Raw genomic sequence first — 113,627 nt, forward strand, 5'->3', positions numbered from 1 at the left:
TGGCGGCGAGCACCACCTGACCGAGGGCATCCGGCTCGTGCAGTCGGAGCTGATGGCCGCGCTCACCCGCGTGGGCGTCGAGGGCTACTCGCCGAAGGGCGAGGTCTTCGACCCGAACGTGCACGAGGCGATGGTCCAGCAGCCCGTCGAGGGCGCCGAGTCCGGCACCGTCGTCGAGGTCTACCAGCAGGGCTACAAGCTCGCCGAGACGGTGATCCGCCCGGCGCGCGTGGTCGTGGCGGCGTAAGGCAGCACGCGGCGATGGCTCAGCAGGACCTCTACAAGGTGCTCGGCGTCGGCAAGGGCGCGTCCGCGGACGAGATCAAGAAGGCGTACCGCAAGCTCGCCCGCCAGTACCACCCGGACCGCAACCCGGACGACCCCAAGGCCGAGGAGCGGTTCAAGGAGGTCCAGCACGCCTACGACGTGCTCGGCGACGCCGACAAGCGCAAGCAGTACGACCGCGGCGGGCTGAACCCGTTCGCGGGCGGCGGCGCGGCCGGTGGGGCGGGCGGCGCCGGCGGGTTCGACGCCGGCTCGTTCTCCGACATCCTCTCCAACCTGTTCGGCAACGCCGGCGGGCGGGGCGGCGCACGCGGCGGCGGAGCGGCGGGCGGCGCGTCCACGGGGCGCGCCCAGTCGTCCGAGCGCGGGCGCGACCTCGAGACGGAGGTGTCGCTGACGTTCGAGCAGGCGGTCGCGGGCGCGCAGGTGTCGCTCACGGTCCCGACCAGCACGCGCTGCACGACGTGCCATGGCACCGGCGCCCGCCCGGGCACCGCGCCGAAGGTCTGCCCGCGGTGCAACGGCCGCGGGGTGGAGTCGCAGGGCCAGGGGCTCTTCTCGATCTCCCAGCCGTGCTCGCGCTGCGGCGGCTCGGGCACCGTGATCGAGGATCCGTGCCCGACGTGCCAGGGCTCGGGCTCCACGAAGACGGTCAAGAAGTACAAGGTCAACATCCCCGCGGGCGTCCGCGAGGGGAGCCGCATCCGCCTGGCCGGCAAGGGCGAGGCGGGGCGCCACGGCGGCCAGCCCGGCGACCTGTTCGTGATCACGCACGTGCTCGAGTCGCCCGTGTTCAAGCGCAAGGGCGAGCACGTCGAGGTCGAGGTGCCGTTGACGATCCCCGAGGCGCTGCGCGGCGGCGAGATCGAGGTGCCGACGCTCAACGGGCGCAAGCGCCTGCGCGTGCCCCCGGGCACCAAGCACGGCACGGTCCAGCGCCTGCGTGGCGAGGGCCCGCCGCTGCTCGGCGGCAAGGGCCGCGGCGACATCCACTACCGGTTCGTCATCGACGTCCCGGACCAGCTGACGAGCGAGCAGGAGAAGCTCGTCGAGAAGCTGTCGAAGTCGATGAACGGCGACAACCCGCGGGCGGGGCTGTTCGCATGAGCACGCAGCGGCGCCGCACCACGACGCGCATCGACGTCTCGATCGACCGCGGCGTCTTCATGATCTCCGTCGCCGCGGAGCTCGCCGAGATGCATCCGCAGACGCTGCGGATGTACGAGGCCCGCGGGCTCATCGAGCCGCAGCGCTCGCCCAAGGGCACGCGCCTGTACTCGCAGGCCGACGTCGAGAAGCTCCGCCGCATCCAGGAGATGACGGCGGAGCTCGGGCTCAACCTCGCGGGCGTCGAGCGGGTGCTCGACCTCGAGCAGCAGCTCGCGCGGGCCAAGCGCAAGATCGAGCTGCTCGAGAAGCAGCTCGCGGAGTCCCGCCGCGAGGCCGAGGCCTCCTACCTCCAGGCCCAGCACGTCCAGCAGCAGGCCCAGCGCGGCGAGCTCGTCCCCTACCAGCCGCAGCCCACCGACCTCGTCCCGCTCCCGCGCGACGAGGCGGACGCCGACGCCGCCGCGGCGGCGTCAGACGACCAGGCTTAGGAGCATCACGAAGACGATCCCGGCGACGGAGATGATCGTCTCCATGATCGACCACGTCTTGATCGTGTCCTTCACGGACATGCCGAAGTACTGGTTGATCAGCCAGAAGCCGGCGTCGTTGACGTGGGAGAAGAAGAGCGAGCCGGCGCCGATCGCCAGCGCGAGGAGCGGTCGGTCGACGTCGGTGCCCGCGACGATCGGCGCCATGATGCCCGCCGCCGTCACCGTCGCGACCGTGGCGGAGCCGGTCGCGAGGCGGATGATCACCGCGACGATCCACGCGAGGATGAACGCGCTGACGTCGAGCCCGTCGACGGCGTTGGCCATCGCGTCGCCGATCCCGCTGTCGATGAGGATCTGCTTGAACCCGCCGCCCGCGCCGATGATGAGCAGGATCGAGGCGGCCGGCGCGAGCGACTCGGTCATGAAGCCGCTGATCGTGTCGCGCGAGAAGCCGCGCGCGGTGCCGAACGACCACATCGCGAACAGCACGCCGATCAGCAGCGCGACCGCCGGCTCGCCGACGAACTCGGCCCACTCGCGCACCTTGTCGTCCTCGTCGAGCGTGACGTCGGCGAGCGTGCGCGCGAGCATCAGGAAGACCGGCAGCAGGATCGTCACGAGCGTGATGGCGAAGCTCGGCGGGTTGTCGGTCTTCACCTCGCGCGCGACCTGGTCGCGCAGGTCCTTCGGCGGGTCCGCGTGGGCCCAGTTCGTGCAGAGCTTCGCGAACAGCGGCCCGGCGATGATCACCGTCGGGATCGCGATGATGAAGCCGTAGAGCATCGTCGTGCCGAGGTTCGCGCCGACCGCCTCGATCGCGATCAGCGGTCCCGGGTGCGGCGGGAGCAGGCCGTGCAGCACGCTCAACCCCGCCAGCGCCGGGATGCCGACGAGCAGGTACGTGTTCCCGCCCGCGCCGGCCTCGCCGCGCGCCTCGCGCGCCTGCTGCACCCGCCGCGCCATGACGAAGATGACCGGGATCAGCAGCACGACGCCGATCTCGAAGAAGAGCGGGATGCCGACGATCATCGCCACGAGCGCCATCGCCCACGGCGCGCGGTCCGGCCCGCTGCGGTCCAGCAGCGACGACGCGACGCGGTCCGCGCCGCCCGACTCGGCGAGCAGCTTGCCGAGCATCGTGCCGAGGCCGAGGACGAGACCGACGCCCGCCAGCGTGTCGCCGACGCCGCCCTCGAGCGAGTCGATGACGCCGCTCGGGCCGAGGCCCGCCGCGAGGCCCATCCCGATCGCGCCGATCAGCAGCGCGATGAACGCGTGGATCTTCCACTTCGCGACCAGCAGCACGATCGCCGCGATCGCGAGGAGCGCGTAGATGACCAGCTCGGTGTCGCTGGCCGAGCCGGAGACACCCTCCGTCGTGGCGGCGAGGATCGACACGCGGGGCGGCGGCCCGGCCTAGGCGGTCGGGCCCTGGTGCGTGCCCTGCGTCGTCTGCTGGTCCTTCTCGCGGGTGATCCGCTCGACCTTCTCGCGGCCAGGGTTGTCGAGCGGCAGGTCGTGCGGGGTGATCTCGTCGTGCGCCTCGGGCGTGTCGCCGAGCGGCCGCTCGAAGCGGGCCTCCTGGCGCGGGAAGTTCGACTGGCTGTCGGCGTCGCTCCCGCCCTCGGTGCGGCTGCGGCCCGCGATCACGCGGTACGCCACGGCGGCGGCGAGGCAGATCACGGTCAGGATCAGGACCGGGAAGCCGAACTCCGAGTCGGCGGCGAACGCGACGGCGATGACGGCGACGGCGATCGCGACGCCGACCAGCGTCAGCGCCGGGAACCGCCGCTTCTCCTCGCCCTGGAACTCCTGGTTGGCCATGGCGCGGTCGTACCCACTCCGCGCGCGCGACAAGCCGTCGCCGGCCAGCTACACTGATCTCAGTCCGACCGACTGAGATTTCATGCAGCCAGATCGCTTCACCATCAAGACGCAGGAGGCCATCCGCGACGCGGGGCGTCTCGCGGAGGCGCGCCGCAACCCGCAGGCGACCCCCGAGCACCTCCTCGCGGTCCTCCTCGAGCAGGACGGCGGCATCGTCCCGTCGGTCCTGCGCAAGCTCGGCGTGCCGGTCTCCCAGATCCGCACGCCGCTCGACGCCGCGATCGCCGGCCTGCCCACCATGGGCGACGGCGGCGAGGTGTCCGGCCAGCCGTCCTCCGAGCTCATCCAGGTGCTGCGCGGCGCCGAGCACGAGATGCGCGAGCTCAAGGACGAGTTCATCTCCACCGAGCACGTGCTGCTCTCGCTCGCCGGCCACGGCTCCAAGGCGGGCGACGCGCTGCGCTCCGCGGGCGCGACGAAGGAGCTGCTGCTCCAGGCGCTCGGCGAGGTGCGCGGCTCCAAGCGCGTCACCGACCAGTCGCCGGAGGACAAGATCCAGGCGCTGGAGAAGTTCGGCGTCGACCTCACCCAGCGGGCCGCGAAGGGCGACCTCGATCCGGTCATCGGCCGCGACGACGAGATCCGCCGCGTCGTCCAGGTGCTCAGCCGCCGCACGAAGAACAACCCCGTGCTGATCGGCGAGCCGGGCGTCGGCAAGACGGCGATCGTCGAGGGCCTCGCGCAGCGCATCGTCTCCGAGGACGTGCCCGAGTCGCTGCGCGACCGGCGCGTCGTCGCGCTCGACCTCGGCGCGCTCATCGCGGGCTCGAAGTACCGCGGCGAGTTCGAGGACCGGCTGAAGGCCGTCCTCAACGAGGTCAAGGAGGCCGAGGGCACGGTCATCCTCTTCATCGACGAGCTGCACACGATCGTGGGCGCCGGCGCGGCGGAGGGCGCGGTCGACGCCGCGAACCTGCTCAAGCCGATGCTCGCCCGCGGCGAGCTGCGCGCGGTCGGCGCCACGACGCTCGACGAGTACCGCAAGCACATCGAGAAGGACGCGGCGCTCGAGCGGCGCTTCCAGCCGGTGATGGTCGAGGAGCCGTCGGTCGAGGACGCGATCGCGATCCTCCGCGGCCTGAAGGAGCGGTACGAGGTGCACCACAGCGTGCGCATCACCGACCCGGCCGTCATCGCCGCGGCGACGCTCTCGCACCGCTACATCACCGACCGCTTCCTGCCCGACAAGGCGATCGACCTCATCGACGAGGCGTCGTCCAAGCTCCGCATCGAGATCGACTCGGTGCCGCAGGAGATCGACGAGGTCAAGCGCCGCGTGCTCCAGCTGGAGATCGAGCGCCAGTCGCTCGAGCAGGACACCGACGTCGCGTCGGTCGACCGGCGCGAGGCGATCGAGCGCGACCTGGCCGACCTGAACGAGCAGCTGTCGGAGATGACGGCGCGCTGGCAGGCGGAGAAGGACGCGATCGGCCACGTCGGCCAGCTGCGCGAGCAGCTCGAGCGGGCCAAGAAGGACATGGAGGCCGCCGAGCGCGAGGCCGACCTGGGCCGCGCCGCCGAGCTGCGCTACTCCACGATCCCCGAGCTCGAGAAGGCGCTGAGCGACGCCGAGCAGCGGACCGACGGCAACGAGGGCTTCCTCCAGGAGGAGGTCACGTCCGAGGACATCGCCGAGGTCGTCGCGAAGTGGACGGGCATCCCGGTCAACCGGCTCATGGAGGGCGAGGTCGAGAAGCTCGTCCACATGGAGGAGCGCCTGCACCAGCGGGTCGTCGGCCAGGACGAGGCGGTCGAGGCCGTGTCGAACGCGCTGCGCCGCTCGCGCGCGGGGCTGAGCGATCCGGACCGGCCGATCGGCGCGTTCCTCTTCCTCGGCCCGACCGGCGTCGGCAAGACCGAGCTGGCGCGCGCGCTGGCGGAGTTCATGTTCGACACGCAGGACGCGATGGTCCGCATCGACATGTCGGAGTACATGGAGAAGCACTCCGTGGCCCGGCTCGTCGGCGCGCCTCCCGGCTACGTCGGCTACGACGAGGGCGGGCAGCTGACCGAGGCGGTGCGGCGGCGTCCGTACGGCGTCGTGCTGCTCGACGAGGTCGAGAAGGCGCACCCGGACGTGTTCAACATCCTGCTCCAGGTGATGGACGACGGGCGGCTGACCGACGGCCAGGGCCGGACGGTCGACTTCAAGAACGTCGTGCTGCTGATGACGTCGAACATCCCGGGCGGCCGCAGCGGCGCGGAGGGCCACTTCCGCCCCGAGTTCATCAACCGCCTGGACGACATCGTCGAGTTCGCGCCGCTGTCGCGCGACCAGATCGGCGCGATCGTCGACCTGCAGACCGAGCGCGTGCTGCAGCGCATCGCCGCGCGCGGCATCACGGTCACGCTCACCGACGCGGCCAAGCAGCTCATCGGCAACCTCGGCTACGACCCGACCTACGGCGCCCGCCCGCTCAAGCGGGTCATCCAGAAGCACCTGGTCGACCGCCTCGCGATCTCCGTCCTGGAGGGCGAGTTCCGCGACGGCGACGTCGTGCAGGTCGACGCCGGCGCCGACGGGGAGCTGACGTTCGCCAAGGGCGTCGTCCCGGTGGGCGAGGCCACGATCACCCTGTAGCCGCGGATGTGCGTGCGGCATGCGGGCGTTTGAGATACAAACGCCTGCATGCCCACGTACGTGATGTTGTCGACGCTGACGCCTGAGGGCGTCCAGACGATCAAGAACAACCCGCAGCGCATCAAGGAGGTCAACAAGGAGATCGAGCAGCTGGGCGCCGAGGTCAAGGCGCAGTGGGCGACGCTCGGTCACTACGACTTCGTGAACGTCGTCGAGGCGCCCGACGACCAGACGATGTCGCGGGTCTCCATCGAGTTGAGCTCGCGCGGCACCACGCGCTTCGAGACGCTCGTGGCGATCCCGATCGACGACTTCATCGCCGGGCTCTAGTTGAAGGTCCTCGTCGTCGGACCCGGTGGGCGCGAGCACGCGCTCGTCCGGGCGCTCAAGCGCGCGCCGAGCGCGCCCGAGGTGCTGGCCGCGCCCGGCAACCCCGGCATCGCGCGCGACGCGCGCGTGCTCGACGTGCCCGGCTCGGACATCGCTGGGCTGGTCGCGGCGGCCAAGCGGGAGCAGGTCGACCTCGTCGTCGTCGGTCCGGAGGCGCCGCTGGTTGCGGGCCTCGTCGACGCGCTCGCCGCGGAGGGCATCGCGGCGTTCGGCCCGACCCAGGACGTCGCGCGGCTGGAGGGCTCCAAGGCGTTCGCCAAGGAGGTCATGGAGTCGGCCGGCGTGCCGACCGCGCGGTACGAGACGGTCACCACCGTCGAGGACGGCCTCGCGGCGATCCCGCGCACCGGCGGCTACCCGACCGTCCTCAAGTACGACGGGCTGGCGGCCGGCAAGGGCGTCGTCATCGCCGAGGACGAGGAGACGGCGCGCGCGACGCTCCACGAGTTCCTCGTCGAGGGGCGCTTCGGCGGCGAGGCGGTCGTCGTGGAGGAGCACCTCGTGGGCGAGGAGCTCTCCCTGCTCGCGCTCTGCGACGGCGAGCGCGCCGTCCCGATGGCGCCCGCGCAGGACTACAAGCGCATCTTCGAGGGCGACCAGGGCCCGAACACCGGCGGCATGGGCGCGTACTCGCCGGTCCCCGGGACGCCCGACGTGCACGAGCTGGCCGCGGCCGTCCACCAGCCGGTCATCGACCTGCTGAAGGAGCGCGGCACGCCCTTCCACGGCGTCCTCTACGCGGGCCTGATGCTCACCGCGGACGGCCCCAAGGTGCTCGAGTTCAACGTCCGCTTCGGCGATCCGGAGACGCAGGCCGTCCTCCCGCGGCTGCGCACCGACCTCGCGGAGACGCTCGCGAAGGCGGCGCGCCCCGGGGGCCTGGAGGGCGTGACGCTCGACTTCGCGCCCGACTACGCGGTGACCGTCGTCCTCGCGTCGAAGGGCTACCCGGAGTCGTCGAGCAGCGGCGACGTGATCGCCGGCCTGGACGACGTCGCGGACGGCATCGAGGTCACCCACGCCGGCACCGCGGCCCAGGGCGACGACATCGTCACGGCCGGCGGACGCGTCCTGAACGTCACCGCCCTTGGCGCAACGCCCGCCACCGCGCGGGACGCTGCCTATGCTGCGGCGGACCTGATCACCTTCGATGGCCGTCAGCTGCGGCGCGACATCGCGCAGCGGGCCGTGGAGCGCGCATGACCGACCAGACCGAGACCGAGCCCCTGACCGAGACCGCCACCACCGACCTGGAAGCCCTGGACGAGGGCGCCCCGCGCGTCGGGATCATCATGGGCTCGAAGTCCGACATGGAGACGATGGAGAAGGCGGGCAAGGTCCTCGAGGAGGCCGGCGTCCAGCACGAGATCCGCGTCATGTCGGCCCACCGCGACCCCGAGCTCGTCGCGGACTACTGCAAGAACGCGCGGATGCGTGGCCTGAAGGTCATCATCGCCGGCGCCGGCATCTCCGCCGCGCTCCCGGGCGTGGCGGCCGCGCACACGGACCTGCCGGTGATCGGCGTCCCGCTCACCTCCAGCCTCACCGCGGCGGGCGGCCTCGACGCGATCCTCTCGATCGTCCAGATGCCCCCGGGCGTCCCCGTCGCGGCGGTCGGCCTCGACAACCCGCGCAACGCCGCGCACCTGGCGCTCCGCATCCTCAAGGCGTGAGCGGCGGCGGCGACAAGCCGATCCGCACCCGCTCCTCGCGCACGGTCTACGCCAACCCGTGGCTGACCGTGCGCGAGGACGAGATCACCTGGCCGGACGGTTCGCCGGGCATCCACGCCGTCGTCGACAAGGTGCCCGGCGCGATCGTCGTCCCGTGGGACGGCGAGCGCATCACGCTGGTCGGCATGGTCAAGTACCCGACGCAGCGCTTCCTGTGGGAGCTGCCACAGGGTGCGCTCGACGGCGACCCGGCCGCCGGCACCGAGCAGACGGCCCGCACCGAGCTGCTGGAGGAGACCGGCCTGCGCGCCGGCACGCTCCGAAGCCTCGGCCGCATCTTCTACGCGCCCGGCATCTGCAGCCAGTGGGGCGAGGTCTTCCTCGCGACCGAGCTCGAGCAGGGCGAGGCGCAGCCGGAGGCGACCGAGGTCGGCCTTCGCACGCGCGCCGTCACGCCCGCCGAGCTCGACGCCCTCGTCCTCTCCGGCGAGGTGGCCGACGCCGCCACCATCGCCGCCCTCCACCTCGTTCGCATCAACGGAGTCCCCCTGTGAGCCTGCGCGACATCTCCCCGCTCGACGGCCGCTACGCCCGCCAGGTCGCCGCGCTGCGCGACCACGTCTCGGAGTGGGCGCTGATCAAGCGCCGCGTCCACGTCGAGGTCGAGTGGCTGCTCGCCCTCACCGAGCAGCGCGCGGACCTGCTGCCGCTGCGCGACCTCGTCGCCGGCTTCGACGACGAGGACGCCCAGGCCGTCAAGGACATCGAGGCGCGCACGAACCACGACGTCAAGGCCGTCGAGTACTTCCTGCGCGACAAGGTCCCGGCCGACGTCCGCGAGCTGATCCACTTCGGGCTGACCTCCGAGGACGTCAACAACCTCTCGTACGCGCTGATGCTGCGCGACGCGATCGGCGACGCATGGCTGCCGGCCGCGCGCGAGCTGGTCGACGGCGTGCGCGGGCTGGCGCTCGACGCGCGCGAGACCGCGCTGCTCTCCCGCACGCACGGCCAGCCGGCCACGCCGACGACGTTCGGCAAGGAGATGGCGGTCTTCGTCGCGCGGTGGGAGCGCCAGCTCGAGCAGCTCGCCCGCCAGGAGTACCGCGGCAAGCTCAACGGCGCGGTCGGCACGTACGGCGCGCTGCACGTGGCGGACCCGTCGGTCGACTGGGAGGCGCGCTCGCGGGCGTTCGTCGAGTCGCTCGGGCTGACGTGGGCGCCGGTGACGACGCAGATCGAGCCGCACGACTGGATCGCCGAGCTGTTCCACCTGCTCGCCCGGTTCAACCAGATCCTCGTCGACTTCGACCGCGACGTCTGGGCGTACATCTCGCGCGGGCTCGTCAAGCAGCGCGTCGTGGCCGGCGAGGTCGGCTCGTCGACGATGCCGCACAAGGTCAACCCGATCGACTTCGAGAACAGCGAGGCCAACGCGGGCGTCGGCACGGCGCTCGGCCAGCACATGGCGGCGACGCTGCAGGTCTCGCGGCTCCAGCGCGACCTGTCCGACTCGTCGCTGCTGCGCAACAGCGGCGTGGTCGTCGGCCACTCGCTGCTCGCCATCCGCAGCGCGCTGAAGGGCCTCGGCAAGATCGAGGTCAACGCCGACGCGATGGGCGCCGAGCTGGCGGACGCGTGGGAGGTGCTGGCCGAGGCGGTCCAGACCGTCATGCGCAAGAAGGGCGGCGACGACCCGTACGACCAGCTCAAGGCGCTGACGCGCGGTGCGGGCATCGACGAGGCGCGCCTGCGCGAGTTCGTGGCGGGCCTGGAACTGGATGCGGAGGACCGCCAAAGGCTCCTCGACCTCACCCCCGCGGCCTACGTCGGCCTCGCCGCGCAGGTCGTCGACCACGTGCGCGTCACACCGGATTCCTGAGCCGGTTAGCGTCGCCATGTGACGCTCCTCTGGCTCCTGCTGCTCCTCCCGCTCGCGGGGTTCGGGGTGCTCCTCTCCGGCTCGGAGGAGCACCTCAGGTGGGAGGACCATCCGGCCCACTTCTGGCTCGTGATCGCGACGGCGGGCGTCAGCGCGGCGCTCGCCTGGTCGACCGGCGACGTCGCGCGGCGGCGGGGCGACGCGCGGCTGACGCTCGTCTCGTCCGCGTTCCTCGCGGCGGCCGGCTTCCTGGCGCTGCACGCGCTGGCGACCCCGAAGGTGCTGCTCGACGCGCCGAACCAGGGCTTCACGATCGCCACGCCGGTCGGCCTCGTGCTCGCCGCGCTGCTGGCGGCGGCGTCCGCGGCGCCGATGACGCGGGAGCGCGCGGCGCGGGTCGTCGCGCACGCGGGAACGCTGCGCGCGGCGCTCGTCGCCTGCATGGCCGTGTGGGCCGTCGTCTCGCTCGCGGAGCTGCCGCCGCTGGACGACCCGACGCCGGTCGAGCGCGCGTCCGGCCCGCTGGTGGCGGCGGCGATCGTCGCGCTGATCGCCTACGCCTACGCCGCGGTGCGGTACCTCCAGCTCGCCCGCCGCTCCCGCTCCACCGTCCTGCTCGCCGTCGTCGTCGCGTTCGTCCTGCTGGCCGAGGCGATGGTCGCGGTCGCGTTCGCCCGCAACTGGCACGCGTCGTGGTGGGAGTGGCACGTGCTGATGCTCGCGGCGTTCGGCGCGATCGCGTGGGCGGTGCGGCGCGAGCCCGAGTCCGAGCGCTACAGCGACCTCTACCTCGACGACACCTCGTGCGGCGTGCGCGAGGTGAGCGTGCTGTTCGCCGACCTCGCCGGGTTCACCACCTTCGCCGACGGGCGCGACCCGGTGCAGGTGAGCGCGATGCTCAACGCGACGTTCGAGGCCGCGCTGCCCGCGCTCCAGCGCCGCGGCGCGGAGATCGACCGGCTGATGGGCGACGCGGTGATGGCGACGTTCAACACGCGCGGCGACCAGCCCGACCACGCGGCGCACGCGGTCGCGGCCGCGCACGAGCTGCAGGCGGCGGTCGCGCCGCTGGCGAGCGAGCACCCGGAGTGGCCGCGGTTCCGCTGCGGGGTGAACAGCGGCGAGGCGGTCGTGGGCGTCCTCGGCGCGGGCGCCGGCCGTTCGTACACCGTCGTCGGCGACACCGTCAACGTCGCCGCGCGGCTGGAGGGCGTCGCGGGCGTCGGCGAGGTCGTGGTCGGCGCCGGGACGCTGGCGCGGCTCGACGGGCTCACGGGCGCGGGAGCCGAGCGGCTCGCGCCGGTGGCGGTGAAGGGCAAGCGGGAGCCGGTCGAGGCGTACCGGCTTGCAACGATCGACACAGAAGGCGTAAGGTGACGGAGTGTTCACTCACATCCACAAGGGAAGGTTCTCGGCGACGCTCGACGGCGACTTCGTCGTGTTCGCCCTGGGGATGCGGATCACCAAGCCGCTGAAGGTCCGCGACTGGCTGCCGGTGGCGCGTGCGATGCCGCCGATGCTCAAGGAGCTGGAGGACCAGCCGGAGCTCGGCTGCCTGGGTTCCGAGAAGGCGATCATGTTCGGCGGCCCGGCGGTCCTCCAGTACTGGCGCTCGTTCGACGCGCTGGAGGCCTACGCGCGGGCGCGCGACGCGAACCACCTGCCCGCGTGGACCGAGTTCAACCGCCGCACGCGCGACAACGGCAACGTGGGCATCTGGCACGAGACGTACAAGGTCGAGGCCGGGGCGTACGAGACGATCTACGGGAACATGCCGGCGGTCGGCATGGGCCGGGCCGGGGAGCTGCGGCCGCTGGGCTCGACGACGAGCGCCGCGCGGCGGATCGGCGACCGGCCGGACGACGTGCCGGCGCTGCCCGGCTACTAGGCGCAGCGGGGCGCTGCGCCCGCCGAGGCGGTTGCTAGCTTCCTCCGCATGACGACCGCTCTCGCCGACCTCCCGCTCATCGCGTCCGGGAAGGTCCGTGAGATGTACGACCTGGGCGACCGGCTGCTCATGGTCGCCTCCGATCGCATCTCCACGTACGACGTGGTGCACCCGAACGGCATCCCGGACAAGGGCAAGGTGCTCACCGGGCTCTCCGCCTTCTGGTTCGCCAAGACGGGGCACATCGTCCCGAACCACTTCCTCTCGGCCACCGACGGCGTGCCGGACGAGGTCCGCGGCCGCGCGGTCGTCGTGCGCAAGCTCAAGATGCTGCCGGTCGAGTGCGTCGTCCGCGGCTACATCACCGGCTCGGGTTGGAAGGACTACCAGGCCACCGGCAAGGTCTCGGGCATCGAGCTGCCGCCCGGCCTGCAGGAGTCCGAGCGGCTCCCGACGCCGATCTTCACGCCCTCGACGAAGGCCGAGGTCGGCCACGACGAGGCGATCGACTTCGACCAGGCGACCGAGCTCGTCGGCGACGCCGACTTGGCCGGCAAGCTGCGCGACATCTCGATCTCGCTCTACCAGTTCGCCGCGGACCACGCGCGCGAGCGCGGGGTCATCCTGGCCGACACGAAGTTCGAGTTCGGCCTCGACGAGCACGGCCAGCTGACCATTGGCGACGAGGTCCTGACGCCGGACTCCTCGCGCTTCTGGCCGGTCGACGGCTACGCGCCGGGCCGCGGCCAGCCGAGCTTCGACAAGCAGTACGTGCGCGACTGGGCCTCGCAGACCGGCTGGGACAAGAACCCGCCGGCGCCGGAGATCCCCGACGACATCGCGCGCGGCACCCGCGACCGCTACGTCGAGGCCTACGAGAAGATCACCGGTGAGCCGTTCGCCGACTGGCTGGCGCGCACCGGCGCGTCCGAGGAGGCCTAGCCCATGCCGCGCGTCCGCGTGCTCGTCCGCCCCAAGGAGGGCATCCTCGATCCGCAGGGCGTCGCCGTCGAGCGCGCCCTGCCTGCGCTCGGCTTCGAGGGCGTGTCGAACGTCCACGTCGGGCGCCTGATCGAGCTGGACGTCGAGGACGCCTCGGCCGTGGACGCGATGTGCCAGAAGCTCCTCGCGAACCCGCTCGTCGAGGACTACGAGATCGTCGCGTGAGCGCGAAGTTCGGCGTCATCACGTTCCCCGGCACCTGCGACGACGTCGACGCGCAGCTCGCCTGCGCGCGCGTCGATGGTGTCGACGTCGTCGCGCTGTGGCACGGCGACCGCGACCTGCAGGGCGTCGATGCGGTCGTCGTCCCGGGCGGGTTCTCCTACGGCGACTACCTGCGCGCGGGCGCGATCGCGCGCTTCTCGCCGGTGATGGAGTCGGTCATCGAGTTCGCCGAGAGCGGCGGCACGGTGCTCGGCATCTGCAACGGCTTCCAGGTGCTGTGCGAGGCGGGGCTCCTGCCCGGCGCGCTGCTCCCCAACGTCGGCCTGCGCTTCATCTGCCGCCAGGTGAACCTCGAGGTCGTCGACGCCGACACGCGCTTCACGCAGGGCCTGTCGGTCGGCGACCGGCTCTCCATCCCGGCCAAGCACATGAGCGGCCGCTACTTCGTGCCGGAGGAGCAGGTGGACGAGGTGCGGGTCGTGCTGCGGTACGCGCACGACGGCAACCCGAACGGCTCCACGAACGACATCGCCGGCGTCGCCAACGAGGCCGGCAACGTGTTCGGCCTGATGCCGCACCCCGAGCACGCGGTCGATCCGCTGACGGGCTCGACCGACGGCCTGCGGATCTTCGAGTCGATGGCGCGCGTCCTTGTCTGACGCCACGACCCTCCCCACCGTCGAGGACGCCGTCGCCCTCGGCCTCACGCGCGACGAGTACGCGCTGATCATCGAGAAGCTCGGGCGCGAGCCGAACGACGTCGAGCTGGCGATGTTCTCGCTGCTGTGGAGCGAGCACTGCTCCTACAAGCACTCCAAGAAGCTGCTCGGCACGCTCCCGACCAAGGGGCCGAAGGTCCTGATGGGCCCGGGCGAGAACGCGGGCGCGGTCGACGTCGGCAACGGCACGGCGATCGCGTTCAAGGTCGAGTCGCACAACCACCCCTCCGCGGTGGAGCCGTTCCAGGGCGCCGCGACCGGCGTCGGCGGCATCCTGCGCGACATCTTCGCCATCGGCGCGCGGCCGATCGCGGTGCTCGACTCGCTGCGCTTCGGCGAGCCGTCCTCCGCCCGCTCGCGGTACCTGCTCGACGGCGCGGTGAGCGGCATCGGCCACTACGGCAACTCGATCGGCGTCCCGACCGTGGGCGGCGAGGTCTACTTCGAGGGCCCGTACGAGCAGAACTGCCTCGTCAACGCGATGGCGCTCGGCATCGCCGACGCGGACTCGCTCATCCGCAGCGCGGCCGCGGGCGTGGGCAACGTGCTCGTGCTCTTCGGCGCTTCCACCGGCCGCGACGGCATCGGCGGCGCGTCGGTGCTGGCGTCGGCGGAGTTCGGCGAGGACGACAGCGCCAAGCGCCCGTCGGTCCAGGTCGGCGATCCGTTCGAGGAGAAGAAGCTCCTCGAGTGCTCGCTGGAGCTGCTGCGCTCCGGCCTGCTGGTGTCGCTGCAGGACCTCGGCGCGGCGGGCCTGACCTCGTCGGCCGCCGAGATGGCGTCCAAGGGCGAGGTCGGCATCGAGATCGACGTCGACAAGGTCCCGCTGCGCGAGGCGGGCATGGCGCCGTTCGAGATCATGGTCTCCGAGTCGCAGGAGCGGATGCTCTGCGTCGTCGAGCCGGCTCGGGTGGACGAGGTGCTCGCGCTGTGCGCGAAGTGGGAGGTCCACGGCACGGCGATCGGCCACGTCACCGACACGCGCCGCGTCGTCGTGACGTCGGGCGGCCAGGTCGTGGGCGACATGCCGGTCGAGGCGCTGGTCGACGACTGTCCGCTGTACGACCTCTTCCCCGAGAAGCCGTCCGAGCAGCTCTACCCCGCGCCGGAGGCCGTGCTGGACGGCGGGGAGTCGGTGCGGGAGACGCTGCTCGCGCTGCTCGGCTCCCCCAACATCGCGTCGCGGCTGCCGCTGTTCCAGCAGTACGACTGGCTCGTGCAGTCGCGCACGGTCCGCCGGCCCGAGCAGGCCGACGCCGCGGTGCTCCAGCTCGAGGGCGGGAACGCGATCGCGACCGCGATCGACGGCTCCGGGCGCAAGGTCGCGTGCGACCCGTACTGGGGCACGGTCGGCAACGTGCTGGAGTGCGCGTCGAACCTCGCGTGCGTCGGCGCCGAGCCGCTCGGCACGACGAACAACCTCAACTTCGGCAACCCCGAGAAGCCGCACGTCGCGTGGCAGCTGAGCGAGGCCGTCCGCGGCCTGGGCGACGCCTGTCGCGCGCTCGACGCGCCGATCGTCGGCGGCAACGTCTCGCTCTACAACGAGGCGCCGGACGGGCCGATCTACCCGACGCCGGTCGTCGGGATGGTGGGCGAGCTGCCGGATCCCGCGCGTGCGGGACGGTCGGGCTTCGCCGCCGGCTCTGCCGACGTCATCGCGCTGGCCGGGCCGTTCCGCCCGTCGCTGCCGGGCTCCGAGCTGGCCAAGCTCCGCGGTGAGGCGCTGCCGGATGGGCTCCCGCCGGTCGACATCGCGGCCGTGCGCGCGGCGCAGGAGGCGATCCGCGAGGCGGTTCGCGCGGGCGAGCTGTCGAGCGCCCACGACGTGGCCGAGGGCGGCGTGCTCGTCGCGGTCGCCGAGTCCGCGCTGGCGGGCGGCGTCGGCGCGACGGTCGACCTGCAGACCGGCGACGAGGCCTGGCTCTTCGGCGAGGCCCCCGGCGGGTTCGTCGTGTCGGGCTCGGCGGAGGCGATCGAACGCCTCGGCCAGCGGGTCGAGCTGACCGTGCTGGGCACCGTCGGCGGCGAGGCGCTGACCATCGGGGACGACGCGATCCCGCTTGCCGAGCTGTCTGCCGCGCACGCCGCGCTGGCCACGCTCTTGCCGTAGCAGCGCCCGCACGCGCCGGAACCCCGCATTCTCGCGGGTTTTCCGGCGCGGATGCCGCCGCCGCGGTCGCTATCCTCGGTCAACTCATGGACCCCCTGCGTGACGGTCCACGCGATGAGTGCGGCGTGTTCGGGATCTACGCTCCCGGTCACGACGTGGCCCGCCTGGCCTACTTCGCCCTGTACGCCCTGCAGCACCGTGGTCAGGAGTCCGCGGGCATCGCCTCGTGCGATCGCGGCGGCCACATCATGACGCTGCGCGACCGGGGCCTGGTCAACCAGGTCTTCGACGAGCAGAAGCTGCGCACGCTGGGCGGCGAGCTCGGCATCGGCCACACGCGGTACTCGACGACGGGCTCGGACGCGTGGGAGAACACGCAGCCGGTCTACCGCTCGGACAAGCACCAGATCGCGCTGGCGCACAACGGCAACCTCGTCAACGCGGTCGAGCTCCACGGCGAGCTGCGCGGGCAGGGCGTCCGGTTCAGCTCCACGTCGGACTCCGAGATCATCGCCGCGATGCTCGCCAACCACCCGGCCGAGCGGCTCGAGGACGCCGTCGCCGACGCGATGCAGCGCCTCTCGGGGGCCTACTCGACGGTCGTGATGACGAAGGACCGCGTGATCGCGTTCCGCGACCCCGCCGGCCTGCGCCCGCTCTCCATCGGCCAGATCGGTGACCGCTACGTGGTCGCGTCCGAGACCTGCGCGTTCGACATCATCGGCGCGACCCACCTGCGCGACGTGCGGCCCGGCGAGATCGTCTCGCTCACCGAGAAGGGCATCCAGTCGCGGATGGGCGTCGAGGGCGCGCGCGAGGCGTTCTGCGTCTTCGAGTACATCTACTTCGCCCGCCCCGACTCGCGCATGAACGGCACGCTGCTGCAGGCCGCGCGCGGCAAGATGGGCGAGATCCTCGCGCGCGACGCGCCGGTCCCCGGGGCCGACCTCGTGATCGCGGTGCCGGACTCCGGCACGCCCGCCGCGCGCGGGTTCGCGCGCGCGTCCGGGCTCCCGCAGGACGACGGCCTGGTGAAGAACCGCTACGTCGCGCGGACGTTCATCCAGCCGGGGCAGGAGCTGCGCAAGCACGGCCTGCGGATGAAGTTCAACCCGCTGCCGGAGATCGTCGGCGGCAAGTCGATCGTGGTCGTCGACGACTCGATCGTCCGCGGCAACACGACGCGCCAGATCGTGCAGATGCTGCGCGACGCGGGCGCGCGCGAGGTGCACATGCGCATCTCCGCGCCGCCGATCAAGCACCCGTGCCACTACGGCGTCGACATGTCCTCGCGCGAGGAGATGGTCGCGCACGGGCGGACGGTGCAGGAGATCGCCGACCATCTGGGCACCGACTCGCTGGCGTACCTGTCGCTGGAGGGCGTGTACGAGGCGATCGGGCAGTCGCGCGACACGCACTGCGACGCGTGCTTCACGGGCGAGTACCCGCTCGGCGAGGTGGACGAGAAGGACAAGTTCGCGTTCGAGCGCGAGCTGCCCCTCGTGCGCGCCTGAGCCCCGGTTTCCGTCCGACCGCGCGCGCACAGTCACAGGTTCGTGGAGGATCTGTCACAGCTCTCCTTCGGAGGCCCGATGGCGACCGCGCCGGTGGCTAGCGTCGTCGACCTCCCGATGGATCCCTCCGCCGCCCTCCACCAGCTCTACGGCTTCGCCGACTTCCGCCCCGGCCAGCGCGAGGCCGTCGAGGCCGCGTTGGACGGCCGCGACGTCCTGATCGTCATGCCGACCGGCGCGGGCAAGTCGCTCTGCTACCAGCTGCCGGCGCTGATGCGGGACGACCTGACGATCGTCGTGTCGCCGCTGGTGTCGCTGATGCAGGACCAGGTCGAAGGGCTCGAGCGCGTGGCGCCGGGCGCGGTCGGGCTGGTCAACGCGCAGCGGTCCGCGGCGGAGAACACGGCGACGGTCGCGCGCGCGGTGCGGGGCGAGCACAAGATCCTCTACATCGCGCCGGAGCGGTTCTCGTCGCCGGCGTTCCTGCAGCAGATCCAGGGCGCGCGGGTCGGCCTGTTCGTCGTCGACGAGGCGCACTGCGTCTCGCAGTGGGGCCACGACTTCCGCCCCGACTACTTCCGCCTGGCCGACGCCGCGCGCTGGCTGGGCGCGGCGGCGATCGTCGCGTCGACGGCGACCGCCACGCCGCAGGTGGCCGCGGACATCGCGACCCGGCTCGGGCTCGACGACCCGGTGCGCGTCTCGACCGGGTTCGACCGGCCGAACCTCTCGTTCGCGGTCGTCCCGTGCAAGACGCGCGCGGACAAGGAGCGGCGGCTGGTCGCGGCGCTGCAGGAGGAGGGCGCGCTGCCGGCGATCGTCTACGCGGGCACGCGGGCGCGGACGGCGGAGCTGGCCGAGCGGCTGAGCGGCGCGCTGTCCTGCGAGGTGCTGCCGTACCACGCGGGCCTCGCGCGCGACGTGCGCGCCGAGACGCAGCGGCGGTTCATGGACGGGTCGGTCGACGTCGTGGTCGCGACCAACGCGTTCGGCATGGGCGTCGACAAGGCCGACGTGCGGACGGTCGCGCACGAGTCGGTGCCGGGGTCGGTCGAGGCGTACTACCAGGAGGCCGGCCGCGCGGGCCGCGACGGGGCGCCGTCGCGGGCGCTGCTGTTCGCCGAGGGGCGCGACAAGGGCCTGCACGTCTTCTTCATCCAGCGCGGCGAGATCGCGGACGCCGAGGTCGCGCGGATCGCGCGGCGCATCGGCGCGGCCGCGGCGGAGACCGGGCGCTACGACCTGGAGTTGGCGGAGCTCGTCACGGGCGAGTGCTCCGACGACCAGGTGCGGGCGATCCTCGGCATCCTCGCGCGGGTCGGCACGGTGCAGCCGGCGCCGTCGTCGCCCGACCGCGTGCGCGGGCGGCTGCTGCAGACGTTCGACGCGCGCGCGAAGGCCAACGCGCGCACGCTCGCGGGCGAGGCGCAGCGGATCCGCTGGCAGCAGTACCGGTCGGTGTGGGGCTTCGTCGAGTCGACGTCGTGCCGCCGCGCGGCGCTGCTCGCGCACTTCGGCGACACGCGGGAGCCCGCGCCGGAGGTGCCGTGCTGCGACGTGTGCGACGGGTCGCTGCGGCCCGCCGCGCCGCCGACGCCGCAGCGCCGCCCGGGCGGGTCGCGCGGCGGCGGCGCGGGCACGCTCGACGAGGCGATCGTCGCGGTGGTCGGCTCCGCGGAGCCCTCGGTCGGCCGCACGCGCGCGGTCGAGATCCTGCGCGGCAGCCGCTCGAAGAAGGTCATGGAGCACTCGTACGACGGGCTCCCCGACTACGGCGCGTTCGCCCACCTGGCGCAGGGCGAGGTGCTCGAGCGGGTGGACGAGCTCATCACCGCCGGCCGCATCCGGTCGACGGGCGGCTACTACCCGGTGCTCGAGGTCGCGTGAGCGCCGCGTTGCGCGTCGGGGTCCTCGCCAGCGGGAGCGGGACGAACCTCCAGGCCCTGCTCGACACGGTGCACGGCCGCGAGGCGCAGGTGGTGGCCGTGGCGTCGGACAAGCCGGACGCGCGCGCCCTCACCCGCGCGGCCGACCTCGGCATCGCCACCGGCACGTTCCCGCGCGCGGAGTACGACACGCGCCTCGCGCGTGATCTCGCGATCGCGGAGTGGCTGCGCGCGGCGGAGGTGGAGCTGGTCGTCCTCGCGGGCTACATGCAGCTCGTCTCGCCTGAGTTCCTCGCGGCGTTCCCGCAGCGCGTCATCAACGTCCACCCTGCGCTGCTCCCCGCGTTCCCCGGCATCGGGTCGATCCAGCAGACGATCGACTACGGCGCGAAGGTCGCGGGCGTCACCGTCCACTTCGTCGACGAGGGCGTCGACACCGGCCCGATCATCCTCCAGGGCGCCATCGACGTCCCGCCCGGCGCGGACGCCTCCGCCCTCCACGCGGCCCTGCAGCCGCTCGAGCACACGCTCCTCCCCGAGGCCGTCCGCCTCTTCGCCGCCGGCCGCATCTCGCTGACTGGCCGCACGGTCACCATCACCTGACGCGCCGTCGCGCGGTTCGAACCGGCACGGACGAGCCGCATCCGGGGCCGCCTATCGTCGAGCCTGACGTCCGTGCACGAGCCACCGCCCGACCTCGACCCGTCGACGCTGCGTGCGGCTCTGCACGCCTGGAGCATCGACGTGCGGACGCTCGACCACCTGCCGGTCGGGTTCGGCGACCACCACTGGCGCGCGGTCGACGCGAAGGGCGCCCGGTGGTTCGTGACGGTCGCGGAGCTCGCGACGAAGGACCCGGGCGGCGACACGGCGGCGGGCCTCGACCGGCTGCGAACGGCCATGGACGCGGCGGCCACGCTGCACGAGCGCTGCGGTCTGACGTTCGTCGCGGCGCCGCGACGCGCGCCCGGCGGTGCGACGGTGCTGCCGCTCGGCGCGCGGTACGGCGTCAGCGTGTTCGCCGAACGCGACGGCGCGCCGGGCCGGTTCGACGACCCGTACACGCCGCGTGACCGCGACGCCGTCCTGGCGGTGCTCGCCCGGCTCCACGCAACGCCCGCCCCTGCCGGCGTGCCGCACCTGCCGCTCGTGCCCGCCACGCGCCCGCGGCTCGAGGACGCGCTCGCCGCGCTCGACCGGCCGTGGAACGCCGGCCCGCTCTCGCCCGACGCCCACGCCGCGCTCGCGCGCCACGCCGACGCCGTGCGCCGGCGGCTGGCCGACCTCGAGCGGCTCGCCGGCACGCTCCGCGACGCGGCCCCGGTGCTGACGCACGGCGAACCGCACCGCGGCAACGTCCTCGTCGCGGAGGCGGAGCCGGTGCTCGTCGACTGGGACACGGTGGCCGTCGCGCTGCCCGAGCGCGACCTCTGGGGCGTCGCCGGCGAGGGCGGGCCGTTCGACGCGTACGTCGCCGCGGGCGGCCGGCGCCCGGACCCGGCGGCGCTGGCGTTGTACGCGCTCCGCTGGGACCTCGACGAGGTGGCGGTCTACGTCGACCAGCTGCGCCGGCCGCACGCCCGCACGGCCGACGCCGAGGAGGCGTGCGCGGGCCTGGTCGCGTCGCTCCGCCGCACAGCGTGATCACCCCATCCGGGCGAGGCGGCGCGCGCGGGCGCCCGGGAGACTCGACCACATGTGTCGCTGGCTCGCGTACTACGGCAACCCGATCCGCCCCGAGGCGCTGCTGTACGAGGCGCAGAACTCGCTCGTGGCGCAGAGCCGGCGGGACCGGCTGGCCGGAGGGCATCCGAACGCGGACGGGTTCGGGCTGGGGTGGTACGGGTCGCAGCCCGAGCCCGGCCTGTACCGGAGCTTCACGCCGGCGTGGGGTGACCGCAACCTGCGCGAGCTCGCGCACCAGATCGAGTCGCCGCTGTTCATCGCGCACGTGCGCGCGGCGACGGGGACGCCGGTGGAGCAGTCCAACTGCCACCCGTTCCGCCACGGCCGCTGGCTGTTCGCGCACAACGGGTTCATCGACAAGCACCACGAGGTGCGGCGCGAGCTGATGCTGGCGGTGCGGCCCGACCTGTTCCCCACCATCGTCGGGACGACCGACACCGAGCTGCTCTTCCACCTCGCGATCACGTTCGGGCTCCAGGACGACCCGATCGGTGCGCTTGAGCGGATGGCCGGGTTCGTCGAGGACGTCGGCCACCGCGCGGGGAGCGAGGAGCCGCTCCAGATGACGGTCGCGGTCAGCGACGGCGAGCGCGTCTACGCGGCGCGGTACGCGAGCGGGCCCGTGGTCAACTCGCTCTTCGTCTCCGCCGACGCCACCGCGGTCCGCGCGATGTACCCCGACAACCCGCGCTTCCGCGACCTCTCCGCCGAGTGCCGCGTCGTCGTCTCCGAGCCGCTCGGCGACCTGCCGGGGGTGTGGGAGGAGGTGCCGATCGGCAGCGCGCTGATCGTCCAGCCGGGCGCCGACGAGGTGCTGCCGTTCACCCCGCGGCTGCCGGCAGCGGCGTGAGCGCCCCCAGCGCCGCGATGCGGTCCGCGGACGGCGGGTGGTCGTCGAGCAGCCGGGCGAGCCGGCCCTGCGGCGGCTCGTGCGCGGCGGAGAACGCGAGCATGTCCGCGAGCGGCGCGGCGTAGCCCCAGTCCGCCGCGTGCCGGTCGGCGCGCAGCTCGCTCAGCCGCGACAGCCAAGCGGCGAGCAGCTCCGCGACGTAGACGAGCCACAGCAGGTTGAGCTGCACGATCAGCACGAGGAGCTGGAGCGGCACCGCCAGCAGCGCGCCGAGCCGGCCGAGCCGCGCGCCGAGCCGCCCGATCGCGCGCCGCAGCGCGCCGGCCGCCCACCGCAGCGGCATCGTCGGCAGGCGCACCCACCAGATCAGGACGCCGACGACGGGGAAGAGGTCGCGGTGATGGCCGAGCTCGTGCGCGAGCACCGCCGCGAGCGTGTCGTCGGGGAGCCGCAGGGCCCCGCGCGTGACGAACAGGAGCCGCCCGCCGCCGGCTGCCGCGTTGATCCCCTCGCTGTCCTGGACCACGAGGTGCAGCCGCGCGGGGTCCATCCCCGCGTCGCGCGCCACGCCGGCGAGCAACGGCTCCAGTCGCGCGCGCTCCGCCGCCGTCGGCTCGCGCGCGCGGTTGAGGACCCGCCCGGCGAATGCGTCGACCGCGGGGATCGCCATCAGCACCAGCGTCACCACGGTGAACGCGAGCGCGAACAGCCCGAAGTCGCGCGGCTCGTCGAACACCAGCCCGAGCAGCCCGGCCGGCGCCGCGACGCGCCCCATCGCGAACGCGACGAGCAGCGCGAGCGGCACCACCATCAGCAGCGTGATCGCCGCCGGCGACCGCACGGCCCGCCCGGGTGCCCCGATCGCCTCGCCCACGGTGCGGGCGAGGCTACGGGCTCCGGGGCTAGTGCGCCAGGGCCGGCGCCGCGTCCGGGTCCAGCTCCTGCGCGCCCGCGCGCAGGACCACGCCGCAGACGACCGCGCCGACGAGGAAGATCCCGGCCGACCACCAGAACGCGGTGGTGTAGCCGTGGATCGTCGCCTCGCTCAGCAGCTGCGGCGTCGGCTGGACGCCCTCGACCTTGCTGCTGATCGCGTCCGCGACGAGCGTCGACAGCAGCGCGGTGCCGATCGAGCCGCCGACCTGCTGCGCGGTGTTCACCATCGCCGACGCGACGCCCGCGTCGTCGGACCGGACGCCGTACGTGGCGCTCGCCATCGCGGGCGCGAAGATCAGGCCGAGCCCGGCGCCGAACAGCATGATGCCGGGGAGGATGCCGCTCACGTACGCGACGTCGGCGTCGATGCCGGTCAGCAGCACCATGCCGACCGCGGCGAGCAGCATGCCGAGCGTGATCAGCGGCTTGGGGCCGGTGCGCCCGAGGACGCTGGTGGTCGTGTACGTCGCGACGCCCATGATCGCGAAGCACATCGGCAGGAACGCGAGGCCGGTCTTCACGGGCGTGTAGCCGAGGTTCTGCTGGAGGAAGAACGTGAGGAAGAGGAACACGCCGAACATGCCGGCGCCGCTGATCCCCATCGCGAGGTAGGAGCCGCCGCGGTCGCGGTCGAGCAGCACGCGCAGCGGCAGGAGCGGGTGGCTGACGCGGCGCTGGAGCGCGGTGAAGGCGACGAGCAGCACGACGCCGGCGACGAGGAAGCCGATCGTCGCGCCGTCGCCCCAGCTCGTGCGCTCGGCCTGCGAGAAGCCGTAGACGATCGCGAACAGGCCGACCGTCGCGGTGACCGTGCCCGGCACGTCGATGCGCGGACGCGCGCCGATCACGTCGTGGTGCATCAGCGCGAGCGCGCCGAAGATCGCGGGCGCCGCGAACGCGAGGTTGACGAACATCACCCAGCGCCACGACAGGTACTCGGTGAGCACGCCGCCGAGGAGCAGGCCGACGGCGGCGCCGGAGCCGGCGATCGCGCCGAAGACGCCGAACGCCTTACCGCGCTCGGCCGGGTCGGTGAACGTCGTGGTCAGGAGCGAGAGCGCGGCCGGGGCGAGCAGCGCGCCGAAGACGCCCTGCAGCGCGCGGGCGGCGACGAGCACCTCGAACGACTGCGCGGCGCCGCCGATCGCGGACGCCACGGCGAAGCCCGCCAGGCCGACGATGAAGACGCGCTTGCGGCCGACGAGATCGCCGAGCCGGCCGCCGAGGAGGAGCAGCGAGCCGAACGCCAGCGCGTAGGCCGTGACGATCCACTGGCGGTTCTCGTCAGAGAACCCGAGCGACTCCTGGGCGCTGGGCAGGGCGACGTTCACGATCGTCGCGTCGAGGACGACCATCAGCTGGGCGATGCCCAGGACGGCCAGCACGAGCCATCGGCGCTCGTGGTGCGGGTTGTGGTGCGTGTCGGTCATGGGCCTTCGGCGGAGAGGTGCGGAGATGGAAGTGGAGGGAGATCCTCAACTTCTTCATCGGCACGGTAGCACCCAACTGGAGGGGCGCCCTCCACTTCTGGCGCGTCTAGAAGCGCGTCATCGCGACGTCCGTCTCCGCGTCGCTGAGGGGCGGCTCGGTGAGCTCGGCCTGCGCGGCCGGCGTCAACATCCCGCGCAGGACGATCTCGCTGTAGCGGCGCCACGCCTCGGGGCGCGCCGGGCGCGTCGCGTCCGCGACCGCGCCGACCATCACGCCGGTCAGCGCGAAGTCGTTCTCGGTGATGTCGGCGCGCACGATCCCGGCCGCCTGCGCGCGCTTGACGATCACGCTCGCCAGTGGCCGGATCTGCGCCTTGATCTCGGCGAACCGGTCCGGCCCGGCCTCCAGCAGCAGCGCCCGCAGCGCCCGGTCGGTGGCCAGATGCTCGTGCAGGCCGTGCACCATCCCGCGCACGGCGGCGAGCTCGTCGGGCTCCGCCGCGGCGACCTCGAGCAGGCCGGCGACGGCGGTCATCCGCTCGGCGAACAGCTCGTCGATGAGCTGCTCCTTGTCGGGGAACCGGCGGTAGACCGTCCCGATGCCGACGCCCGCGTGGCGCGCGATCTCCTCGAGCCCCACCCCGATGCCCTTCTCCGCGAAGAGCTCGCGCGCCGCCGCGACGATCAACGCGCGGTTGCGCGCGGCGTCGGCGCGGAGCGGGCGGGACTCGGTCGGCACACCCGTCAGTCTAGGGAGTGGAGGGTCACCCTCCGCTTTCCGTGTCCTTCGCGTCCTCGCCCTGCGACGAGCCGGTCGCCTCGCCCTCCCAGTCGCCCGTGACGCCCTCGTCGGGCTCCATCGGCGGGTCGGCGGCCTTCGCCTTGGCCTCGTCGAGGTGCTCGCCGACCTCGTCGAGCCGCTCCTCCATCTCGTCGCCCTCGCGCTCCATCGCCCGCTCGGCGTCCGGCTGCTCGCGCTCGCTCATGGCGTCCCACTTCCCGTGGCGCGGCTCTCCGACACCCGAGCGCATATCCTCCGCGCCGTGGCGCATCCTGAGATCGCCCCGGCGCAGGCCCCTGGACCCGTGGAGGTGCGGCGCGCCCTGCTGTCCGTCTCCGACAAGACGGGCGTGGTGGACTTCGCGCGAGGGCTGGCAGAGCTCGGCGTCGAGCTCGTCTCCACGGGCGGGACGGCCCGGGAGCTGACCGAGGCCGGGCTGACCGTCCGGGCCATCGACGAATACACCGGCTTCCCCGAGATCATGGACGGCCGGGTCAAGACCCTCCATCCCAAGCTCTACGCGGGGCTGCTCGCCGTCCGCGACGCCCCGGCGCACGCCGAGGCGCTCAGCGAGCACGGCATCGAGCCGGTCGACCTGGTCTGCGTGAACCTCTACCCGTTCGAGCAGACCGCGGGCCGCCGCGGTGTGTCTGACGGCGAGGTGATCGAGAACATCGACATCGGCGGCCCGACGATGATCCGCGCGGCGGCGAAGAACCACGCGTACGCGACGGTCGTCACCTCGCCCGCGTCGTACGACGCGGTGCTGGAGGAGCTGCGGATGGGCGAGGGCGCGATCTCCTTCCAGACGCGCGAGTCGCTCGCGGCCGAGGCCTTCGCCTACACCGCCCGGTACGACACCTCCATCGCGCGCTGGTTCGCGGAGAAGGAGGAGGACTTCCCGGACCTCTACGTGCGCGCCTTCGAGAAGGTGCTCGACCTCCCGTACGGCGAGAACCCGCACCAGCGGGCGGCGTACTACACCGAGGTCAGCGCGCGCATGCACGTGCTGTCGATGGTCAAGCAGCACCACGGCAAGCAGCTCTCGTACAACAACCTGCTCGACCTCGACAGCGCCCGCCGCATCGCGCGCGAGTTCAGCGTGCCGGCGTGCGTGATCGTCAAGCACAACAACCCGTGCGGCGTGGCGGTCGGGCGGACCGGCCAGGAGGCCTACGAGCGCGCGTACGCGTGCGACCCGATCAGCGCGTTCGGCGGCATCATCGTCGTCAACCGCACGGTCGACCGCGCCTTCGCCGAGAAGCTCTCCCAGCAGTTCATGGAGGTCATCTTCGCGCCGGGCTTCGACGACGCGGCGCTCGAGGTGCTCCAGCAGAAGAAGAACCTGCGCATCCTCGAGGACAACGAGCGGCGCGTCCCGCTCGTGGGGGAGCGCGACGTCCGCCAGGTGCTCGGTGGCCTGCTCGTGCAGGACCGCGACGCCGACCTCGCCGAGCGCGAGGACATGGAGGTCGTCACCCAGCGCCAGCCGACCGAGGCCGAGTGGGGTGAGCTGCTCTTCGGCTGGAAGGTCTGCAAGCACGTCAAGTCGAACGCGATCGTGCTCGCGAAGGACCTCGCGACCGTCGGCATCGGCGCGGGCCAGATGTCGCGCGTCGACTCGGTGCGCCTGGCGGTGGAGAAGTCGCAGGCCGACTCGCTGGAGGGCGCCGCGCTGGCGTCCGACGCGTTCTTCCCGTTCGCCGACGGGCCGGAGCTGGCGATCGAGGCGGGCGTCACCGCGATCATCCAGCCGGGCGGCTCGGTCCGCGACGAGGAGGTCATCGCCGCCGCCGACAAGGCGGGCGTGGCGATGGTCTTCACCCGCAAGCGCCACTTCAAGCATTGAGCTTCGTCCGTCGTCCCGTGGGGCTGGGTAGCCCCACGGGGTGACGACGAGAAAGCTGACAGCGGCGGTCGCCGCGTTCGTCCTCGGCGCGTCCGGCGCGGGGCTGGCGGCGGGCTGCAACGACCGCGAGAACCCGGAGAGCGGGAACCAGGGGCAGAAGGAGCCGATCGGCGGCCAGTCGACGACGAACACGTCGCCCGGCCTCACCGGCGGGTCCTCCGACGCGGGCGGCTACTGAGCCGTAGCGGCGCCTTCCCGCACCTTGCGGGAAACCCGCGGGTCCGTCCGATCCGTATCGGACCATGGCCCGCTCGTGACGGTTCCCGGACCCACCCTTCGCGACTGGCAGGCCCGTGCCCTGGAGGCCATGGCCGACTGGTCGGAAGGCTCCTTCCTCATCTCCGCCGCACCCGGTGCGGGCAAGACGATCCCCTCGCTCACCTTCGCCGCGCAGGAGCTGCGCGCGGGGCGCATCAAGCGGGTGGCGGTCGTGTGCCCGACGTCGCCGCTGACGCGCCAGTGGGCGCGCGCTGCCGCCCGGGTCGGCCTCCATCTGCTCCCGGACGCGCCGACGCTGCGTCCGCCCGGCGACTTCCAGGGCGTCGCCCTCACGTACGCGCGCGTCGCCATCGGCGCCGCCGAGTACGCCAAGACCTGCTCGCCCGGCACGCTGATCATCGCCGACGAGGCGCACCACCTGGGCGAGGATCTCGCCTGGGGCGCCGGCTTCAAGCAGGCGTTCGGCTCCGCCGCGCGCTGGCTGCTGCTCTCCGGCACGCCGTTCCGGTCGGACCAGAGCGCCATCCCGGGCGTGAAGTACGACGGCGGGGAGTGCGTGCCGGACGTGTCGTACTCGTACGCGGACGCGATCCGCGACGGCGTCTGCCGGCGCGTGACGTTCGTGCCGTACGACGGGACGCTGCAGTGGCAGTCGGGCGACGACGTCATCGAGACCACGTTCGACGAGGTGCTCACCAAGAAGGAGGCCGGCCGGCGGTACCGGACGGCGATCTCCACCGAGCTGCCCGACGGCCTGCCGAAGATCCTCCGCGGGGCGCACGAGCGGCTCATGCACGAGCGGCTGAACGGGCACCCCGACGCGGGCGGCCTGGTCGTCACAGCGGATTCCTCGCACGCGCGCGCGGTGGCCAAGGCGCTGCGGGAGATCACCGGGACGGTCCCGACCGTCGTGCTCCACACCGAGGCGGGCGCGCACAAGAAGCTCGACGCGTTCCGGCGGTCGACCGAGCCGTGGATCGTCGCGGTGAACATGGTCTCCGAGGGCGTCGACATCCCGCGCCTGCGCGTGGGCGTGTACGCGACCGTGGCCAAGACGCCGATGATCTTCCGCCAGATCGTCGGTCGGTTCGTGCGCGTCATCCCCGGGCGCCCGCGCGAGGACGCGTGGGTCTTCCTGCCGGCCGACCGCGGCCTGCGCGCGCTGGCGACCGACCTGGAGAGCGAGCTGCGCCACTCGCTGCGGCCCGCCGATGACGGGACGACCGGCGAGGAAGAGGGCCTGCTCGACGACGATCTCCTCGAGCGCGCGCAGCGCGAGGAGAACGAGCCGTCCGACATGGGCTTCGTGCCGCTCAAGGCCGAGGTCGCGCCGCAGATGGACCTGTTCGGCGGGGTGGGCTTCGGCGAGCCGGAGCCCGAGAAGGACCCGGCGGCCGGCCTGTCGCCGGGCGCGATCGCCGCCGCGGAGGCGTTCGGCGTGACGCCGGGCGTGGGCCCGAAGGTGACGTCCGCGCCGACGTTCCCCTCGGCCGTCCCGGACCCGGCGCCCGTGGAGGACGAGCCGCCGCTGAGCGCCTTCGAGAAGCGCGCTCAGCTCCGCCAGGAGCGCCACCAGCTCGTCTCGAACCTCCGCCGCATGGACGGCCGCACCCACGCCGAGATCAACTCCGAGATCAACCGCCAGCTCGGCATCGGCTCGGTCGAGAAGGCCACGATCGACGAGCTCGAGCGCTCGATCGACCTCCTCCACGAGATGCTCACCAAGACCGCCCGCCGCCGGCGGTCACGGGGCGGTGCGGCGGCCGCGCGCTGAACGGCACGGGACCCGCGCCAGGCGGGTCCCGCTGATGCCCCCGGAGGGATTCGAACCCTCGAGTTAGTCGCATTAAAAGTGCGCTGCCTTAGACCGCTTGGCTACGGGGGCAAAGACACCTTAGTCCAGGATTCCGATACGTCCGAGCGTGATGCGAACATACGTTCGTGTCTGATGAGGTGAAGCCGTTCTTCGTCCGTGCTGGTCGTCCGTCGCTCGCAGACGGGAAGGCGCGGCTCATGGAGTGCTCGAGGCATGGCCTGATAGAGCATCGGTGGTTCCAGGACCGTGCTCGCGGCTCGCGCTGGAGATGCAAGCGGTGCGTGGGCGAGTCGGTCACGCGCAGACATCGCAAGCTGAAGCAGCTGCTGGTTGACGCCGCGGGCGGCTCGTGCGTCGTATGTGGCTACGACCGGTGTCTCGTGAACCTCCACTTCCATCACGTGGACCCCGCGACGAAGGAGTTCGGCGTGTCGGTGGCGTCGGGCAAGGGCCTCGCGAAGTCGATGGCCGAGGCGCGCAAGTGCGTTCTGGTCTGTGCGAACTGCCACGGCGAGATAGAGACGGGGCTCGTGCCCTGTCCGCCGCTCGGCACCGGGTGGCTCGAGGAGCCGGAGGGGCGCGTCGAGGATGTTCCGTCCGGACCCTAGGCGAACATATGTTCTTATGGAGCAGCTCGTGTTCGCATCTCTCGATCGGCGGCAGGTCGACGCGCCGCTCCGCGTGGCGGGGCGGGTCATGGAGTGCCGCAGGCACGGTGCCGCGGAGCACCGGCTCGGGCGGGTCGGCGGTGGGCCGGCGCGCTGGCAGTGCGTGGCGTGCGCCGGTGAGGACGGCGTCCGGCGCGTGCGCAAGACGCACCGCATCTTGGTGAGCGCGGCGGGTGGGCGATGCGCGTCGTGCGACAACCCGCGCGGCCCGCTGGATCTGCGGTTCCTCCGCCGCGACGAGGATGGCCCGGTCATCCTCGAGCCGTCCGCGATCGCCGGTGGCGACAGCCTCGTCAACGCGTTCGCGCAGGCGCGCGAGTGCGTGCTCGTGTGCTCGCCGTGCGCGGCGAAGATCCGCGCTGGCGTGCTCCCGGCTCCGCCGCCGCAGGCCGGATGGGGTCAGGCCGCCGCGGCGTAGTCGCGTGCGTCAGACGGTCGCGGCGGGGCGGGCGTCCGCCCACGCCGTGCGGGCGCGCGCGACGTCCGCGACGTAGCGCGCGAAGCCGTCCTCCATCGCCGCGGCGGTGCGCGGGTCGGGGTCGATCGTCTCGCTGGACGCGGTCCAGGCGGCGGTGTCGAGCGGGATGCCGCTTGCCGCGGCCGCGGCGAGCACCGCGCCGCGCGCGCCGACCTGCGGGCCGCGCGCGACCCGCAGCGGGCGCTGGAGCGTGTCGGCAAGCACCTGCAGCCACGCCCGCGAGCCAGCGCCGCCGCCGCAGACCGCGACCTCGCCGGTGAGGCCCGCGGCGTCGAAGCAGTGGCGCGCGGCGAAGGCGAGGCTCTCGCAGACCGCCCGCACGACGTCGGCGCGCGAGGTCGCGAGCTCGAGGCCGTCGAGACGGCCGCGCGCGGCGGGCTCGACGAACGGCGCCCGCTCGCCCGCCGGTGAGAGGTAGGGGAGCGCCCGCACACCCCGCGCGCCGACGGGGCTCTCGCCGAGGAGCGCGTCGACCTGATCGTGGGTCGCGCCGGCGAGCCCGAGGACCCAGTCGAGCGCCGCGGTCCCGGTCATCGCCGGCATCGCGCGGAGCCAGCGGCCCGGCGTCCCGGTGAGCAGCGTCTGGCCAGCGGCTTCGCCGGTCGTGTCGACCGCGTCCGCGACGACCTGGCACGCGAGCGTCGTGCCGACGATGAGGAGCCCGTCGCCGGGCGCCGTCACGCCAGCGCCGAGCGCGCTGGAGGGCAGGTCGTAGGGCGCTGCGACGACGGGCACGCCGGCGGCGCGCGGCCCGGAGGTGGTGGAGGCGGCGGCGAGGGCTGCGGCGGCCTCGTCCAGCAGCGGACCACCAGGCGCGGGGAGGACCGGCGGGAGCAGGAACGCGCGGTGGCCGAGGCCGCAACGCGCGAGGAGGCCGGGGTCGCGGACGCCGGTGCGGATGTCGGTGAAGAGGTTCGACGCGTCCGACGGGTCGGTCGCGCGGACGCCGGTGAGCCGCTGCAGGACGACGTCCTTGCAGCGCGCCGCGGTCGTGGCGGCGTCGAGCCGCTCCGGCTCGTCGGCGTCGAGCGCCGCGAGGAGGGGCGCGCCCGCGCCCGGGAACGGCGCGTTCCCCGTCCGCGCGAACAGCTCCGCGAACGTCCCGTCCGCCATCCACCGCTCAACGACCGAGGCCGCACGCCCGTCCATCCACGAGAGCGCCGGACCAGCCGCCCTGCCCTCGGCGTCGACGAGCCACAGCCCGTCGCCCTGGCCGGTCACCCCGATCACGGCCGGCGCCGCGGGCATCCGCGCGAGCAGGCGCGCGAGCACCGCGAACACGCCCGCGACGACCGCCTCGGCGTCCTGCTCGACCCGCGCACCGCCCGGCCGCAGCACCTCGCTGCGCACCGACTCGACCGCGAGCACCTCCCCCGCGCCGTCGAACCCGACGGCCTTCACCACGGAGGTGCCGACATCGAGCCCGACGAGGAGGGGGGAGGAGGTGCCGGCGGAGGTCATCGGTGGGGAGGCGGTGCGAGGTGGGTGGCGGCGAAGGTCACGGGCGGGCGGTGGCGCGGAGCGCGGCGGGGTTGATCGCGTGCGCGAGCGGTTCGCCGCGGCGGAAGCGGGCGACCTCCGCGGCGGCCATCGCGATCGCGCGGTCGGCGGTCTGGCGTGTGGCACCCGCGAGGTGCGGGACGAGGACGACGTTCGGGGCGTGGCGCAGGCGCGCGTCGGCGGCGGGCGGCTCCTCCCCGTACACGTCGAGGCCCGCGCCGCCGAGCCAGCCGGACTCCAGCGCGTCGGCCAGCGCGTCGTCGTCGACCAGCGCGCCGCGAGCCGTGTTCACCAGCACCGATCCGCGCGGCATCAGCGCGAGCTCGCGCGCGCCGATCATCCCGCGCGTCTCGTCGGTCAGCCGCGCGTGGAGCGAGACCACCGAGGACCGCGTGAGGAGCTCGTCGAGCGCGACGAGCGACGCGCCCGCCGGCAGGTCGTCCGCCGACGCGAACGGGTCGTGCACGAGCACCGACGCGCCGAACGCCGCGAACACCGCCGCGACCCGCCGCCCGATCGCGCCGAACCCGACGATCCCCACCGACGACCCGTCGAGCTCCGCCCCGCACACGTCGTACGCGTACAGGTCCGAGCGCCACTCGCCCGCGCGCATGGTCGCGTGCACGTCCGGCAGCCGCCGCAGCGCCGCCAGCGTCAAAGCCACCGCCAGCTCGGCCGCCGCCGGCGCGTTGCGCCCCGGCGTCGCGCACACCGTCACGCCCGCGGCCGTCGCGGCCTCGACGTTCACGTTCACCGGCCCGCCGCGCGTCACGACCACGAGCCGCAGCTCCGGCGCCGCCGCCAGCACGCGCGCCGTGAACGGCCCCATCTGCGTCACCGCCACCGACGCGCCGTCGAGCGCCGCGATCAGCTCGTCCTCGTCGCCCGACGCCTCGTCGACCTCGGCCACCGGCCCGAACGGCTCGATCGGCCACGGCCCGGTCAGCTCGACGACGTCGACCTCCTCCGCCAGCGCGTCGCGCAGCGCCGCGGTGATGGAGTGTGGTCGGACGAACCGGTCGCCGGCGGCGACCACGCGCAGGGGTGACGGGCTCATGTCCGTGTCATATCACGGACGTAACGCGAAATCACGTGAAATTGTGAAATCAGGCTGAGATGACCGCGGCCGGCGCGACCTCGACCGGCACGTGGTGCTCGCGCAGCCGCTCCAGCGCCGCCGCGGGCACGCCCTCGTCCACCACGACGAGGTCGAACAGCGACAGCTCCGCGACGCGATGCAGCGCCGTCCGGTCGAGCTTCGTGTGGTCGATGAGCAGCACCCGCTTGCGCGCGGCCCGCAGCATCGCCCGCTTCACCAGGACGATCTCCTGCTCCTGGTGGAACGCGAACCGCTCCGACACCGCGGACGTCGAGACGAGCACGATGTCGGTGCTCATCGCCTCGATGGCGTCGACGCAGGCGACGCCGAGGAACGAGTCGTGCGACGCGTGGTACTCGCCGCCCAGCGCGAGGAGGCGGATGCCCGGCTGGTCGGTCAGCAGCTTGATCGCCTCGAGGTAGTTCGTCACGACGGTCAGCGGCCCGACCTCGTGCAGCCGCCGCGCGACGGCCAGGGCGGTCGTCGAGTCGTCGAGCATCACCGACATCCCGGGCTCGAGCAGCCCGAGCACGTGCGCGGCGATCGCGTCCTTCTCCGGCTGGTTCGCCGACAGCCGGTACGCGATGTTGCTCTCGAAGACCGTCGACGGCAGCGCCGTCGCGCCCCCGCGGTACTTGCGCACCAGTCCCTGGCGCTCGAGCTCGTCGAGGTCGCGGTGCACGGTCATGACGCTGACGTCGAACCGCGCGGCGAGATCCGCCACGGTCGCCGAGCCGCCGCGCATGACGTGCTCCGCCATGGCCTGCCGCCGCGTGTCCGCGCTCGATCCCTTCCGTGGCCCGCTCATCAGCGCGGATCGTATGCGCTCGGGGAGCGCACCTTCGCAAGCGGGACGTTCAACGCGACGAGGCCGACCGCGCGGGAGCCGACGTGCAGCTCGGTGATCGCGCCGTGGTTCAGCGCCGGCAGCCGTCGCCGGTACTCGCGCAGCGGGATGCCGAGCAGCTTGCAGAGCGCGAGGCGCAGGATCGTGTTGTGCGCGACCACGAGCACGCGCCCGCCGGGGTGCGCCGCCGCGGCCTCGCGCAACCCCTCGCTCACCCGCGCCACCGCGGCGCGCGGGTCCTCGCCGCCGGGCAGCGGGCACGCCGCCGGGTCGATCTCGAACCGGCGCACGTCGTCGGCGAACGCCGCCCGCATCTCGTCCTTCGTCAGCCCTTCGCCGCGGCCGAAGTCGATCTCGCGCAGCCGGTCGTCGAGCTGCAGCGGCACCCCCGCGGCGGCCGCCGCACCGGCGCTCGTCTCGCGCGCCCGCAGCAGCGGCGAGGACCACACCGCGTCGAGCGCGGCACCGGCCGCCCACGCGGTCAGCTCGACCGCCTGCGCGCGGCCCTGCTCGTCGAGCGGCACGTCGCTCGAGCCCGTGTAGCGGCCCTGCGCGCTCCAGGCCGTCCGGCCGTGGCGGGAGAGCAGCAGCGTCGTGGCGGTCATGCGGGGGACAGCGCCCCCGCGGCGAGCTCGGGCGCGATGTACTCGCGCTGCAGCAGCCCGTCGACCAGCCGCTCGAAGGCCTCGTCGAACGGCGCGACGCGATCGGCGCGCGGCTCGATCCGCTCCCCCGGCGGGACCATCCGCGCCGCGGTCTCCTGCAGCGTCCCGCCGTCCATCGCCGCCAGCACGGCCATCCCGACCGCGGCCTCGGGGTGGCGCGGCAGCTCGACCGGCCGCCCGAGCACGTCGGCGCGCAGCTGGCACCAGTAGCGGCTCTTCGTCGCGCCGCCGGTGAGCGCGAGCGGCTCGGTGATCGGCGCGCCCAGCAGCGCGAGCGCGCTCAGGCTCAGCCGCTCGACGAACGCGACGCCCTGCAGCAGCGCGGCGTACTGCTCCTCCCGCGACCCCGCCGCGCCGAGCGTGAACGCCTCGGCGTCGGGCCGGTAGAAGGGGAACCGCTCGCCGCGCGCGGTCAGCGGGTACGTCACCGCGCCGGCCGGCTCGTACGCGCCCGCGGCCACGTCCAGCGACGCCAGCTCGTCGCGCGGGAAGACCGCGTCGAGCGCGGCGGCGCCGATGTTCGACGCCCCGCCCGGCAGCCAGCCGCCGTCGGGGTGGCGGTGCGAGTACACCGCGCCGTGCGGGTCGCGCAGCAGCTCCTCGCTGACCGCCTTGAGCACGAGCGTCGTGCCGAGCACGGAGACGCCCTGCCCCGGCGCCAGCGCGCCCGCGGCGATCTGCCCGGCGCAGCCGTCGGTCATCCCGGCGACGAGGGTTGCCCCGGCGGGCAGGCCGGTCGCCTTCGCCGCGGCGGCAGCGAGGCGACCGACCGGCCGGCCGGGGGCGACGACGTCGGGCAGCTGGGCGGAGGAGGTGCCCAGCTGCGCCAGCGTCTCGTCCGGCCAGCGGCCGGAGACGACGTCGTAGCCGGTCTTGAGGGCGTGGCTCGCGTCGGTCGCGGTGGGGGTGCCCGCCAGCCGGGCGAGCACGAAGTCGGCGGAGTGCAGGAACCGGCCGTCGCGCGCGCCGGGCACGTGCTCGAGCAGCCAGAGGATCTTCGGGAGCGCCCACGAGCCCTGCACCCGGAGCGCGTTGCGGGCCCACACCTCGGCGCCGGCGTCGGCGACGCGTTCGACGTGCTCGGCGCCGCGCGCGTCGTCGTACATCAGCGCGGGAGCGAGCGGGCGCCCGGCGGCGTCGGTGGCGACGATGGTCCCGGACGTCGAGCAGATCGCCAGCGCGCGGACGCCGCTCGCGTCCGCGCGGGCGGTCGCCTCCGCGCAGGCCGCGACGGTCGCCAGCCACCACGCGGCCGCGTCCTGCTCGTGCCGGCGGCCCGGCCCGCGCGTGCTGCGCAGCGGCGCCGCGCCATGGGCGACCGGCGTCCCCGCCTCGTCGACGAGCGTGACGCGCACGCCCTGGGTCCCGATGTCCACGCCGGCGTACGCGGCCCGTCCGGGCGTCGTCGCCGCCCGTGTGGATCCCGTCCTTGACACCTCGTCGGTGTGGTCCATATTCTCAAGATCACAGCAGATGGCGATAGATATCTCAAACATGGTGAGATGTTCGTCCCTCCGCTGCGAAGACCGGGTCACGCCGCTCGCCATCGACGAGCCGCAGCCACGCCTTTCCTGGCGGGTGGACCCGGCGCGCGGCGGGGCGACCCCGGTGGCGTTCCGCGTCGTCGTCGACGGCACGTGGGACTCCGGCCGCATCGCGGACTCCTCCGCGCTGGCGGCCGTGTACGCCGGCCCTCCGCTCGCTCCCCGGACCCGCTACGGCTGGAGCGTCACGGTGGAGGATGACACCGGCGCCACGGAGACGTCCCGCTCGTGGTTCGAGACCGGCCAGCAGACCACCGACGCGTGGAGCGCCGCGTGGATCGGCCTCGATCCCGACGCCGTCCCGGTCGTCGACCCGCCCGAGGAGGGCGTGGTCGCGATCCCCGCGTACGGACTGGAGCCGTGCCCGCGGCTGCGCCGCACGTTCTCCCTCGCCGCCAGGCCCGTCGCCGCACGCGTGTACGCGAGCGCGCGCGGGCTGTACGCGCTGCACGTCAACGGCGCCAAGGTCGGCGACGCCGAGCTGGCGCCCGGCTGGACCGACTACCGCCACCGCGTCCAGTACCAGGCCTACGACGTCACGGATCTGCTCCAGGCCGGCGAGAACGTGCTCGCGGCGGAGATCGCGGACGGCTGGTTCAGCGGCTTCGTCGGGTTCGACGCGCGTCAGGCGGGCGGGCACTACGGGCGCGCGCCGCAGCTGATCGCCGAGCTGCACGTCGAGCACGCGGACGGGACGCGCGAGGTGATCGCCACCGACGGCGCCTGGCGCACCACCCGCGGCCCGCGCGTCTACGCCGACCTCCTGATGGGCGAGTGCCTCGACGCGCGCGCCGAGCAGCCCGGCTGGGACCGTCCCGGCTTCGGCGACGCCGCCTGGACGCCCGCGACCGTCCTCGACACCGACACCAGCCTCCTCGTCGCCCAGCCCGACGAGCCGGTCCGCGCGCTGCACGAGCTGCCCGCGCGCACGGTCGTGCGCCTCGACCGCCACACGCACCTCGTCGACCTCGGTCAGAACTTCGCCGGCCGCGTGCGCATCACGGTCCGCGGCGCGCAGCGGGGCGCCACGATCACCCTGCGCCACGCGGAGACGCTCGACGAGGACGGCCGGCTCTACACGGCCAACCTCCGCACGGCGGCGGCGACCGACGTGCTGATCGCCAGCGGCGCGGACACCGAGACGTTCGAGCCGCGCTTCACCTTCCACGGCTTCCGCTACGTCGAGGTCCACGGGCTCGCCGAGCTGGAGCCGGGCGACGTCACCGGGATCGTCCTCCACAGCGACACGCCGCGGGCCGGCGTGCTGCGCACCTCCGACGAGGAGCTCAACCGGCTCCAGCACGCGATCGCCTGGGGCCAGCGCTCGAACTTCCTCAGCGTCCCGACCGACTGCCCGCAGCGCGACGAGCGCCTGGGCTGGACGGCCGACGCGCAGGTCTTCCTCCCCACCGCGTGCCTCAACGCCGACGTCGCCGCGTTCTTCACGAAGTGGCTGGCGGACGTCCGCGACGCGCAGCGGCCCGACGGCGCGTTCTCCAACGTCGCGCCGCGTCTGGCCGGCGTCGCCGACGAGCCCGCGCCGGGCTGGGGCGACGCGGGCGTGCTGATCCCGTGGCACCTGTACCGGACGTACGGCGACGACCGCGTGCTCGCGCGGGCGCTGCCGAGCATGTGCGCGTGGGTCGACTACCTCGAGCGCCACAACCCGGATCTCGTGTGGCGCCACAGGGTCGGCCCGCACTTCGGCGACTGGCTCGCCGAGCCGTACGCGCGCGTGCCGCGCGAGGTGCTCGCGACGGCCTACTTCGCGCACAGCGCCGAGCTGACCGCGCGGTCGGCGGAGGCGCTGGGCAAGCGCGACATCGCGCACCACTACGCCACGCTCGCCGCGCGCATCCGCACCACGTTCACCGATACGTTCGTCGACGCCGACGGCCGCGTGCAGGGCGAGACCCAGACCGGCTACCTGCTCGCGCTCGCGTACGACCTGCTCCCGCCGGAGCTGCGCACCAAGGCCGCCGCGCACCTCGCCGCCGAGGTCGAGCAGCGCGGCCACCTGACGACGGGCTTCATGGGCGTCGCGCTGCTCACGCCGGTGCTCGACGCGATCGGCCGCGACGACCTCGCGCACCGGCTGCTGGCGCGCGTCGCGCCGCCGTCGTGGCGCCACCAGCTGCGCCACGGCGCGACGACGATCTGGGAGCGGTGGGACGGCTACACGCCCGAGCGCGGCTTCCAGGCGCCGGCGATGAACTCGCTGAACCACTACGCCCTCGGCTCCGTGGGCGAGTGGCTCTACCGCGGCCTGGCCGGCATCGACCAGGCCCCGGACTCGGTCGCCTACCGCCGCATCGTCATCCGGCCCCGGCCGGGCGACCTGGCGTGGGCCGAGGCGACGTACGAGTCGGTCCGGGGGCGGATCGCGGTGCGGTGGGAGCGCTCGGACGGCGAGCTGCGGCTCGACGTCGAGATCCCGCCCGGCGCGACCGCCGCCGTCCACGTGCCAGGACACGACGGGCCGCCGCACGAGGTCGGCAGCGGCCGGCACAGCTTCACGGCAGACGACCCCGCCAGGACGGCGGGAGCCACACGCGGCACAGGCGCCGCGACCACGAGGAGAGGATGAGGGATGGGTGACTGGGAGAGGCTGCTCGAAGACGGGCGCACCAGCCGCGCGCAGTTCCTGAAGGTGCTGGGCGGCGCGTCGCTGATGGCGCTGCCGGGAGTCGCCGCCGCGTGCGGCGGCAGCGCGAACTCGGGCGGTGGCGGCGCCGACGGCGCCGCGTCTCTGCGGATGATCGGCGTGGCGGACCAGAAGATCCCGCTCGACGAGATGATCAAGCTGTACGCCAAGGCGTCGCCGGACACGAAGATCAACGCGTCCTACGCGCCGACCGACCAGGTCCAGACGTCGGTCCGCACGCAGCTCGGCGCCGGCAACGCGCCGGACGTGCACGTCGTCTACCCCGGCGACGGCAGCTCGATGTCGATGGCCCAGATCGCGAAGGCCGGCCTGCTCGAGGACCTCTCCGGCCAGGCGTGGACGAAGCTCATCCCGGCCTCGTTCCAGCCCGCCTTCCAGAAGGACGGCAAGACCTACATCTACTCCGCCGGCTCCACCGTCATCGGCGCGATCTACAACAAGAAGGTCTTCCGGCAGGCGGGCGTCGAGCCGCCGACGACGTGGTCGGAGCTGCTCGACGTGTGCGAGAAGATCAAGGCGAAGGGCAAGGTCCCGATCGCGCTCGGCGCCCAGACGCCGTGGGTCACGCAGCTGATCAACTACGCGCTCGTCCCGTCGACGGTCTACGCGAAGACGCCGGACTTCGACGACCAGCAGCTCGCCGGCAAGGCGACGTTCGCGGACTCGGGCTGGGTCGAGGCGATGGAGAAGTACCTCGAGCTGCAGAAGCGCGGGTTCTTCAACAAGAACGTCAACGGCACGACGTTCGAGCAGCAGACGTCGATGGTCGCGAGCGGCAAGGCCGCGATGGCCATCCAGGTCTCCGCGGTGCTCGCCGGCTTCCGCGAGGCGGCCAAGACCCCCGACGACCTGTCGATGTTCCCGTTCCCCGGCACCGACCCGGCGGACCAGGTCCGCATCCCCGCGGGCGTCGTCGTCGGGCTCGGCGTCAACGCGAAGGGCAAGAACGTGGAGGCCGCGAAGGCGTTCACCGAGTTCCTCGGCAAGCAGGAGAACATCAACAAGTGGGCCGAGGCGATCGCCGCGGTGCCGCTGAAGATCGACTCCGCGTCGAAGATCGACCCGGCGCTGGACAGCTTCCTGCCGTTCATCAACGACGATCGCGCGAACCCGTTCATGGATCAGCGCTGGCCGAACGCCGAGGTGCAGCCCACGCACTTCGCGGTCGTCCAGGAGCTGCTCGGCGGCAAGACCGACGTGCAGGGCGCGTTGAAGAAGATGGACGAGGCGTACCAGAAGGCCTTGTGAGCGGCCGCGTCGAGAACGTCTCCGCCGCCACGCCGGCGGCGACCAAGGCGGCGCGCCCCTGGGCGCGCCGCCGGCGCGGCTCGGGCGCGAGCGCGCCGCCCCGGCTCTTCATCGTGCCGGCGCTGCTCGTGTACGCGCTCGTCGTGCTGTACCCGAGCCTTGCCGGGATCGTCTACGCGTTCACCGACTGGAGCGGCATCGGCGAGGGCGCGAAGTTCACGGGGCTGGAGAACTTCACCGACCTGGTGAAGGACGACCGCGCGCTGGGGGCGCTGAAGAACACGCTCCTGCTGACGGTCGCGATCGTCGTGGTGCAGAACGGCATCGGGCTGCTGCTGGCGCTCGGCGTCCACGCCCGCATCCGGACGCGCGGGCTGCTGCGGGTGATCTTCTTCGCGCCGGTCGTCGTCAGCCCGGTGATGGTCGCGTTCCTGTGGAAGTACGTCTACAACCCGGCGCCGGACGCGGGCCTCAACGCGGTTCTCGGCTGGTTCGGGCTGGACTCGCTGCAGCAGGACTGGCTGGGCGACCCGTCGATCGCGCTGTGGGCGATCGCCGCGATGGTGGTGTGGCAGTTCGCCGGCTACTCGATGGTGATCTTCCTCGCCGGCCTGGAGGGCGTCCCGAAGGAGCTGCACGAGGCCGCGATGCTCGACGGCGCCGGGCCGGTGAAGCGCTTCTGGTACGTCACGCGGCCGCTGCTCGGACCCGCGATCACGGTCAACGTGATGCTCTCGACGATCGGCGGCCTCAAGCTGTTCGACCAGGTCTTCGCCGCCACCAACGGCGGCCCCGGCTACTCGACCGAGACGCTGTCCACGGTCCTCTACAAGCAGGCGTTCGTCTACGGCGAGCTCGGCTACAGCACGGCGATCGCGCTCGTGCTCGCGCTGTTCGTCGCGGCCGTCTCGCTCGTCCAGATCCGCTACCTGCGTGCGCGTGAGGTGACGCTGTGAGCCATCTGCGCTACGGCCGGAGCACGTTCGTGCTCGAGCTGGTGATGATCGCCGCGGCGATCGGCTTCCTGTTCCCCGTCTACGCGCTCGTGACGCTGTCGCTCAAGGACGGCGAGCAGATCGCGAACGCTCCGCTGTCGCTGCCCGACCCGCCGACGCTGGGGAACTTCTCGGACGCGTGGCAGTCCGCGTCGCTCGGTGCGGCGCTGGTCAACTCGACGATCATCACGACGGTCAGCGTGCTGCTGCTGATCGCGATCGGGTCGGTGGCGGCGTACTACCTGGCGCGGCGGGCGACGAAGCTCAGCTACGGGCTGTACGTCCTGTTCCTGCTCGGCATCGTGCTGCCGTTCCAGCTGGGGATGATCCCGCTGTACAAGCTCGTCAGCGACGCGGGGCTGCTCGGCGGCTACGAGGCGATCATCGTCTTCTACACCGGCATCCAGCTGCCGTTCACGGTCTTCCTCTACACCGGCTTCATCCGCGCGCTGCCCGGCGACTACGCGGACGCGGCGCAGATCGACGGGGCGAACCACTTCCAGGCGTTCACGAAGGTGGTCTTCCCGCTGCTGCGGCCGGTGACGGGCACGGTGCTGATCCTCAACGCCGTGTTCATCTGGAACGACTTCTTCACGCCGCTGCTGTACCTGGGCGGCTCGGGGAGCGAGACCGTGCCGGTGCGCGTGTTCGCGTTCGTCGGCCAGTACGTCTCGGACTACGGGCTCGTGTTCGCGGGCCTGGTGCTCGGCGCACTGCCGATCATCGTGCTCTTCCTGATCCTCCAGCGGTTCGTCATCCGCGGCTTCGCCTCCGGGCTGAAGGGATGAACGGGCTTCCCCCGGAGCTCGCGGCGGCGCTCGACGCGCCGCCGCGGGACTTCCTGCCCACGGCCATCTGGTGGTGGAGCGGGGAGTCGCTCACGCGCGCGCGGCTGCGGTGGCAGCTGGAGCGGCTGGTCGAGGGCGGCGTGCCGAACCTCGTCGTGCTCAACCTCGCGCCCTCCGGGCCGCTGTTCGGCTCTGACGCGGACGACCCGGCGTTCCTGAGCGAGGCGTGGTGGGAGCTGCTGGAGGGGGTGTGCGACGACGCCGAGGAGCTGGGCGCGCGGCTGTGGTTCTACGACCAGCTCGGGTTCAGCGGGGCCGACCTGCAGGCGCGGCTGGTCGATGCGTCGCCGGCGTTCGCGGGGCGGCGGCTCGGGCGCGTGCGTCTCGGTGATGCGCTGCCTTCCGGTGCGGTGGAGCTGGCGGTGACCGGCGGGTGGCGCGTGTTCCACCAGCCGTGGGGGTTCGACTACCTCTCGGGTGCCGCGTGCGCGGCGCTGCTGGACGGCGTGCACGGGGAGTTCGCGCGGCGGCTGGGATCGCGGCTGGGCGGCGTGATCGCGGGGTCGTTCCAGGACGAGCTGCCGGCGCTGCCGACGTGGGCGACGGGGTTCGAGGAGCTGTTCGCGGAGCGGTACGGCTACTCGCTCGTCGAGCGCGTGCTGGCGCTGTGGGGCGACGACGACGGCGGACCGGATGCGTGGCGCGTGCGCCGCGACTACCACGCGCTGCGCGCGGCGCTGGCCGAGGACGCGTTCTTCCGCCCGCTCGCGGAGTGGCACGAGCGCCACGGGCTGCTCGTCGGCTGCGACCAGCAGGACCCCGCGCGCGGCGGGAGGCCGGTCGACGGCGTGCGGCTCTACGCGGACTACGCGCGGACGCACCGCTGGTTCTCGGCGCCGGGCTCGGACCACCACGGCGACGCGCGGCTGCACAGCTCGCTCGCGCACCTCTACGGGCGCGAGCGCGTGTGGATCGAGGCGTTCCACTCCAGCGGCTGGGGCGGGACGCTCGAGGAGACCTTCGACTGGCTCCTGCCGTGGCTGCGCGCGGGCGCGACGTTGTACGACCCGCACGCGGTCTACGCGACGACGAAGCAGGGCTGGTGGGAGTGGGCGCCGCCGTCGACCGACTGGCGGCAGCCGTACTGGCGCCACCATCGCGTGTTCGCCGAGGCCGTCGCGCGGCTGTGCGCGGCGCTGTCGCTGGGCGACCACGTGTGCGACGTCGCGGTGCTCTTCCCGACGGCGACGGCGCAGGCCGGCACGTCGCTGGACGGCGTGGACGACGCGGCGCGCCGCGCGCAGGACACGTACGTCGAGCTGACCGGGGACATGGCCTGGTTCCACACCGTCCCGGGGACGCTCGACGAGCTCGGGCTGGACGCGGACGTGCTCGACGACGACTCGGCCGCGCGGGCGGTGGTGGGCGACGACGGCCGGCTGCGGGTCGCGGGCGAGGCGTACCGCGCGGTCGTGCTGCCGGCGTGCACGGTGCTCGAGGGCGCGACCGCGCGGCGGCTGGTGGAGCTGCTCGATGCGGGCGGCGAGGTCGTCTGCGTGGGTGCGTTGCCGGAGCGCGGCGTGGGTGACGCGGACGCGGATGCCGCGGTGGCTGCGCTGCGCGCGCGCCTCGGTGCGCCGGTCACCGACCTCGCCGCCGCCCTCGCGGGCGTGCGCCCGCGGGTCACCGCGCCGGTGCCGCCGCTCGTGCGGTCGGTCGACGGGGCGCTGCTCGTCTTCCTCACCGCGACCTTCCCGCGCGCGAGCGACGTCGCGGTCGGCGCGCCCGACGAGCGCGGGGCGGACCTCGGGTGGCTCGACGTGACGTGCGACTTCGACCCGGCGCGGTACGCGCGCGAGATGCGGGTGCGCATCCGGGACGTCGACGGGCCGGTGCTGCGCGTGGGCGCGTTCGACGGGGAGCCGGTCGCGCTGGCATGCGAGCCGGTGGAGGACGGCGTCGAGGTCGTCGTGCCGTTCGACGACGGGCCGGCGGCGCTGCTCGTGATCCCGGACGCTGTCGGGGCCTCGCCGCCTCCGCCCGCGGCCGCGGGCGCCCCGCCCGCGGAACCCTTCACGCCCGTCGACCTCGGGACCACGTGGACGGCCGAGCTCGTCCCGACGCTCGACGACGCCTGGGGCGACTTCGGCGGCCCGCGCGCGGACGTCGAACGGTGGGCGGTCGGCGGCGAGCACGCGACGTTCGGCGTCCACGCCGAGTGGCGGGCGGCGGGGGAGGAGGCGTGGCGGCCGCTCGCGTTCTCCACCACGCGCGGCATCCACAAGGACCCGATCCACCGCCCGACGCTCGGCCCCAAGGGCCGCGTGCCCGAGGAGCTGTTCGACCTCGGCGACGTCGCGGCGGGCGCCACCGTCACCGTCCGCACCGCGCTGCGGCTGCCGGCGGACGCGGCCGGCGCCCCCGGGCTCCACCTCGCCGTCGGCGCGCCGGCGGCCAAGCGCGTCCGGCTCGACGGCGCGGACGTCGCGCTCGACGACCGCGGCTACCTCGCGCTCGCACCGGTCGCGCTGGGCGCCGGCCCGCACCTGCTGGACATCGACCTGACGCCCGACGAGGCGCTGACGCTGCGCGGCTACGTGGCGGTCGTCCGCGACCCCGCGCGCTTCCTGCGGCCCGAGTGGATCGGCGGCGGCACGACGCTCTCGACAATCGTCGCGCTCGACGAGGTCCCCGAGGACGCCGCGCTGCAGGTCGCCGCGGCGGCCCGCGCGGTCGTGCGCGTCAACGGCGTCGAGGCCGGGCGGCAGGGCGGGTTCGAGCCGTACGAGGTGCAGGGCTGGTCGCGCGTGCGGCGCTACGACGTCCGCGCGCTCCTGCGGCCCGGCGCCAACACCGTCGCCATCGAGGTCGAGGGCGGCGCGGTGCTCGTGGACGGGCTCGTCGCGTCCGGCCCGGAGTGGCGCGCCGACGGCGGGCCGTGCGTCGTGCGCCGCCGCCAGGACGGCGACCCGGCCGCGCTCCACCTCCCCCCGCGGCCGCACCCGCTGCCAGGCGCGACGTGGCTCGACGGGGTCGACGACGGGACGGTCGTGCCGGTCGTGCTCGCGCGCCCGGACACGACCGCGGGCACCGTCGCGCTCCCGCTCGACCTCCCGCCGGGAACGACGCGGGTGGAGGCGGACGCGCACGGCGACGCGGCGCTCGTGCTCGACGATGGCCGCGCGCTCCCGCTCCCGGCCGACCTGCCGCCCGGCAGCCCACCGCGCGCCGCGACGCTGCGGCTTGCCACCGCGCCCGGCTTCGAGGGCGGCGCGGCGCTCGCCGGCCCGCTCCGCTTCACCGTCGGCGCCGGCCCGGTCGGGCTCGGCGACTGGGAGGAGCAGGGCCTCGCCGAGTACAGCGGCGGCGTCCGCTACCGCACGACGCTGACGCTCGACGGCCCGCCGCCGGCCGGCGCGGTGCTCGACCTCGGGCGCGTCCGCGGGACGGCCGAGGTCACCGTCAACGGGCGCCCGCTCGGCGTCCGCGTCTGCTCGCCCTACGTCGTCGCCGCGGGCGACGCGCTGCGGGCGGGCGCCAACGAGATCGAGATCCTCGTGCTCGGGACCCTCGCGCCGTACCTCGACGCGGTCAGCCCGACGCACTTCGTGTTCGGCGGCCAGCGCGCCACCGGCCTGTTCGGGCCGGTCGTGCTCCGGCCCGGGAAAGGAGCAGCACCAGCATGAGCGGCATCGACCTGCGGGGCGTGTCCAAGCGCTACGCCGACGGCTCGGAGGCGGTCAAGGCGCTCGACCTCGACATCGCCGACGGCGAGTTCATGATCCTCGTCGGGCCGTCCGGCTGCGGCAAGTCGACGACCCTGCGGATGATCGCCGGGCTCGAGGACATCACCGACGGTGAGCTCGTCATCGGCGGCGAGGTGGTCAACGACCGGGCGCCGAAGGACCGCGACATCGCGATGGTCTTCCAGTCGTACGCGCTCTACCCGCACATGACCGTGCGGGAGAACATGGGCTTCGCGCTGAAGCTCGCGAAGGTCGACAAGGGCGAGGTGGAGCGCCGGGTCGTCGACGCGGCGCGCGTGCTCGACCTCTCCGAGCACCTGGACCGCAAGCCCGCGAACCTCTCGGGCGGTCAGCGCCAGCGCGTGGCGATGGGCCGCGCGATCGTGCGCCAGCCGAAGGCCTTCCTGATGGACGAGCCGCTGTCGAACCTCGACGCCAAGCTCCGCGTCCAGATGCGCACGCAGGTCGCGCGGCTCCAGCAGCAGCTCGGGACGACGACGGTCTACGTCACGCACGACCAGACGGAGGCGATGACGCTCGGCGACCGCGTGGCGGTCATGCGCGGCGGGGTGCTGCAGCAGGTCGACACGCCGCAGACGCTCTACGCGCGCCCGGCCAACCTGTTCGTCGCCGGCTTCATCGGGTCCCCCGCGATGAACTTCTTCCCCGCTGCGCTGACGTCCGACGGCGTGCGGCTGCCCTTCGGCGAGGTCGCGCTCCCGGCCGGCGTCCCGGACGGTGCGTCGTCGGGTCGCGTGATCGCGGGCCTGCGTCCCGAGGCGTTCGAGGACGCCGCCCTCGCCGGCGACCGCCCCGGCCACGTCTTCGAGACGCGGATCGACCTCGTCGAGTCCGTCGGCTCCGAGCTCTACGCGTACTTCGCCGCCGCGGAGGTCGCGGAGACCGACGAGCTGCGCGAGCTCGCCGCCGACGCGGGCACGACCGAGGTCCCGGGCGGTGCGCAGGTCGTCGCGCGCCTCAGCGCGGAGAGCCGCGCCACGGCAGGCGCCACCGCCCGCCTCTGGCTCGACCCGGCCAAGCTCCACCTCTTCGACGCCGACACGGGCACCGCGCTCCACCGGTCCTAGTCCAGCCACTCCGGCCGCTCGAACCCGCCGTACGCCTGGACGGCGCCGTAGATCGTCTGGGCGGCGGCGGTCGAGTGCAGCACGAGCCGCCCCGTCCCGTGGAGCAGCACGCGCCCCTTGCGACGTGACGCCGCCGACGGGCGGTTGACGGTGGCCGCCCGCAGGCACGACGGCGGCAGCGCGAGAGCGTCGAGCCAGAACCGCTCGATCTCGTCCAGCTCCAGCCCGTTCCCGAGGAAGCAGTTCACGGAGAACGCGAGCTGCTCGTCGGACGCCTCGAAGCACTCGCGGAGGAACCGCGCGAACAGCCGCATCATCTCCACGTCGCTGTTCGAGAACACGACGGCGTTGCGGCGCTTCGCGCCCTCCGCCCAGTGGAGCATGCACCCGGTGAGGAACAACGGGTCGTCGCCGGCCTCCGCGCGGGCGCGGCCTTCCGCCTGCCACCGCTCGCGCGCCGCACGTGCACGCGCTGCAGTGCTCGCCGCGCCGCGCGCCCTGCCGTCGTAGCGCGGATCGCGTGCGCGAAGGGCGGCGGCCTGCTCGCCGGAGAGCGGAACGTCGCGGACCCACGCGGACACCGACGAGACCGAGACGCCGAGCCGCCGGGCGATCGTCCTGACGGACTCACCTTCCTCCTGCCGGAGGCGCCGGGCCTCTGCTCGCTCGACCGGTTTGGACACGAACACATGTTCGCATGCGTGGCGGACGGCAGCGCACCACCTAAGCTTGGTGGTCACAGGCCCCCATGGTCTAGTGGTTAGGACGCCGCCCTTTCAAGGCGGAGATCGCGGGTTCGAGCCCCGCTGGGGGTACTTCAGATCGACCGGGTGAGCCCGCCGTCGACCAGCAGCGCGACGCCCGTGACGTAGCTCGCGCGCGCGGAGCAGAGGAAGGTGGCTGCGGCGGCGAGCTCGGGGATCGTGCCGAGGCGGGCCGCGGGGACCTCGGTGCGCGCCTTCGTCTCCGCGACTTCGAGCGAGCCGTGGGTGGTGGCGAGGCGATCGGTCGCGATGCGGCCGGGCAGGACGGAGTTGACCGTGACGCCGTCCGCGGCGACCTCGCTCGCCAGCGTCTTCCACGCCGCGAGCGTCGCTGCGCGGTGCGTCTGGGAGAGCATGAGGTTGGGGATCGGCTCGCGGACGGCGGTCGAGACGACGTTCACGACGCGACCCCAGCCGCGCTCCCGCATCCCGGGCAGCACCGCCTCGACGAGCGCCATCGGGTGGAGGACGAGCGCGCGGTACGCGGCCTCCCAGTCGTCGCGCGCGAAGCCGAGCGGGTCGGGGTTCGTGGGCGGGCCGCCGGTGTTGACGACGAGCACATCGAGCGGGCCGCCGAGCGCCCGCTCGACGTCCGCGACCAGCCCGGCCGCGCCGTCGACGTCGTCGGACGAGTGCGCGAAGCCCGGGACGCCCAGCTCCGCGGCGGTGTCGCCGGGGGCGCGCGACGAGATCGCCACCTGCGCGCCCTCGGCCAGCAGCTCCTCCGCGATCCCCCGCCCGAGCCCGCGCGACGCGCCCGTGACGAGCGCCCGCCGGCCGGCCAGCCCGAGGTCCATCAGCCGGCCGCGACGCCGAGCCGCGCCGCCAGCTCGCGCGGGCGGCCGGCGACGAGGATCTCCGTCAGCCGCTCCTCCACCGGCCCGCGGATGAGCATCCCGAGCATCCGCCCCGGGTCGCCCTCCATCCGGTAGACGGCACGCGTGCGGCCGCCGCCGAGGTCGGTCAGCTCCCACGACCCGTCGACCGACTTGAGGTCGCCCTTCTCCTGCCGCCACGCGACCCGCCGCGGCGCGTCGTAGGTGAACGCCATCGTCGAGCGGATCGTCCGCACCTTCGCGTCGCTGACGGTCTCCGCGCGCACCACGCGCCCGTCCCCGTCGCGCGCCAGCACGTCGACCGCCTCGAGCCCGTCCTGCCACTCGGGCGAGCGCTCGACCGCCTCGACCACCGCCCACACGTCCGCGATCGGCGCGTCGAGCTCGATCGACGCCTCACCACCCAGCTTGCCCATGCGCCTGATCCAAGCACGTGCGCGGCCGAGCAGTAGCCTGACCGGCCGAAGGGCGGCTAGCTCAGCTGGTCAGAGCGCACGCCTTACAAGCGTGAGGTCCCCGGTTCGAGCCCGGGGCCGCCCATCGCCCCGCGGTCCTCGCTTCCGTCAGGCGCCTCCGCGCGCGCGGGCGCGCAAGAGCGGAGACCGGAGCGGGACGGAGGAATAGTTCGGCCCGGCTCCGGCCTCCATGTCCTGCTTCGGCCGAAGCTGCGGCGGTGACGAGCCGCCGCTGACTCCCAGGATCATCGCCCGTTCTCGTTCGCAGTCAGAGCGGAAACGCGCCAACTCGTGACGGCGCTCGAACACGGCGCTTAACGAGTGCTCTCCGCTCAAGGATCACCGGCGAACCGGCACGGCGTTGAGTTCACCACCGACGTCCCGCCGCGCGACTTCGGCCCTCCGGGTCGGGGCCAGGTCGAGTGGCGACCCTCGAAGCACCCCGGCGTGACCGAACGTACCATTGACGGGGTCGACTGGGCATGCGTTCCGATCAACGTCAGCAAGTGCCAATGAGTTCCGTCGGTCTCGTGCAGGTGCCGCAGGCGCAATGGCCTCGGCTCGAGGTCTCGATGGAGGAGGCGGCGGTCCTGAGTGACCTCGCTGACGTCGTCGAGCGGCTCGGGTTGGTGTGGGAGGACGAGCCACCAGGCACGACGGCTTCGCCGACGAAGGTGATCCTCCTGAGAAGTCCTGTCGGCCGGCTGATGGTCGAGTTCCCGTATCTCCTGCCGGAGCAGGGCTACACCTTGTGGGGGGAGGGCGGAGTGCCGCACGCGGCCGTACGACAGGCCTTTCGCGATGGAACGGGGTTGTCGGTCGACGTCTTTTCGTGGATTCGCGAGGGCGACCGGTGGTACGCGCTGCACGGTGGTGGAGATCGGGACGAGGGATCCCGGCGCGCTTGACGGACGCGCCGGTGGCCCAAGGAGAGAGGACGGAGGAACGATGCTGGATGCGCTGGGATCGCGGGCATGACGCCTGCTGACCTCCACGGCGGTGGCCGTGGCGGTTGTCGGTGGGGTTGCCGTGGGTGACGCCCACGCGACTTAGGCGCGCCGCTGCTCGCGTTCGGGTTCGACGAGGGGCAGGGGTCGGTCGCACGCGACACTCGCCGTACGACACGCACCGGCGCGCAGTGGAGCAGGTCGGGCGGCACGGTGGTGCGCTGCAGTTCGGCGCGGACGACCAGGTCGTCGTCCCGAACGCGTCCGAGTTCGAGCTCGAGCACATCACGATCTCGGCGTGGGTCCGGCCGTCGCGCGGCAACGCGTGGAAGGCGGTGCTCACGCGGCGCGCCGACGACTACGGCAGCGACGGCATCGCGTACGGGCTGTGGAGCAGCACCGACTGGGCGAACAGCTCGGTCATCGCGCAGGCGCGCTGGGACGCGGCGTGGGGCGGCTCGCCGCTCCCGCTCAACCAGTGGTCCCACGTCGCCGCGACGCACGACGGCACGTTCTGGCGGATCTACGTCAACGGCACCTCTACGGCACCGCGAAAATGGACCACCGAGGGCCGCTTCGGCAAGGCCATCCGCATCGAGCGCGGGGCCAGGTCGTGGTGAACGCCCCGGACTCGCTCGACGCCGCGACCATCACGGCCTCCGCGTGGGTCAAGCCGCGTGTGGCAACGCCGTACCAGTCGCTCCTGCGGCGCGATCAGGCGCTCGGCGAGGTCGCCTGGCAGACCTACACGACCAATAGCACCACAGCGAGTGCGCCCTTCGGTCACGTCGATCCGACCCCGACCTCGGTCGGCGGCGAGGTCTGGATGAGCGCATCGGCGGCTCGCAATGGGACGGCGAGGCGTTGCAGGGCATCGTCGACGAGGTGCGCTTCTCCGACGAGTCGCTGAGCGGCGCGAAGATCGCCGCAGACCGCGACACGCCGATCCCGCGCGCGAAGGACCGCCCAGGCGACGGCGACGGTGAGGGCGAGCCGCCCGCCGATGGTGGCCTGCAGGTCCCGGTCACCCCGCCGACGCCGCTGCCGGCGCCCGCGGCCGTCGGCGCCGCGCCGCCCGCCGCGGCGACGACCGCGGCCGCGAGCACCCGGTCCGCGGAGCAGGACGAGCTCCTGGGAACTCAGACGAGCCCTGAACGTGCACCCCGGCGATGCCGTGCTCCGCGCGGATGGCTCCTGGGCCCGCGTCGCGGCGGTGGAGCGGTACAGCAGCGCTGGTGCCCGGGTCTACAACATGACCGTCGGCACCGCGCACACGTACTACGCGGGCGCGGAACCGGTCCTCGTCCACAACGCCGGTGCCTGCCCGCGCGCCCCGGACTTCATCGCTCCGGAGAGCGGTCCCGCAATCGTCGTGCCCAGGGGAGCGTCAGGTCCGACGCCACCGGCGTCAGGGACTGGGATGATCTACAGCGGCGGGAGCGGCGGACATGGCCTGGACGAGCGCGTAACTAGGGTCCGGATCATGGATGAAGGCAAGGGCCACAAGCGGCGTCTCAGCTACGGAAATGCGAGCGACCAGAAGGTCGATCCGTACACGGGGCGGACCATCAGCAAGAAGAACCCGTGGGCGCACGAGGGATGGTGACGACCGCGCGACACCCCGACGATCTGCCCGGGTGGGAGCTGGCGGCCGTGGCGTTCGTGCGCGACTACGTCGAGCTGTGGTTCGACGGGCCGGTCCTTCGGCTGTATTCCGATCCGCGCGTGACGGGACCTGACGTCGGCGTGAGGTTCCCTGAACCGGGCTCGCGAGACGCGCTGTGCGAACTCATCGGGCACACGGTCGAAAGCGTCAGCATCGGTGACGACGGACTTTCGATGGCGCTCGACCATGGGTGGATGCTGTTCGTCGACTTCACGGAAGAGCGGCGCGCTGGCGTCGATGCCGCGGAGTTCATTCCGATCGTGGAAGGGCAGGTCCAAAGCACGGGGATGGTTACGTGGTGAGCTCGAGCGGCGGCGTTCCGAACGTGACGGTGGACGCACTGCTGCTCGGGGTCGCCGACGGTGTCCCAGAGCTCATGAAGCTGCGCGGAGACCCGTGGGCTCCGGTGCTGTTCCTGGCGTCCGGGTCGTGGCAGCCTGATACCCGCATCGTTCGGTACGAGCGCGCTGTGGATGAAGGCGGAAACCCACCGGCTCCCGGATGGGCTGGCTCGATCGGCCGCGTTCGCCGGACGCGTACGGCGAGCCGGTGGCGATAGGGCGTATGCGACTCCCTGGACGTGCGAAGCCAGCGAGTAGGACGAGCCTGAGAACAACCGACCGGCGCGCTTGACGGACACGCCGGTGGCACAAGGAGAGAGGACGGAGGAACGATGCTGGATGCGCTGGGATCGCGGGCACGACGCCTGCTGACCTCGACGGCGGTGGCCGTGGCGGTCGTCGGTGGGGTTGCCGTGGGTGACGCCCACGCGACTTGGGCGCGCCGCTGCTCGCGTTCGGGTTCGACGAGGGGCAGGGGTCGGTCCCACGCGACAGCTCGCCGTACGACAACGACGGGGCGGTCACAGGCGCGCAGTGGAGCGAGGTCGGGCGGCACGGCGGTGCGCTGCAGTTCGGCGGGGACGACCAGGTCCTCGTCCCGAACGCGTCCGAGTTCGACCTCGAGCACATCACGATCTCGGCGTGGGTCCGGCCGTCGCGCGGCAACGCGTGGAAGGCGGTGCTCACGCGGCGTGCCGACGACTTCGGCAGCGACGGCATCGCGTACGGGCTGTGGAGCAGCACGGACTGGGACAACAGCTCGGTGATCGCGCAGGCGCGGTGGGACGCCGCCTGGGGCACCTCGCCGCTCCCGCTCAACCAGTGGTCGCACGCTTCGAAGGGCTCATCGACGAGGTCCGCGTGTACGGCCGCGCGCTGTCGGTCGAGGAGATCGGGCGCGACCGCGACACGCGCGTCGGCACGCCGATCGGCGGCGTGGAGCCCGAGCCCGCGATGGCGCTCTCGCTGGAGGACGGCGCCGGCGGCGTCGCGAACGACTCGTCGACCTACGGGAACCCCGGCTACCTCTACGGCACCGCGAAGTGGACCACCGAGGGCCGCTTCGGCAAGGGCATCCGCATCGAGGGCGAGGGCCAGGTCGTGGTGAACGACTCGGACTCGCTCGACGCCGCGACCTTCACGGCCTCCGCGTGGGTCAAGCCGCGTGTGGCGACGCCGTACCAGTCGCTCTTCCAGCGCGATCAGGCGCTCGGCGAGGTCGCCTGGCAGACCTACACGACCAACAACACCACAGGGAGTGCGCCGTTCGGTCACGTCGATCCGACCCCGACCTCGGTCGGCGGCGAGGTCTGGATGAGCGCGCCGAGCTCGGCCGTGCTGCCGCTGGGGCAGTGGAGCCACATCGCGTACGTGGTCGACGGCACGAACCAGCGGCTGTACGTCAACGGCGCGCAGGTCGTCAGCGCGGCGGCTCCCGCGGCGCCGATCGCGACCGGTCCGCTCCGCATCGGCGGCTCGCAGTGGGACGGCGAGGCGTTCCAGGGCATCGTCGACGAGGTGCGCTTCTACGACGAGCCGCTGACCGGCGCGAAGATCGCCGCAGACCGCGACACGCCGATCCCGCGCGCGAAGGACCGCCCAGGCGACGGCGACGGTGAGGGCGAGCCGCCCGCCGATGGTGGCCTGCAGGTCCCCGTCACCCCGCCGACGCCGCAGCCGGCGCCCGCGGCCGTCGGCGCCGCGCCGCCCGCCGCGGCGACGACCACGGCCGCGAGCACCCGGCCCGCGGCGAAGCAGGCCGCGAAGAAGAAGGCCGCGAAGCGCAAGGCCGCCAAGCGCTGCGTCGTCCGCAAGAAGGGCAAGAAGCGCGTGACCGTGTGCGCGAAGGCCAAGCGCTCGACCAAGAAGGCGGCCGCGAAGACGCGCCGCTGACCCGGCCGGCGCGCCGGTGCGAGAATGGCCGTCGTGGACGACGCCACGACGGCCAAGCTCCTGCGCCACATCGGGCTCGACCCGACCGCACCCCCGCCGCCGACGCGCGAGGGGCTGCTGGCGGTCCATCGCGCGTACCTGGAGACCGTGCCGTACGAGGCGCTCGCGGTGCAGCTCGGGGAGACGGAGAAGCTCGACCCCCAGCAGCTCGCCCATCGCATCCTCTCCGGCCGCGGCGGCTACTGCTTCGAGGTCAACTGCGTCCTGCACGCGCTGCTCGCCCGCCTCGGGTTCGACGTCGCGATGCACCAGGCACGCGTCGACCCGCCCGGCCCGACGAACCACATGGCGCTCGTCGTCACGCACCCGGACGGCAGCCGCGACATCGCCGACGCGGGGCTCGGGGAGGGGTCGCTCGATCCCGTCCCGCTCGCCCCCGGGACCTACGGCGACCCGTTCGCCTGGCAGGTGGAGGAGCGCGCGGACGCGTGGTGGGTGGCGAGCCACGAGTGGTGCTCGTTCACCGGCTTCGTCATGCAGCGCACCACCAGCGTGCTGACCGACTTCGACCCGCACCACGCGCGCCTGGCGACCGACCCCGAGTCGAGCTTCGTCAAGACGCTCGTCGTCCAGCGCCCCGGCGACACCACGATCACGAGCCTGCGCGCGCGGACGCTCACGGTCGTCGGACCGGCGGGCAAGGAGAAGCGCCTTCTCGCCGACGCGGACGACCTCGACACGACGCTGCGGGCGGTCTTCGGCGTCACGCTCGACGCGCCCCGGCTGCAGCGCCTGTGGGCCGCGGCGACGCGCCAGCACGAGGACTTCCTCCAAAACGCGGCGTAACCGGCGCGCGCGCCAGCTTCACCGGTCAGTATCCGGCGCGGCCCATGGGGAGGGGCCGGCAGGGTGCAGCTCACCGCACGGATACCGCTCGACTTCATCGAAGCCCACGCCGGCACGCTCACGTGGCGGGAGCTCGCGTTCGGCTACGACGCGGGCTTCATCGACCGGCACGCGCTGACGGCGGCGATGGCGACGCAGCGCCGGCGCTCGAAGGGCGCGCGCGTGATCGACCTCAAGGCGTTCGCACGCGGCAAGGACCACCCGCGCGCGAAGCTCGAGCGGCTCGCCCGCAAGGAGCCCGAGCAGCTCTTCGAGCTGATCCGCGACAAGTGGCTCTTCCTCGTCCTCGCGTGGCTCTACGAGCACCGCGCCGAGCGCGCCGATCCGCTGCGCGACGTCGAGCAGGTCTACGCCGCGTTCGACTACCCGGAGACGATGTCCGGCTTCGTCCCCTACCTGCCGGGGCCGGACGGCGAGCACCGCGACGTCCTCGCGACGTGGCGGGCCTTCCTGCACGCGCGCCAGGTCGAGTACGGAACCGCCTGAGCCGGCCGACTTAACGAGGCATGGCGACCTCGCCGGCCCGACTCGTGCAGAATCCCGCGGCGATGGCCTCGCTCTCGACGGCCGCCCTCGAGAGCGCTCGCGAGGTCCTGGAGCAGAACTGGGTCGACTCACCGGGGTACACGCGACCGACCGGGGACGGCCTCTACCCGCACCAGTGGAACTGGGACAGCGCGTTCGCTGCCCTGGGCTGGGCCGTGCTCGACCCCGCCCGCGCCTATCGCGAGCTGCGCTCCCTCACCGGCGCGCAGGGCCGCGACGGCTGCATCCCGCACATCGCGTTCTCCCCGCAGCCGCAGTACTACTTCCCGTCCGCCGACTGGTGGCCCGCGCGCGAGTCGCACGACGGCCGCCGTATCAGCGCGATCTCCCAGCCGCCGGTCGCCGCGACCTGCCTGCGGCTCCTCTTCGAGCGCGTGCCCGACGAGGAGGCGGCGCGCGCGCTGCTGGCGCCGCTGGAGCGCTGGCACGCGTGGTGGCTGCACGACCGCGACCCCGACCGGCTCGGCGAGCCCGCCGTCATCCACCCCTGGGAGTCCGGCCGCGACAACGCGCCCGACTGGGACCGCGCGATGAACCGGCTCCCCGAGCTGGACGTCGCCGCGCTCCGGCAGGACACCCGTTGGGTCGGCATCGACCACCGCCCGTCGCACAAGGACTACGCCCGCTACGCCTGGCTCGTCCGCGCGATCGGCAAGGCGCACAGCCCGCAGCGCGGCCTCGCCCGCTACGGCCCGTTCCGCGTCCTCGACCCGGGCATCTCCAGCATCCTCGCGGCCGCCTGCGCCGACCTCGCGCACGTCGCCGAGCAGCTCGGCGAGACGCGCGTGGCGGAGCTGTCGTACGCGCAGGCCGAGAAGGTCGAGCGCGCCCTGCAGCACCGCGCGAACGCCGACGGCATCGCGCCGACGGTCGATCTCGTCGACGGCGAGGCGGTCGGCCCGTACGGCTCCGGCGCCGCGCTCAACCTCCTCCGCGCCCGCCTGCCCGAGCGCGCGGTCGACGAGCTGGCCCGCCGCACGATCGACGACCCCGACGAGCTGGCCGCGCCGACCGGCGTGCGCTCGTGGCCGAAGTCCGACCTCGACGCCTACCGCCCGGACTCGTACTGGCGCGGGCCGGTCTGGGCGTCGATGACGTGGCTGTGCGCGCTCGGACTCGAGCGTCACGGGCGCGAGGAGGCCGCCGCCACCCTGCGTGCGCGGATGATCCACGCGGCGCAGGAGGCCGGCGAGCGCGAGTACTGCGACGGCGACACCGGCGTCGGCCTCGGGACACGCAACTTCACGTGGACCGCGGCGCTCACGCTCTGGTCCTCGTAGGCCGAAGCGGACAACTCGCGCCGTAACTGTTGGACGCTGCGGCAGGTGGCTTCGCGGCCTCCGGCTGCATTAGCGTCGATTCGCACATGGCTTCGACGGCGAAGGCGACGGACGCTGCCGGCGAGACCGCGGGCGGCCCCGCGGCGGACGACATCGCCCTGCGCGGGCTGACCAAGCGCTACGGCGACGTCGTCGCCGTGGACGGGATCGACCTCACGATCCGCCGCGGCGAGTTCTTCACGTTCCTCGGCCCGTCGGGCTCGGGCAAGACGACGACGCTGCGCCTCATCGCAGGGTTCGAGCTCCCCGACGCCGGCCAGGTGCTGCTCGCGGGCAAGGACGTCGCGGACCTGCCGCCGTTCCTGCGGGACGTCAACACGGTCTTCCAGGACTACGCGCTGTTCCCGCACATGACCGTGCAGGCCAACGTCGAGTACGGCCTGCGGGTGAGGAAGACGCCGAAGCCCGAGCGGCGCCGCCGGGCCCAGGAGGCGCTCGAGATGGTCCGCCTGACCGGCTACGGCGACCGCAAGCCCGGCCAGCTGAGCGGCGGCCAGCGCCAGCGCGTCGCGCTCGCCCGCGCGATCGTCAACCGCCCGACCGTGCTCCTGCTCGACGAGCCCCTCGGCGCGCTCGACCTGAAGCTGCGCCAGGAGATGCAGGTCGAGCTGAAGCGCATCCAGATGGAGGTCGGCATCACGTTCGTCTACGTGACGCACGACCAGGAGGAGGCGCTCACGATGAGCGACCGCCTCGCGGTCTTCGACCAGGGCCGGATCGTCCAGGTGGGCGCGCCGTCCGAGGTCTACGAGCATCCCGCGGACGCGTTCGTGGCCGGCTTCGTCGGCACGTCGAACGTCCTCGAGCGCGACGGCCGCCGGTTCACCGTGCGGCCCGAGAAGGTCCACCTCCTCGACGAGGGAGGTGCGCGGGTCCCGGAGGAGCCCGGCTGGCACGTCGAGCGCGGCACGGTCGTCGACACCGCCTACGCCGGGATGGTCACGAAGTACCTCGTGGAGCTGGCCGGCGGCGAGCGGCTGCAGGTCGTCCGGCAGAACCTCGAGACGACCTCGTCCCACGCGCTCGAGATGCGCGGCCGGACGGTGATGGTGGGCTGGCGCACGGAGCAGGCGTCGTCCATCGCAGCACAGGAGGAGGAGGGCACGTGAAGGACCATCGGTTCATCGGCGCCGTGTGCGCGCTGACCGCGGCCTTGGCGCTCGGCGCCGTCGGCTGCGGAGACGACGACGAGGGCGGCGACGGCGCCGCGGCGGGTGAGGCCGCCGGCGCGTCGACCGCGCTCGTCAAGCCGCCTGAGGGCCTGAAGCCGGCCACCGCGGTCGGCGACGGCGAGGGCGAGCTCAACCTGATCGCCTGGGCGGGCTACGTCGAGGACGGCTCGACGGACCCGAAGGTCGACTGGGTGTCGGGCTTCGAGCAGGAGACCGGCTGCCAGGTCAACGTGAAGCTCGGCAACACGTCCGACGAGATGGTGACGCTGATGCGCACCGGCCAGTACGACGGCGTGTCGGCGTCCGGCGACGCGACGCTCCGCCTCATCGCGGGCGGCGACGTGGCCCCGGTCAACACCGACCTCGTCCCCAACTACGCGGACGTCTTCGAGGGCCTGAAGGACAAGCCGCACAACTCGGTCGACGGCCAGATGTACGGCGTGCCGCACGGGCGTGGGGCGAACCTGCTCATGTGGAACACCGAGGTGGTGAAGGAGGACCCGGACTCCTGGAGCGTCGTCTGGGACACGGCCTCGCCGTACAAGGGCAAGGTCACCGCCTACGACTCGCCGATCTACATCGCCGACGCGGCGCTCTACCTGAAGGCGACGAAGCCCGAGCTGGGCATCGAGAACCCGTACGCGCTCGACGACAAGCAGTTCACCGCCGCGATCGACCTGCTCAAGCAGCAGCGCGGGATCATCGGCGAGTACTGGTCGGACTACACCAAGCAGCAGGCGGCGTTCAACAACGGCGACTCGGTCGTCGGGACGACGTGGCAGGTGATCGCGAACCTGCTCGAGGCCGACGGCAAGGCGAAGATCAAGACGACGCTGCCCAAGGAGGGCTCGACCGGCTGGTCGGACACCTGGATGATCGCGGCCAAGGCCAAGCACCCGAACTGCATGTACATGTGGATGGACCACATCATCAGCCCGAAGGTGAACGCCCAGGCGGCCGAGTGGTTCGGGGAGGCGCCCGCCAACAGCAAGGCGTGCGCGGAGACCGCGGCGAAGGACCACTGCGAGACGTTCCACGCCGAGGACGAGGCGTACTTCGACCAGGTCGCGTTCTGGACGACGCCGACCAAGAACTGCGGTGACGATCGCGGCGCGGTCTGCAAGGACTACTCCGAGTGGGTCGCCGCCTGGACGGAAGTCAAGGGCTGACGTCGCGGGCCGGAGCCACGGATGGCCTCGCTCGCCACCACCCTGCATCGCCGGCCCCGCCTGCGGCTCTCGCTGCTGCTGGCGGGGCCGGTCGGCTGGCTCGTCGTCGCGTACCTCGGCTCGCTCGCGGTGCTGTTCGTCGCGGCGTTCTGGGCGCTCGACCCGTTCACCTCCGAGGTCGTCCGCGACTACGGCACGCAGAACTTCGAGACGATCGCCGAGGGCGAGGTCTACCGGACGATCGTGCTGCGGACGGTGGGGATCGCCGCCGCGGTGACGGTCACCGACGCGATCCTCGCGTTCCCGATCGCGTTCTACATGGCCAAGGTCGCGTCGCCGCGCGTGCGCGGGCTGCTGATCGTCGCGGTGCTGATGCCGCTGTGGTCGAGCTACCTCGTGAAGGTCTACGCGTGGCGCACGATGCTCTCCGAGGAGGGCATCCTCAACTGGGCGCTGGAGCCGTTCGGGGTGAGCGGCCCGGGCTACGGCAACACGGCGACGTGGCTGGTCTTCACGTACCTGTGGCTGCCGTTCATGGTGCTGCCGATCTACGCGGGGCTGGAGCGCATCCCGCGCTCGCTGCTCGACGCGTCGAGCGACCTGGGCGCCGGCGCCTTCCACACGTTCCGCCGCGTGATCCTGCCGCTCGCGTTCCCGGCGGTGGTGGCCGGCTCGATCTTCACGTTCTCGCTGACGATCGGCGACTACATCACGCCGCAGCTCGTCTCCTCGACGCAGTTCATCGGGAACGTCGTCTACGCCAACGTCGGCGTCGCGAACAACCTGCCGCTCGCCGCGGCGTTCGCGACGGTGCCGGTCGTGGTGATGATCGTCTACCTCCTGGTCGCGCGGCGGCTGGGCGCCTTCGAGAACCTCTGATGCAGCTGAGCCGCCGCGCACGCATCCTGCTGCGGATCGGGACGCTGCTCACGCTGGCGTTCATCTACGTCCCGCTGATCGTCGTCATCGTCTACGCGTTCAACGAGTCGCGCATCCAGACGTGGCCGATCCCCGGCTTCACGCTCGAGTGGTTCGACCGCGCGATCCACAACCCGGGCGCGCGCGACGCGCTGTGGACGTCGGTGAAGGCGGGCCTCGGCGCGACGGCGATCGCGCTCGTGCTCGGGACGCTCGCCGCGATGGCGGTCGCGCGGTACGACTTCTTCGGGCGCGACACGATCTCGTTCCTCGTCATCCTCCCGATCGCCCTGCCGGGCATCGTCACCGGCATGGCGCTCAACGCGACGTTCCGCGAGTTCCTGGAGCCGTTCGGCATCGGGCTCGGGCTCTTCACGGTGGTCGTCGGCCACGCGACCTTCTGCATCGTGGTCGTCTACAACAACGCGGTCGCGCGCCTGCGGCGGACGAGCGTCTCGCTGGAGGAGGCGTCGGCCGACCTCGGCGCGACCGGCTGGCAGACGTTCCGCTGGGTGACCTTCCCGGCGCTGCGCAGCGCCCTGCTCGCCGGCGCCCTGCTCGCGTTCGCGCTGTCCTTCGACGAGGTGATCGTCACGACGTTCACCGCGGGGCCCGAGCAGACGCTGCCGATCTGGATCCTCAGCAACCTCTCGCGCCCCAACCAGCTGCCGATCGTGAACGTCGTGGCGGTGTTCGTGATCCTGCTCTCGTTCATCCCGATCTGGATCGCCCAGCGGTTGACGGCCGACGAGGAAGGGGCCTTGACCCCGGGCGCGGGCGCGCACTAGCGTCGGGCGGGTCATGTCACAGACAGCACGAGTGCTCGTCGTCGCGCATCGCACAGCGGCGACGCCGGCCCTGCTGGACGCGGTGCGGGAGCGTGCCGCGGCCGGCGCGGTGGCCTTCACGCTGCTCGTCCCCAAGCCGGTGCACGGCATCGCCCGGCTGGCGGACCCCGAGGACGTCTCCGACGAGGAGGCGAACCTGACGCTCGAGCTCTCGCTCCCGCTGCTCGAAGAGGCGGCGAGCGGGCCGGTGGAGGGGCTGATCGGGAGCTCCGACCCGCTAGCCGCCATCGAGGATGCCGTCAACACCGGACGGTACGACGAGGTGATCATCTCGACGCTCCCGGCGCGGGTGTCGAAGTGGCTGCACCTCGACCTGCCGCGGAAGGTGGCGGGCCTCGGGCTGCCGGTGACGACGGTGACGGCGAAGGAGCGTGTGACGGCCCACGCTTAGCGGCCGGGCCTGCGTGGGCAGAGGGGCCTGGTGCTCTTGCCCCTCGCCGCCGGTCCCGGCTTCTCGTTCGGGGAGCCCTTCGCGCTGACGATCGCCTTCGTCGGCGTGGCGGTGTTCGTCGCGATCGCCGCGCTCTCGCACCAGCACGAGCGCGCGTTCTCGGCGAGCGTCATCTACCTCGGGCTCGGCCTCCTGGCCGCGCTCGTCATCGGCCTCGCCGACGTCGACTGGCTGCACCCGATCGAGGACGCGTCGCTGCTCGAGCACCTCGCGGAGGTCGCGGTGATCGTCGCGCTCTTCTCCGCGGGGCTGAAGGTGGAGCGGCCGCTGCGCGCGTCCGAGTGGACGACGGTGCACCGGCTGCTGCTGATCGCGATGCCGCTGACGATCCTCGCCATCGCGCTGTGGGGCGGGCTCGCGATGGGTCTCGGGGTCGGCGGCGCGCTGCTGCTCGGGGCGATCCTCGCGCCGACCGATCCGGTGCTGGCGGGCGACCTGGGCATCGGGCCGCCGGGAGAGGACTCCGGCGACGAGCCGGAGCCGCGGTTCGCGGTCACGGCCGAGGCGGGCGGCAACGACGGGCTCGCGTTCCCGTTCGTGCTGCTCGGGCTCCTGATCGTCGAGGGGCGCGGTGACGAGTGGTGGCCGTCGTGGCTGCTCGGCGACGTCGTGTACGGCATCGCGGCGGGCTTCGCGATCGGCGGCGCGGGCGGGTTCGCGCTGGCGTGGCTGGCGGTCCGGCTGCGCGACCGGCGCTTCCTGGCGACCGAGCTCGACGGCTGGCTCGCCCTGGCCTGCGTGCTGCTGCTCTACGGGTTCGCGGAGATCGCGGGCGCCTACGGGTTCCTCGCGGCGTTCGCGGGCGGGCTCGGGTTCCGGCGCTACGAGCGCGACCACGAGGTCAACCGGCGCGTGCACGACGGGGTGGAGCTGCTGGAGAAGTTCGGCGAGCTGGCGCTGATCCTGCTGCTCGGCTCGATGGTGACGCTCGAGGGGTTGGGCGAGCCGGGGGTGAGCGGGTGGCTGCTCGTGCCGCTGCTGCTGCTCGTGATCCGGCCGGCGTCGGTGCTGCTGTCGCTCGTGGGCTCACGGGTGAGGACGGGGCGGGAGCGCGCGTTCGTCGCGTGGTTCGGCGTGCGCGGGATCGGCTCGCTCTACTACGTGTCGGTCGCCCTGGCGAGCGGGGCGCTGGCGGCGGACGAGGCGACGCGGCTGTTCTGGGTCGTCGCCGTGGTCGTGATCGCCTCGATCGTCGTGCACGGCGTGACGAGCTGGCCGGTGGAGCGGCGGCTGCTCCACGAGGACCCGCGCGTCAGCTGACCTCCGCCAACCCCCTCACGAGCCGGCGCGCGACGCCCTCCAGCGTCTGCTTGCCGGCGGCGTGCGAGCCGTTGCCGGTGGTCGTGATCGCGATCGCCACGCGCAGCTCCCCGCGCGTGAGGAGGATCGCCTGGTGGTCGACGGCGCCGGTCCCGCTCCCCCATCCGCCCTTGAAGTGCAGGCGCCAGCCGTCCGGCGTGGTCCGCCCGATCCCCCACCGCTGCGACGGGGTGATCGTCCGCAGCAGCGTCCGCACGTACGCGCGATGTCTTGCCGGGACGACGCTGTCGAGGCGCAGCATCAGGCGGCTGAGATCGCGCGCGGTGACCTGGCTGTTGCCCCAGATCGGCGTCGCGGGGGTGAAGCGCTGCATGCCGGCGGCGCGCGCGACGGCCCGGAGCCCGGTTGTCCCGACGCGTTGGAAGATCGTCGTCGCGGTCGCGTTGTCGCTGCGGCGGATCATCGGGCTCAGCAGCGCGCGGTCGCGGGCGGTCAGCGCGCGGCCGCGGACCGACGGCTGGCGCAGGTACGCGGCGGCGAGCATCACCTTCAGCGTGCTGGCGGCCGGCACCGCGCGCTGGGTGTGGCGGCCCCAGAAGCGGCCTTCGGTGCGCACGGCGAACGTGACGTTCCCCGGGCGCGTCTGCGCGTACGCGCGCGCGGCGGCCACGTCCGGCTCCCACTCCCCCAGCGTCGCGGCGTGGGACTCGCCGGCGGCGGTGCCCGCAAGCACCGCCGCGACGAGGAAGAGGGTGGAACGGGCGCGCGCGGTCAGAGCGGCATCTTGGCACGACCCTTGCGGCCGGCCGACCCGCTGCGGCCCATCATCTTGCTCGCCGACTCGAACGGCTTGGCGAGCCACCGGCCGATCCCTGGCGCCTTGTGCGCGCCGCGGGATCCCATGTGCATCGGCGCCTTGCCCGCGCGCTCGGCGTGCCGCGACATGCGCGGCAGGAGGAACGCGAGGACGAGGAGGACGACACAGAAGGCTGCGACGATCGCGATGGTCATGACCGGGGCCTTACCCGCTGCCGCGCACGGGCAGTGATCCACCGAGCTTGCGATCGAGGTTCTCGGCCGAGTTGGCGGCTCGCCGCGTCTGCGTGAGGGTCTCGCGGGCGAGCTGACGCAGCTCGTTGACGCCGATGACGCCCTCGCGGACGAGCGCGAGCGTCTCGCGCTGCACGGCCAGGCTCTCCTTCAGCGTGCGCAGCTGCTCGGGCGCCAGCTCCGCCGCCTCGGTGATCTTCGGGACGGTGTGGAGCGCGCGCACCTCCCCGAACGTCGCGGCGCTGCGCACGAGGACACGGCGCAGGCGCTGCTCGGTGAGCAGCTCGTCGGTGAGGCGCGCGACGTCGGTGGCCAGCGGCGCGACCCGGCTGAGGGCCTCGGGCGCGTCGGCGGCGAGGAAGGCGCGGGCCATCGCACCGGCGGCCTGGAGCTGCTCGGGGGCGCGGGCGCGGTCGAGCTCCGTCACCAGTGGCTGGGCGGCCTCGACGAGCGGGAGCGTCTCGCGGGTGAGCCGCCGGGCTGCCGGCAGCGCCTCGCGCGTGTCCTCGACCAGCGGCTGGACGTCGCGCAGCAGCGGCTGGAGCTCGTCGAGCTGCTTCGCCGCCACGGCGAGCTGGCGGTCGACCGTGGTGCGCTGGTCCTCGAGCAGGACGATCTGCGTCAGCAGGCTTCCCACCATCACGAGCGCGAACAGCGTCAGTCCCACCCACGCGAGCGGCGGCAGCGTCAGGCGGGCGGGGGTGGCGTCTGGGGCGGCGGCGCGCGGCACGGCGCCGCTCTCCCCTTTTCCGGTGCAACGCATGCGCGCCGCACCGATCGGCTCGCGGTCCTACCGCCGGCCGAGGCGCACGGGCAGGCCGTCGCGCGGGCCGATCGTCGGCATCTGGCGGATGCGCAGCTCGTAGCCGGGCTCGACGTCGGTCCGCCATCGGCGCAGCAGCAGCGCGCTCAGCGCCCGGATCTCGACCTGCCCGAACCGCATCCCGATGCACGTGCGCGAGCCACCGCCGAACGGGACGTACTGGCCCTTCCTCAGGGCCGCCTTGTTCTCCGGCGTGAAGCGCTCGGGGCGGAACGCGAACGGCTCGGGCCAGACGTCGGGCAGGTGGTGGCTCGCCCACGACGAGTAGTTGACATGGATGCCGCCGGGGACCTCGACGCCCGCGAACGTGTACGGCCTGGCGGGCGAGCGCGGGCCGACCCACGCGGGCGGGTACTTGCGCAGCGTCTCGTCGAGCGCCATCTCCAGGCGCGGGAGCGCGGTGCCGGTGAGGTGCTCGCGCTCGAGCTCTCCGTCCGGTCCGAGGACCTCGTCGACCTCCTCCACCAGCCACGCGCGCACGTCCGGGTTGCGGTCGAGCTCGTACATGAGGAACGTGACCGTCGACGTCGTCGTGTCGTGGCCGGCGAAGAGGAGCGTCATGACCTCGTCGCGGATGTGCTGGTCGTCGAGCTGGCCGCCGTCCTCGTCGCGCGCGTCGAGCAGGAGGGAGAGGAGGTCGGTCCGGCTGTCGTCGTCGCTCGCGCGGCGGGTGCGGATCTCGTCGAAGATCAGCTGGTCCAGCTGCCGGCGCGCCTTCTGCATGCGCGCGAACGGGGTGCCCGGGCCGCGCATGACCTGCAGGAAGTAGTCCTTCGAGTAGAACCCGAGCCCCTCCTCGAACGCGTGCGCGGCGTCGAGCTGGCGGCTCGCCGCGTCGGGGTCGAGGCCGAAGAGCGCGCGCATCGCGATGCGCAGGGCGACGCGGCGGGTCCAGTCGTAGAGGTCGATGGTGCCGCTCGCCGGGAGGGCGTCGACCGCCCTGGTGCCCTCCTCGACGATGGTCGTGACCGAGGCCGCGATCTTGTCGCGGTGGAACATCGGGAGCATCGCCTTGCGGCTGCGGCGGTGGAACTCGCCGTCGATGGTGAGCAGGCCGTCGCCGAGGAGCGGGATCAGGTCGCTGAAGTGGCCGTCGCGCCAGCGGAAGTTGTCGGCGTGGGAGACGAGGACGTAGTGGTTGGCCTCCGGCCCGAGCATCCACACGACGTTGCCGTGGAAGAGCCGGAGGGTGAAGACCGGTCCGTACCGCTCGTACGCGTCGAGGAGGACGGGGAGCGGGTTGGTGGCGAACCGCTTGGTGCGGACGAGGTCCGGGCGGGTGTCGCCGGGCGGGAACGGGACGGTCGCCCGGCGCTCGGCGCGGAGGTCGTCGAGGAGCCGGGTGAGCGGGTTCGTGGTGACCGGGGGCGGGGGCGCGAGCGGCATCGCCGCGGATCTTGACACAGTGTTTGGCTGGCTGGCCAGTCCTGGGCTTGAGCGCTTCGGGTGGGGCCGGGCAGACGAACGGCCCGCCGCGGGAGCTGACGGGCCGTTCGTGCGGGAGCAACGCCCTTCGCCAGGGGAGGCCGGCGAACAGTCACGGGCGTGCCGACGCCGGCGACCTAGGCAGGGAGTTGTCGCCGGCGACGCTTGTCGAGCTTCGGTCGGTCCCTAGCGGGCCGCCTCCTGCGTGTCCGGGGCGGTGGCGGGTGCACGGTCGACCCACTCGCACGAGCCGTTCGGGTTGATCTGGGAGGCGTCGAGGATGACGTCCTGCGGGTCGGCTTCGAGCGTGTCGGCGCCGTCGCCGCAGGTGATCTTGTCGGCGGCGCCGTCGCGGGTGTGGAGCGCGTCGTCGCCCGCCTCGCCGTGGACCTCGTCGGGCTGCCCGTCGCGCGCCTGCGCCCACAGCCCGTCCGGGCCTTCGCCACCGAGCAGCCGGTCGGCGCCGTCGCCGCCGAGCAGCCGGTCGTCGTCCTCACCGCCGAACAGCTGGTCGCTCCCGCGGCCGCCGACGAGGACGTCGTGCGCGTCCCGGCCCTCGAGCCGGTCGTCGCCGTCGCCGCCGAGCAGCCCGTCGGTGCCCTTCCCGCCGAGCCCGCCGTCGAGCGCGTCGTTGCCGGGGCCGCCTGAGAGGTCGTCGCTGCCTGGGCCGCCGTCGAGCTTGTCGTCCCCGCCGCCGCCGTAGACCCGGTCGTTGCCGGCGCCGCCGTTGAGGCCCAGGTCCCCGTCGTCCCCGCCGGAGACCTTGTCGTCGTGCGGCCCGCCGTCGAGCGTGTCGGCGCCAGGGCCGCCGTTCAGGTCGTCCTTGCCGGCGTCGCCGTAGACGACGTCCTTGCCCTGGAGGGACTTGATGCGGTCGTCCCCGGCCTTGCCGCTGATGACGTCCACGTCCGCCGTGCCGGTGAGCCGGTCGGCCTGGCTCGTCCCGTCGATCTGGGCAGCGATCGCTGTCGCGGGAACCACCGCGACGGCGAGGGCAGCTGCGAGCGCGCGACGGACCGTTCCGGGCATGCGCGAACAGAACGCACGTCCAGGTGTGGAGTTGCGGTCTTGTGACCGGACGCTGGCGCGCTATCCTGCTTGCCGCTTCACGGGGGCGTAGCTCAGTTGGTTAGAGCGCCGGCCTGTCACGCCGGAGGTCGCGGGTTCGAGTCCCGTCGCTCCCGTCCGACGCAGTTGGTCTTTTCCCGACAACTGCAGGAAGAAGCAAGGGCCCTCGCCGGTGGAAGTCGCGCCGGCTGAGACGCCGCAGGTCACCGCTGGAGAGCAGAACGGTGACCACGCGGTGATGTTGGCCGTGCCCTCGCACAACACCTCCCGCGGCCGCGCCGAGTGAGTGTCATGGACGAACATGACCTCTCGCCGCTCCTGACCAAGCGCGCCGTCGCGCAGTACCTCGGCGTCAGCGAGCGCACCGTCGACCGCCTCGTCGCCGCCCGCCGGCTGCGCTGCTTCCAGGTCGGCGGCCACCGCCGGTTCCAGCAGTCCGACGTCGAGGACTACGTGCTGCGGAACGAGGTGCGCCCGTGAGGCAGCCGGTTCGCTGCGGCCGCACCGGGCTCTGGCTCGCGCGGGTGACCGAGTACGACGGACGCGTGCGCCAGCTCGGCCGGTACGAGCGCAAGCGTGACGCTCAGGCCGCCATCGCCCGCGAGTCCGAGCGCCTCCTGATGTCGCCGGAGGAGCGCCGCAAGTTCATGACGGTGGTGGACTTCCGTGAGGAGTGGCCGGAGCGCTTCCCGCGTCGGCCGCGCACCATGGACTCGGCGCTCGCGCGGATCGACAACTACGTCATCCCGCACCTGCCTCGCCGTGGCCGGTTCCCGATCCGGGAGCTCCGTCGCTCAACGGTGCGGGAGCTGCAAGCCACCCTCCTCCGCAGGGGCCTCGCCAAGGAGACGATCGACGGGATCATCAGCTCGTTCTCGGCGATGCTCACCGACGCGGTCGACGACGAGCTGTTGGATGTGAATCCCGCCCGCGGCTTCCGCGTTAAGCTCGGCGACCCGCGCCTCAAGCCCAAGAAGCCGCCGGTCCGCCGGCGTTCGATCCCGCCGGACGAGGTCGGCGCGTTCATGGCCGCGCTCGACCCGCAGTTCCTGCCCGTCCCGTGGGCCGCCTTGTTGACGGGCTGTCGGCCTGGCGAGCTGTTCGCGCTCTGCCGCGAGGACATCGACCGCGAGCGCGGCCTGATCTACGTGCACCAGACGGTCGGCCGCTACGGCGAGATCGAGACCGGCACCAAGACGACCCACCACATCGCCGAGAAGGAGTTCCGCGGCCGCTGGACCTTGTTCCCGCCGACGCTGCTCGCCCTCGTGGACGACGTCGTCCCGCACCCGAGCCACGACTTCATGTTCCTGACGAAGCAGCGGAAGGTGATCAGCCACCGCAACTTCTACCGGACGGTCTGGCAGCCGGCCCGCGAAGCGTCAGGGGCGAACTTCTCGCTCTACGACTGCCGCCACACCTTCTCGTCGCGGCTCTTGTCCGCAGGCATCCCGCTCGTCGAGGTCTCGGGCTACATGGGCCATTCCCTCCGCGCCGGCGGAGCCGAGGTCAACATGACGTCGCGTACGTACGCGCACGCGACGGGCGAGCACACCGCCGCGGCGCTGGAGGCGCTCGAGTCGTTCGTGAAGAAGGCCGGCGGCGTGCGCGGGCGGGCTCCGCAATCCGCGTAGGAGAAGACGGTGCGCGATGTTCCACGTGGAGCACACCCAGCCCCCGTCTCGTCGCCGTCGTACAGACGGAGTGACCAGGGTTAGGTGGTGTTCTCGCGAAACTCGCGCATCACTTCTGCGGCCGGTCGCTTCTCGCCTTCGTCAATGTCCTCCTCGCTACGGAGGAAGAACCACGCGAGTTTGCGCCTGAGGAGAAGCCGTTCGGAATGTTGAAGCTCCGCCTGTTTAACGGCCTGCAACTGCTTCAGGACGGCTCTTGCCGGATACGGCGTGATGGTCGTGAAGACGATGATGTGCGGATAGTCAAAGTGGCCCGGCAACGGGTCGAGCACAAAACTGTCCACTCCTGCGACTGGGAGATCGGCAGCGTGGCGCGCCTCGATGTCATTAGAGGCGCGCAGTTCGGCGAGTTGCTCCTCTCCAAATTTCGGCCCCTTGGGAGCGCTCTGAATCCGAGCTAACAGCACGCGGTCGCGCTTGTTCTCGTTGAACTCGCAGTCATGCGACGCTACGGCGACGAAGCGGCGGGAAGCTGGCACGAGCATCGTGTCCGGCTCTCCGCCCGTCTCCGCGTCCACTGATTCGATCGAGGAGATCACCTTCTGGGGCATCTTCCCGAGGAGCGGCAGGTGGATGGGTCCGAGAATGTCGCCCTGACGCAAAGCCGGGCTCCAATGGTCCGAGTACACCTGGGTTACGCGTCGGGAAGCTCGAGCGTCAATCCCTCGGCCAGTGGGGAAAGCGCGTAGAGGCGCTCAAGCGCCTCTACCTCGGCATCGCTGATACGCGCCTCTGAGTAGACCCACTCTCCGTCGAAGTCCCAGGCGAACGCAAAAGTCCCGGAAACGGTGCCGCCGCCCTGGGATCCCGAGAGTATGCGCCGGTGAAGGCTGGGAACGGCCGGTGCCGCGAAGGCGGCCGCCGCGGCAAAGGTTGCTGCAAAGTTACCGAACCGAGAGATCCCGACCCTCTGGCTTGAGCTAGCCGTGCGAGGTCCGAGATCGGTGCTGGGAGGCAGCTCAGTGGCACCGGAGTAGGTCGCGCGCACGAAAGCTTCGTCCATGCCGGGGAACGCGATGATCGGCGAACGCGAACTCATACGTTTGAGCTCGCGGTTAGGTCAGCGACGGAGACTTGGCCCGTCTCAACGAAACGCGGCCCTGTTGTTGTCACCACGTCGCTGAACAGGCGCACGACAGCGCGGACGCCGCTTTCCGTGACTTCCGGGTCCGCCCGCCGGACCCGGCCCTCCAGGTTGTTGTTCACGTCGATGTTCAATTCGACGCCAATGTCGTCGACCCGGCCGTCCCATGTCCGGATGGTGATCATCTGCATTCCAGGCATCACGGGTCGCTCGAAGACACGCGACTCGTAGTTCGTGACCGACATGCTCACGAAGTACGTGTCCCGGACCTTCAACCCAACTTTGAGAAGGGCGTCCTGCACATCGTCTTTAGGAAGAGTTGGCCGAACATGGGTGTTGAGCACATGCTCAAGCGGGTCTTCGGCCGCTCCCGACATGCTGAAATGCGCGTTGCCGACAAGGCCAATCGACGACGGGGTCGCTCCGATCGCTTCGTAGCCGCGGAGGATGGCAAGCACCTTGCGTTCGACATACTCGAGACCCTGCGCTAGATCATCGAGAAACTTGCCGTAGAAGCGGACCTCGAAGTCGGCTTGGACGGTCGACACGGCGAGCTGGGACGAGGAGCTGGCGAGCGTGAGGTGCGGGACCTGTGGCGGCGCCTCCGGGGGGAGATACTGTCGAGCCAGCACGTTCGGGAACTCGGGTCGAACGGCCGCAATGAAACGCTCGTCCAGCTCGGGATTCCGGGGGAGAGGCTCAGGCACCTGCAAGATCGCGTGAGCAACTAGCAGCTGCGGGGCTGGAAGCGGCATGTCGCGAGTCTACGTCCCTCTGCTTCAGCGTGTGCTAAAGCGACACTTCCCACGGGCTCGAAACGTGGGGTCCGCTTGTTGCCGGAGCCTTACAGGGATGTTCGAGTAGGAGTCCGCCTGTGTCTACAGCCACGTAGCCGTATGGCAGCAAACGAAGACGCACAATCCTAGAGGCCGCCGATCGCTCCCAGTTCAGATGAAGCGCTGTCGACGCGACGAACCGTCGATCGGAATGCGCTCCCCGCTGCCAGAACGGCACGGGTCGTTGCTGCTGAACGTAGGTGCCTCGTCGCGTGGCCCCTGGGGGTGGTTGAAACGGCGGACGCCGTCACCGGGTTTCGCCGTCGCCGGGTTTCTGCTGCTCGCGGCGGCGCGTTGTACAGCAGGCTCGTGTGGGTTGGTCGTGAAGGCGTTGATCTGGCGGATGTAGTCGATGGGGGATCGAGGGCGTTGCGATCGAAGAGGGAGAACGCTCTCAGATGCAAAGACGCGAGGCTCGAAGGTGTTCAGCGGATGGCCTTCGCTGCACCAGTTGGTGCAACGCGGGCCTCGTTCACGGCTCGACCTTCATTGCGGTGGGCGCTCGTGGAGTGTGGTCGCACCGAAGAGAACCTGCGCTCGTACTTCGCCGCGTGGCCCAGCGGTAGGGCTACGAGATCGTGGCCACGCACCCGCACCGGAGCGGTGTCGCGCGGAACCTATGCGCGCGAGGCGGATTGAGCCGAAGGGGCGGTCGACGATATCTCTGTCGCGATTCGACCCGCGGTCTCTGTGCTCCGCGCTGGCGACGTAGCCGCAATCCTGGCGTACCAGCCCGAACGGGCACACAGCGAGGCAAGGCGGGCGCTTGTGGTGCGGGACGAGGCCATCGTCGTGCCCGACGCCGAGCGGTCGCTTGATCGACAACGGGGTGTCCTCCGCGGTGGCCGTGGATGCGGGATCCTCCGGCAGCGAGTGCCGCGCGCTCAGGTAGCCGTAAGCACGAGCGGCTGTGCCGCTCGTCGTTCGGCCCACCGGGCTAGAAGGGCGCGCGCCTAGCGCGTCGGGGCGAAGCTGGGACCCGCGTCAAGCGGGGTGGGGCCGTGGAGCGAAGCGACCGGTTGGGGGCCCGGTGGGCCGTGTCGCCGTGCGGCTCTGCCGCACATGCGACTCCGCGCCCGCGGTGTCCGTTCAGGACACCGCGGAAGATGACCGTCCTCTGCAGGCGCTTCGTAGATGACCTCCGCACGCCGGCGCCCGGGGCAGACACGGGGCAGACACGGCCCTGCGCACGGGGCAGCGCCCGGCCCTGAAGACACCGCCAGACATGCGCCTCCCAACCCCCTATCTCGACCCTGCAAAGCAGCTTGTTGCGCTGGTACGATCAAGGCCGCTTCACGAAAAACGATGACCAGGAGGCACCTCCGAAATGAGCCGTTTGCAGGCTTTTTCGGACCACTGCGTCGGGCCTAATGGCCCTGTCACGCCGGAGGTCGCGGGCTCGCGTCCCGTCCCTCCCGTCTCGTGAAGCCGACGAAGACCCTGCCGCGCAGCGTCTTCGTCGTTCTGGCGCCGCCGCTCACGCCGCACGGTGGGCCCGTTCCCTCAGGCACATCCCGGATGAACGGGCCCAGCGCCACGCGCTCGCCAGCACGGCGGCGGAAGCGTCGGGACGTTCCCGCGGGAACGTGGACGGCGCTCCACCACGCCGTCGCTACGAGCTCGAGCGCGACGTGCAGGCGGCGATCGCGCGGGAGGTCGTGCGCATGGCGCTCTCTTCCCACCGTCGAGACGATCCTTGCCGGCGAGCGCGCGGTGATGCTCGCGTATCGGGGTCGGCGCGGCGACGCGCCTCCGCGAGCGCCGCGCCCGCTAGCGCTGGAGCCGCTCGTCGGCCTGGATGTCGAGCTTCGCGTTCGCGCCATCGACCGACACGACCTTCACCGTCACGCCGAGCCTGCCGTCCGGGAACGTCATCGTGCAGCGGGTGCTCGCGCCCGCCTCGACCTTCAGCTCATCAGGACACGAGGGCTTGGGTGCCTGCTGGCCGACGGTCGCGGTCAGCCGCTCCTGCACCTCGCGCTCGAGGTCGTCGCGCTCGACCACGGACGTGCCGCAACCGGTGGCGAGAGCGGCGAGGGCCCCGAAAGCCGCGAGAGCAAGCGCGCGCATGTCAGATCCACCCCAGGCGGCGCGCCGTCGCGGCGGCCTCGTGGCGGTTCGCCGCGCCGAGCTTCGACATCGCGCTGGAGAGGTAGTTGCGCACCGTGCCGGGCGAGAGCGAGGCGCGGTCGGCGATCTCGTCGATGGGTGCGCCCGTCGCCGCCAGCTCCAGCACGTCGGCCTCGCGCGGGGTCAGGGGCGAGTCGCCCGCGGCGATCGCCTCCGCGGCCAGCTCAGGGTCGACGAACCGCCCGCCGTCGTGCACGGTCCGCACGACCGACGCGAGCGTCGCCGCGGACGTCGTCTTGGGGAGGAACCCGCGCACGCCCACCGCCAGCGCGCGCTTGAGGTGGCCTGGGCGCCCGTGCGACGTCACGATCACGCACGCGCACGACGGCAGCTCGACGGCCAGGCGCTCCGCCACCCCGATCCCGTCGAGGCGCGGCATCTGCAGGTCGAGCACCGCGACATCCACCGCGCGCGACACCGCCATCGTCACGGCCAGCTCGCCGTCGGGCGCCTCGGCGACGACCTCGAGGTCCTCCTCCAAGTCGAGCATCTGGGCGAGCGCGGTGCGGATCAGGTGCTCGTCGTCGGCCAGCAGGATGCGGATCATCGGCCCGCCTCCGCGGCGGACAGCGGGCCCGCGGCCGGGAACGTCGCCACGACCGACCAGCGGCCAGGCCCATCCGACCCCGCGGAGAGCGACGCGCCGAGGGGCACCAGCCGTTCGCGCAGGCCACGCAGTCCGGAGCCGTCGCCGCTCGGAGCCGCGGTGGTGACGCCGTCGTTCGCGATCACCAGGCGGCCACCGTCGGCGGCGATCTCCACCGCCGTCGCACGCGAGTGGCGCAGGACGTTCGTCACGCTCTCGCGCACGACCCAGCCGGCCGCCTCGTGCCACGCGCGCGGCACCTCGGCGACGTCCAACGCGACGTCGATGCCGGCCGAGCGCAGCAGCGAGCGCGCGCCCTCCAGCTCGGCGCTCAGGTCGACCGAGCGGTACCCGCGCGCGAGCTCGCGCGCCTCTCGCAGGGCCTCGTGCGCCACGCCGCGCACGTCCAGCATGCGCGCGGCGGCGGCCTCCGCGTCCCCGCGCGAGGCCAGCGTGGACGCCAGCTCGGACTGCACCGCGATCGTCGACAGCCGCCGCCCGAGCACGTCGTGCACGTCGCGCGAGAAGCGCAGCCGCTCCTCCACCACCGCGAGCTGCGCCTGCGCGGCGCGCGCGGCGTCGAGCTCCTCCACGATGCGGAGCATCCACATCGACGCGCGCGTGGTGAAGATGAGCGCGCCGCCGAGGATCAGCCCCGCGACGACGTTGCCGAACGCGCCGCCGCTCGCCCCGACGAGCACGCCCGAGCCGAGCACGAGCGCGACCGCGAGGCGGGGGCTCGGCAGCAGGCCGACCGACAGCAGGACGGCCGCGACCGTCGCCGTGACCGCCGCGCCGCGCGGCGCGCCGTCCCACGTGGTCACCGCGACGGCGTAGTAGGCGGCGGCCGCGACGAGCAGGGGCGCGAGGCGGCTGATCGGGAGACGGCCGGTGCGGAGGATCGCGAGCATGGCGGCGAACCCGAGGGCGGTGACGACGACGCCGCCCCACGCGTACAGGTCCGAGCCGGTGCCGCCGTCCAGCTCGCCGAACGACAGCACCAGCACGCCCGCGTTGAAGCCCCACACCAGGGTGTACAGCGACTGGCGCGTGTACAGCCCGACGCGCTCGACCTCGGAGAGCTCGTTCCAGCGGCGACGCACGGCGCTCAGGTGCGCGGCTCCCACCGCATCGAGCGCCGCGCGAGCGTCACGCCCAGCCACGTCCACACGACGATCACCGCGAGCGGATCGGCGGCGGCCGACCACGTCTCGGTGAACGACAGCGTCGTCTCCTCCGCGCCCGGGCCGTCGAGGCCGAACCACCCGATCCGCACGAGCTCCGCCATCGCGGCGCCGGGCGTCAGCGACAGGACGTCGCGCAGCGGCTCGGACATCTCGGGGATCGTGGTCGTCAGCGGCCCGATGGACGCGAGGATGATGATCGGCATGCTCGTCAGCTGCGCGGCCTCGGCGCTCCGCGTCCACGCGGCGGTCCAGTAGGCGAACGCGCTGAACATGATGACCACGAGCAGGGCGACCGCCGCGTAGAGCACCGGGTTGACCGGCAGGCGCTGGTCGGCCGCCCACGCGATCGGGACTGCCGCGGCGCTCAGCACCAGCGCGCACAGGCAGCCGGGTAGGGCGATCGAGACGAGCAGCTCGGCGTCGCGCGCCTCGCCGGTCCGCATCCGCTTGAGCACGAGCTCGTCGCGGCGGCTGACGAACTGCGCGAGCACGTTGTAGTAGACGGGGAACAGCGCGATGACGAGGAACGCGGTGACGATCGCGTTCGCGCCGCCGGACGCCGAGCCGCGCTCGCCGGTCCACAGCAGCGCGAGCGGCAGCAGCGGGAGCACGACCGCGTAGACGAACGCGAGGCGGTTGCGGGTGAGCAGCACCGCGTTCCAGCGCGCCAGGCCGGCGGTGCGGCGGAGCGAGAGGCTCGGGGTCGTCATCGGAGCGCTCCTTCCTCGACGGGCTCGCGGCCCTCCGCGATCGACAGGAACACGGACTCGAGGCTCGCGCTGCGCGCGTCGAGGCCGTCGAGCGTGACGTCCTGGTGCGCCGCCCACGCGAGCAGGTCGGACAGCGAGCGCTGGAGCGCGTCGGTCTCCAGCGTGGTGCGGCCGTGCTCGCGCACGACGCGGCGGAGGCCGGCGAGGTCGCGCGGCACATCGGGGCCCGCGGCGAAGCTGATCGTCGACGGGTGGCCCTGCGCGATCTCGGTCGGCGTGCCGGAGCGGACGATGCGCCCGGCGTGCAGGATCTCCAGCCGGTCGGCGAGCGTCTCGGCCTCCTCCAGGTAGTGCGTCGTGAGGAGCACCGTCGCGCCGCGCTCGCGCAGCCCTTCGACCAGGCGCCAGACCTCGCGCCGGCTCTCAGGATCCAGGCCGGTCGTCGGCTCGTCGAGGATCACGAGCTCTGGGCTGCCCATCAGCGTGCAGGCGAGGTCGACGCGGCGCGTCTCGCCGCCGGACAGCGCGAGCATCCGCACGTCGGCGCGCCGCTCGAGCGACAGGAGCGCGAGCATCTCGTCGACCGGGTGCGCGTCGCCGCTGAGCGTCCCGCGCCACAGCTGGAGCGTCTCGCGGACGGTGAGGTCACCGGAGAAGCCGCTGCGCTGGAGCAGGACCCCGGTGCGGCGGCGCAGCACGGCGCGGTCGGCGACCGGGTCGAGCCCGAGCACGCGGACCTCGCCGGCGGTCGCGGGCGCGAGCCCTTCGATCACCTCGAGCGTCGACGTCTTGCCCGCGCCGTTCGTGCCGAGCAGCGCGGTGATCGTGCCGGCCTCGACGTGGAGGTCGACGCCCCGCACCGCCTCATACGCGGTGGCCCCCTGCCCGTAGACCCGGCGCAGGCCGCGGACGCGGACCGCGGCGGTGGAACCTGGGTTCATGGTCATACCTCCAGGCTGGGGGCGGTTCGGGCCCCGCGGTAGTCCCGCCGGTCACCACTTCGGCATGACAGACGTCATGGGTCGGAACGGCGCGTGCGCCGGTGGATCTTTGTCCGGTGCGCCCAGCCGCCGCGCTCTAGCCTCGCGGGCATGGATCCCGTGATGGTGGGCGCGCGCCCGCGCCTGGAGGAAGCTGACGCCGTCGAGATCGCGCGGACGGCGTTCGGCGTGGACGCGAGCGGCGCGCGGGACCTGGGGAGCGAGCGCGACCGCACGTTCCTCCTCACCGGCGCGCAGGGCGAGCGCGTCGCGGTGCTGAAGGTGTCGAACCCGTCGGAGGACCCGGCGGTGCTCGACATGGAGGCCGGCGTGGCGGTGCACGTCGCGCGGGTCGATCCGTCGCTGACCGTGGCCATGCCGCGGCGCGCGGCCGGCGGGCCGGACGGCGTCGAGGGGCTGCGCGCGGCGTGGCAGGACGCGGACGGCACGCCGCACTGGGCCCGGCTTTACGACGTGCTCCCCGGCCACAGCCGCATCGAGGCGACCGACCTCTCCGACGAGGCGCTGATCGCGTGGGGCGCGACGGCGGCGCGGCTCGGGCGTGCGCTGCGCGGGTTCACCCATCCGAGCGCGCACCGCACGATGGTGTGGGACGTCCAGCACGCGCTGCAGACCCGCGCGATGCTCCCCGACATCCCGACCGACGAGGCGCGCGCGGCCGTCGCCCGCACGCTCGACGCGTTCGAGGAGCGCGCGACGCCGGTGTGGCCGCTGCTGCGCGCGCAGGTCGTCCACACCGACCTCAGCGTCGACAACACGCTCACCGACGACGACGGCTTCATCACCGGCATCATCGACTTCGGCGACATGAGCCACAGCGCGCTCATCACCGAGCTCGCGTCGGTCCTCGACTCCGTCCTCAGCGGGCGCGAGGGCGACGAGATCTTCCGCGCCGCGCGACTCGTCCTCGACGGCTACCAGCGCGAGGTCCCGCTGGAGGACACGGAGCTGGCGACGGTCGGCATCGCGTGGGCCGCCCGGTGCGCGATCACGATCGCGATCAGCTCGTGGCGCGCCGCGCAGGGGCTGGAGGACCCGGTCTTCGCCGAGCGCTACAACGCGCGCTGCCTGCGCATCATCGAGACGATGGAGGCGGTCGGCTGGGACGAGGTCGTGCGCCGGCTCGGCGCGCCGCCGACGCCCGCGCCCGACGCCACGCTCGCGCCTCGCCGCGCGGCCGCGTTCGGGCCCGCGGTCGACCCGCTCTTCTACGACGAGCCGATCCAGGTCGCCAGCGCGCAGGGCGTGTGGATCACCGACGCGGCCGGGAGCACGTTCCTCGACGCGTACAACAACGTGCCGTGCGTCGGGCACACGCACCCGCGCGTCACCGCGGCGATCGCCCGCCAGTCGCGGCAGATCAACACGCACACGCGGTACCTGCACCCGGCGGCGCTGGAGCTGGCCGAGCGGCTGACCGCGACGTGCCCGCCCGAGCTGGACACGGTGATCTTCGTCAACTCCGGCTCGGAGGCGAACGACCTCGCCTGGCGGATGGCCGTCGCCGCGACCGGCAACACCGGCGCGCTGTGCACCGCGTTCGCCTACCACGGCATCACCGAGGCGATCGCGGCGGTGTCGCCCGAGGGCTGGTTCGACGGCCGCCGGCCGGCGCACGTCGAGACGTTCGAGGCGCCGGACTCCTACCGCGGCGAGCACCTCGACGGGTCGGCGCTCAGCGCCGCGATCGAGCGGCTCCGGGCGCGCGGCCTGGCGCCCGCCGCGTCGATCCTCGACGGGCTCGTCACCAGCGACGGGATCGAGGACCTCGACGCCGCCTACGTGCAGGAGCTCGTGCGGCTGACGCACGAGGCGGGCGGCCTGTGGATCGCCGACGAGGTGCAGTCGGGGCACGGCCGCACGGGCGACGCGCTGTGGGCGTTCGACCGCGCGGGCGTCGTGCCGGACTTCGTCACGCTCGGCAAGCCGATGGGCAACGGTCACCCGGTCGCCGCGGTCATCACCAAGCGCTCGATCGTCTCCGAGCTCGTGGGGCGCACGACCCTCTTCAGCACGTTCGGCGGCAACCCGGTCAGCGCGGCCGCGGCCCTCGCGGTGCTCGACGTCATCGAGGACGAGCGCGTGCTCGAGCGCGTCCGCACGACCGGCGCCGCGCTGCGCACCGCGCTCGACGAGGTCGCCGCGCGCCACGCCGCGGTCGGGCACGTGCGCGGGGTCGGCCTCGCGTGGGGCATCGAGCTCGTCTCGGATGTCGAGGCGCGCACGCCCGATCGCGACCGCGCCCGCGCCGTCCGCGACCGCATGCGCCATGCCGGCGTGCTCGTCGGGACGACCGGCCCGAACGGGAACGTGCTCAAGATCCGCCCGCCGCTCGCGCTCACCACCGAGCACGTGCCGGTGCTCACCGACGCGCTGGACGCCGCGCTCACCGCGACCGCCTGAGCCGCCACCCGCCGACGTCCGGCCGGGGCGCTTTCATGTCGCGCCCTTGGCACGGGTCGGCGGACGGGACTTCGGGTGGTTGTGGAGCGCGTACGCGGTCAGCGTCGCCGGCACGTGGCTGGCGTTCGACGCGTTCCCGCTGATCGCGATCCTCGTCCTCGACGCGGGCCCGGCGGCGGTCGCGGCGCTGGCTGCGAGCGGTCTGGCGGTGGGTGCGCTGCTGGCCGTGCCGCTCGGGCCGTGGGTGGAGCGGCGGCGCAAGCGGCCGGTGATGATCGGCGCCGACCTGCTGCGCGGGGCGGCGCTGCTCACCGTCCCGGTCGCGTACGCGCTCGACGCGCTGACGTTCGCGCAGCTGCTCGTGGTGGCGGCGGTCGTCGGCGCGGCGGACATCGCGTTCCGCGCGGCGAGCGGCGCGTTCCTCAAGCAGCTCCTGCCGCGCGAGCAGCTGCTGGGCGCGAACGCGCGGTTCGAGCAGACGCTGTGGACCGCGACCGCGATCGGGCCGCCCGCGGGCGGCGCGGCGATCGGCCTGCTCGGGCCGGTGGTCACGGTGGTGGCGAACGCGGTGAGCTTCGTCCTCTCCGCGCTCGGGCTGCGGGCGATCCGCCACCAAGAGGACGTCCCGGCGCCGGCCGCGCGTGGGGCGCTCGGGCGCGGCGAGCTGCTGGAGGGCTGGCGGACGATCCTCGCGAGCCCGGTGCTCCGGCCGCTCTTCCTCAACACCGTGCTCGTCGCCGCGCTGATCATGGCGACCGCGCCGCCGATGGCGGTCCTGATGCTCGACGAGCTGGACTTCGCGCCGTGGCAGTACGCGCTGGCGTTCGGTGCGCCGTGCGTCGGCGGGCTGGTCGGCGCGCGCCTGTCGCCGCGCGCCGTCGCGCGCTTCGGCCGGCCGGCCGTGATGCGCGTCTTCGGGACGCTGCGCGCGTGCTGGTCGCTCCCGCTCGCGCTCGTCGTCGCCGGCACGCCGGGCCTGCTGCTCGTCCTCGCCACCCAGTTCGCGCTCGTCACCTGCATGGGCGTCTTCAACCCGCTGTACACGACGACCCGGCTCGAGCAGACGCCGCCCGACCGGATCGCGCGCGTCCTCGCCGCGTGGTCGATCACGAGCAGCGCCACGATCGCGACGCTCACCGCGCTGTGGGGCTTGCTCGCGACGGCGACGAGCCCGCGGGTCGCCGTTGCGGCGGCGGGCGTGCTCCTCCTCGCGACGCCGCTGCTGCTGCCGCGGCGTGGTGCGATGGACGCGGTGCGCGAGCCGGCCGCGGCCGCCGCCTGACGACGCCCTACGCCGCGCCGCGCAGCGCCGTCTCGATCGCCGCGGTGACGCGCGCGTCGGTCGGCGTCGTACGGGTGGAGAAGCGCTCCAGCAGCTGCCCGTCAGCGCCGACGAGGTACTTCGTGAAGTTCCACGACGGCGGCTTGGAGCCCGGCTGGCGCGCGAGGTCGGCCCACAGCGGGTGCGCGGGCTCGGAGCGCACGGCCATCGCCTCGGCCATCGGGAACGTCACGCCGTAGTTGCGCCGGCACACCTCCCCGATCGCATCCGCGTCGTCGTGCTCCTGCCCGGCGAAGTCCGGCGACGGGCAGCCCAGCATCTGCAGGCCGTCGTCGCCGTACCGGTCGAACAGCTCCTGCAGCCCGGCGAACTGCCCGGTGAACCCGCACTTGCTCGCGGTGTTGACGATGAGCGTCGGCCGGCCGCGCAGCGTCCCGAGATCCAGCTCGCCGCCCTCGAGCAGCCCGACGCGGTGCCGGTAGAGGTCGCTCGGGCGCGCGAAGCGCTCCGTCCGGTGCAGGTACATGCGGAGCGTGTCGAAGGCCATGGCGCGGAAGTGTTCCCCATCGCGCGCCCCGACGCGACCAGAACGACGGAGGCCCCGCGCTGGCGGGGCCTCCGGTACGACGAAGCTCTGGTGAGCGGTGCTCGGCTACGCCACCGAGACGTTGACGGCCTTGGGGCCCTTGTCGCCGGACTCGGCGTCGTAGGACACCCGGGCGCCCTCGGCGAGCGTCTTGAAGCCCGTCGAGTTGATGCCGGTGTGGTGGACGAACAGGTCCTTGCTGTTGTCGTCCGGCGTGATGAAGCCGAAGCCCTTGTCGTCGTTGAACCACTTGACGATTCCGGTGGCCATGATGGGTCCCTCCTGGGGTATGTGCACTGCGGCTGCTGAGGAAGCCAGGAGGCGACGACTGCGGGCGCTGAACACTGCGGTGCCGAGCCCACGGTGGACCCGGCCTGATGGAACAAGCGTAGCGCGGCGCGCGAGCTCTGTGCGCGCGTCGGCCGGAAGAGGACATCCGCACCTCCTGCGACACCATCCGCGGTCACGATGCGACTCGTGGGCATGAGCATCTCACGCAAGCTCCTCACCACCATCGCCGCCGGCGCCGCGCTGGCCGGCGCGACCGCCGGAAGCGCGCAGGCGCAGCAGATCACGCCCGTGCCGCCGGAGGCGTTCACCGAGGTCAGCGCCGACGTCAAGGTCCTGAACGCTGCGGGCGGCGTCGTCGACCACCGCTCGTGCACGTGGACCGACCCGCAGGCCGACGACATGCCGTGCATCCGCTTCAACGGCGACCCGAAGCGGGCGATCGCCGAGATCGAGGCCGCGGGCGGCGTGTCGGCGAAGGTGCACGTCACCAGCGAGGCGCTGGACAAGGTCACCCGCATCACGCGCCGCGCCGACCGCACGTGGCTCCTGCGCACGCGCGGGGTGTCGAACGGCCAGTCGCTCGACTTCGGCTTCGTGTGCGACGCCACGGGCGAGCGCTGCACGATGTGGGACTCCGCCAAGGCCGACAGCGCGCAGGCCGCCGTCCGGGCCGCCGCCGCGCGCCTGCGCCGCTAGGACGCGATGCGCGACGCCGCGGAGCTGGACCGGCGGCTTGCCGCCGACGCCGGGGAGGGCGACGAGCGGGCGTTCGCCGAGCTCGTCGGCCGCCACCGCGGCTCGCTCGTGCGGTTCGTCGCCCGGCGGACCGGCCGCGGCGCGCTCGCCGAGGACGCGGTGCAGGAGGCGCTCGTCTCCGCGCACCGCGCCCTCCGCGCGGGCAAGCGCCCGACCGATGTGCGCGCGTGGCTGCACACGATCGCGTGGCGGCGGGCGCTCGACCTCGCGCGCACCGAGCGCGACACCGTGCCCCTCGAAGCCGCCGAGGTCGCCACCGCGGCGACCGCGCCCGACGAGGCGGCCGTGCTCGCGGCCGAGCTGGAGCGCATCCTCCGGCACTGGTCGGCGCTCCCGCACCGCCAGCGCCGGGCGCTCGCGCTCAGCGTGCTGGAGGGCCGCTCGCTGCACGACATCGGCGCCGCGCTCGACATCAGCGAGCACGCCGCGAAGGCGCTCGTCGCGCGCAGCCGCCGGACGCTCGCCGACCGCGTCTCCGCGGAGGAGCGCCGCTGCGAGTCGGTGGGCGCGGAGATCCTGCGCTCGGTCGAGCGCGGGACGCGGCTGACGAGCGCGGCCACCCACCACGTCGCCGGCTGCACGACCTGCGCGCGCCTGCACCGCACCGCCCGGATGCGCCGCCGCCTGCGCGCCGCCGCGCTCTTCCCCGTCGCGCTCGTCGCGCGCGTCCGCGACCTCGGCGCGGTCCTCGCCGGCGCCGAGCCCACCGCGGCCTTCGTGGCGAAGGGCTGCGCCGTCGCGTGCGTCGCCTCCGCCGGCGGCAGCCTGATGGTCACCGGCGGCACCGCGAACGCTCCCGCGCTCGACCACCGCATCCGGCCGGTCACCCAGGCGGACCTCGAGCTCGTCCGGTCGCACGTCGTCGTCCGCAACGGCGTCGGCGCGATCGTCGCCGAGCACCGGTGCCGCTGGCGCGAGCCCGGCCGTGAGGACCGCCCGTGCCTGACGTTCGCCGGCGATCCGTCGCGCGGCGCCGCCGCCATCCGCGCGGCCGACGGCGCGACCGCGACCGCCCACGTCACCAGCGAGGGCTACGACGTGATCCGCCGCCTCTCCCAGCGCGCCGACGGCACCTGGCTCATGCGCGTGCGCGGCACGGTCAAGGGCAAGCGCACCGACGGCGGCCTGGTCTGCAACCGCAAGGCGCTGCGCTGCCAGCCGTGGGAGGCGAAGGGCGGCGTCCGCGCGCCCGAGGCGATCCGCCGCGCGGCGCGCCGGATCGAAAGCTAGACGCGCGCCGACGCCGGCAGCGGCTTGCGCCGCACGTCCGGCTCGGACTCGAGGATCACCCGGCACGGGCGCTCTGCGAGGACGGTCTCGATCGCCTCGCCGAAGATCGTCGTCCCGCGCCGCGCGGGGAGCGGCATGACGATCGCGGCCGCGCGCATCTCGCGCGCCTCGTCCACGATGCGGCGGCCCGCCTGGCCCACCCGCACCTTCTCCCAGTGGCCGGACACCCGGCGGCCCGCCTGGAGCTTGGCCTGCTCGATGATCGACTCGGCCGCCTGCTCGGCCTCCGGCAGCGACGCGCCGATCGGCGACGACTGCGGCACGGTGATCGTGATGAGCACGTGGATGCCGCGCCGCCGGCGGGCCGCGAGCTTGGCCGCCGTCGCGAGCGCGCCCGGCTCGAAGTGCTGGTGGTCGTAGGCGACGAGGACCGAGTCGTACTCCGCCTCGCGGTCGGTGACCGGGCGCGGGATGGCGACCTTGACGGTGCTCGTCAGGTCGAGCCCCTGGTTCCGGCGGTAGAAGAAGTAGACGATCATCCCGAGCACCAGCCAGCTGACGCCGACGATCGTCACGTCCACGTAGAGCACGACCGTCACGAGGAACGCGCCGCCGGTGCCGAACAGCCCGACCAGCGCGAAGACCGGCAGGTCGCGGCCCGCGATCCGGATCGAGCCCGGCCCGCGGTAGGGGCGCTCGCGCTCGGGCTGCGCGAGCCGCAGCCGGATCACCGACAGGTGCGCGATCGAGAACGACAGCATCGCGCCGAACGCGTACATCAGGCTCAGGAAGTCGGCCTGGCCCGGGATGAGGATGAGACACGCGGCCGCGCCGAAGACGAGGATGCCGATCCACGGCGTCCCGTACCTCGGATGCAGCTGACGCAGGCGGTCGGGCATCTGGCGGTAGATGCCCATCGAGTAGACGAGCCGCGAGACGCCGATGAGCGCCGCGTTCGTCGCGATGAAGAGGATCGTCGCCGCGAGCAGGCCGACGTACAGCTCGGTCGGGCCCTGGAGCGGGCCGAGGTCGATCGCCTTGACGACACCGAGGATCGGGTCGCCCGCGTAGCCGCCCTCCTCCTCGGAGAGGCCGAGCTGCGTGACGTACTCGCCCTCCTCGTTCTGGTAGACCGGCAGCGCGCTCAGCGCGATCGCGGGGAGGGTGAAGTAGATGGCGAAGACGGCGAAGCGGACGCGCGAGATCGCCTTCGGGATCGTCTTCGTCTCGTCCTTGGCCTCCTCGGCCATGTTCGAGATCGTCTCGATGCCCGTGTAGGCGATCATGCCGATCGGGATCGCGAGCAGGAAGTCGCTCCACTCGGGCGCGACGCCGAGCTCGATGTTGTCGACCAGCGTGTCGGGCGAGAAGACGAGCGCGGCGCCGACGACGACGAGCAGGACCTGGGTGAGGAAATCGACGACCGCCAGCGCGATGTTCAGGCCGGCGGACTCCTCCGCGCCGCGGATGTTGATCGCGGCCAGGACGATGATCACGCCCATGCCGAACAGCACGTCGCCGGGTGCGTGGCGGAGGAAGTCGAGCGGCTCGAACAGCCCGCCGAGGTAGTGCGGGACGAAGAACGCCGAGATCGCGACGGTGACGACGTAGTTGAGCATCTGTGCCCACGCCGCGAAGAAGGACGCCGCCTCGTTGAACGCCCGGCGCGCGAACGACGAGGAGCCGCCGGCCTCGGGGAACATCGCGGTCGCCTCCGCGTACGTGGCCGCGGTGCACCAGAAGAACAGGCCCGTGATGAGGAAGACGAGCGGCGTCAGGCCGAGCGCGAAGCTCGCGACGAGGCCGAGCGCGTAGTAGATCGACGAGCCGACGTTGCCGTAGGCGGTGGCGAAGAGGGCGTTGACCCCGAGGACGCGCTGGAGACCGTGGAGTCGTCGCTGGGCCATCGGCGGTCCGACAGGCTACCCAGCCGGCTGCGCGCACAGCCGGTCGCGCCCGAGGCGCTTGGCCTCGTACAGCAGCCCGTCGGCGCGCCGCACCAGCGCGCCCGCGTCTTCCGACGCGTCCCAGCAGGCCAGCCCGATCGAGCAGGTCGCGCCGTCGCACGCGGCCCGCAGGCGCTCGGCGACGTCGCGACCCTCGTCGATCCCGCACACCGAGAGCAGGAGCGCGAACTCGTCGCCGCCCGTGCGGGCAAGGACGTCGCCGGGGCGCAGGAGCGCGTCCCACGACGTCGCCAGCGAGTTGAGCAGCCGGTCGCCGGCCTCGTGCCCGCCGTCATCGTTGACCTGCTTGAACTCGTCCACGTCGATCTGCGCGACGCACAGCGGCTCCTGGCGGCGCTTGGCCACCGCGAGCGCCGTCTCGAGCGCGGCGTCCCACCCGCGGCGGTTCGGCAGCCCGGTCAGCTCGTCGAGGAACGCCAGCCGCTCCAACCGCGCCGCCTGCGACCGCACCTGGCCGTGGAGGCGCTGCACCGCGTAGCCGAGCAGCGCGCCGAGCACCGCGAGCAGCGCGCCGATCCGCCACCCCGACGACGGGTAGCGCTCCTCGTCGATCAGGATCGGCAGCCCGTAGACCGCGAACGCCCCGAACGCGGTGATCGCGAGCGTGCGGCCCGAGCCGTACAGCGAGATCCAGATGACGGGCAGGAGCGCCATCGGCCCGACGCCGGACGCGTTCCCGCCGCCCGCCTCGCGCAGCACCGCGACGGCGATGAGGTACAGCGCCGCCGGCACGAGCGCCCACCAGTCGGCGTGCCGCCGCCACGGGATCGCGACGAACAGCACCGCGACGAGCGCCGACAGCGCGATGCCGACCAGCGTGAGCGCCCCCTCGAACCCGGGCCCGGGCAGGGCCAGCGCGACGAACGGCAGCACCGTCGCCAGGGCGAACGGCAGGCCGGTGCGTGCACGCGCGCTCACGATCTCGGACGTCCCTTCCCTCAATCCTGCAAGCCCATCCGTGGGCCGATGCTCACGAAACCTGTGCAGACCTTCCCAGGACTGCGTGCCCGAGGGCAACTCCGCGGTCAGAAGATCGAGGCCAGCCGCCGGATGCCCTCCGCGATGCGGTCGGGCGTCGGCTCGCTGAACGCGAGGCGGAGCGTGCGGGGGTCGGGCTCGCCGGGGTAGAACGGGACGCCCGGGACGAACGCGACGTCCGCGTCCAGCGCACGCCGGAGCAGTGCCGCGGCGTCCCAGCCCGGGGGCAGCGTGATCCACGTGAACATGCCGCCCTCGGGCTCCGTCCACGCGGTGCCCGCCGGCATGCGCTCGCTGAGCGCCGCGAGCATGGCGTCCCGGCGCTCGCCGTAGAGCGCCCGGACGGACTCCAGATGGGCCTCCAGGTCGGCGTCGGCCAGCCAGCGCGCCGCGGCGGCCTGGGTGATCGTCGGCGTGTGGAGGTCGGCCGCCTGCTTGGCCACCGCGAGCGACGGGCGGAGCATCGCGGGCGGGCGCAGGTAGCCGATGCGCAGGCCCGGCGCGAGGACCTTGGAGAGCGAGCCGAGGACGATCACGCGCTCCTGCGCACCGGGCAGCGCGCCGAGCGGCGGCACGAACTCGCCGGCGAAGCGCAGCTCGCTGTACGGGTCGTCCTCGATCAGCCACAGCCCGCAGCGCTCCGCCACGTCGAGCAGCGCGCGGCGCCGCTCCACCGGGATCGTGCGGCCGGTCGGGTTCTGGAACGTCGGGATGACGTGGAGGACCTTCGCGCCGTGCTCGGCGGCGAGGCGCTCGACCGCGGCCGGGTCGGGGCCGTCGTCGTCGCCCGGCACCGCGACGAGCCGCGCGCCCGCCAGCTGGAACACCTGCAACGCCGCGAGGTACGTCGGTTGCTCGACGAGCACGACGTCGCCCGGGTCGAGCAGGGCGGTCGCGACGAGCGTCAGCGCCTGCTGCGAGCCGGCGGTGACGAGCAGGTCGTCGGCGCCCGCGGGGACGCCGCGCGAGGCCAGCCGCGCGGCGAGCAGCGCGCGCAGCTCCGGGTCGCCCTCGGTCATGCCGTACTGGAAGACACCGCGGTCGGACGTCACCGCGGCGAACGCGCGCGCCAGGCCGGGGACGTCGAACGTCTCGGGTGCGGGCAGGCCGCCGGCGAACGAGATGACCTCCGGCCGGCGCGTCAGCTCGAGCAGGTCGCGGACGGGGGAGGACGCGACGCCGTCGAGGCGTGCCGCCACGCGGCCGGGCGCGGTCACGCCGTCCATCTCACGCCGTCGTAGGTCCAGGTGGTCACCGACGTCGCGTCGGCGTCGATGCCGCGCAGCTCGCGGCGCACCGTCACAGGCGGGCCGAGCGCGATCTCGACGATCGCCGCGGTCCCCGGCCCCTCGACGACCGGCGGCGTGACGACCTGCAGGAGCGTGCCGTCGGTGTACGCGTCGTCGACGTGGAGGTGGCCGCACAGGACGACCGTCGGGCCCGGCCGGTCGTGGAGCGTGCGCGCCGCCTCGGCCGCGTCGACCAGGTCGCCGGCGTACTTGAGCTCGCGCGCCTCGACGGCCTCCTGGCGCGAGACGACGGGGAAGTGGGTGGCGACGACGAGCAGCTCCGCGCCGCCGGGCAGCTCGCCGAGCGGCAGGCTGAAGCGGTAGTCGCCGATCTGCACGCAGTGGCGGCCGAGCACGCGCACGCCGCCGGCCTCGAGCCGGTCGAGCACCGCGACCGGCGCCTCGACGGCGGCAGCCAGCTCGTCGAGCAGCGGCCCGTCGTGGTTGCCGCCGAGCACGTACGCGTCGACCGGGGTGCCGGCACGGACCGCGGCGAGCGCGCGGTCGAGCGTGGCGCGGTCGCCCTCCTCGGTGAGGTCGCCGAGCACGAGCACCGCGTCGACCTCCCGCTCGCCGAACCACTCCAGGGCTACGCCGAGCCGCTCCAGCGCGCGGTCGTAGCGGATCACGTCGTTCCAGTGCCCCTGGCGGGGCTCCGGCGTCAGGTGGAGATCGGTGGCGATGCCGAGACGCACCGCGCGTACGCTACTGGCGCTCGCGCCCGGCGCGTGTGAGGTGGCCTGCGAGGTGGCACCCTCGAAGGATGCTCGCCGCCATCTACGACCGCACCGGCGCCAGCGACGTGCTCCGCGTCGAGGAGGTCCCGACGCCGCAGCCCGGGCCGGGCGAGGTCCTCGTCCGCCTGCGCGTCGCGGGCGTGAACCCGACCGACTACAAGTCCCGCCAGGGCGTGACCGCGCAGCTCGAGTTCCCCTTCCAGGTGCCCGGGCAGGACGGCGCGGGCGTGGTGGAGGCGGTCGGCGCAGGCGTCGACGAGGCGCTCGTCGGCGAGCGCGTCTGGGTCTACTTCGCCGCGCTGCGGCGGCAGTGGGGCACCGCCGCGCAGTACACGGTCGTGCCCGCCGAGCAGGCCGTGCCGCTCCCGCCCGACGCGCCGGACGAGCTGGGCGCGTCGCTCGGCATCCCCGCGCTCACCGCGCACCGCTGCCTCTTCGCCGACGGCCCGGTCTCGGGCCGCTCGGTCCTCGTCGCCGGCGGCGCGGGCGCGGTCGGCCACGCGGCGATCGAGCTGGCGCGGTGGGGCGGCGCGCGGGTCGTCGCGACGGCGAGCAGCGAGGAGAAGGCGGCGCTCGCGCGGGACGCGGGCGCGCACGCCGTCGTGAACTACCGGGACGCCGACGCGGGCGAGCAGGTCCGCGCGGCGGCGCCGGACGGCGTCGACCGGATCGTGGAGCTGGCGCTGGGCGCGAACCTCGAGCTCGACCTGGCGGCCGCCGCGCCCAACGCCACGATCAGCTCGTACGCCAACGACGCGGACGACGAGCCGACGCTGCCGGTGCGGCGGTTGATGGTCCCGAACATCACGCTGCGGTTCGTCCTCATCTACACCGTGCCGCGGCCGGCGCTCGACCAGGCGGTCGCGGACGTCTCGCGCGCGCTGGTCGACGGCGCGTTGACGCCGCTCCCCGTCCACCGCTTCCCGCTCGCGGAGACCGCCGCGGCGCACGACGCGGTCGAGCAGGGCGCGGTCGGCAAGGTCGTGATCGACCTGCCGTAGCCGACCCCGACGGGGCGTTCGGGGGTTCCGCCGATGCCGGCGGGACACCCGTGTGCCAGGCTGCCTGCCATGTCGTCGCCGGCCACCGAGCTCGTCGCCCGCGAGGCCGAGCTCGGGCAGCTGGCCCGCCTCGTCGCCGATGCGCGCGAGGGCGTCAGCGGGGCGCTCCTCCTCACCGGTCCGCCCGGGATCGGGAAGACGGCGCTGGTCGACGCGACGGTCGCGATGGCCGACGGCTTCGAGGTGCTGCGCGCGCGGGGGATCGAGAGCGAGACGGGCCTGCCGTACGCGACGCTCTCCCAGCTGCTGCTGCGGGTGCTCGACGAGCGCGTGGTGCTCGCGCCGGCCGAGCGCGCGGCGCTCGAAGGGGCGCTCGCGCTGGGGCCGGCGGGCGACTTCGACGCGCTGGCCGTCGGCGGCGCGGTGGTCGAGCTGCTCGCCGCGGTGGCCGAGCAGCGGCCGGTGCTCGCCGTCGTCGACGACCTCCACTGGGCCGACGCGGCGTCGGTCGCCGCGCTCCGCGTGCTCGCCCGCCGGCTGGGGAGCGAGGGGATCGCGCTGCTGTGCGCCGCGCGGCCGGACGAGCCCGCGCCCGCCCCGGACCTGCACCAGACGCTCGCCGTGCCGCCGCTGCCCGAGCCCGCCGCGCGCCAGCTCGTCGCGCGCTCGTCGGTGCGGCTCGGCCCGGACGGGGAGCGGCGCGTGCTCGACACCGCCGCCGGCAACCCGCTCGCGCTCCTGGAGATGCCCGCGCTGCTGCACGCGCGCGGCGACGGGACCGGCGCCGTCGCCGGCGGGCCGGGGCCGAGCCCGCTGCCGGCCGGGCCGCTGCTGGAGGCCGCGCTGCTGGCGCCGGTCGAGCGTCTGCCCGAGGAGACGCGCCGGGCGCTCCTCGTCGCCGCCGTGGACGAGCACGCGCCGCGCTCGCTCCTGGACGTCGCGCTCGCCCACGCCGGGCTCGACGCCTCCGCGCTGGCCGCCGCCGAGCAGCAGGGGCTGATCGCGCGCGCCGACGACGGCGTCACGTTCCGCCACCCGCTCGTGCGCTCGGCGGTCTACCACGGCGCGACCGGCCCCGAGCGGCGCGCCGCCCATGCGGCGCTCGCCGTCGCCTGGCCGCGCGACACGCCGCGCTGGGCCTGGCACGCGGCGGGCGCGGCGCTCGGCCCCGACGAGGAGGTGGCGGCAGCGCTCGACCGGCTCGCCGCGGGCGCCAGCGCGCGCGGGGCCCACGACGCCGCGCACCGCACGTGGCGCCGCGCCGCCGAGTTGTCACCCGACCCGGTCGACCGCTTCCGCCGCCGCCTCGCGGCCGCCGGAGAGCTGCTCCGCGTCGGCGCGGTCGACGCGTGCGCCGAGCTGCTCGACCTCGCCCGCAACGAGAAGCCGCCGGGGGAGGACCGCAAGGAGCTCGAGCTCCTCCAGGGCCGGCTCGACCTGCGGCGCGACAACCCGCAGCGCGCCCACCGCGCGCTCGTCGGCGTCGCGGACCGGCTGGCCGAGGAGGACCCCGAGCGCGCCGCCGAGGTGCTGCTGGAGGCGTCGATGGCGCGGATGATGGCCGGCGACGTCGAGGGCGTCTGGCGGACCGGGACGCGCGCGATGGAGCTGGCCGAGGGGCGCGACGCGGTCGTCCGCACCGCCGCGCAGCTCATCGCCGCGCAGGGCCTCATGGCGGCGGGCGAGGAGCGCGGCGAGCGGCTGATGCGCGAGGGCGCCGCGATGGCCCGCCGCCTCACCCGCACCCCGCCGTCGGTCGAGGGCGTCGCGCAGGCCGCGCACATCGCGTTGCTCGGCGAGCTGTACGAGGAGGCCGACGCGATCCTCGACTGGCTGGAGCGCGCGGCGCGCACGGCCGGTGCGGCGGGCAGCCTCGGGATGCCGCTCGCGGTCCGCGCCCGCATGCACATGCGCCGCGGCCGCCTCCTGGAGGGCCTGGGCGTGGGCTACGAGGCGCTCGACCTGGCCGAGCAGACCGGCCAGCAGAACGTCATCGCACACGCGCTCGGCACGCTCGCGGAGATCGAGGCGATGGTCGGGCGTGAGGAGGACTGCCGCGCCCACGCCGGACGTGCGCTGGAGCTCGCGCACGGCCACCTCGCCGACCTCGCCGCGATCTACCCGCTCAGCGCGCTCGGGCTGCTGGAGTTCAGCCTCGACCGCGTCGACGCCGCGATCGAGGTGCTGAGCCGCGCCGACCAGGCGCTCGACCGGATCGGGATGACCGACCCGGCCTTCATGCCGATCCGCCAGGTGCACATCGAGGCGCTCGCCCGCGCAGGCGAGCTGGAGGAGGCCGAGCGGCTGCTCGACGAGTACGAGCAGCGCATCGAGGCGACCGGCCGGCTGGCGTGGCGCGACGCGATCGCGCGCTGCCGGGCGCTGATCGCCCCCGACGACGCGTACGAGGAGCTGTTCGCGCAGACGCTGGCCCTGCACGACGCCGCGCAGGTCTCGCCGTTCGCGCGGGCCCGGACGCTGCTGGCGCTCGGCGCGCGGCGCCGCCGCTCCCGCAAGCGCGGCGCGGCGCGCGAGCCGCTCCAGGAGGCGCTGGAGCTGTTCGACCGCGTGGGCGCCACGGTGTGGGCGGCGCACGCGCGGCGCGAGCTCGAGCTGGCCGGGGCGCCGGCGGACGGCGACGAACCTGCCGTGCAGGCGCCACCCGCGCTCGACGAGCTGACGCCGCAGGAGCTGCGCGTGGCGCTCCACGTCGGCCGTGGGCTCTCCAACCGCCAGGTCGCCGGAGCGCTCTTCGTGTCCACCCGGACCGTGGAGGCGCACCTGCGCCAGATCTACCGCAAGCTGGACCTTCGCTCGCGAACGGAGTTGGCGCGCTTGGTGGCGGGACTCGATCGGTCCGCTTCCGATTAGGATCGCGGGAGGGGTGGCGCCAGGACGGCGCATGATTCGCGCGGAGACCGGTGAACCCCGTGACGAACATGCCACTGGCGCCCGCACATCACGACATCGTCGTCGCGCTGCCGGCCCACCCGGAAGCGGCCGGGGCCGCGCGCCGTCTGCTCGTCCGGGAGGGTCTGGATCCCGACCTCGACCACACCGTCTGCCTCCTCGTCTCGGAGGTCGTCACCAACGCGATCCGCCACGCCGGCATGGGGGACGGGCAGCGGATCGTGCTCGCCGCACGGCTGACGGAGAGCTGGGCGCGCGTCGAGGTGCGCGACCAGGGGCCGGGCTTCGACCCGCAGGTCCGCCACGAGGCGGCCGGCTTCGGGCTGCGGATGCTCGACATGCTCGCGTCGCGCTGGGGCGTCGACCGCGAGGAGAAGGCCACCCGCGTGTGGTTCGAGGTCGACCGGCGCCGGCGCCGGTTCCCCCGCCGGCGCGAGAGCTGAAGCGCCGCTAGGTCAGCGCCCGCAGCAGCGCGACCATGAGGCGGTCGAGCGGGGGCGCGGTCCCGCTCGCGATGCGGCGCAGGCCGAGGCCGTCGGCCAGCGAGACGAACAGCGGCGCCATCTCCTCCGGCTCGTCGACACCGACCGAGCGCAGCGCGGCGACCGCGACGGCCTCGTAGGCGCGCAGCCCCTCCTCCGCGATCGGGCGCAGCGCCGGGTTGCGCGCGGCCTCCAGGTACAGCTCGAACTGCGCGACCTGGTCGGGCCGCTGGTGGCCGGTCTCCAGCACCTCGGCGAAGCTCCGCGCGGCGTCGGCCGGGGCGACGCCGTCGGCGAGCTGGCCGGCGATCGCCTGCAGCCGCGCGGCCTCTTCCTCCACGAACCGGCGCAATGCCTCGCGCAGCAGGTCATCCTTCGTCGCGAACCAGTAGGTCAGCGATCCGAGGGGGACGCCGGCCTCTTCGGCGACGCTGCGGTGGGTCACCGCGGGGATGCCGGAGCGGCTGATGACCGCCAGGGTCGCCTGCAAGATCCGCTCGCGGCGCTCCTCGCCTCGAGCCTGCTGTGGAACACGACCCTCAGGCACCTGCGCAGAGGGTAGAGGAGGCATCGACGGTCGGTATGCGCAAGCTGATCATCCCTTTGGCCATGCTGGCGGTGCTCGTTGGGGCGCCCGGAGCGAGCGGCCATCCCGAGCGGACGACGTTCTTCCCCGACCACACGAAGGGCGAACGGCCGGCGTACCCGACCAGCGGCGAGATCCTCACCGTGTGCAAGCCGGACTCCGCCGAGCGCATCAAGCAGCTGTGGAAGGGCAAGGGCCCCAAGACGACCCGCATGCGCGAGCGGCGCCTCAGGCAGGTCGGGCGCTGCGCGTTCAACGACATCCAGGCGGCGGTCGATGCGGCCACGTCCGGCGACCGTATCCGGATCTTCCCGGGTGTCTACACCGAGGAGCCTTCGCGGAAGGTCCCGCTGAACGACCCCAAGTGCTCCCAGGATGACCCGAAGTACTGGGAGCCGACGAACGACGGCCACGGGGAGGACGGCAAGGTCCCGACGTACCAGTTCCACTGGGACTGCAAGAACTCGCGCAACCTCATCCAGATCATGGGCGACGACCCGGCCGACCCGGACCGCGTCTGCGACCAGAAGTGCGGGCTGCTGCTGGAGGGCGTCGGCAAGAGGCCCGAGGACGTGCTGATCGTCGGCGACCGCCTCAAGCGCGACGTCATCCGCGCGGACCGCGCCGACGGCGTGTACATCAAGGGCATCGCGGTGGAGCAGGCCTCGTTCAACGGGGTCGACGTGGTGGAGACGAACGGCTTCGTCGTGCAGGACATCGTCGCCCGGTACAACCAGAACTACGGGATCCTCACGTTCACGTCCGACAACGGGCTGTACGAGCGGGTCGACGCCTACGGCAACGGCGACTCGGGCATCTACCCGGGCTCCGGGCCCGAGGGCCACTGCCAGCGGTACGGCATCGAGATCCGGTTCTCCAAGTCGCACGACAACGTGCTCGGCCAGTCCGGCACCGCCGGCAACGGCACGTGGGTGCACGACTCCGAGTGGTACGACAACGGCACGGGGATCGTGAACGACTCCTTCGCCTCCGGGCATCCGGGCATGCCGCAGGACTGCTCGAAGTGGGAGGACAACCGGGTCTACTCGAACAACCAGAACTTCTTCGACGAGGGCAACCAGCAGTTCTGCGCCGACACGCCCTTCGAGCGGCGCCCGCGCGAGCACGTCTGCCCGCAGTTCCAGTCGCCGGTCGGGGTCGGGTTCGCGTTCTACGGCGCGAACGGCAACATCGTCCGCGGCAACCAGGTGTGGGACAACTGGCGCTCGGGCTACCGGCTGTTCTGGGTGCCGGCGATCGTCCGCGGCGAGGTGCCGCCGGACGACGTCAAGCGGCAGTTCGACACGTCCAACCAGAACAAGGTGACCGAGAACGCGTTCGGCCGCGCGCCGGACGGGACGGTCGCGCCCAACGGCGTCGACGTCTACTGGGACGAGCAGGGGATCGGGAACTGCTGGGAGGCCAACCGCGGCCTGGGCGAGGGCGGCGCCATCTCGTCGAACCCGTCGGTGCTGCCGGACTGCGCGCGGGGCTCGAAGAACCCGATCGGCAACCCGGCCAAGCTCGCGCTGGAGGCGACGTGCGCGACGTGGGACCCGGAGACCAACCCGGACCCGCCCGCGTGCACGTGGTTCGACACGCCCAAGCGGCCTGCGGCGCCGGCGGGCTCGAGCGGCTCCTCCAGCGGCTCCTCCGGGAGCGACGCCGCGGAGCGCGACCGGCCGACGGTGCGGCTCCCGTCCCTCCCGACCGTCCCGAAGGGGTGAGGAGCGACATGGCCGGCGCCGTCGCGACCCCGCTCGTCACCGACCGGCCCACCGGCCCGTCGCGGACCCGCCTCGCCGCCGCCGTCGCCCTGGTCGCGGCGGCGGTCGTCACGGTCGTGCTGCTGCTGGCGGGCGGGGACGCCGAGGTGGGCACGGTGTCGTGGAAGGGCGAGGTGCAGGTCTTCCAGTCCGAACGCCCCACCGACCAGGTCCTCTACGCGCAGCTGGAGAACACGGGCCTGCGGCCGGTGGAGCTCGACGTCTCGCGCGTGCGCGCGCTCGACGCCTCGGGCGGCGAGGTCCGCAGCGCGACCACGTTCCTGGCCGCGTTCGCGCACGGCATCTGGGGCTGGTCGCTCAAGGAGGAGGCGACGGACTTCGAGAGGCGCCGCCTCGGCCAGATCGCGACCCTCCAGCCCGGCCAGAGCGTCCCGATCACGCTCTCCTGGCGCGGCCAGCGCCCGGCGAAGGTCCAGCTCGCGAAGGGCATCGACCTCCCGATCCCACCCGTCCCGACCTCCCCGACCCCCTGACCGCAACCCGGCACGGTTTCGACTCGGTATGCGAGTCGAAACTGTGCCGGGTCGTCGCTACGCCGCCGGCGGGCCGCCACGGAGCCGCGTGCTCACTGGGCGCCCGCCGAGGCGACCGGTCGCGCGGCCGCGGCGGGAGATCGTGAGGGTGCCGGTGGCGGCCTGCGGACCGCTCGCGCGCACGCGCAGGGTGCCGCGGGCGCCGGGGGTCGCGGTGAAGCGGATGCCGCGCACGTACTCGTAGGCGCGCAGCTCGACCCCGTTGTCGCGCAGGACGTACGAGCCGCCGCGCAGGCCGCCGCCGCGGGTGGCGCCGACCGTCAGCGCGAGCGTCACGTCGTCGAGGGCCGCGTCCAGCGCGCGGACGGTGCGGCGGACGCGCGAGGAGCCGAAGGCCGAGGCCGACCTGGGGGCGACCGGGACGGGCGGGACGAGCGCCGCGCCCGCCTTCGTGCACGACACCGCCCCGCGCGCGAGGAGGAACGCGTTCAGCGCCCGCGCCGCGCAGCCGGTCAGGTCGGTCGTCGTCACCGAGTGGCCGGTGTCGGGGATCGTCACGAGCCGCGCGCGCGGGTTGCGCGCCTGCACCTCGCGGGCGCTCTCGAGGGGCGTGCGGAGGTCCTGCTCGCCCGCCATCAGCAGCATCGGCACGGCGGGGATCGGCGGGAGCACGCTCGGCGGCGGCGCGGCCTGCGCCGGCCACCCCAGGCACAGCGGCAGGAAGTCCGCGACGAGGATCGTCTCCGCGTCGAACGGCGCGAACGGCGCGTCGCCCATCGCCGCCAAGCGGGCCGCCGCCTGCGCGCGCCGCGTCGCCAGGTCGGCCTGCCCGTCCCAGGGCAGCTCCAGCTGCTCGCAGCTCGTCGCCGCGTACGCCCCGTTGGAGAACGCGCGCGCCGGCGAGAGCGGCGTCGCCAGCCGGTCCAGCGCCCGCAGTCGCAGCAGCGGCGCCGCGTCACCCCGCAACGCCGCCACCACCGCCGCCGGGAACGCCGCCCGCAGCCCCGGCGAGAAGTCGCCGGCCAGCAGCAGGTCGAGCAGCGCGACGCGGTCGAGCACCTCGTCCCGTGCGCGCCCGCGCGCGTCCACGACGCGCGCCGTCATCGGCGCGCCGCGCAGCTTCGCGACCAGCTGCGGCACCGTCGTCGTCGGCGACGGCAGCCCCCGCGGGCACCGCGACCGCGCGCACAGCTTCCCCAGCACGCGCCCCATCCCGCTGAACAGCTCCAGCCCCAACGCGCTCGGCCCCTCCGGCGGCAGCACGGAGTCCAGCGCGACCCGCCCGACCCGCGACGGGTACGCCGCCGCGTACCGCAGCGCCACCTCGGTCCCGTACGAGACGCCGTACAGGTCGAGCCGTTCGACTCCCAGCGCCACCCGCACCGCCTCGACGTCGGCGACCTGCGCCTCGGTCGTGTACAGCCCGCGGCGCGCCCCCAGCCGCGCCGCGCACGCAGCCGCCGCCGCCCCGTCGCGCAGCGTCCGGTCCCGCTGCAGCTCCGGGCAGACGATCAGCCCCGACCGCCCGGTCCCCCGCGCGTCGAACGCCACGACGTCGCGCGTGCGCCGCAGCTCGCGCGAGAACCCGGCCAGCACGTCGGGCAGCTCGGACCGCGCCGAGCCGCCCGGCCCACCCGACAGGTACAGCACGGTGCGCGCGGCACGCCGCGTGGCCGGCACGCGCGTCACGGCCAGCCGGAGCGTCCCGGCGGCGGGGTTCGACCGGTCGTACGGCACGGTCACCGTCGACTGGACGGCGCCCTCCTGCGCGAACGCGTGGCCGGGCAGGGAAGCGGGGAGGACAAGGGCGAGCACCACGGTGCCCACGGCGAGAACGGTCTTCAGGGTCATGGGCGAGACGGCAGGTGCCAAGATGGAAGTCTCCCCGAAGACAGGAAACTCCGCATGCCGAACCCGAACAGCTTCGACGCCCGCGCTGACCTCCGCGTCGGCGACCGGACGTTCGAGATCTTCCGCCTGGATGCGCTGCAGTCGAAGTTCGACGTCGCGCGCCTCCCGTACTCCCTCAAGATCCTCCTCGAGAACCTGCTGCGCACCGAGGGGAACGGCTCGGTCGACGCCAAGGACATCGAGGCGCTTGCGACCTGGGACGCGAAGGCCGACCCCTCGAAGGAGATCGCCTTCACGCCTGCGCGTGTCCTGATGCAGGACTTCACCGGCGTCCCGGCCGTCGTCGACCTCGCCGCCATGCGCGACGCGATGCGCGACGAGATCGGCGGGGACCCGAACAAGGTGAACCCGCTCATCCCGGCCGAGCTGGTCATCGACCACTCCGTCCAGGTCGACTACTTCGGCACGCGCGAGGCCGCCGAGCGCAACGCCGAGCGCGAGTTCGAGCGCAACCAGGAGCGCTACCAGTTCCTCCGCTGGGGTCAGGGCGCCTTCGCCGACTTCAGCGTCGTACCGCCGGACACCGGCATCGTCCACCAGGTCAACATCGAGTACCTGGCGCGCGTCGTCTTCCCGAACGAGAAGACCGGCCAGGCGTACCCCGACACGCTCGTCGGCACCGACTCGCACACGACGATGGTCAACGGCCTCGGCGTGCTCGGCTGGGGCGTCGGCGGCATCGAGGCGGAGGCCGCGATGCTCGGCCAGCCGATGTCGATGCTCATCCCGCAGGTGATCGGCTTCAAGCTCAGCGGCGAGCTGCCCGAGGGCGCCACCGCGACCGACCTCGTCCTGACGGTCACCGAGATGCTCCGCCAGAAGGGCGTCGTCGGCAAGTTCGTCGAGTTCTACGGCCACGGCCTGGCGGCGCTCCCGCTGGCCGACCGCGCGACGATCGGCAACATGAGCCCGGAGTTCGGCTCGACCTGCGCGATCTTCCCGGTCGACGCCGAGACGCTCCGCTACCTCGAGTTCACGGGCCGCTCGAAGGAGCAGCGCGACCTCGTCGAGGCGTACGCCAAGGAGCAGGGCCTCTGGCACGACGAGAACGCCGAGGACCCGACGTTCTCCGACTACCTCGAGCTCGACCTCGGCGACGTCGTCCCGTCGATCGCCGGGCCGCGCCGGCCGCAGGACCGCGTCTCGCTGACCGAGTCGCAGGTCGAGTTCCGTGAGGCGCTGGAGGAGTTCACCGGCAAGCCCGAGCAGGGCAACGGCAAGCCGGGCGTGCCGCCGCACCGCGCCGCGACGGAGGACGCGGACGCCGAGTCGTTCCCGTCCTCGGACCCGCCCGCCGGCACCGCGCCGGGCAACGGCGGCGCCGCGGGCTACGACCAGACCGCGCGCACGCACGACCACTCCAGCGTGGCCGAGCGCGTTCGCACGGTCACGCCGGTCACGCTCGCCGACGGCACCGAGACCGAGCTCGACCACGGCCACGTCGTCATCGCGGCCATCACGTCGTGCACGAACACGTCGAACCCGTCGGTGATGCTCGCCGCCGGCCTGCTCGCGCGCAACGCGATCGAGAAGGGCCTGGAGCGCAAGCCGTGGGTGAAGACCTCGCTGGCGCCGGGCTCGCTCGTCGTCACCGAGTACTACGAGAAGGCCGGGCTGACGCAGTACCTCGACCAGCTCGGGTTCAACCTCGTCGGCTACGGCTGCACGACCTGCATCGGCAACTCCGGCCCGCTGCCCGAGGAGATCTCCGCGGTCATCAACGAGAACGACCTCACCGCGGTGTCGGTCCTCTCGGGCAACCGCAACTTCGAGGGCCGGATCAACCCGGACGTGAAGATGAACTACCTCGCGTCGCCGCCGCTCGTCGTGGCGTACGCGCTCGCGGGGACGATGGACTGGGACCCGTACAACGATCCGTTCCCGGGCTCGGACGTGTACCTCAAGGACATCTGGCCCTCGGAGCAGGAGGTCGCCGAGACGATCGAGTCCGCGGTGCAGTCGTCGATGTTCACCTCCTCCTACGAGACGGTGTTCGACGGCGACCAGCGCTGGCAGGGCCTCGACGTCCCGACCGGTGACGCGTTCGCCTGGGCCGACGACTCGACGTACGTCCGCAAGGCGCCGTACTTCGACGGGATGCCCGCCGAGCCGGAGCCCGTTCAGGACATCACCGGCGCGCGCGTGCTCGCCAAGCTGGGCGACTCGGTCACGACCGACCACATCTCGCCCGCCGGCGCGATCAAGAAGGACTCGCCCGCGGGCAAGTACCTGATCGAGCACGGCGTGGAGCCGCGCGAGTTCAACTCGTACGGCTCGCGGCGCGGCAACCACGAGGTGATGATCCGCGGCACGTTCGCGAACATCCGCCTGCGCAACCAGCTCGCGCCGGGCACCGAGGGCGGCGTCACCCGCTACCTCGGCGACGGCTCCGGCGAGGAGATGTCGATCTACGACGCGGCGCAGAAGTACGCCGAGGCCGGCACGCCGCTGGTCATCCTCGGCGGCAAGGAGTACGGCTCGGGCTCGTCGCGCGACTGGGCGGCGAAGGGCACGAAGCTGCTCGGGGTCCGCGCGGTGATCGCGAACTCCTTCGAGCGCATCCACCGCTCGAACCTCGTCGGCATGGGCGTCCTGCCGCTGCAGGTCGAGGAGTACGACCTCACCGGCGAGGAGGAGATCACGATCGAGGGCTTCGCCGACGCGATCAACAACGGCGAGCTGCCGCGCGAGGTCACGATCAAGGCCGACGGCAAGGAGATCACGGCGCGCGTCCGGATCGACACGCCGAAGGAGGCGGAGTACTTCCGCCACGGCGGCATCCTGCCGTACGTGCTGCGCTCGCTGCGCGACGCGTAAGCGCTCAACGAGCTGACCGGTCGTCGCGCGCCGCGGTTGGCGCGCGGCGACCGCCCTCGTTACCCTCGGCGCGTGCCGCTTCCCGACACGCTCCGCAACCTGCTCACGGCGCCCGGCACGTCCGGTCGCGAGCGGACCGCCGCCGCCGTCTGGCAGGCCGCGGCCAAGACCTTCACCGACGACGTCCGCTCCGACCTCGTCGGTTCCTCCACCGCGACCGTGGCGGGCACCGCCGGCGGCCCCACCCTCGCGATCGTCGGCCACATCGACGAGATCGGGCTGATGGTCACCCACGTCGACGACGAGGGCTTCCTCTGGTTCGGCGGCGTGGGCGGCTGGGACCCGGTCAACCTCGTCGGCCAGCGCGTCGACCTGCACACGCGCGACGGCGTGGTCCCGGGCGTGGTCGGGAAGAAGCCGATCCACCTGCTGGAGGCCGAGGAGCGCGAGAAGGCGCCCAAGCTCAAGGACCTCCACATCGACATCGGCGCCAAGGACGGCGACGACGCGCGCTCGCGGGTGCGGGTCGGCGACTGGGCGCTCGTGGCGGGGGAGCCGGTCGTGCTCCCCAACGGGCGCGTCGCGTCGCGCGCGATGGACAACCGGCTCGGGTGCTACGTCGCGCTCGAGGCCGCGCGGCTGGTCGCCGAGGCCGGCGGCGCGCCGGGCGACGTGGTCGCGTGCGCGGTGGCGCAGGAGGAGACGACGTTCGCCGGTGCCACCACCACCGCGTACGGGCTGCAGCCGGACGTGACGATCGCCGTGGACGTCGGCCACGCGATGGACGCGCCCGGGCTCGACAAGCGCCCGCACGGCGACCATGGGCTCGGCAAGGGCCCGATCATCGACGTCGGCTCGATCTTCCACCCGCTGGTCATCGACCTGCTGCGCGACACCGCCGACGAGCTCGGCATGGGCTGGACCGCCGAGGCGTCGCCGCGCCAGTCGTTCACGGACGCCGACGCGTTCCACCTCAGCCGCCGCGGCGTCGCGACCGGCCTGGTGTCGATCCCGCTGCGCTACATGCACTCGCCGGTCGAGCTGATGCAGCTGTCCGACGTCGAGGACGCGGCGAAGCTGATCGCGGCGTTCGCGCAGAAGCTGACGGCCGAGACGAGCTTCGTCCGATGAGCGTCACCGCACCACAGGGGCCGTCGCGCACGCGGGTCCCCGTGGTGCGGGCCAGGGGCGAGGCGCGCGTCTCGCCCCTGGAGCTGTTCTTCGACCTGGTCTTCGTCTTCGCGCTGACCCAGGTCACGGCCTTCATGGCCGCCGACCCGTCGTTCACCGGCATGGCCCGCGGGATGCTGATCCTCGCGCTGATGTGGTGGGCGTGGGCGGCGTACACGTGGCTGACCAGCACCGTCGATCCCGAGCAGGCGCTGACGCGCATCGTGATGTTCGCGGCGATGGGCGCGTTCCTGGTCATGGCGCTGGCGACGCCGGGCGCGTTCACCGACGACGGCGTCCTGTGGGGCTGCGCGTACCTGGCCGCGCGGCTCCTGCACGTGGCGCTCTACGCGCTCGCGGCGCGCGGGGACGCGGCGCTGGCCCGCGTGGTGTGGAGCCTGCTGCGCTCGCTGATCCCCGGCTCGGGCCTGATCATCCTCGGCGCGGTGGCGTTCGAGGGGACCGCGCGCGACCTGCTGTGGGTCGCCGCCGTCCTGCTCGACTACGGGATCGTGCTCGGCGCCGGCGTCGCGGGCTGGCACGTGCACGCCGCGCACTTCGCCGAGCGGTTCGGCCTCATCGTCATCATCGCGATGGGCGAGTCGATCGTCGCGGTCGGCGTCGGGCTGGAGGGCCTCGAGCTGGGCGCCAGCGAGATCGTCGCGGCAGTGCTGGCGCTCGGGATCACGTGCATGATCTGGTGGGCGTACTTCGACGTCCCCGCGCTCGACGCCGAGCGCCGCTTCACGTCGGCGGAGGGCATCGCGCAGCTGCGGATCGCGCGGGACGCGTACGGGCTACTCCACCTGCCCATGACGGCCGGCATCGTGCTCTTCGCGTTGGGCGTGAAGAAGGTGCTCGAGCACACGGGAGACCCGATGAAGGACGTGCCGGCGGTCGCGCTGTGCGGCGGCCTGGCGCTCTACACGCTCGCCCACGTCGCCTTCCGCCTGCGCCTCACGCGCACGATCTCGGTCCCGCGTGTCGTCGCGGCCCTGGCGTGCCTGGCCGTCTTCCCGGTCGCGACGAGCACGTCCGGCCTGCTCGCGCTGGCGTGCCTGCTGGGGGTCGGTGTCGTCTTCACGACGTACGAGACGCTGCACGACCGTGAGCAGCGCGCGGCCGTCCGCGCGCGCCACGGCGCGGCGTGACCGTCCGGTGACGATCGTGTGAAGCGGTCTGGCGGGCGGCTTCGGGCGACCTTAGGGTCGCGCCGTTCCCGCCCCGAACGAAGGATCGTTCTTGCCTCACCGTCCGCTGTCCGTGGCGTTCGCGCTCGCCGCGACGCTCGCCGCCCTGCCCTCCGCCGCCTCCGCCGCCGAGCCCGGCTGGGCCGTCGCGCCCGCGCTCGAGCTGCCGTCGTCGCCCGAGATCATCGCCCCCTCCGCCGACGAGCAGAAGCTCGTCGCGACGCAGGGCACCGGCGTGCTGATCCTGAACGTCGGCGCGCTGCCGGCGGTCACCACGCAGACGACGATCGACGCGGCGGCGCTGGCGACCGCGATCGAGGCGGACGCGGACTTCGGCGCGGTGACCGTGGCCGCGGTGACGTCGGTCGCGACGAAGGGCAACGCGTACGCGCTGCTCGCCGTCCAGACGGCGGACCCCGAGGCGCCCGCGGGCCCGGTCGACGACGCGGTCGTCGTCGTGGATCTCGCCGACGGCAGCATCGACGAGGCGATCCCGGTCGCCAGCGGGATCGACTCCATCGCGGTCGCCCCCGGAGCCGGGGAGCGGGGCGCCGTCGCGGTCGAGGCCGAGTGCCGCAACGACGAGGCGCCGGGCGTCAACGGGTCGGTCGAGGTGCTGAACCTGTCCGGCGCGACGCCGGCGACGTGGACGAGCACCAACGTGCCGATCGACGAGACCGCGCCCGAGATCGTCGACGAGGTCGAGACGAACTTCGACCCGGAGGACGAGACCGACTGCGCGCGCGAGGACGACCCGACGCCGACGCTCGACGTCTTCAACGTCGAGCCGGAGTACGTCGACCTCAACGCGCGCAACGAGGTCGTCGTCACGCTGCAGGAGAACAACGCGATCGCGGTGTTCGACGCCGACGCGCCGCCGGCCGAGATCGGCGCCGACCAGCTGTTCTCGGCGGGCACGCGCACGTTCAGCGCCGACCTGCTCGACTCGGGCGCCTTCGCGTTCACGCAGCTCGACACGAACCAGCGCGAGCCGGACGCGGTGAAGTGGACCGCCGACGGCAGCGCGCTCGTCACGGCCAACGAGAGCGAGGGCGACGACGGCGACGAGAACCAGGGCACGCGCGACTTCGCGATCTGGACGCCGCAGGGCGAGCTGCTCGCGGACGTCGGCGGCGCGTACGACCGCGCGCTTGCCGACTACGGCTTCCTCGACGACACGCGCAGCGACAACGCGGGCTCCGAGCCGGAGGGCCTGGATCTCCAGGTGTACGGCAACCGCGAGTACGCCTTCGTCGCCAACGAGCGCGCGGCGCCCGTGGCGGTCTACGACATCACCGACAAGAACGCGCCGAAGGTCGTCACGCACCTGCCGACGGGGCCGGAGCCCGAGGCCGCGGTCGCGCTGGCGCGCGGCTGGGTGCTGAGCGCCGACGAGGCATCGGCCGCGCCTGCCACGATCAGCGCCTTCCGCCGCACCGCGGCGCCGGACGCGACGCGGCCCCTGATCGCGTCCGACGACGCGCCGTTCTTCGACGCGCGCGGCCTCGGGGTCGCCGCCGACGGCGCGACGCTGCTGATGGCCGACGCGAACCAGCCCAACCGGATCGCCACCGTCGCCGTCGGCGGTGCGAACGGCCTGGCGCCGCGCGCGGCGATCGCGGAGTCCGCGGTCGGCGGGCTGCAGGACGTCGAGCCGGCGGCCGGCGGCGGCTTCTGGGCCGCGACGTCCACGTCCGGCAAGGAGCTGGTGCGGCTCGGCGCGGACGGCGCGGAGGCGCAGGCGGTCGACCTGCCGGGCGTCACCGCCGCGGCGGGCGTCGCGGTGTCGGCGGACGGCGCGACGGTCTACGCGGTCTCGCGCTCGGCATCGCCGAAGGTCTTCCGCGTCGTCGGCGGCGTGGCGACCGAGCTGACCATCCCGACGCCGGTCCCGACCGTGGTCAACGACCTCGCGCTGGCGGCCAACGGCGACCTGCTCCTGCTCACGCAGGCGACGGCGTTCAACCAGTCGCAGGAGGCGAAGGCCGACGCGACGGTCGCGCGGTACGCGGCCCCGGCCGGCGCGGGGACGACGCTCGGCGCGCCGACGACGGTGGCGACGATCGCGGCGAGCACGATGCGCTCGACGAAGGGCCCGTCGGGCCTGGCGCGGACCGCGAACGGCGACGTGTGGGTCGTCAACGCGAACCGGCGGCTCGGCAACAGCGACCTGCGCCGCGTCGCGCAGCTCACGCCGCCGGCCAACACGGCGGCGCCGTCGCTGGGCGGGAGCGCGGTCGTCGGTGAGGCGCTCACCTGCGCGGACGGCACGTGGAGCGGCGGCGGGACGCTGTCGCGCCAGTGGCTGCGCGGCGGGGCGCCGATCGGCGGTGCGACGGGCACGGCGTACGTCGTCACGGGCGAGGACGTCGGCCGCGCGCTGGCCTGCCGCGTGACGGCCACGAGCCCCGACGGCGTCGCGAGCGCCACGACCGCCGCGGTGACCGCCGTGCGCAACGGCGCGGACGGCGGCAAGGGCGATGCGGGGCCGAAGGGCGACGCCGGGCCGAAGGGCGACGCCGGCGCGGGCGGTCCGCAGGGCGCCGGCGGGCCTGCGGGTCCCGTCGGTCCGGCAGGCCCGGCCGGTCCCGCCGGCGCGAAGGGCGCCAAGGGCGATCGCGGCCCGCGCGGCGCGACGCTCCGCTGCACGGTGCGCGGCTCCCGCGTCCGCTGCGCCGCGGTCAAGGCCTCGTCGTCGAAGGCCCGCGCCGCGCGGCTCACCCGCAACGGGCGCACCGTCGCCCGCGGCACGGTGAAGTCCGGCACGGCGACGCTGAAGGCGACGCGCAGGCTGCCGGCCGGCCGCTACACGCTGCGCGTCGGCGCCACGACGACGGCGGTCACGCTCTAGCGACGGCGCCGCCGCGGCGGCTCACCGGGGGGCGGAAGCGCTCGGTGAGCCGCTCGTGGCGGTGGCGGAAGATCGCCGCCACGACCGCGCGCTCGAGCCCGGCGCTGCCGAACCGCGGCTCGAACGTCACGCGGTCGGTGAGCAGCGAGCCGTCGCCGTCGGCGACGATCGTGCGGTCGTGGTCCCACCGCTTGTGCAGGAGCGACGTCGAGCGCTCCTGGAAGCCGCGGCCCGGCCGCACCTCGACCACCCGCAGCCGGTGGCGGTCGAACGGGAGGACGCCGCCGGCGAGCAGGACGCTCTCGAACGCGACGGCCTCCTCCAGCGTCTGCCCGCGCAGCTCCGCCGGGACGGTCATCTTCACGAGCGGCCGCAGCTCGTAGTTCACGCCCTCCATCGACGACGCGTGCGCCCACACGACCGCCGGCGGGGCCGGCAGCCGCGAGGTGACGGTGATCGTCGCGCTCGAGCTCACAGCGGGTCGAGCAGCAGGCCGAGCTGGCGCGACTGGGCGACGAGCGTGCCGTCCGGCGTCCACAGCTCGCCGTCCTCCTCGAAGAACCCGTCGCGCAGGTGCGTCGAGCGGAAGCGGCCGAGGATCGGGACGTCAGCCAAAGGGAGCGGCGCGCGGAAGTGCACGGTGAGGTCGATCGTCGGCGCGGGCTGGAGCCGCTTCAGGCGCGGCCATGGGGCGGGGAACCAGGCATCGGCGAAGACGCAGAGCGACAGCGCGTCGACCGGGCGCTCCTCGCGCAGCGCGAGCCAGCCGCCGATCAGCCCGTGGTCCGAGCCGGTGAACGGATGGTCGCCGAACCGGTGCTGCATCGTGAGGTGCTGGGTGAACGGCGGCGCGTTCTCGGTGCCCGGAGGGACGGCGGGCGGACGCGACGGATCGGCGGGCTCGACGCCGTCGGGCATGGGCGCGTCGTCGAACCCCTCGCCCGGGTACGCGCCCGCGAACGCGCCGACGCCCAGTGCGACCGTCTTCTCGCCCTGGATCAGCTTCGCGGTGACGGTCGACATCGAGCGGCCCGCACGCTCCACCACCGGCTCGACCCGGATCGGACCGGGCACGGGCGGGCGGAGGAAGTGGACGGTGAACGAGCGCGGCTGCCGCGCGACATCGCCGACCGCCTCGATCATGCCCCGCAGCATGATCGCCATCACGTAGCCGCCGAGCGGCCCGCGTGGGGTGTTCCAGCCGTCTGCGACGGCGCCCTCGTACGACCCGTCCGCCGCTGCGGTGAGGGCCGTTTCCTCGTCGAAACGCACGAAGCGGGAGAATATGAGGCCCTTGGGTCAGCCAACGTTGCTCCTCTTCGACATCGACGGCACGCTGCTCATCCGCGCCGTCGACGACCACCGCGACGCGATCCATGCCGCGATCCGCCGCGTGCACGGCATCCGCGAGCCCGAGCAGGCGCGCGTGGCCGCCGCCGGCCGCACCGATCCGCAGATCGCGCGCGACATCTGCCTGCAGCTCGGCCTCTCCGCAGACCGGTTCGACGCGCGCCTGACCGACCTCAAGCGCGTCGCCGCCGAGGAGTACGCGCGCCGCCACACGCAGGACCTCTCCGGCACCGTCGCGCCGGGCGTCCACGACCTGCTGCGCGACCTGGCCGAGCGCGACGACGTGATCCTCTCCCTCGTCACCGGCAACCTCGAGGCGATCGCGCGCGGCAAGCTCCAGCGGGCGGGGATCGGCCACTACTTCGCGCGCGGCCACGGCGGCTTCGCGTCCGACAGCGAGGACCGCACCGACCTCCCCGGCATCGCCCGCGCCCGCGCCGGCGGCATCCCGCCCGAGGACGCGATCGTCATCGGCGACACCCCGCTCGACATCGCGTGCGCCCGCGCCGACGGCGTGCGCTGCTTCGCGGTCGCGACCGGCCCCTACTCGGCCGACGACCTCGCGGACGCCGACGCGGTCGTCACGTCGGCTGTCGACCTGGCGCCGCTGCTCGCGCCGCGCTGACCGCTACAGGGGGACGCGCAGGAGGGCGGAGCGCACGGCTCCATCGCGCTCGCGCAGGCGCGTGACGTACGCGGCGTCGGGCGCGAGGGCCGTCGTCGACAGCGTCGTCGTGGTGCCCGGCGGGCCCTCCTTGGGCAGCCGCTGGGGGCGCTTGATGCCCGGGCGGTGCGGGCCGTGGTCGGTCGAGTAGCCCTTGTCGGCGGTGATCGCGGGCGCGATGGCCAGGAGCTCGCGGCCGCCGCTGGTGCTGCTCAGGCTGCCGAGGACGAGGCGCTGCTCGTACTGCGTCGTCTGCACGTAGAGCAGCCGGTCGCCGAGGAGCGCCGGGTCCGTGTACGTCGAGCGCGTGTCGCGGCGCAGGGTGCGGCGCGCGGTGCTCACCACGTCGACGGTGTCGATGCGGCTCTCCTTCCGCCCCGCGACGTGGAACACGACCCGGCCGCCGTCGAGCGCCGGCCGGCCGAGCTGCGCGGGGGAGCGGACGGTCGCCACGACCTGCCGTATCCCGTCGCCCAGCGACGCCACCTCGATCACCTCGCCGCCCGTGGTCGCACGCCGGAGCGCGACGTACCCGTCCGAGACCGCGACCGCGCTCGCGGCGGTCGGCAGCGTCAGGGTCAGGCGCGGCGTGCCGGTGGCCCGCTCGGTCACGTTCACCGTCGTCCCGGTCGCGACCGCGAGCAGCCCGCCGCCGATCGCCAGCCGCTCGGCCGGGAAGCCGACCGTACCGCCCGGCCCCTGCACGACGCCGGCCCCGCCCGGGACCTTCCAGGCCAGCTCGGCGCCCGCGACGCTCGGGTCGCCGGCCGCGTCGACGAACGCCTTCGTCGCCGCGTGGGCCGGGCTCGCGCCCGCCAGCGCGACCGCCACGGCGGCCAGCGCCAGCCCGTCGGCGAAGCGGAAGCCGCGGTAGATCAGCGGCCGCTCGGCCATCAGCTCGGTCGCCCGGAAGCCGAGCGGGCGCTGGGCGTAGGGCGCGAGCACGACGACGGGCAGGCAGCGCCCGGCGGCGAACGCGACGCCGATCGCCACGCCGGTGCCGACGTCGCCGACCGCCACCGACACGCCCGCCAGCGCCCACACCGCGAACGTCAGGACGAACGTCGTGAAGCCGAGCCCGAGGAGCACGCCGTAGCCGGCGGCCGCGGCCGGGAGCGGCCACCGGCGGCGCCAGTGCTCAGGCACCTGGCGGCGGATCTGCGGCGCGATGCGGACGCCGCTCAGCTCCGCGACGGCGGCGACCGCGGCCAGCGCGGCGCCGACGGCCAGCGCGGTCTCCCCACCACCCAGGAGTGAGCCGACCAGGGCCAGCGCCCCGAACGTCACGACGCCCCCGACGAGCGCGCCGGGCACGAACGCCAGGCACGCCCAGAACGTGGCGACGCGCCCGCGCGCGTGCTCGCCCAGCGTCGACACCATCGAGAAGCCGCACGGCGACCAGGCGCCGGTGAGGCCCGCCACGAACGCGGCGGTCGCGAGCACCCAGGTCAGCACGGCACCTTGGTGTCGTAGTACATGACGCAGAAGACCTTGCGGCCCTTGTAGCAGTAGCCCGTCAGCGCGGTGTCGCCGTTGATGCGCTTCTTGTGGGTCGTGCAGCAGTCGACGAGCTTGCGCACGTTGCCGCCGCAGCAGCGGTACCAGGCGCCGTCGACGACCGTGGTGATGTCGTACTTCTCCGCGACCTGGTCGCACAACGGCGTGCGCGGCGCGGGAGCGAGCGGGCGCCCGTCCGCGTCGGTCAGCCGCCTGCCGCGCTCGTCGACCGGCTGCCCGGCCTGGTCGACGAGTCGCCCGACGTTGTCGATCCGCTTGCCGTCCTTCGCGCGGATCGGGTACCCGCGCGCGTCGATGCGCGGCAGGCCGGTCGGGTGCGGGCACGAGTCGGTCGTGTAGATGTGGCCGCAGAAGTGGTAGCCGTCCGCCTCGCCCGGGGCGATGACGCTCTTCACCGCGCCGCCCGCGGTCGCGCCCAGCAGCGCCGCGCCGACGCGGGCCAGCAGGCCGCGGCGCGACGTGCTCAGCGCCAGGTCCTCCGTCACGTGCTGCTCAGACACCGAGCTGCTCCGTCCTCCGGCGTTCGGCCGCGGCGAGCACGGACTCGAGCTGCGGCAGGGAGTTGAAGGTGCCCTTGGCCAGCACCCGGCCGGACGCGTCGAGCGCGACCGCGTACGGGCTGCCGGGCACGTCGAGCCGCGCCCAGTGCGCGGCGTCGCGGACCTCGTCGAGCTCGAACAGCGACACGTGCGGGTCGAGCGCGAGCGCGTTCAGCGCCGGCTTGAGGCGCTGGCACAGGTGGCAGCCCTCGCTCGTGAAGACGGCGAGCCCGAGCACCGCGGCGTCCGCGCGCGGGTCGAGGTGGCCGGCCAGCCCGGAGTCGGCGCCGAGCGGCGGACCCTCCTCGGGGATCTCCAGCGCGGACTGCGGGCCGACGGCGAGGCGGAGCATGCCGACCTCGCGCGCCAGTGCGAGCACCGCGACGGCGAGCGCGACGACCGCGGCGAGCGCGATCGCCAGGCCGATCGTGAGCCAGGTCGTCGAGGACAGGTCGTCGTGGGGGACGAGCGGCAGGAGCGCGAACGCGAGCGCCAGCAGCGCCGCCCGTGCGACGGCGAACGCGCTCACCCGCGACCTGGCGCCGAAGCACCCGCACGGCGCGCCCGCGCGCCCCGCGCGCAGGGCGTTGGCGAGCAACCCCGCCGACACCGCGAGGAACGCCGCGGCGGCCAGTGCGGCGGCGTCGAGCCCGGCCGCGACGCCGACGGCGAGCCCCAGCTCCACCACGACGAGCACGGGCAGCGGAAGCCAGGAGACGAGGCCGCGCAGCGCGGCGGACGACTCCCGCGGGCGCGCGACCTTGGACGCGGCGGCGACGAGGAGCACCGCGGCCAGCGCGCACCGGAGAACCACGTGGAGCATGCGCCGAGCGACGGTAGCGGATGCGGCTGTGCAGCCGGCTAGTCGCCGAGGAGCCGGCGGCGGACCTCGGGCCCCTGCGCGAGCTTGGTGAGCGGCAGGAGCGCGGTGCGCGGCGCGAGCCGGTAGCCGAGGACGGCGAGCTTGTTCGTCACGCCCGGGGTCGCGGTGCGTGCGCCGCTCGCCATCGCGGAGACGGCGGCGCGCGCGACGTCCTCCGGGTCGCTCCACAGCAGCCCCGGGCCGGTGTCGGGCGCGCCGGCCGCGCCGGAGCGGTCCCAGATGTCGGTGCGGGTGGGGCCGGCGTTGACCGTCGAGCAGGAGACGCCGGTGCCGCGCAGCTCCTCGTGGAGGGCCTCCGACCACGACTGGATGAACGCCTTGGTCGCGGCGTACGTCGCGTTCTGCGGCATCGGCGCGAACGCGACGATCGAGCCGAGGTTGAGCACCGCACCACGCCCGCGCGCGACCATGTCCCGCACGAGCCGCTGCGTGAGGTCGTGCGTCGCGAGCGCGTTGGTGCGGAAGACGGCGTCCTCGTCCTCTTCGGCGTGCTCGGTCACAAGCCCGAACGCCGCCTGGCCGGCGACGTTGCACAGGCCGACGACCTCCCGCGCGCCCTCGCCGCGCAGCGCGCTGACGAGGCGGGTCCGCGGCCCGTCCTTCGTCAGGTCGCACGCGCGTACGTCCACGTCGACGTGGCAGCTCGCGGTCAGGTCCGCCGCCAGCTCCGCGAGCTTGGCCCGCCGCCGCGCGACGAGCGTCAGGTGGTGGCCGCGGCCGGCCAGCTCGCGCGCGAGCGCCTCCCCGATGCCCGACGAGGCTCCGGTGACGACGACGGTGGTGCCGGGACGTGGATCGGGCAGGGCCATGGTCGACCCCGCCCTACCCGGAAACCGCGCTCAGGTGCGCGTCAGCTTCTTGTACGAGATGCGGTGCGGCCGGTCGGCCTCGGCGCCGAGCCGCTCGCGGCGGTGCTCCTCGTACGCCTCGAAGTTGCCCTCGAACCACACGACCTGCGAGTCGCCCTCGAACGCCAGCACGTGGGTGCAGATGCGGTCCAGGAACCAGCGATCGTGGGAGATGACCACCGCGCAGCCCGGGAAGTCGAGCAGCGCCGTCTCCAGCGCGCGGAGCGTGTCGACGTCGAGGTCGTTGGTCGGCTCGTCGAGGAGCAGGACGTTGCCGCCGCTCTTGAGCAGCTTCGCCAGGTGGACGCGGTTGCGCTCACCGCCCGACAGCTTCCCGACCTTCTTCTGCTGGTCGGTCTTCTTGAAGTTGAAGCCCGCGACGTACTGGCGGGAGTTCATCTCGCGGTCGCCGACCTTGACGTGGTCGTAGCCGCCGGAGATCTCCTCCCACACGGTCTTGTCCGGGTCGAGCGCCTCACGCGACTGGTCGACGTACGCGAACTCGACGGACTCGCCGACCTCGATCGAGCCGGAGTCCGGCTGCTCGTTGCCCGTGAGCATCTTGAACAGCGTCGACTTGCCGGCGCCGTTGGGGCCGATGATGCCGACGATGCCCGAGCGGGGCAGGTCGAACGAGAGGTCGTCGATCAGCAGCCGGTCGCCGAACGACTTGCGCAGGTTCTCGACCTTGATGACGTTCGCGCCCAGCCGCGGCCCCGGCGGGATGTGGATCTGGACCTCGTCGAGGCGGACGGTCTTCTCCTCGTTGACCATCTCCTCGTAGCGGGCGAGGCGGGCCTTGGACTTCGTGCGGCGGCCCTTCGGGTTCGTCCGCACCCACTCCAGCTCGGCGCTCAGGACGCGCTCGCGGGCGGCGTCCTTGCGCTCCTGCATGGCGACGCGCTTGGCCTTCGCCTCGAGCCACTTGGAGTAGTTGCCCTCGAACGGGATGCCCTTGCCGCGGTCGAGCTCCAGGATCCAGCCCGCGACGTTGTCGAGGAAGTACCGATCGTGGGTGACCGCGACGACGGCGCCCTCGTACTCGGCGAGGTACCGCTCCAGCCACGCGACCGACTCGGCGTCGAGGTGGTTGGTCGGCTCGTCGAGCAGCAGCAGGTCGGGCGCGGAGAGGAGCAGGCGGCACAGCGCGACACGGCGCCGCTCACCGCCGGAGAGCTTCGAGACGTCGGCGTCGGCCGGCGGGCAGCGGAGCGCGTCCATCGCGTACTCGAGCTGCGTGTCCAAGTTCCAGGCGTCGGCGGCCTCGATCTGGTCCTGGATCCGCGCCATCTCGTCGGCGGTCTCGTCCGAGTAGTTCATCGAGAGCTCGTTGAACCGGTCGAGCAGGTCCTTGGTCGCCCGGACGCCGTCCTCGACGTTCTCCTTGACCGTCTTGGACTCGTCGAGCTCGGGCTCCTGCTCCAGGTAGCCGACCGTGCGGTTGACGCCGAGCATCGCCTCGCCGCGGTACTCCTCGTCGCGGCCGGCCATGATCTTCAGGAGCGTCGACTTGCCGGCGCCGTTGTAGCCCAGCACGCCGATCTTCGCCCCGGGGTAGAAGGCGAGGGTCAGGTCGTCGAAGACCGTCTTGTCGGGCGGGTACCGCTTCGACACCCGGTTCATCTGGAAGACGTACTGGGAAGACATTCCCTCCCATTCTACGAGGGGTTTCGGGGGTCGCCGGACCCGGTTCGAGGGGTACCCTGGAGCGATGGCCCAGGTGCTGGATCTCGAGCAGTCGCTGCTGCTTCTCGAACTCGAGCCGCCGTTCGACAAGCGGGCCGTGCAGCAGGCGCGACGGCGGATGGCGAAGCGCTGGCACCCCGACATCGCGCCGCCCGGCAAGCAGCACGAGCACGAGCGGCACCTGAAGGCGATCAACGAGGCGGCCGACCAGCTCGAGTCGCTGGCGGAGAACAGCCGGGGCGGCAAGGTCTCCAAGAACGCCGTGAAGGTGAGCGCCGCGGCCGCCCGTGCCGCGCGCGCCGAGGCCGGTCGCCGGGCGTACGAGGAGGAGCAGGCGCGCCGCGCCCACGAGGCGGATCGCAAGAAGCACGACCCGTTCGGCTCACAGGTCCCCGACCACTCGGTCGTCCACAAGTACGCGCGCTGCCTGTCGTACCCGGAGTGGGGCGTCGGGACGGTCGAGGGCATCTACTTCACCGGCGAGGGCGACGACGTCCAGCAGTGGGCGCGCGCGAAGTTCCAGATCGGCGTGCGCACCGTGCCCGCCGGTTCGCTGCAGTTCGTCGACTTCTCCAAGCCCGACCCCGGCGCCGAGCGCGTCCAGCGGTTCGTCACCGCCGCGCAGCACGCGCTGGCCGAGGGCGACTTCGACATCGCCGCCAAGCGGCTGATCTACGCACGCGACGCGGCGCCGTCCGATCCGGTCGTGCTGCGCCTGCTGACGCTGTCGTTCTGGCAGGCGGGCAACCTCGAGGCGGCGGGGCGGAGCGTGCGCGACTGGGCGCGCGTGGAGCCGGACCGCCCGGCGCCACAGCGCTACGCGTCGCGCATCTACGCCGACATGGGCGCCGTCGACCTCGCCGCCGAAGCCGCGGACCGCGCCGCCGAGCGGGCGCCCGCCGACGCCGACGCGTGGGAGCGGGTGGGCCGGCTGCGGATGCAGCTGTTCCAGCGCGAGGCGGCGATCGAGGCGCTGGAGAAGGCGCGCCGGCTCGGCCCGTCGCTCGACGGCCTGCTCGACCTGGCGACCGTCTACCACCTGGCAGGCGACGTCGGCGGCGAGGTCAGCGCGACCGACCAGGCGACCAAGCAGCACGGCGAGAGCGTCGACGCGTGGACGCGCCACACGTTCGCGCTCGCGCGCACCGACCGCACGACCGAGGCGATCGGTGCGGCGGAGCGCGCGATCAAGCTGGGCGCGGACGAGGAGGTCAAGGACCTCCTTGCGCGCCTGCGGGACGCGGTGCCCCGGGTCCTGCCCGAGGCGCGCCCCGCGGCCTAGAACGGCGAAGCGCCCGCCGAGGCGGGCGCTTGACGCGCGGTGGTCCTGGCGGCCTCCTAGTAGCGGCGGCCGAACTCCGCGGCGTAGGTGGCGCCGGCGGTACCGCCGACCGGCAGCTTGCGGACGACGCCGATGCCGATCTCGCGGAAGCCCGGCTTGAGGATGTTCGCGCGGTGGCCCGGCGAGTTCATCCACGAGCGGACGATCTGACGCGGCGTGGCCTGGTTGCCGCTGCCCCAGGCGAGGTTCTCGCCGAGGATCGCGCGGCCGCCGCCACGGAGGTAGCCGGCGCGCTTGATGCGCGTGTCGAAGTGCGTGCCCGACTTGGAGTCGTGGGCGAAGTACCGGCGCTTGACCATGTCGCGGGCGTGGCGCTGCCCGGCGAGGGCGAGGCCGGCGTTCTGGCGGAGCGCCTTGCGCCCGTGCTTGCGGCGCTCGACGTTGATGAGGCAGACGGTCGCGGCGCGGGCCTGCTTGGTCGTCAGGTGCGCGGGCTTGACGTCGGCGCCG

At 73.3% G+C, this 113,627-nt stretch carries 105 protein-coding genes, 4 tRNA genes and 1 pseudogene (2 of these 110 running past the window's edge); 66 read left to right on the forward strand and 44 right to left on the reverse strand.

Translation table 11 applies throughout. The features are described 5' to 3' along the window. The 3 genes in view from grpE to AC1UE5_RS12095 are tightly spaced (at most 14 nt apart) and all read left to right on the forward strand, a layout consistent with a single transcriptional unit that may run on beyond the window. Positions 1-247: the 3' end of a nucleotide exchange factor GrpE gene (gene grpE, locus AC1UE5_RS12085; RefSeq protein ID WP_482923567.1), read on the forward strand. The gene continues 344 nt to the left of window position 1, outside the view; only the last 247 of its 591 coding nucleotides appear in the window; its start codon lies beyond the left edge, outside the window; the stop codon is at positions 245-247. Between the two features lie 14 nt (positions 248-261). Beyond that, positions 262-1,392, forward strand: a complete 1,131-nt coding sequence (dnaJ, locus tag AC1UE5_RS12090; protein ID WP_482923569.1) for a molecular chaperone DnaJ — start codon at positions 262-264, stop codon at positions 1,390-1,392. Further along, positions 1,389-1,883, forward strand: coding sequence for a heat shock protein transcriptional repressor HspR (locus AC1UE5_RS12095; RefSeq protein ID WP_482923571.1), 495 nt, complete (start codon positions 1,389-1,391; stop codon positions 1,881-1,883). Before dnaJ ends, AC1UE5_RS12095 begins: the two co-directional genes overlap by 4 nt. Here AC1UE5_RS12095 and AC1UE5_RS12100 read toward each other — a convergent pair. Continuing rightward, positions 1,866-3,284 carry a GntT/GntP/DsdX family permease gene (locus AC1UE5_RS12100; RefSeq protein WP_482923574.1) on the reverse strand — a complete coding sequence of 473 codons (1,419 nt, stop codon included), beginning with the start codon at positions 3,282-3,284 and terminating at the stop codon, positions 1,866-1,868. The two genes, AC1UE5_RS12095 and AC1UE5_RS12100, sit on opposite strands and share 18 nt — an antisense overlap. A gap of 18 nt (positions 3,285-3,302) precedes the next feature. Next, a complete protein-coding gene (locus tag AC1UE5_RS12105) occupies positions 3,303-3,710 on the reverse strand; it encodes a hypothetical protein (RefSeq protein ID WP_482923577.1) in 408 nt (135 codons plus the stop codon). Positions 3,711-3,792: 82 nt separating this feature from the next. Here AC1UE5_RS12105 and clpB point away from each other — a divergent pair, with 82 nt between their 5' ends. From clpB to AC1UE5_RS12190, 17 genes are all read left to right on the forward strand, one after another. After that, positions 3,793-6,354, forward strand: a complete 2,562-nt coding sequence (clpB, locus tag AC1UE5_RS12110) for an ATP-dependent chaperone ClpB (RefSeq protein WP_482923579.1) — start codon at positions 3,793-3,795, stop codon at positions 6,352-6,354. Between the two features lie 48 nt (positions 6,355-6,402). Beyond that, positions 6,403-6,684, forward strand: a complete 282-nt coding sequence (locus AC1UE5_RS12115) for a GYD domain-containing protein (RefSeq protein WP_482923581.1) — start codon at positions 6,403-6,405, stop codon at positions 6,682-6,684. Then, positions 6,685-7,947, forward strand: a complete 1,263-nt coding sequence (gene purD / locus AC1UE5_RS12120; protein WP_482923584.1) for a phosphoribosylamine--glycine ligase — start codon at positions 6,685-6,687, stop codon at positions 7,945-7,947. Further along, positions 7,944-8,417 (forward strand): 5-(carboxyamino)imidazole ribonucleotide mutase, encoded by a 474-nt coding sequence (purE, locus tag AC1UE5_RS12125; protein WP_482923586.1) that lies wholly within the window; start codon positions 7,944-7,946, stop codon positions 8,415-8,417. Before purD ends, purE begins: the two co-directional genes overlap by 4 nt. After that, a complete protein-coding gene (locus AC1UE5_RS12130) occupies positions 8,414-8,971 on the forward strand; it encodes an NUDIX domain-containing protein (RefSeq protein WP_482923589.1) in 558 nt (185 codons plus the stop codon). Before purE ends, AC1UE5_RS12130 begins: the two co-directional genes overlap by 4 nt. Beyond that, a complete protein-coding gene (gene purB / locus AC1UE5_RS12135) occupies positions 8,968-10,299 on the forward strand; it encodes an adenylosuccinate lyase (RefSeq protein ID WP_482923592.1) in 1,332 nt (443 codons plus the stop codon). Before AC1UE5_RS12130 ends, purB begins: the two co-directional genes overlap by 4 nt. An 18-nt stretch (positions 10,300-10,317) precedes the next feature. Next, positions 10,318-11,676: an adenylate/guanylate cyclase domain-containing protein gene (locus AC1UE5_RS12140; RefSeq protein WP_482923594.1), complete on the forward strand. Its 1,359-nt coding sequence runs from the start codon at positions 10,318-10,320 to the stop codon at positions 11,674-11,676. A 4-nt stretch (positions 11,677-11,680) separates the two neighbouring features. Beyond that, the gene (locus tag AC1UE5_RS12145; RefSeq protein WP_482923596.1) at positions 11,681-12,187 is read left to right on the forward strand and encodes a DUF4188 domain-containing protein; all 507 of its coding nucleotides are present in this window, start codon (positions 11,681-11,683) and stop codon (positions 12,185-12,187) included. A 48-nt stretch (positions 12,188-12,235) separates the two neighbouring features. Continuing rightward, positions 12,236-13,129 (forward strand): phosphoribosylaminoimidazolesuccinocarboxamide synthase, encoded by an 894-nt coding sequence (locus AC1UE5_RS12150; RefSeq protein ID WP_482923598.1) that lies wholly within the window; start codon positions 12,236-12,238, stop codon positions 13,127-13,129. 3 nt (positions 13,130-13,132) lie between these two features. Further along, positions 13,133-13,354, forward strand: coding sequence for a phosphoribosylformylglycinamidine synthase subunit PurS (gene purS, locus AC1UE5_RS12155; RefSeq protein ID WP_482923600.1), 222 nt, complete (start codon positions 13,133-13,135; stop codon positions 13,352-13,354). After that, positions 13,351-14,013, forward strand: coding sequence for a phosphoribosylformylglycinamidine synthase subunit PurQ (purQ, locus tag AC1UE5_RS12160; RefSeq protein ID WP_482923602.1), 663 nt, complete (start codon positions 13,351-13,353; stop codon positions 14,011-14,013). Before purS ends, purQ begins: the two co-directional genes overlap by 4 nt. After that, positions 14,006-16,186 carry a phosphoribosylformylglycinamidine synthase subunit PurL gene (gene purL / locus AC1UE5_RS12165; RefSeq protein ID WP_482923604.1) on the forward strand — a complete coding sequence of 727 codons (2,181 nt, stop codon included), beginning with the start codon at positions 14,006-14,008 and terminating at the stop codon, positions 16,184-16,186. The genes purQ and purL overlap by 8 nt, the downstream gene beginning before the upstream one ends. An 86-nt stretch (positions 16,187-16,272) precedes the next feature. Continuing rightward, entirely contained in the window at positions 16,273-17,700 is a 1,428-nt protein-coding gene (gene purF / locus AC1UE5_RS12170; protein ID WP_482923606.1) for an amidophosphoribosyltransferase, read from the forward strand. A 93-nt stretch (positions 17,701-17,793) separates the two neighbouring features. Then, positions 17,794-19,587 (forward strand): RecQ family ATP-dependent DNA helicase, encoded by a 1,794-nt coding sequence (locus AC1UE5_RS12175; RefSeq protein ID WP_482923608.1) that lies wholly within the window; start codon positions 17,794-17,796, stop codon positions 19,585-19,587. Then, the gene (gene purN, locus AC1UE5_RS12180) at positions 19,584-20,189 is read left to right on the forward strand and encodes a phosphoribosylglycinamide formyltransferase (protein ID WP_482923610.1); all 606 of its coding nucleotides are present in this window, start codon (positions 19,584-19,586) and stop codon (positions 20,187-20,189) included. Before AC1UE5_RS12175 ends, purN begins: the two co-directional genes overlap by 4 nt. A 72-nt stretch (positions 20,190-20,261) precedes the next feature. Further along, on the forward strand, positions 20,262-21,230 hold the full coding sequence (locus AC1UE5_RS12185; protein ID WP_482923612.1) for an aminoglycoside phosphotransferase/kinase family protein: 969 nt from the start codon (positions 20,262-20,264) through the stop codon (positions 21,228-21,230). 52 nt (positions 21,231-21,282) lie between these two features. Continuing rightward, on the forward strand, positions 21,283-22,122 hold the full coding sequence (locus tag AC1UE5_RS12190; protein ID WP_482923613.1) for a class II glutamine amidotransferase: 840 nt from the start codon (positions 21,283-21,285) through the stop codon (positions 22,120-22,122). Here the strand turns inward: AC1UE5_RS12190 and AC1UE5_RS12195 are convergent. The 4 genes from AC1UE5_RS12195 to AC1UE5_RS12210 all read right to left on the reverse strand — a co-directional run bounded on the left by AC1UE5_RS12195 (position 22,094) and on the right by AC1UE5_RS12210 (position 25,474). Continuing rightward, entirely contained in the window at positions 22,094-22,996 is a 903-nt protein-coding gene (locus AC1UE5_RS12195) for a M48 family metalloprotease (RefSeq protein WP_482923615.1), read from the reverse strand. The two genes, AC1UE5_RS12190 and AC1UE5_RS12195, sit on opposite strands and share 29 nt — an antisense overlap. A gap of 28 nt (positions 22,997-23,024) precedes the next feature. Beyond that, positions 23,025-24,488 (reverse strand): MFS transporter, encoded by a 1,464-nt coding sequence (locus AC1UE5_RS12200; protein ID WP_482923617.1) that lies wholly within the window; start codon positions 24,486-24,488, stop codon positions 23,025-23,027. Positions 24,489-24,594: 106 nt separating this feature from the next. After that, positions 24,595-25,227 carry a TetR/AcrR family transcriptional regulator gene (locus AC1UE5_RS12205; RefSeq protein WP_482923619.1) on the reverse strand — a complete coding sequence of 211 codons (633 nt, stop codon included), beginning with the start codon at positions 25,225-25,227 and terminating at the stop codon, positions 24,595-24,597. Positions 25,228-25,252: 25 nt separating this feature from the next. After that, positions 25,253-25,474: a hypothetical protein gene (locus AC1UE5_RS12210; protein ID WP_482923621.1), complete on the reverse strand. Its 222-nt coding sequence runs from the start codon at positions 25,472-25,474 to the stop codon at positions 25,253-25,255. A 99-nt stretch (positions 25,475-25,573) separates the two neighbouring features. Here AC1UE5_RS12210 and purH point away from each other — a divergent pair, with 99 nt between their 5' ends. The 3 genes from purH to AC1UE5_RS12225 all read left to right on the forward strand — a co-directional run bounded on the left by purH (position 25,574) and on the right by AC1UE5_RS12225 (position 29,171). Then, positions 25,574-27,118 (forward strand): bifunctional phosphoribosylaminoimidazolecarboxamide formyltransferase/IMP cyclohydrolase, encoded by a 1,545-nt coding sequence (gene purH / locus AC1UE5_RS12215; protein ID WP_482924237.1) that lies wholly within the window; start codon positions 25,574-25,576, stop codon positions 27,116-27,118. Positions 27,119-27,158: 40 nt separating this feature from the next. Continuing rightward, complete coding sequence (locus AC1UE5_RS12220; protein WP_482923623.1) at positions 27,159-27,356, forward strand: hypothetical protein; 198 nt, start codon at positions 27,159-27,161, stop codon at positions 27,354-27,356. 75 nt (positions 27,357-27,431) lie between these two features. After that, entirely contained in the window at positions 27,432-29,171 is a 1,740-nt protein-coding gene (locus AC1UE5_RS12225; RefSeq protein ID WP_482923625.1) for a DEAD/DEAH box helicase, read from the forward strand. A 35-nt stretch (positions 29,172-29,206) separates the two neighbouring features. On the opposite strand, the gene AC1UE5_RS12230 is transcribed toward AC1UE5_RS12225, so the two are convergent. Next, a tRNA-Lys gene (locus AC1UE5_RS12230) sits at positions 29,207-29,282 on the reverse strand. Between the two features lie 212 nt (positions 29,283-29,494). On the opposite strand from AC1UE5_RS12230, the gene AC1UE5_RS12235 reads away from it, so the two are divergent. Continuing rightward, positions 29,495-29,821, forward strand: a complete 327-nt coding sequence (locus AC1UE5_RS12235; RefSeq protein ID WP_482923627.1) for a hypothetical protein — start codon at positions 29,495-29,497, stop codon at positions 29,819-29,821. 28 nt (positions 29,822-29,849) lie between these two features. After that, positions 29,850-30,299 (forward strand): hypothetical protein, encoded by a 450-nt coding sequence (locus AC1UE5_RS12240; protein WP_482923629.1) that lies wholly within the window; start codon positions 29,850-29,852, stop codon positions 30,297-30,299. A 9-nt stretch (positions 30,300-30,308) separates the two neighbouring features. Here the strand turns inward: AC1UE5_RS12240 and AC1UE5_RS12245 are convergent, their stop codons facing one another. The 5 genes from AC1UE5_RS12245 to AC1UE5_RS12265 are packed head-to-tail and all read right to left on the reverse strand — an operon-like array spanning position 30,309 to position 35,846. Then, on the reverse strand, positions 30,309-31,820 hold the full coding sequence (locus AC1UE5_RS12245) for an FGGY family carbohydrate kinase (protein ID WP_482923631.1): 1,512 nt from the start codon (positions 31,818-31,820) through the stop codon (positions 30,309-30,311). A 37-nt stretch (positions 31,821-31,857) separates the two neighbouring features. Further along, positions 31,858-32,916 (reverse strand): NAD(P)-dependent oxidoreductase, encoded by a 1,059-nt coding sequence (locus tag AC1UE5_RS12250; protein ID WP_482923633.1) that lies wholly within the window; start codon positions 32,914-32,916, stop codon positions 31,858-31,860. A gap of 49 nt (positions 32,917-32,965) precedes the next feature. Beyond that, complete coding sequence (locus AC1UE5_RS12255; protein ID WP_482923635.1) at positions 32,966-33,766, reverse strand: DeoR/GlpR family DNA-binding transcription regulator; 801 nt, start codon at positions 33,764-33,766, stop codon at positions 32,966-32,968. Beyond that, a complete protein-coding gene (locus tag AC1UE5_RS12260; RefSeq protein ID WP_482923637.1) occupies positions 33,766-34,410 on the reverse strand; it encodes a histidine phosphatase family protein in 645 nt (214 codons plus the stop codon). Before AC1UE5_RS12260 ends, AC1UE5_RS12255 begins: the two co-directional genes overlap by 1 nt. Continuing rightward, positions 34,407-35,846: an FGGY-family carbohydrate kinase gene (locus AC1UE5_RS12265; RefSeq protein WP_482923639.1), complete on the reverse strand. Its 1,440-nt coding sequence runs from the start codon at positions 35,844-35,846 to the stop codon at positions 34,407-34,409. Before AC1UE5_RS12265 ends, AC1UE5_RS12260 begins: the two co-directional genes overlap by 4 nt. 118 nt (positions 35,847-35,964) lie before the next feature. On the opposite strand from AC1UE5_RS12265, the gene AC1UE5_RS12270 reads away from it, so the two are divergent. From AC1UE5_RS12270 to AC1UE5_RS12295, 6 genes are read left to right on the forward strand one after another with little or no spacing between them, the layout of a single operon-like run. Further along, positions 35,965-38,601: a glycoside hydrolase family 78 protein gene (locus AC1UE5_RS12270; RefSeq protein WP_482923641.1), complete on the forward strand. Its 2,637-nt coding sequence runs from the start codon at positions 35,965-35,967 to the stop codon at positions 38,599-38,601. Between the two features lie 3 nt (positions 38,602-38,604). Continuing rightward, a complete protein-coding gene (locus AC1UE5_RS12275; RefSeq protein ID WP_482923643.1) occupies positions 38,605-39,927 on the forward strand; it encodes an extracellular solute-binding protein in 1,323 nt (440 codons plus the stop codon). Then, complete coding sequence (locus AC1UE5_RS12280) at positions 39,924-40,883, forward strand: carbohydrate ABC transporter permease (protein WP_482923645.1); 960 nt, start codon at positions 39,924-39,926, stop codon at positions 40,881-40,883. The genes AC1UE5_RS12275 and AC1UE5_RS12280 overlap by 4 nt, the downstream gene beginning before the upstream one ends. Positions 40,884-40,927: 44 nt before the next feature. Next, the gene (locus AC1UE5_RS12285) at positions 40,928-41,710 is read left to right on the forward strand and encodes a carbohydrate ABC transporter permease (protein ID WP_482924239.1); all 783 of its coding nucleotides are present in this window, start codon (positions 40,928-40,930) and stop codon (positions 41,708-41,710) included. After that, the gene (locus AC1UE5_RS12290) at positions 41,707-45,396 is read left to right on the forward strand and encodes a hypothetical protein (protein WP_482923647.1); all 3,690 of its coding nucleotides are present in this window, start codon (positions 41,707-41,709) and stop codon (positions 45,394-45,396) included. The genes AC1UE5_RS12285 and AC1UE5_RS12290 overlap by 4 nt, the downstream gene beginning before the upstream one ends. Next, entirely contained in the window at positions 45,393-46,544 is a 1,152-nt protein-coding gene (locus AC1UE5_RS12295; RefSeq protein WP_482923649.1) for an ABC transporter ATP-binding protein, read from the forward strand. The genes AC1UE5_RS12290 and AC1UE5_RS12295 overlap by 4 nt, the downstream gene beginning before the upstream one ends. On the opposite strand, the gene AC1UE5_RS12300 is transcribed toward AC1UE5_RS12295, so the two are convergent. After that, complete coding sequence (locus AC1UE5_RS12300) at positions 46,541-47,227, reverse strand: helix-turn-helix domain-containing protein (protein ID WP_482923651.1); 687 nt, start codon at positions 47,225-47,227, stop codon at positions 46,541-46,543. The two genes, AC1UE5_RS12295 and AC1UE5_RS12300, sit on opposite strands and share 4 nt — an antisense overlap. Positions 47,228-47,286: 59 nt before the next feature. On the opposite strand from AC1UE5_RS12300, the gene AC1UE5_RS12305 reads away from it, so the two are divergent. Beyond that, positions 47,287-47,359 (forward strand) — tRNA-Glu (locus AC1UE5_RS12305). Between the two features lie 2 nt (positions 47,360-47,361). On the opposite strand, the gene AC1UE5_RS12310 is transcribed toward AC1UE5_RS12305, so the two are convergent. Next, positions 47,362-48,105 carry an SDR family oxidoreductase gene (locus AC1UE5_RS12310; RefSeq protein WP_482923653.1) on the reverse strand — a complete coding sequence of 248 codons (744 nt, stop codon included), beginning with the start codon at positions 48,103-48,105 and terminating at the stop codon, positions 47,362-47,364. Continuing rightward, on the reverse strand, positions 48,105-48,560 hold the full coding sequence (locus tag AC1UE5_RS12315) for a type II toxin-antitoxin system RatA family toxin (protein WP_482923655.1): 456 nt from the start codon (positions 48,558-48,560) through the stop codon (positions 48,105-48,107). Before AC1UE5_RS12315 ends, AC1UE5_RS12310 begins: the two co-directional genes overlap by 1 nt. Positions 48,561-48,610: 50 nt before the next feature. Here AC1UE5_RS12315 and AC1UE5_RS12320 point away from each other — a divergent pair. The 16 genes and pseudogenes from AC1UE5_RS12320 to AC1UE5_RS12395 all read left to right on the forward strand — a co-directional run bounded on the left by AC1UE5_RS12320 (position 48,611) and on the right by AC1UE5_RS12395 (position 62,056). Beyond that, a tRNA-Val gene (locus AC1UE5_RS12320) sits at positions 48,611-48,684 on the forward strand. A gap of 445 nt (positions 48,685-49,129) precedes the next feature. Further along, positions 49,130-49,507, forward strand: coding sequence for a hypothetical protein (locus tag AC1UE5_RS12325; protein ID WP_482923657.1), 378 nt, complete (start codon positions 49,130-49,132; stop codon positions 49,505-49,507). Positions 49,508-49,737: 230 nt separating this feature from the next. Beyond that, positions 49,738-50,166 (forward strand): LamG domain-containing protein, encoded by a 429-nt coding sequence (locus AC1UE5_RS12330; protein ID WP_482923659.1) that lies wholly within the window; start codon positions 49,738-49,740, stop codon positions 50,164-50,166. Between the two features lie 536 nt (positions 50,167-50,702). Beyond that, on the forward strand, positions 50,703-51,152 hold the full coding sequence (locus tag AC1UE5_RS12335; RefSeq protein WP_482923661.1) for a hypothetical protein: 450 nt from the start codon (positions 50,703-50,705) through the stop codon (positions 51,150-51,152). A 47-nt stretch (positions 51,153-51,199) separates the two neighbouring features. Next, entirely contained in the window at positions 51,200-51,514 is a 315-nt protein-coding gene (locus AC1UE5_RS12340) for a hypothetical protein (protein WP_482923663.1), read from the forward strand. 472 nt (positions 51,515-51,986) lie between these two features. Beyond that, positions 51,987-52,325, forward strand: a pseudogene (locus tag AC1UE5_RS12345) (LamG-like jellyroll fold domain-containing protein); the annotation flags it as partial. Positions 52,326-52,375: 50 nt separating this feature from the next. Next, entirely contained in the window at positions 52,376-53,446 is a 1,071-nt protein-coding gene (locus AC1UE5_RS12350) for a LamG domain-containing protein (RefSeq protein WP_482923665.1), read from the forward strand. Between the two features lie 33 nt (positions 53,447-53,479). Then, the gene (locus tag AC1UE5_RS12355; protein ID WP_482923667.1) at positions 53,480-54,292 is read left to right on the forward strand and encodes an arylamine N-acetyltransferase family protein; all 813 of its coding nucleotides are present in this window, start codon (positions 53,480-53,482) and stop codon (positions 54,290-54,292) included. Positions 54,293-54,355: 63 nt separating this feature from the next. Continuing rightward, a complete protein-coding gene (locus AC1UE5_RS12360; protein WP_482923669.1) occupies positions 54,356-54,838 on the forward strand; it encodes a DUF2247 family protein in 483 nt (160 codons plus the stop codon). Between the two features lie 62 nt (positions 54,839-54,900). After that, the gene (locus AC1UE5_RS12365; RefSeq protein ID WP_482923672.1) at positions 54,901-56,178 is read left to right on the forward strand and encodes an MGH1-like glycoside hydrolase domain-containing protein; all 1,278 of its coding nucleotides are present in this window, start codon (positions 54,901-54,903) and stop codon (positions 56,176-56,178) included. A gap of 86 nt (positions 56,179-56,264) precedes the next feature. Then, the gene (locus AC1UE5_RS12370) at positions 56,265-57,347 is read left to right on the forward strand and encodes an ABC transporter ATP-binding protein (protein ID WP_482923675.1); all 1,083 of its coding nucleotides are present in this window, start codon (positions 56,265-56,267) and stop codon (positions 57,345-57,347) included. Beyond that, entirely contained in the window at positions 57,344-58,579 is a 1,236-nt protein-coding gene (locus AC1UE5_RS12375; RefSeq protein ID WP_482923677.1) for an ABC transporter substrate-binding protein, read from the forward strand. The genes AC1UE5_RS12370 and AC1UE5_RS12375 overlap by 4 nt, the downstream gene beginning before the upstream one ends. Before the next feature lie 21 nt (positions 58,580-58,600). Further along, positions 58,601-59,458 carry an ABC transporter permease gene (locus AC1UE5_RS12380; RefSeq protein WP_482923679.1) on the forward strand — a complete coding sequence of 286 codons (858 nt, stop codon included), beginning with the start codon at positions 58,601-58,603 and terminating at the stop codon, positions 59,456-59,458. Continuing rightward, positions 59,458-60,285 (forward strand): ABC transporter permease, encoded by an 828-nt coding sequence (locus tag AC1UE5_RS12385; protein ID WP_482923682.1) that lies wholly within the window; start codon positions 59,458-59,460, stop codon positions 60,283-60,285. The genes AC1UE5_RS12380 and AC1UE5_RS12385 overlap by 1 nt, the downstream gene beginning before the upstream one ends. Positions 60,286-60,298: 13 nt before the next feature. Further along, a complete protein-coding gene (locus AC1UE5_RS12390) occupies positions 60,299-60,736 on the forward strand; it encodes a hypothetical protein (RefSeq protein ID WP_482923684.1) in 438 nt (145 codons plus the stop codon). 30 nt (positions 60,737-60,766) lie between these two features. Next, complete coding sequence (locus tag AC1UE5_RS12395; protein ID WP_482923686.1) at positions 60,767-62,056, forward strand: cation:proton antiporter domain-containing protein; 1,290 nt, start codon at positions 60,767-60,769, stop codon at positions 62,054-62,056. On the opposite strand, the gene AC1UE5_RS12400 is transcribed toward AC1UE5_RS12395, so the two are convergent. From AC1UE5_RS12400 to AC1UE5_RS12420, 5 genes are all read right to left on the reverse strand, one after another. Beyond that, positions 62,049-62,789 (reverse strand): serine hydrolase, encoded by a 741-nt coding sequence (locus tag AC1UE5_RS12400; RefSeq protein WP_482923688.1) that lies wholly within the window; start codon positions 62,787-62,789, stop codon positions 62,049-62,051. The two genes, AC1UE5_RS12395 and AC1UE5_RS12400, sit on opposite strands and share 8 nt — an antisense overlap. Before the next feature lie 38 nt (positions 62,790-62,827). Beyond that, complete coding sequence (locus AC1UE5_RS12405) at positions 62,828-63,067, reverse strand: DUF6411 family protein (protein ID WP_482923691.1); 240 nt, start codon at positions 63,065-63,067, stop codon at positions 62,828-62,830. 10 nt (positions 63,068-63,077) lie between these two features. After that, entirely contained in the window at positions 63,078-63,836 is a 759-nt protein-coding gene (locus AC1UE5_RS12410; RefSeq protein ID WP_482923694.1) for a hypothetical protein, read from the reverse strand. Positions 63,837-63,896: 60 nt separating this feature from the next. Beyond that, positions 63,897-65,315, reverse strand: coding sequence for a cytochrome P450 (locus AC1UE5_RS12415; RefSeq protein ID WP_482923696.1), 1,419 nt, complete (start codon positions 65,313-65,315; stop codon positions 63,897-63,899). A 225-nt stretch (positions 65,316-65,540) separates the two neighbouring features. Next, complete coding sequence (locus AC1UE5_RS12420; RefSeq protein ID WP_482923699.1) at positions 65,541-66,335, reverse strand: calcium-binding protein; 795 nt, start codon at positions 66,333-66,335, stop codon at positions 65,541-65,543. A 129-nt stretch (positions 66,336-66,464) separates the two neighbouring features. On the opposite strand from AC1UE5_RS12420, the gene AC1UE5_RS12425 reads away from it, so the two are divergent. The 3 genes from AC1UE5_RS12425 to AC1UE5_RS12435 all read left to right on the forward strand — a co-directional run bounded on the left by AC1UE5_RS12425 (position 66,465) and on the right by AC1UE5_RS12435 (position 68,056). Further along, positions 66,465-66,538: transfer RNA gene (locus AC1UE5_RS12425), tRNA-Asp, on the forward strand. Between the two features lie 175 nt (positions 66,539-66,713). Further along, positions 66,714-66,902 (forward strand): helix-turn-helix domain-containing protein, encoded by a 189-nt coding sequence (locus AC1UE5_RS12430; RefSeq protein ID WP_482923701.1) that lies wholly within the window; start codon positions 66,714-66,716, stop codon positions 66,900-66,902. Next, the gene (locus AC1UE5_RS12435; RefSeq protein ID WP_482923703.1) at positions 66,899-68,056 is read left to right on the forward strand and encodes a tyrosine-type recombinase/integrase; all 1,158 of its coding nucleotides are present in this window, start codon (positions 66,899-66,901) and stop codon (positions 68,054-68,056) included. Before AC1UE5_RS12430 ends, AC1UE5_RS12435 begins: the two co-directional genes overlap by 4 nt. Positions 68,057-68,136: 80 nt before the next feature. Here AC1UE5_RS12435 and AC1UE5_RS12440 read toward each other — a convergent pair whose 3' ends face one another. From AC1UE5_RS12440 to AC1UE5_RS12475, 8 genes are all read right to left on the reverse strand, one after another. Continuing rightward, positions 68,137-68,667: a hypothetical protein gene (locus tag AC1UE5_RS12440; RefSeq protein WP_482923705.1), complete on the reverse strand. Its 531-nt coding sequence runs from the start codon at positions 68,665-68,667 to the stop codon at positions 68,137-68,139. 83 nt (positions 68,668-68,750) lie between these two features. Beyond that, on the reverse strand, positions 68,751-69,119 hold the full coding sequence (locus AC1UE5_RS12445; RefSeq protein WP_482923707.1) for a hypothetical protein: 369 nt from the start codon (positions 69,117-69,119) through the stop codon (positions 68,751-68,753). Positions 69,120-69,151: 32 nt separating this feature from the next. Further along, the gene (locus AC1UE5_RS12450) at positions 69,152-69,955 is read right to left on the reverse strand and encodes a hypothetical protein (protein WP_482923709.1); all 804 of its coding nucleotides are present in this window, start codon (positions 69,953-69,955) and stop codon (positions 69,152-69,154) included. 1,851 nt (positions 69,956-71,806) lie between these two features. Then, entirely contained in the window at positions 71,807-72,106 is a 300-nt protein-coding gene (locus AC1UE5_RS12455) for a DUF4333 domain-containing protein (protein WP_482923714.1), read from the reverse strand. A 1-nt stretch (position 72,107) separates the two neighbouring features. Beyond that, entirely contained in the window at positions 72,108-72,713 is a 606-nt protein-coding gene (locus tag AC1UE5_RS12460; RefSeq protein WP_482923716.1) for a response regulator, read from the reverse strand. After that, positions 72,710-73,855: a sensor histidine kinase gene (locus tag AC1UE5_RS12465; protein ID WP_482923719.1), complete on the reverse strand. Its 1,146-nt coding sequence runs from the start codon at positions 73,853-73,855 to the stop codon at positions 72,710-72,712. The genes AC1UE5_RS12460 and AC1UE5_RS12465 overlap by 4 nt, the downstream gene beginning before the upstream one ends. A 5-nt stretch (positions 73,856-73,860) precedes the next feature. Then, entirely contained in the window at positions 73,861-74,649 is a 789-nt protein-coding gene (locus AC1UE5_RS12470; RefSeq protein ID WP_482923722.1) for an ABC transporter permease, read from the reverse strand. Further along, positions 74,646-75,590 carry an ABC transporter ATP-binding protein gene (locus AC1UE5_RS12475; protein WP_482923724.1) on the reverse strand — a complete coding sequence of 315 codons (945 nt, stop codon included), beginning with the start codon at positions 75,588-75,590 and terminating at the stop codon, positions 74,646-74,648. Before AC1UE5_RS12475 ends, AC1UE5_RS12470 begins: the two co-directional genes overlap by 4 nt. A gap of 150 nt (positions 75,591-75,740) precedes the next feature. Here AC1UE5_RS12475 and AC1UE5_RS12480 point away from each other — a divergent pair, with 150 nt between their 5' ends. Continuing rightward, positions 75,741-78,053, forward strand: coding sequence for an aminotransferase class III-fold pyridoxal phosphate-dependent enzyme (locus AC1UE5_RS12480; protein WP_482923726.1), 2,313 nt, complete (start codon positions 75,741-75,743; stop codon positions 78,051-78,053). A 46-nt stretch (positions 78,054-78,099) separates the two neighbouring features. Beyond that, positions 78,100-79,335 (forward strand): MFS transporter, encoded by a 1,236-nt coding sequence (locus AC1UE5_RS12485; protein WP_482923728.1) that lies wholly within the window; start codon positions 78,100-78,102, stop codon positions 79,333-79,335. A 7-nt stretch (positions 79,336-79,342) separates the two neighbouring features. Here AC1UE5_RS12485 and AC1UE5_RS12490 read toward each other — a convergent pair whose 3' ends face one another. Together AC1UE5_RS12490 and AC1UE5_RS12495 are read right to left on the reverse strand one after the other, a co-directional pair. Continuing rightward, complete coding sequence (locus AC1UE5_RS12490; RefSeq protein WP_482923730.1) at positions 79,343-79,882, reverse strand: glutathione peroxidase; 540 nt, start codon at positions 79,880-79,882, stop codon at positions 79,343-79,345. A gap of 105 nt (positions 79,883-79,987) precedes the next feature. Beyond that, positions 79,988-80,191: a cold-shock protein gene (locus AC1UE5_RS12495; protein ID WP_482923732.1), complete on the reverse strand. Its 204-nt coding sequence runs from the start codon at positions 80,189-80,191 to the stop codon at positions 79,988-79,990. A 213-nt stretch (positions 80,192-80,404) separates the two neighbouring features. On the opposite strand from AC1UE5_RS12495, the gene AC1UE5_RS12500 reads away from it, so the two are divergent. Together AC1UE5_RS12500 and AC1UE5_RS12505 are read left to right on the forward strand one after the other, a co-directional pair. Next, complete coding sequence (locus AC1UE5_RS12500) at positions 80,405-80,908, forward strand: hypothetical protein (RefSeq protein WP_482923734.1); 504 nt, start codon at positions 80,405-80,407, stop codon at positions 80,906-80,908. Between the two features lie 6 nt (positions 80,909-80,914). Beyond that, positions 80,915-82,198, forward strand: coding sequence for an RNA polymerase sigma factor (locus AC1UE5_RS12505; protein ID WP_482923736.1), 1,284 nt, complete (start codon positions 80,915-80,917; stop codon positions 82,196-82,198). On the opposite strand, the gene AC1UE5_RS12510 is transcribed toward AC1UE5_RS12505, so the two are convergent. The 4 genes from AC1UE5_RS12510 to AC1UE5_RS12525 form a co-directional block, all read right to left on the reverse strand. Then, on the reverse strand, positions 82,195-84,105 hold the full coding sequence (locus tag AC1UE5_RS12510) for a universal stress protein (RefSeq protein ID WP_482923738.1): 1,911 nt from the start codon (positions 84,103-84,105) through the stop codon (positions 82,195-82,197). The genes AC1UE5_RS12505 and AC1UE5_RS12510 overlap by 4 nt on opposite strands. A gap of 15 nt (positions 84,106-84,120) precedes the next feature. Next, entirely contained in the window at positions 84,121-85,083 is a 963-nt protein-coding gene (locus tag AC1UE5_RS12515; RefSeq protein ID WP_482923740.1) for a GGDEF domain-containing protein, read from the reverse strand. 107 nt (positions 85,084-85,190) lie between these two features. Next, complete coding sequence (locus AC1UE5_RS12520) at positions 85,191-86,369, reverse strand: aminotransferase-like domain-containing protein (protein ID WP_482923742.1); 1,179 nt, start codon at positions 86,367-86,369, stop codon at positions 85,191-85,193. After that, positions 86,357-87,127: a metallophosphoesterase family protein gene (locus AC1UE5_RS12525; RefSeq protein ID WP_482923745.1), complete on the reverse strand. Its 771-nt coding sequence runs from the start codon at positions 87,125-87,127 to the stop codon at positions 86,357-86,359. The genes AC1UE5_RS12520 and AC1UE5_RS12525 overlap by 13 nt, the downstream gene beginning before the upstream one ends. 68 nt (positions 87,128-87,195) lie before the next feature. On the opposite strand from AC1UE5_RS12525, the gene AC1UE5_RS12530 reads away from it, so the two are divergent. The 3 genes from AC1UE5_RS12530 to AC1UE5_RS12540 all read left to right on the forward strand — a co-directional run bounded on the left by AC1UE5_RS12530 (position 87,196) and on the right by AC1UE5_RS12540 (position 91,523). Next, positions 87,196-88,170 carry an NADPH:quinone reductase gene (locus AC1UE5_RS12530; RefSeq protein ID WP_482923747.1) on the forward strand — a complete coding sequence of 325 codons (975 nt, stop codon included), beginning with the start codon at positions 87,196-87,198 and terminating at the stop codon, positions 88,168-88,170. Between the two features lie 69 nt (positions 88,171-88,239). After that, on the forward strand, positions 88,240-91,041 hold the full coding sequence (locus tag AC1UE5_RS12535) for an ATP-binding protein (protein ID WP_482923750.1): 2,802 nt from the start codon (positions 88,240-88,242) through the stop codon (positions 91,039-91,041). Positions 91,042-91,109: 68 nt separating this feature from the next. Then, positions 91,110-91,523 carry an ATP-binding protein gene (locus tag AC1UE5_RS12540; protein WP_482924241.1) on the forward strand — a complete coding sequence of 138 codons (414 nt, stop codon included), beginning with the start codon at positions 91,110-91,112 and terminating at the stop codon, positions 91,521-91,523. A gap of 7 nt (positions 91,524-91,530) precedes the next feature. Here AC1UE5_RS12540 and AC1UE5_RS12545 read toward each other — a convergent pair whose 3' ends face one another. Continuing rightward, a complete protein-coding gene (locus AC1UE5_RS12545; protein WP_482923752.1) occupies positions 91,531-92,052 on the reverse strand; it encodes a TetR/AcrR family transcriptional regulator in 522 nt (173 codons plus the stop codon). A gap of 92 nt (positions 92,053-92,144) precedes the next feature. Here AC1UE5_RS12545 and AC1UE5_RS12550 point away from each other — a divergent pair, with 92 nt between their 5' ends. Next, positions 92,145-93,875, forward strand: a complete 1,731-nt coding sequence (locus AC1UE5_RS12550) for a hypothetical protein (RefSeq protein ID WP_482923754.1) — start codon at positions 92,145-92,147, stop codon at positions 93,873-93,875. A gap of 8 nt (positions 93,876-93,883) precedes the next feature. Next, positions 93,884-94,408, forward strand: a complete 525-nt coding sequence (locus AC1UE5_RS12555; protein WP_482923757.1) for a hypothetical protein — start codon at positions 93,884-93,886, stop codon at positions 94,406-94,408. Positions 94,409-94,465: 57 nt separating this feature from the next. Here the strand turns inward: AC1UE5_RS12555 and AC1UE5_RS12560 are convergent, their stop codons facing one another. Beyond that, positions 94,466-96,259, reverse strand: a complete 1,794-nt coding sequence (locus tag AC1UE5_RS12560) for an alpha/beta fold hydrolase (protein ID WP_482923759.1) — start codon at positions 96,257-96,259, stop codon at positions 94,466-94,468. 54 nt (positions 96,260-96,313) lie between these two features. Here AC1UE5_RS12560 and AC1UE5_RS12565 point away from each other — a divergent pair, with 54 nt between their 5' ends. The 4 genes from AC1UE5_RS12565 (at position 96,314) to AC1UE5_RS12580 (ending at position 104,347) form a co-directional block, all read left to right on the forward strand. Then, positions 96,314-99,136: an aconitate hydratase gene (locus AC1UE5_RS12565; protein WP_482923761.1), complete on the forward strand. Its 2,823-nt coding sequence runs from the start codon at positions 96,314-96,316 to the stop codon at positions 99,134-99,136. A 72-nt stretch (positions 99,137-99,208) separates the two neighbouring features. Then, on the forward strand, positions 99,209-100,267 hold the full coding sequence (locus AC1UE5_RS12570; protein WP_482923763.1) for a M20/M25/M40 family metallo-hydrolase: 1,059 nt from the start codon (positions 99,209-99,211) through the stop codon (positions 100,265-100,267). Continuing rightward, a complete protein-coding gene (locus AC1UE5_RS12575) occupies positions 100,264-101,457 on the forward strand; it encodes a low temperature requirement protein A (protein ID WP_482923765.1) in 1,194 nt (397 codons plus the stop codon). Before AC1UE5_RS12570 ends, AC1UE5_RS12575 begins: the two co-directional genes overlap by 4 nt. Before the next feature lie 112 nt (positions 101,458-101,569). Next, the gene (locus AC1UE5_RS12580; RefSeq protein WP_482923767.1) at positions 101,570-104,347 is read left to right on the forward strand and encodes a choice-of-anchor I domain-containing protein; all 2,778 of its coding nucleotides are present in this window, start codon (positions 101,570-101,572) and stop codon (positions 104,345-104,347) included. On the opposite strand, the gene AC1UE5_RS12585 is transcribed toward AC1UE5_RS12580, so the two are convergent. Beyond that, positions 104,337-104,822, reverse strand: a complete 486-nt coding sequence (locus AC1UE5_RS12585) for an Rv1443c family protein (protein WP_482923771.1) — start codon at positions 104,820-104,822, stop codon at positions 104,337-104,339. The two genes, AC1UE5_RS12580 and AC1UE5_RS12585, sit on opposite strands and share 11 nt — an antisense overlap. Next, a complete protein-coding gene (locus AC1UE5_RS12590; RefSeq protein WP_482923774.1) occupies positions 104,819-105,619 on the reverse strand; it encodes an acyl-CoA thioesterase in 801 nt (266 codons plus the stop codon). The genes AC1UE5_RS12585 and AC1UE5_RS12590 overlap by 4 nt, the downstream gene beginning before the upstream one ends. A 37-nt stretch (positions 105,620-105,656) precedes the next feature. On the opposite strand from AC1UE5_RS12590, the gene AC1UE5_RS12595 reads away from it, so the two are divergent. Next, entirely contained in the window at positions 105,657-106,322 is a 666-nt protein-coding gene (locus AC1UE5_RS12595) for an HAD family hydrolase (protein ID WP_482923776.1), read from the forward strand. A gap of 3 nt (positions 106,323-106,325) precedes the next feature. On the opposite strand, the gene AC1UE5_RS12600 is transcribed toward AC1UE5_RS12595, so the two are convergent. From AC1UE5_RS12600 to ettA, 5 genes are read right to left on the reverse strand one after another with little or no spacing between them, the layout of a single operon-like run. After that, positions 106,326-107,816 (reverse strand): hypothetical protein, encoded by a 1,491-nt coding sequence (locus tag AC1UE5_RS12600; protein ID WP_482923778.1) that lies wholly within the window; start codon positions 107,814-107,816, stop codon positions 106,326-106,328. After that, positions 107,810-108,379 (reverse strand): hypothetical protein, encoded by a 570-nt coding sequence (locus tag AC1UE5_RS12605; RefSeq protein ID WP_482923781.1) that lies wholly within the window; start codon positions 108,377-108,379, stop codon positions 107,810-107,812. Before AC1UE5_RS12605 ends, AC1UE5_RS12600 begins: the two co-directional genes overlap by 7 nt. After that, complete coding sequence (locus AC1UE5_RS12610; RefSeq protein ID WP_482923783.1) at positions 108,372-109,241, reverse strand: MauE/DoxX family redox-associated membrane protein; 870 nt, start codon at positions 109,239-109,241, stop codon at positions 108,372-108,374. Before AC1UE5_RS12610 ends, AC1UE5_RS12605 begins: the two co-directional genes overlap by 8 nt. A 38-nt stretch (positions 109,242-109,279) precedes the next feature. Then, entirely contained in the window at positions 109,280-110,110 is an 831-nt protein-coding gene (locus tag AC1UE5_RS12615; protein ID WP_482923786.1) for an SDR family NAD(P)-dependent oxidoreductase, read from the reverse strand. Positions 110,111-110,140: 30 nt separating this feature from the next. Continuing rightward, positions 110,141-111,796: an energy-dependent translational throttle protein EttA gene (gene ettA / locus AC1UE5_RS12620; RefSeq protein ID WP_482923789.1), complete on the reverse strand. Its 1,656-nt coding sequence runs from the start codon at positions 111,794-111,796 to the stop codon at positions 110,141-110,143. A 64-nt stretch (positions 111,797-111,860) separates the two neighbouring features. Between ettA and AC1UE5_RS12625 the strand changes: the two genes are divergently transcribed. Continuing rightward, the gene (locus AC1UE5_RS12625; RefSeq protein ID WP_482923791.1) at positions 111,861-113,117 is read left to right on the forward strand and encodes a tetratricopeptide repeat protein; all 1,257 of its coding nucleotides are present in this window, start codon (positions 111,861-111,863) and stop codon (positions 113,115-113,117) included. Between the two features lie 56 nt (positions 113,118-113,173). Here AC1UE5_RS12625 and AC1UE5_RS12630 read toward each other — a convergent pair whose 3' ends face one another. Continuing rightward, positions 113,174-113,627: the 3' portion of a CAP domain-containing protein gene (locus tag AC1UE5_RS12630; RefSeq protein ID WP_482923794.1), read on the reverse strand. Its footprint extends 89 nt past the window's final position; only the last 454 of its 543 coding nucleotides appear in the window; its start codon lies beyond the right edge, outside the window; its stop codon occupies positions 113,174-113,176.

Source organism: Parviterribacter multiflagellatus (genome assembly GCF_056863265.1).

What these genes read in the sequence shown, in the direction of transcription:
- AC1UE5_RS12540 (WP_482924241.1), top strand. Translation starts at nt 91,110, where the DNA reads ATGCCACTGGCGCCCGCACATCACGACATCGTCGTCGCGCTGCCGGCC.
- AC1UE5_RS12495 (WP_482923732.1), bottom strand. Translation starts at nt 80,191, where the DNA reads ATGGCCACCGGAATCGTCAAGTGGTTCAACGACGACAAGGGCTTCGGC.
- AC1UE5_RS12210 (WP_482923621.1), bottom strand. Translation starts at nt 25,474, where the DNA reads ATGAGCGAGCGCGAGCAGCCGGACGCCGAGCGGGCGATGGAGCGCGAG.
- purE (WP_482923586.1), top strand. Translation starts at nt 7,944, where the DNA reads ATGACCGACCAGACCGAGACCGAGCCCCTGACCGAGACCGCCACCACC.
- AC1UE5_RS12510 (WP_482923738.1), bottom strand. Translation starts at nt 84,105, where the DNA reads ATGGCCCAGCGACGACTCCACGGTCTCCAGCGCGTCCTCGGGGTCAAC.
- AC1UE5_RS12115 (WP_482923581.1), top strand. Translation starts at nt 6,403, where the DNA reads ATGCCCACGTACGTGATGTTGTCGACGCTGACGCCTGAGGGCGTCCAG.
- AC1UE5_RS12575 (WP_482923765.1), top strand. Translation starts at nt 100,264, where the DNA reads ATGAGCGTCACCGCACCACAGGGGCCGTCGCGCACGCGGGTCCCCGTG.
- AC1UE5_RS12255 (WP_482923635.1), bottom strand. Translation starts at nt 33,766, where the DNA reads ATGAGCGGGCCACGGAAGGGATCGAGCGCGGACACGCGGCGGCAGGCC.
- AC1UE5_RS12475 (WP_482923724.1), bottom strand. Translation starts at nt 75,590, where the DNA reads ATGAACCCAGGTTCCACCGCCGCGGTCCGCGTCCGCGGCCTGCGCCGG.
- AC1UE5_RS12530 (WP_482923747.1), top strand. Translation starts at nt 87,196, where the DNA reads ATGCTCGCCGCCATCTACGACCGCACCGGCGCCAGCGACGTGCTCCGC.
- AC1UE5_RS12450 (WP_482923709.1), bottom strand. Translation starts at nt 69,955, where the DNA reads ATGCCGCTTCCAGCCCCGCAGCTGCTAGTTGCTCACGCGATCTTGCAG.
- AC1UE5_RS12310 (WP_482923653.1), bottom strand. Translation starts at nt 48,105, where the DNA reads ATGGACCTCGGGCTGGCCGGCCGGCGGGCGCTCGTCACGGGCGCGTCG.
- AC1UE5_RS12445 (WP_482923707.1), bottom strand. Translation starts at nt 69,119, where the DNA reads ATGGACGAAGCTTTCGTGCGCGCGACCTACTCCGGTGCCACTGAGCTG.
- AC1UE5_RS12200 (WP_482923617.1), bottom strand. Translation starts at nt 24,488, where the DNA reads ATGACCGACACGCACCACAACCCGCACCACGAGCGCCGATGGCTCGTG.
- AC1UE5_RS12615 (WP_482923786.1), bottom strand. Translation starts at nt 110,110, where the DNA reads ATGGCCCTGCCCGATCCACGTCCCGGCACCACCGTCGTCGTCACCGGA.
- AC1UE5_RS12535 (WP_482923750.1), top strand. Translation starts at nt 88,240, where the DNA reads ATGTCGTCGCCGGCCACCGAGCTCGTCGCCCGCGAGGCCGAGCTCGGG.
- AC1UE5_RS12270 (WP_482923641.1), top strand. Translation starts at nt 35,965, where the DNA reads ATGGTGAGATGTTCGTCCCTCCGCTGCGAAGACCGGGTCACGCCGCTC.
- AC1UE5_RS12430 (WP_482923701.1), top strand. Translation starts at nt 66,714, where the DNA reads ATGGACGAACATGACCTCTCGCCGCTCCTGACCAAGCGCGCCGTCGCG.
- AC1UE5_RS12560 (WP_482923759.1), bottom strand. Translation starts at nt 96,259, where the DNA reads ATGACCCTGAAGACCGTTCTCGCCGTGGGCACCGTGGTGCTCGCCCTT.
- AC1UE5_RS12095 (WP_482923571.1), top strand. Translation starts at nt 1,389, where the DNA reads ATGAGCACGCAGCGGCGCCGCACCACGACGCGCATCGACGTCTCGATC.
- AC1UE5_RS12625 (WP_482923791.1), top strand. Translation starts at nt 111,861, where the DNA reads ATGGCCCAGGTGCTGGATCTCGAGCAGTCGCTGCTGCTTCTCGAACTC.
- AC1UE5_RS12380 (WP_482923679.1), top strand. Translation starts at nt 58,601, where the DNA reads ATGGCCTCGCTCGCCACCACCCTGCATCGCCGGCCCCGCCTGCGGCTC.
- AC1UE5_RS12500 (WP_482923734.1), top strand. Translation starts at nt 80,405, where the DNA reads ATGAGCATCTCACGCAAGCTCCTCACCACCATCGCCGCCGGCGCCGCG.
- AC1UE5_RS12415 (WP_482923696.1), bottom strand. Translation starts at nt 65,315, where the DNA reads ATGCCGCTCGCGCCCCCGCCCCCGGTCACCACGAACCCGCTCACCCGG.
- AC1UE5_RS12365 (WP_482923672.1), top strand. Translation starts at nt 54,901, where the DNA reads ATGGCCTCGCTCTCGACGGCCGCCCTCGAGAGCGCTCGCGAGGTCCTG.
- AC1UE5_RS12440 (WP_482923705.1), bottom strand. Translation starts at nt 68,667, where the DNA reads ATGCCCCAGAAGGTGATCTCCTCGATCGAATCAGTGGACGCGGAGACG.
- AC1UE5_RS12190 (WP_482923613.1), top strand. Translation starts at nt 21,283, where the DNA reads ATGTGTCGCTGGCTCGCGTACTACGGCAACCCGATCCGCCCCGAGGCG.
- AC1UE5_RS12550 (WP_482923754.1), top strand. Translation starts at nt 92,145, where the DNA reads ATGCGCAAGCTGATCATCCCTTTGGCCATGCTGGCGGTGCTCGTTGGG.
- AC1UE5_RS12150 (WP_482923598.1), top strand. Translation starts at nt 12,236, where the DNA reads ATGACGACCGCTCTCGCCGACCTCCCGCTCATCGCGTCCGGGAAGGTC.
- purS (WP_482923600.1), top strand. Translation starts at nt 13,133, where the DNA reads ATGCCGCGCGTCCGCGTGCTCGTCCGCCCCAAGGAGGGCATCCTCGAT.
- AC1UE5_RS12295 (WP_482923649.1), top strand. Translation starts at nt 45,393, where the DNA reads ATGAGCGGCATCGACCTGCGGGGCGTGTCCAAGCGCTACGCCGACGGC.
- AC1UE5_RS12105 (WP_482923577.1), bottom strand. Translation starts at nt 3,710, where the DNA reads ATGGCCAACCAGGAGTTCCAGGGCGAGGAGAAGCGGCGGTTCCCGGCG.
- clpB (WP_482923579.1), top strand. Translation starts at nt 3,793, where the DNA reads ATGCAGCCAGATCGCTTCACCATCAAGACGCAGGAGGCCATCCGCGAC.
- AC1UE5_RS12405 (WP_482923691.1), bottom strand. Translation starts at nt 63,067, where the DNA reads ATGACCATCGCGATCGTCGCAGCCTTCTGTGTCGTCCTCCTCGTCCTC.
- AC1UE5_RS12455 (WP_482923714.1), bottom strand. Translation starts at nt 72,106, where the DNA reads ATGCGCGCGCTTGCTCTCGCGGCTTTCGGGGCCCTCGCCGCTCTCGCC.
- AC1UE5_RS12480 (WP_482923726.1), top strand. Translation starts at nt 75,741, where the DNA reads ATGGATCCCGTGATGGTGGGCGCGCGCCCGCGCCTGGAGGAAGCTGAC.
- AC1UE5_RS12610 (WP_482923783.1), bottom strand. Translation starts at nt 109,241, where the DNA reads ATGCTCCACGTGGTTCTCCGGTGCGCGCTGGCCGCGGTGCTCCTCGTC.
- AC1UE5_RS12260 (WP_482923637.1), bottom strand. Translation starts at nt 34,410, where the DNA reads ATGACCGCCACGACGCTGCTGCTCTCCCGCCACGGCCGGACGGCCTGG.
- AC1UE5_RS12250 (WP_482923633.1), bottom strand. Translation starts at nt 32,916, where the DNA reads ATGAGCCCGTCACCCCTGCGCGTGGTCGCCGCCGGCGACCGGTTCGTC.
- AC1UE5_RS12285 (WP_482924239.1), top strand. Translation starts at nt 40,928, where the DNA reads ATGATCGCCGCGGCGATCGGCTTCCTGTTCCCCGTCTACGCGCTCGTG.
- AC1UE5_RS12490 (WP_482923730.1), bottom strand. Translation starts at nt 79,882, where the DNA reads ATGGCCTTCGACACGCTCCGCATGTACCTGCACCGGACGGAGCGCTTC.
- AC1UE5_RS12245 (WP_482923631.1), bottom strand. Translation starts at nt 31,820, where the DNA reads ATGACCTCCGCCGGCACCTCCTCCCCCCTCCTCGTCGGGCTCGATGTC.
- AC1UE5_RS12520 (WP_482923742.1), bottom strand. Translation starts at nt 86,369, where the DNA reads ATGGACGGCGTGACCGCGCCCGGCCGCGTGGCGGCACGCCTCGACGGC.
- AC1UE5_RS12385 (WP_482923682.1), top strand. Translation starts at nt 59,458, where the DNA reads ATGCAGCTGAGCCGCCGCGCACGCATCCTGCTGCGGATCGGGACGCTG.
- AC1UE5_RS12565 (WP_482923761.1), top strand. Translation starts at nt 96,314, where the DNA reads ATGCCGAACCCGAACAGCTTCGACGCCCGCGCTGACCTCCGCGTCGGC.
- AC1UE5_RS12275 (WP_482923643.1), top strand. Translation starts at nt 38,605, where the DNA reads ATGGGTGACTGGGAGAGGCTGCTCGAAGACGGGCGCACCAGCCGCGCG.
- AC1UE5_RS12505 (WP_482923736.1), top strand. Translation starts at nt 80,915, where the DNA reads ATGCGCGACGCCGCGGAGCTGGACCGGCGGCTTGCCGCCGACGCCGGG.
- purF (WP_482923606.1), top strand. Translation starts at nt 16,273, where the DNA reads ATGGACCCCCTGCGTGACGGTCCACGCGATGAGTGCGGCGTGTTCGGG.
- dnaJ (WP_482923569.1), top strand. Translation starts at nt 262, where the DNA reads ATGGCTCAGCAGGACCTCTACAAGGTGCTCGGCGTCGGCAAGGGCGCG.
- AC1UE5_RS12470 (WP_482923722.1), bottom strand. Translation starts at nt 74,649, where the DNA reads ATGACGACCCCGAGCCTCTCGCTCCGCCGCACCGCCGGCCTGGCGCGC.
- AC1UE5_RS12460 (WP_482923716.1), bottom strand. Translation starts at nt 72,713, where the DNA reads ATGATCCGCATCCTGCTGGCCGACGACGAGCACCTGATCCGCACCGCG.
- ettA (WP_482923789.1), bottom strand. Translation starts at nt 111,796, where the DNA reads ATGTCTTCCCAGTACGTCTTCCAGATGAACCGGGTGTCGAAGCGGTAC.
- AC1UE5_RS12290 (WP_482923647.1), top strand. Translation starts at nt 41,707, where the DNA reads ATGAACGGGCTTCCCCCGGAGCTCGCGGCGGCGCTCGACGCGCCGCCG.
- AC1UE5_RS12370 (WP_482923675.1), top strand. Translation starts at nt 56,265, where the DNA reads ATGGCTTCGACGGCGAAGGCGACGGACGCTGCCGGCGAGACCGCGGGC.
- AC1UE5_RS12315 (WP_482923655.1), bottom strand. Translation starts at nt 48,560, where the DNA reads ATGGGCAAGCTGGGTGGTGAGGCGTCGATCGAGCTCGACGCGCCGATC.
- AC1UE5_RS12390 (WP_482923684.1), top strand. Translation starts at nt 60,299, where the DNA reads ATGTCACAGACAGCACGAGTGCTCGTCGTCGCGCATCGCACAGCGGCG.
- AC1UE5_RS12555 (WP_482923757.1), top strand. Translation starts at nt 93,884, where the DNA reads ATGGCCGGCGCCGTCGCGACCCCGCTCGTCACCGACCGGCCCACCGGC.